Here is an 82,592-nt window from a genome sequence, read left to right on the forward strand (position 1 = left end):
GGTGAGGGATGGGGGCGCGAATCCCTCTCCGGAGGGGGAGGGTGGCCCCTGAGCGCAGCGAAGGGGTCGGGTGGGGCCCGAGGGTTGAAGGATAATCTCCACCCGGGCCCCACCCGGCCTTTCTCGCTCCGCTCGAAAGTCCACCCTCCCCTACGGGGAGGGAGCTTCGCTTGCACGAGCCCCCCGCGCCCCTCTTCAACCGCCCCGCGGCCGGTCCCAAATCATGCCTGCGAGGCGTGGATCGGCGAAGGCGGTCGTCGCGAATTCGAGCGCGTCGCGCGGGTGCTCGCACAGGGCCTGGGCGCCCGTCGGGCCGATGCGCAGACGCCACGTCCGGCGCTCGACCGGGCTCGGCTCCGCGAAGGCGCGACAGGACAGGACCGCGAGATTGGCGCCGCGGCGCGGATCGCGCACGGATGCGTACCGCACGATCTGCGCGTCGATCGCGCGCGCGGCGTCCGCGAGCGCCTGGCAGGGCTCGTAGGCGACCGGGTGCATCCAGACCGCTCGGTCGCGCGCGAGCGCCCCCGTCGTCAGATCGAGCGCGACAGGCGTCGCCAGCGCGGCCGAGAAGGCGGTCAATTCGGCCGCGTCGTCGGGGAACGGCGTCAGCGGGCTCTCAGCGAAGAACAGGAAGCGGTAGAACACCATCTCCGCGACCGCCGTCTCCGGCCGCTCGGCCCCGTACCAGACCCCCGGCGTCAGGCCGGCGCGTCGGAAGCGGGAGCCGTTCGGATAAGGTCGGTAGCGAAAGGGGGTGGCGAGGAGATAGTCGAGGTGCCGGCACGCCTCCGGCACGAGCGGCTTCGTGTCCTCGAGGATCGCTTCCAGCGCCTCCTGCTCGGGGAGGCTGTCGACGAGCTTGAGCGTCGAGACGCGATGCTGCGCCTCCACCAGCCGCCAGGCGAGACCGGCGAGCGGGCGCGCCTCAGAGCGGAGCGCGTCTGGCGTCCAGATAGGCGACGACATCGACGAGCCCCTGAACGCTGGCCATGCGTGCGAGCGGCGCTGCGCCGAGCGCCTCGTTCGGCGCAGCGACCCACGCCCGGCACACCACCTCGTCCCCGCCGGCGATCGCATCGAGCGAGCGGAAGGCGCGCACCAGGAGCGCGGCGAGCTCGAACGGCTTCGTGCCTTCCTCGAGCCCCGCTTCCCCGCGCCGCAGCCGCGAGATCGTCGCCTCCGAGACGCCGAGGATCCCGGCGAGCTGCCGCCCGCTCAGCCCGAGCCGCGCGGCCGCGCGCAGCGTCGCCTTCGCGAGGACGGCACCGCGATCGAGGGCAGGGGCCGTGGCGGGAGCAAGCGCCATGACGTATCCTTTCTGATGAAAGGATAGGGGTGGGAGCTTTCGATTGCAAGGTCGGGCGATAATCCCTCCCCGGAGGGGAGGGTGGACTTTCGAGGCGTGAGCCGAGAAAGGCCGGGTGGGGCCCGGGTGGAGAATATCCTCCAAACCTAGGGCCCCACCCGACCCCTGTCGCTCACGCTCCAGGGGCCACCCTCCCCTACGGGGAGGGATGCTCCCCCAGCCCCTCGCGCAGCAATCCGATCGCGTCGGCCACCGTCCGCAGCCGCACCATCGAGCGCCCGAGATCGCCGTAGCGGTAGGCGCGCGCGAGCGTCTCGCCGCCGCGCCGCGCGAGGGCGAAATGGACGAGGCCCACGGGCTTCTCGGCCGAGCCGCCGCCGGGGCCGGCGATGCCCGTCACCGAGACGGCGAGGTCGGCGTGGGAGGCCCGCAGGGCCCCCTCCGCCATCGCGCGCGCGACCTCCTCCGACACCGCGCCGTGCGCCGCGATCAGCCCTTCCGGCACGCCGAGGCACTCGCTCTTGGCCTCGTTCGAATAGGTGACGAAGCCGCGCTCCACGACGGAGGACGAGCCGGGAATGTCGGTCAACAGGCCGGCGACGAGCCCGCCCGTGCAGCTCTCGGCGGTGACGATCTTCAGGTCGACCGCCTTGCAGGCGTCGAGCAGCGCCGTCGCCTCCGCGCGCATCTCGTCGGGAAAGATCAAGGCGGGCCCTCCTCGTCGGGCAGGCGGATGGTCGCTGCGGCCTGGGCGGCGATGCCCTCGCGACGACCGGTGAAGCCGAGGCTCTCCGTCGTCGTGGCCTTGATCGAAACGCGCGAGACCGGAACCGCGACGATCTCGGAAATGCGCATCCGGATCGCCTCGCGATGCGGGCCGACCTTCGGGCGCTCGGCGAGAAGCGTGGCGTCGAGATGGTCGATGATCCCGCCCCGCGCGCGCACCAGCGCGGCCGCGTGGGCGAGGAAGCGATCGGAGCTCGCGCCCTTCCATTGCGGGTCGGAGGGCGGGAAATGAGTGCCGATGTCGCCGTCGGCGAGCGCGCCGAGGAGCGCGTCGGTCAGCGCGTGGAGCACGACGTCGCCGTCCGAATGGGCGATCACGCCGCGATCGTGCGGGATGCGCACGCCCCCGAGCCAGACGTGATCGCCCTCGCCGAAGGCGTGGACGTCGAAGCCGGTGCCGGTGCGCACGATCATGCGGGTCTCCTCGATCCGAGAGAAGTCTTCCGGCCGCGTCAGCTTGAGATTGCCCGGCTCGCCGGGGAAGACGAAGACGCCGTGGCCCGCGTGCTCCATGAGCGCGCCGTCGTCGGTGAAGTCGTCGCGGCCCTCCTCCTGCGCGCGCGCATGGGCGGCGAGGAGGGGCGCGAAGGCGAAGGCCTGGGGCGTCTGCACGGCGCGCAGCGCCGCGCGCGCCGGCGTCTCGATCACGCGGCCCGTCTCGTCCACCCGCTTGATCGTGTCGACGACGTCGATGCCGGGGATCGCGGCGCCGCTCGTGCGCCCGGCCTCCACCGCGCGCGCGATCAGCGCCTGCGAGACGAAGGGGCGGGCCGCGTCGTGGACGAGGACGATGTCCGGGCGCGCCGTCTGCGCGAGCCGGGCGAGCCCCGCGGCGACCGAGAGCTGGCGCGTCGCCCCGCCGGGGACCGGCTCGAGCAGCCGCGCGCGCACCGCTTGGGGAAGCCTTGCGCGGGTTTCCTCGTAGAGCGCCGCGTCGTCGGGATGGATCACGACGAGGATGCGGTCGATCGTCTCAGCCGCGCCGAACGCGGCGAGGGTGCGCGCGAGCACGCTGTCGCCCCGGAGGCGCCGATATTGCTTGGGCGCCCCCGCTCCGGCCCGCGATCCGCGCCCGGCGGCGACGATCAGCGCCGCGACTTCGATGTGCTGCCCCACGAGCGCGGTCCTTCGTCGTTCCGTCGCGATCCTGCGGTGATAGAGAATGGCGCGCGCGGTGGCAAACCAGCCGCCCTCCTGCGCACTTGCACTTTTCTGAGGCTTGGCTAATCCTTGTGCAAATGAACGCCCAGACTCGACGCTCCTCCATTCCCGCCGCGGACGGCCCGCCGCTCGAGATCGGCCCCGTGCGCCTCGTCGCCCGCGCCGCGCTCGCGCCGATGTCGGGCGTGACGGACATCCACATGCGCCGGATCGCGTCGCGATTCGCGGCGGGCCTCGTCGTGTCCGAGATGGTCGCCTCCGACGAATTCGTGAAGGGCGCGGAGGAGTACCGCATCCGCGCGGAGGGGGAGGGGGTCTCGCCCCACGTCGTCCAGCTCGCGGGCTGCGATCCGCATTGGATGGCGGAGGCGGCGCGGCTCGCGCAGGCGAGCGGCGCGGACGTCGTCGACATCAACATGGGCTGCCCGGCCAAGCGCGTCACCGGCGGCTGGGCGGGCTCGGCCCTGATGCGCGATCTCGACCACGCGACCGCTCTGATCCGCGCCACGGTGGCGGCGGTCTCGATCCCCGTCACGGTGAAGATGCGGCTCGGCTGGGACGCGGACAGCCGCAACGCGCCCGAGCTCGCGCGCCGCGCGGAAGGCGAGGGCGCCGCCGCCATCGCCGTCCACGGGCGCACGCGGATGCAGTTCTACAAGGGGCGCGCGGATTGGGACGCCGTGCGACCGGTGCGCGAGGCGACGCGGCTGCCGCTCGTCGTCAACGGCGACATCGCGACCCTCGCCGATGCCCGCGCGGCACTCGCGCGCTCGGGGGCGGACGCCGTGATGGTCGGGCGCGCGGCGCTCGGCCGGCCCTGGCTGGTCGGCGCGATCGGGGAGGGGCTCGCGGGTCGGGCGCATCGCGAGCCGCCGCCCGCCGCCAAGGTCGCCGCCATGCGCGAGCATTACGAGGGGCTCCTGTCCCTGATGGGCGTGGAGGCCGGTCTGCGCCATGCCCGCAAGCACCTCGCCGCCTTCGCCGACGCCGCGCGCGCCGACGGCTTCGCGCTGCCGGCGCCCGCCCGCGAGCGGCTCGTCGTCTCGCGCGAGCCAGCCGAGGTCCTCGCGCTGATCGGCGCCGTCTACGAGCATCGCTTCGAGGCCGCGGCATGAGGCGCTCTGGCGACCAGAGCGGAGGCCGGCCCGGCTCCGCGAGCGACGCGGTGATGAACGCGCTGCCGCTTCCGGTGATGACGGTCGGGGCGGACGGCGAGCTGCTCTTCGCGAATTCGGCGGCCGAGGCTTTCCTGGAGACGAGCCAGCGCGTGCTCCAGCGCCTGCGCCTCGAGGATTTCGTCCCCTTCGGCTCGCCCGTGCTCAGCCTCGTCGAGGAGGTGCGGCGTCGGCGCACGAGCGTCAGCGAGTACCGCGTCGATATCGGCGGCCCCCGGCTCGGCCTCGAGCGCATCGTCGACGTCTTCGCCTCGCCGCTGCCGGAGGACGCGGAGGTGGTGGTGCTGATGCTCCAGGAGCGCACCATCGCCGACAAGATGAACCGCCAGCTCACCCATCGCGCCGCCGCGCGCTCGGTGACGGCGCTCGGCGCGATGCTCGCCCACGAGATCAAGAACCCGCTCTCGGGCATCCGCGGCGCCGCCCAGCTCCTTGAGCAATCCGCCGGCGACGAGGACCGCCTGCTCACCCGCCTCATCTGCGACGAGGCCGACCGGATCGTGAAGCTCGTCGAGCGCGTCGAGCTGTTCGGCGATCAGCGCCCCGTCGAGCGCGGGCCGGTCAACGTCCATTCCGTGCTCGACCACGTGAAGCGGCTCGCGCAGACGGGGTTCGCCCGCCACATCCGCATCCTCGAGCAATACGATCCCTCGCTGCCGCCGGTCCTGGCCAATCGCGACCAGCTCATCCAGGTCGTGCTCAACCTCGTCAAGAACGCGGCGGAGGCGATCGGGGTGGACGCGCTCGAGGGGGAGATGGTGCTCTCCACCGCGTTCCGCACCGGCATTCGGCTGCAGATCCCGGGATCGAGCGAACGCGTCAGCCTGCCGATCGAGATCGCGGTGCGCGACAACGGCCCGGGCATTCCGCCCGAACTCGTATCCGAATTGTTCGACCCCTTCGTCACCACGAAAGCCAACGGCTCTGGCCTCGGTCTTGCATTGGTGGCGAAGATCGTGGGCGACCACGGCGGCATCGTGGAGTGCGATCCGGCACCGAGAAAGACGACCTTCCGTATCCTCCTGCCCATGTCGAGCGCCCGCGACGGCCGAGGCTCGTGACGAGCCTCGACGGGCGGGCGACGGGACGAGACCGAGACCCCGAGACGAGTACCATGCCGAGCGGACACATCCTCCTCGCCGACGACGACGCCGCCATCCGGACGGTTCTGAACCAGGCCCTCTCCCGCGCCGGCTACGAGGTGCGCTCCACCTCGAACGCGGCGACGCTCTGGCGCTGGGTCGCGCAGGGCGACGGGGACCTGATCATCACCGACGTGGTGATGCCCGACGAGAACGCCTTCGACCTCCTGCCGCGCATCAAGCGGTTGCGGCCGGAATTGCCGATCATCGTCATGAGCGCGCAGAACACGTTCATGACCGCGATCAAGGCCTCCGAGCGCGGCGCCTACGAGTACCTGCCCAAGCCCTTCGACCTGAAGGAGCTCGTCGCCGTCGTCGGCCGCGCGCTCTCGCGCCCGCGCGGCCCGGTCTCGTCGGCGGACGGGGAGGGGGAGGACATCCCGCTCGTCGGCCGCTCGCCCGCGATGCAGGAGATCTACCGCGCGCTCGCCCGCCTGATGCCGACCGATCTGACCGTGATGATCACCGGCGAGAGCGGCACCGGCAAGGAGCTCGTCGCGCGGGCGCTGCACGATTACGGCAAGCGCCGCTCGGGCCCCTTCGTCGCGGTCAACATGGCCGCGATCCCGCGCGATCTGATCGAATCCGAGCTCTTCGGCCACGAGAAGGGCGCCTTCACCGGCGCGACCGCGCGCTCGGCCGGCCGCTTCGAGCAGGCGGAGGGCGGCACGCTCTTCCTCGACGAGATCGGCGACATGCCGATGGAGGCGCAGACGCGCCTCCTGCGCGTCCTCCAGCAGGGCGAGTACACGACGGTCGGCGGGCGCACGCCGATCAAGACGAACGTGCGCATCGTCGCGGCCACCAACAAGGACTTGCGCATCTCGATCCAGCAGGGGCTCTTCCGCGAGGACCTGTTCTTCCGCCTCAACGTCGTGCCCTTGCGTCTTCCGCCCTTGCGCGAGCGCGCGGAGGACATCCCGGACCTCGCCCGCCATTTCTTCGCGCTCGTCGAGAAGGAGGGCCTGCCCCGCAAGCAGCTCGATTCGGAGGCGATGGACCGGCTCAAGCGCTATCGCTGGCCCGGCAACGTGCGCGAGCTCGAGAACTTGATCCGCCGCCTCGCCGCGCTCTATCCGCAGGACACGATCACCGCGCCGATCATCGAGGGCGAGCTCGACGTGCGCCCCTTCGAGCCGGTCGGCGTGGCGAACGGGGAGGCGATCGAGGGCGTGGACACGCTCTCGGGCGCGGTGGAGCGGCACCTCACCCGCTACTTCGGCAATTTCCGCGACACGCTGCCCCCGCCGGGGCTCTATCACCGCATCCTGCGCGAGATCGAGGGTCCGTTGATCGCGGCGGCGCTGACCGCGACCCGCGGCAACCAGATCCGCGCCGCCGAGCTGCTCGGCCTCAACCGCAACACCCTGCGCAAGAAGGTCCGCGACCTCGACCTCCCGGTGATCCGCACGAGCCGGTGAGGGGGTAAGAATTCGAATGTACATACCCCGTCATTCCGGGGCGCGAAGCGAGCCCGGAACCTAGACTCCCGACGCCGGTGCGAGCGCGCATGCGCGCTCGTTCGGCAACACCTTAAACTCGATGGGTCCATGGACGCAGCCTATAGGCTGCTCATCGGAGGTCGTGGCTCTGGGTTCCGGGCTCGCTTCGCGCCCCGGAATGACGGCGCCGGATGACGGCGTCGAAGTACCAGACGGTTTCGCGCACTCTCACCGGGTGTGGATTCCCGTCCAGGAGGGCGGGTCGCTCGCGGGGAAGCTCTCCTCGTCGGCCTCCTGGACGATGTCGGGCCCCGGCGCCGAGCCGTCGAGGGGGACGTGCTCGGTGTGGCCGAACCCTTTCCGGTAGTCGATGAGCGAGATCCCGAGGGGGCGCACGCGGAAGAGCGCGACGTTCCCGAGCGCGCCGAGGCCGCCCGGGGCGATCGCCGAGATCTGCGGGTATTTCTGCATCATCATCCCGCCGATCCGCCCGCGTGTGTCCTCGTCGGAGATCCGCTCGGCGAGGCCGCCGAGGCCGATGGCGCGGATCTCGTTCCAGTCCTCGTAGGGCAGGCCGAGGGTGCAGGACACGCGCGCATCGTGCGCGATGTTGCGCGCCTTCTGCGAATCGGCGGCGCAGCCGAAGACGAGGGCGAGCCCGTCGGCGACGAAGCCGACGACGCTCGCATGCGGGAAGCCGTCAGGGCGGATCGTCGCGACGGTGAGGTCGCGGGCGCGCTGGAAGATCTCGAGGATGTCGGCACGTTGCTCGTCGGTCATGGCGTTCCTCCTCCTTGTGGGTCGTTGGCGCGCGCGGCGAGGCGCCCGCGACCGCCAGCATGGCCCCCGGGCCCGCCGTCTTCCGTGACGTGAGTCAATGCGCGAGCGCATCGCGGGTTTGCGGGGGGCGCGCATCGGAACGCGCCGCCGCCCCGGCGGTTGGCCTTCCCGCACAGCACAGGGAGACGCGCCATGGCCGACGAGAAGCGGGATCGCCCCAATCTGAAGGACGAGGACGTGAGCGTCCTGCGCAACCGCCAGCGCAACGACGGCAATCCGACCGTCGACGAGGGCGAAGGCCCGGAGGGCAACGCCACCATGCGCCGCGCCTGGAGCGAGCCGGGCGGCGAGGCGCAGGCCTACCGGTCCGCGACGAAGGGCGCCGGCGGCGACGCCGAGGAGCACGGCGACCTCACCGACGAGGAGGCCCGCAAGAGCCGGTGAGCGATCGCGATCAGCTGCGCCCCTCGCCCGCCGCGCCGATCGCCTCGATCCGCGAGCCGCCGCGTCCCTCGCGGCCGAGCCGCTCGGCGAGCGCGGGGAGGAGGCGGCCGGCGGTCTCGGCGAGCGTGTAGGGCGGGTTGATCACGAAGAGCCCGCAGCCGACGAGGCGCGGCTCCGGTCCCGGACGATCGATCGTCAGCTCGAGCCGCAAAGCCGGCCGCGCGAGATCGGCGAAGCCGGCGGCCGCGCGGTCGATCTCCTTGGGGTACTTGATCGGATACCAGCCCACATAGACCCCCGTCGGCCATTTGCGGGCGGCGGCGAGCATGCGCTCGACGAGGCGATCGAGTTCGCCCGCCTTCTCGAAGGGCGGGTCGATCAGGACGAGGCCGCGCTTCTCCTTGGGCGGGATCAGGCTCGAGAGCGCCGTCCAGCCGTCGAGATGCAGGACCTTCAGGTTGGCGACGCTGTTGAAGCGCACGGCGAGCACGTCCGCGTCGGCCGGATGCAGCTCGACGAAGACGCCGCGATCCTGCCGGCGCAGCAGCTCGCGCGCGATCGCCGGCGAGCCGGGATAGGCGCGCGCGCCGTAGCGGGCCCGCACGGCGGCGAGCGCGGCGCGGTAGGGGGCGAGCGCCTCCTCGATCGCGGGCGAGAACGGCGTCTCGATCAGCCCGACGCCGCCATCCGCCTCGCCCGTCCGCTGCGCCTCGTCCGCGTCGAGATCGTAGAGCCCGATCCCGGCATGGGTGTCGATCAGGCGGAACGGGGTCTCCTTGCGGCCGAGATAAGCGATCAGCCAGGCGAGGAGGGCGTGCTTCATCACGTCGGCGAAATTGCCGGCGTGATAGATGTGGCGGTAATTCATCGCGGCGCCTTTCGGCCCGCGTCGCTCACGGACGCATCATGCGGCAATTGGGGGCGGCGTGGAGGTGGCGCTCGACGCCGGTGACGCACCAATCCACCTTCCAGGTCGAGCCGAAGAGATAGCCCGTCTCCTCGCGCACGATGTAGGCCACCTCGTGGCGGCGCATATGCGGCCCCTCCTGGACGAGCGCGGTCGCCGAGCAGAAATTGCGCGGGACGAAGGAGCGGCTCCAAGGCCGGTGCGCGACGAGGCGGGGATGCTCGAAGCCGACGATCCGCAGGGGCGAATCCCAGAAGCGCGATTCGCGGCGGTCGAACGCGCGGTTGATCTCGGCGAGGACCGCGGGGGCGTCGCAGGTGGGAATCACGCCGGAATAGGGGATCACGCGCTGTTCCGCCGGAGGGGTGCCGGAGCCGGTGACCGGGGCGCGCGTCGGCACCCGCGCGAGATCCGCCGCACTCGCCATGCCGCCTGCGAGCAACGCGACCGCAGCCCCGAGAGCCAAAGCCATACGCATCGTGAGCATCCCTTGTTCTGATTGCCCCAATGTGGCCACGATCGGGGAGGGCGCGCGCGAAATCAAGGCCCGCGCCGCGTGGCTTCGCCGTCTCCGAGCGATTTGCGGGAGCCTATGGCGCGCGGAACACGCGCAGGGACACGCGCGCGGGCTCGTCGAGCCAGATCGGCGGCCCGGCGACGAGGCCCGCCGCGTGCAGGAGCTCCTCGGCCGCGATCCCCGATTCGCAGGCGCGGAACAGGCCCCGCCCGCCGGGCAGTCGCGCGTCGTGCGCCCGCGCGAGGTGGAAGCTCGTAAAGCCGCCGGGACCGACATGATCGAACACGTCCTGCCCGCCCGGCACGCCGATATCCCCGCCCTCCGGCACCGCTTGCGCCAGCGCCTGCGCGAGCGGGACGCGCGCGGGGTTCCACCAGAATCCGTCCGCGCGGCGCTCGAGACCGTCGGCCGAGCGCGACATCACGATGCGCAGGCGGTTTCGGTGATTGGGGCTCGCCTCGTGCGAGCGGCGCCCGAGCAGCGTCGCGCGCGCGGCGTCGAGGCCCGCCTGGAAATAGGCCCAGTCGGCGTCGTTGCGCAGGCAATCGGGAAAGCGCCCCTGCGCATCGGCGATGCGGTCGTCGGCGCTGACGATGGCGTAGGCGTGAAGGCGGTGCATCGGGCTCCTCCGGCGGCGCCGATAGCAGAGGCGCGGACCTGCGTGAAGCGCGCGCGAACGCCGCGGGCGCTCCCGGCGTTGTTCCTCCGGCGACAGAACCCGCCAGGAGGGCGAGCCATGCAGGACGAGCGCGAGAAGAACCAGAATTCGCAGACGCAGCCCGGACGGACGAAGGAGGACGCGGACCGCGAGCGGCCGCACCCCGCAGGACCGCATGCGCGGCGCGATCTCACCAACGAGGACGCCACCCCCGGCAGCGGCTCGCTGCCCGACGACGGCGCGAGCGGCGGGGTCGATCCCGCAGGCGGGTGAGGCCCGCGCCGATGCGGACAGGGCCACCGCTTCTTCCGGTCAGCGTTCGAGAATCCTTGCCCGCTCGTCATTCCGGGCTTGGCTATCGCGCCCCGGAATGACGGCGATGAGAATCTCCGAAGGCGTTGCGATCCCTTTGGCGCGGAGAGGGGCGGCGCCTCGGAATCGGCGACGATGCGCAAATCGGATACCCCCCACGCGAGAGCGCCTCCCCCGTCGCCGGGAGAGGCGCTCGCATCGTCGTTGCGTTCGGGCTGCCGATTACTCGGCCGGGACCGCTGCCGGGGTGGCGCCGCCGGGGCGGTCGGACTGCTTGCGGCGCGCCTCCTCGGCCCAGAGCGAGTGGTGCTCGCGCGCCCAATTGTAGTCGACCTCGCCCGAGCCCATCGCGTCGAAGGCGCCCTGCATGCCGATCGAGCCGATATAGATGTGGCCGATCATGACGGCGATCAGGATGGCCGAGACGAGCCCGTGGACCATCTGGGCGATCTGCCAATTGGCATAGGTGCCGGCGAGATAGGGGAAGAGCAGCAGCACGCCGGTGACGGAGAGCGCCGCGCCGCCGATGATGACGGACCAGAAGATGCCCTTCTGACCGGCATTGAACTTCTTCGCCTGCGGATGCACGCCCTTCGAGAACAGACCGCCGCCGGCCTTCAGCCAGGCGATGTCCGTGCGGTCGGGGATGTTGTCCTTGATCCACACGACGAGCATGAACACGAGGCCCGCCATGAAGGGGAAGGCGAGGTAATTGTGCGCGTACTTGCCGAGCTGGGTCGCGGCCGCGAAGGTCTCGGGCCCGAACAGCGGCAGCAGAACGTAGCGGCCGAAGACGAGGTTGAGCCCCGTGAAGGCGAGGATCAGGAAGGTCGTCGCCGTGAGCCAGTGCACGAAGCGCTCGAACGAGTTGAAGCGCAGGATCTTGATGCCCGACAGCCCGGAATCGACCGTGATCCTGCCGCGCATCAGGTAGAACGCGAGAACGATGGCGATCATGCCGACGATGGCGAGCGCGGACGCCCACAGCATCGTCGATTGATGGAACTGGCGCCATTCGGGGCCGCCGGGCTTGATCAGGCCGGTCGCCTTCTGGTCGGGGATCGTGACGCGACCCTCGATGCCCTGGCCGCGCTGGAGCTGCTGCAGGAGCTGCTGCTCCGTGACGGATTCGGCGCGCGGATTGACGGATTGGGCCTGCGCGATGCCCGGCAGCATCGTCGCGACGAGCGCGACGATCGCGAGCACGGCGAGCGCCGTGGCGAAATGTCTGGCGAAGGCGGAGAAGCTCGCGCGGAGCATGGGATATTCCTTCCCTGAACTGTGGTTTTCGAGGCGCGGGCGCCGCCGCAGGGCCGGACCCCGCGGCGGCGCGCAAAGCGACCTCAGATGGCGACGGTTTCCTTGTAGGCCGTCTGCCAGCCCCAGGCGCCCGAGCCGTAGCCGCGGGTGACGACGCGCTCGCGATAGATCTCGGCGATGATCTCGCCGTCGCCGGCGAGCAGCGCCTTCGTCGAGCACATCTCCGCGCAGATCGGCAGCTTGCCTTCCGCGAGACGATTGGCGCCGTACTTCTCGTACTCCACCGTCGACATGTCCGCTTCCGGACCGCCCGAGCAATAGGTGCACTTGTCCATCTTGCCGCGCGAACCGAAATTGCCGACGCGCGGGTATTGCGGCGCGCCGAACGGGCAGGCGTAGAAGCAATAGCCGCAGCCGATGCACAGGTCCTTCGAGTGCAGGACCACCTGATCGGCGGTGGTGTAGAAGCAGTCCACCGGGCACACGGCCGCGCAGGGCGCGTCCGTGCAGTGCATGCAGGCCATCGAGATCGATCGCTCGCCGGGCAGGCCGTCGTTGATCGTCACGACGCGCCGACGATTGATGCCCCACGGCACCTCGTGCTCGTTCTTGCAGGCAGTGACGCAAGCGTTGCACTCGATGCAACGGTCCGCGTCGCAGAGGAACTTCATCCGAGCCATAGTTCAAATCCCCCTTACGCGGCCGCGATCTGGCACAGAGTGACCTTGGTTTCCTGCATGCCGGTCACCGGGTCGTAGCCGTAGCTGGTCACGGTGTTCACGCTCTCGCCGAGAACGATCGGATCCGTGCCCAGCGGGTACTTGCCGCGCTGATCGGCGCCCTGGAACCAGCCGGCGAAGTGGAACGGCATGAACGCCACGCCGGGACCCACGCGCTCCGTCACCAGCGCCTTGACGCGGGTGCGCGAGCGGTTCTCCGGACCGCTGACCCACACCCATTGCCCTTCCGAGATGCCGCGCTGGGCCGCGTCCGCCGGATTGATCTCGACGAACATGTCCTGCTGCAGCTCGGCGAGCCACTTGTTGGAGCGGGTCTCCTCGCCGCCGCCCTCGTACTCGACGAGACGGCCGGAGGTGAGGATGATCGGGAAGTCGCGCGCGATGTTCTTCTCGATCGCGGCCTTCTGCACCGTATGGCCGATATTCGGCATGCGCTGCTGGCGGAAATCGTCGCGGGTCGGGTACTGGGCGACGAGCTCCGTGCGCGGCGTGTAGATCGGCTCGCGATGGACCGGCACCGGATCGGGCAGGTTCCAGGCGACCGCGCGGGCCTTGGCGTTGCCGAAGGGCACGACGCCGTGCTCGAGGCAGACGCGCTGGATGCCGCCCGACAGGTCGGTCGACCAGGACACCGCGTCCACATTCTCACCGCCCTGACGCTCGATCTGGGCGAGTTCGGCGGGCGTGAGGTCCGCGTCCCAGCCGAGGCGCTTGAGGACGCCCATCGTGAACTCGGGATAGCCGTCCGTCAGCTCCGAGCCGAGCGAGTAGGAACCCTCGGCCAGGAGGTTGACGCCGTCGCGCTCGACGCCGAAGCGCGCGCGGAAGGCGCCGCCGCCGTCCTTCACGTGCAGGTTCGTGTTGTAGAGGACGTGCGTGCCCGGATGGCGGATCTCCGGCTTGCCCCAGCAGGGCCAGGGCAGGCCGTAATAATCGCCGCCGACATCCGCGACGTCCCTGGGCGCGCGCAGTGTGACGAGGTCGAACGCCCCCTGGTTCGCCATGTGCGCCTTGATGCGCTCCGGCGACTGGCCGCAATAGCCCGTCGACCAGCCGCCGGCATTGATCTCGCGAAGGATCGATTCCGGGGTCGGCTCGGGGCCGAACTTGCCGTCCACGAACTCGTAGTTCTTGAACATCTCGTCGGCGAAGCCGAGGCGCTTGGCGAGCTCGAACATCACCCAGTAATCGTTCGAGGATTCGAAGATCGGCTCGACCACCTTCTGGCCCCACTGGATGGAGCGGTTCGAGGCCGTGCGCGAGCCCTCGCACTCGAACTGGGTGCAGATCGGCAGGAGGTAGGTGTTGTCGCGCCGCTCGCCGAGCACCGCGAAGGTGGTCGGATGCGGGTCGGCGACGACGAGGAGGTCGAGGCGCTTGAGGCCCTCCGCGACTTCCGGCATGCGGGTGACGGTGTTGCCGCCGTGGCCGAACACCATCATCGCCTTGACGTTGTCGCGCTGGTCGACGTCGTCGGCGGGCATCAGGACGGCGTCGAACCAACGCGTCGTGGTGATGCCGGGGGTCTCCATGTTCTGCTTCTGCGTGCGCGCCTCGCGGCCGCCCTTGGCGGGGACCTCGTCGAAGCGGGACTGCAGGTAGTCGTAGGAGACGCCCCAGACGCGCGCCCAATGGCGCCAGCCGCCCTCGGCGAGGCCGTAATAGAGGGGCAGCGTCGTGACGTCGAGGCCGAGATCGGTCGCGCCCTGCACGTTGCAATGGCCGCGGAAGATGTTGGCGCCCGTGCCGTCCGCGCCGACGTTTCCGGTGGCCAGCAGCAGCGTGCAATAGGCGCGCACGTTCGCGGTGCCGACCGTCTTCTGCGTCGCGCCCATGCACCAGATGAGGGTCGAGGGCTTCTGCGTGGCGAAGAGCTCGGCGACCCGGCGCAGCTGCGCGCCCGGCACGCCGGTGACGCGCTCGACCTCCTCGGGCGTCCACTTCGCCACCTCGGCGCGGACCTCGTCCATGCCGTAGACGCGGCTCTCGATGAAGGCCTTGTCTTCCCAGCCGTTCTCGAAGATGTGCCAGAGCATGCCCCAGATCACCGGGATGTCGGTGCCCGGACGGATGCGGACGTACTCGTTGGCATGCGCCGCCGTGCGCGTGAAGCGCGGATCGATGACGATCATGTTGGCGCGGTTGATCTCCTTGCCCGTCAGCACGTGCTGGAGGGAGACCGGATGCGCCTCCGCGGGATTCCCGCCCATGATGATCATGGTCTTGGAATTGCGGATGTCGTTGTAGGAATTCGTCTGGGCGCCGTAGCCCCAGGTGTTGGCGACGCCGGCGACGGTCGTCGAGTGGCAGATGCGCGCCTGGTGGTCGACCGAGTTCGTGCCCCAGAAGGCGGCGAGCTTGCGGTAGAGATAGGCGCCCTCGTTGGAGAACTTGGCGGAGCCGAGCCAGAACACCGAATCGGCGCCCGACGTCTGACGGATCTCGCCGAGCTTCGCGGCGATCTCGTCGAGCGCCTCGGCCCAGATGGTGCGGACCCACTGCCCGTTGACCATCTTCATCGGATACTTGAGGCGGCGGTCGCCATGGACGAGCTCGCGCACCGCAGCGCCCTTGGCGCAATGGGTGCCGCGGTTGATCGGGCTCTCCCAGGCCGGCTCCTGGCCGACCCAGACGCCGTTCTGCACCTCGGCGATCACCGTGCAGCCCACCGAGCAATGGGTGCAGATGTTCTTCCTGCGCTCCACGGGAGCGCCCGGGATCATCGGGCCGGCCTCGGCCTTGCGGACCGCGCCGAGCGACAGGGTCGAGGCGGCGGCGATGCCGCCGACCGCGATCCCGGAGCGGCGCAGGAAGGTGCGGCGGTCCATCACCGCGCTGGCGGCGGCGGCGACGACGGCCGGGTGGCGGCCGCGGCGCGCCTCTGCGGTCTTGCGCTTGATCAGCATCTGGCTGCCTCCCCTCAGTACCGGTTGGTCCGGTAGAAATTCTCGACGTGCTCGGTCTTCTGGTAGCGGGCGCGACGCTTGTCGTCGGCGCCCTGCGCCTGAGCCGGGCTCGCGGCGATCGGCGCCACGACGGCGGCGGCCGCGACGGTGCCGACGCCGCCCACCGCCTTCAGGAAGCCGCGCCGATCGACCGCTTTCGGATCCGGCGTCTTGTCGTCGAACTTGCCCATGTCCGGGTCCTCCCAAGTCGCGGGCGCCGCGCGGCCCCCCGCTCGTACAAAGCCGTGGACGGTGCGGAACCGCCCGAATACGTCACCGGACGCGCCCGCTCACGCGTCCATCGCGAAGGCTTGCGCCTCGATCTCCACGAATTCCCGCCCGAGCGTGCCCACCGTGCGGTAGAACCGCGAGGAGGGCGCGATCTCGAGATCGGCGAAGAATCGCGCCGCCCAAGGCTTCAGGTGGCGCTCGAAGAAGCCCTTCTGGGCGGTCTCCTCGGCGTCGAAGCGACCGGCGGCGAGGCCGGCCATCACGTCGCAGAGGATGGCGATGTGGTCCTCGGGGTCCTTGAGCGTGTCGACCCGCTCGATGCCGAGCGAGGCGAGATCCGCGCGCACCGAGGCGAGCGGGCGCTCGTGCAGGAAGCCCGTCAGATAGAAGGAGGCGTAGGGCAGCAATTCGCCGCGCCCGAGCCCGATGAAGAGGTCGAAGAATTCGCGCTGCACCGCCTCGACGCTCGTCGCGCGCGCGGCGTCCGCGAGCGCGAGATGGGCCATGCCGATCGGCGTCGCGTCGCCCTTCAGCGCGGCGAGGGCGGCGAGCGTCTCCGCACCCGGCGCGCGGCCGAGGAGATGGGCGAGGAGGTCGTATTCGCGGGCGCGCAGGAGGTCGATCTCGTCGATCTCGGGGGCGGCGCTCTCGTTGTCGTCCAACGCGTTCTCTTCCGGATACAGGTCTGGGCGCAACCGCGTGCGCGGAACTCCGGTCGCGGTCTCGACGGCGAGGACGCGCTCGGCGGGGATCTTCTGCCAATTCGAGACGGAGGGCTGCGAGATGCCGAGCGACCGCGCGAGCGCACCGACGCCGCCGGCGGCGCGGATCGCCATGTCGAGCCCGTTCTCCCGCATTCGTTTCCCCGAACCGCAACCGGCCGCCTTCTTCGGGACGGCCTCTTTCGAACGGGTTCATAGTAGAGGGCTATGGCGCGCCGGCCAAGTGTTTCGAATGGTTTCAAACAGGCCGAGCGCGGCCGTGCCGGCGCGACTTTGGTCTAATTTCGCCCTCTTTTCGCGCGTTTTCCGCGTTTGCCGGCGAGCCCTCCGCCGCCTCGCGCAAATCCTTTGCGGGCAAGGCTTCCGGGGATTGCGACGCGGCAACCTCCCGCTGCGGGGTGTCGGCCGGGCCGTCCGCGGGTTCGGCGCGCTCGTGCGGATCTGCGTCTTTTGGTTCCGCGTCTTCAACCGCCTGCGACGCGATGTCGCGATCCCCCATTGGCTCGCGCTCTTCGACTTTCGGCGAAGTGCCGCGGAATATCTTCTCCGCCAAGGCCTTGGCGTCGAAGTCCGCCGGCAGCGGACCCGATCCGGGGACGCCGCCGGGCACGTTCCAGTCGTAGGCGTATTCGCGCGCGGGATCGAGATAGCCGGCGATCTTCGGATCGCTCGCCCAGGCGCGCCGCAAGGCCGCGTTGCGCAGAACGGCGGGAACGCCCTTCCTGAGGAAAGCGGTGATGTCGGTCGAGGCGTCGATCGATTCGACCGGGGGGAGGGCGGCGAGCTCCTCCTCGGAGAGGGTCTCCTCGACGGGGGTCGGCGCGGCGGCCTCGGGCTCGGGCGCGTGCTCCTCCGCGGCTTGGTCTTCCGGCGCCTCGGCCGGCGCGGCGCGCGTCTCCTCCTCCGCGATCGCCCGCTTGCGGCGCGACCAGCGCGAGAGGAAACCCTCGCCGTCGTCCCCGCCGCCGCTCATCGCCCGCCCTCCTCGTCGTCGTCGAGGCCGAGCACGCGCGGTGCGCGGCGCGCGAGCGCCTCCGGATCGGCCTTCTTGCGCTTGCGCTTGAAGAATTCGCGCTCCACGTGAAAGGCTTCGTAGAAGGCCCCGATCGCGCTCGCGATCTCGGGCGGCATCGGCACCGCCTCGAGGATCAGCCCGGCATCGCCCGCGAGCGCCTCGCCCTCGTAGGGATCGGCCGTGACGACGGCGATCGAGACGCCGTCGCCGGCCTCTCGCAGCGCCACCCAGAGCGAGGGCCGGCCCGATTGCAGATTGTCGCGATAATGCGCCGTCTCGCCGGGATGCAGCGTCAGCTCGGCCGGGCCGACATACCAGGTCTCCTGCGCGCCCTCCGGCGTCAGCCGCGTCATCGGCGCCGTCGGCGGCGCGAGCGGCAGCACGGCGCTCGGCGCCCACGAGACCGGCGGCGCCCACTTGTTCGTCGACACCCGCCGCGTCGCGACGACGCCCAGCGTGAAGCGTGAGTTCGTCATGGATTGCCTCGTGTTTCGAGCGCGAACTCCGGGGTGTCATCCCGGACGCCGAAGGCGATCCGGGACCCATACGCCCGACGGCTCAGTCGCAGCCTGTAGGCTGCGTTTCTCCGACGAAAGCTGCTCAAAGGGAGCGAAACGAGCGCGGCATGCGCGCTCGAACGATGGTCGAGCGTATGGGTCCCGGGTCCGCTTCGCGGCCCGGGATGACACTCTCCGAAGGATTCACGGACTTTCAGGGGATCGAGGCGGCGCGCCGTCGGCGACGGCGCGAGCGCGCTTTCCGCCCGCATTCCCTCACCCCTGCCCCTCTCCCTTCCGGGAGAGGGGTTCTCGCACCCCGTCACGACGCATTCTCCCGCAACGGCAGCCCCATCACCAGGTTCTGCGGCTTCACGCGCACCACCTTGTCCGCGCTCATCGCGAGGATGAGCCAGACGGGGTGGCCCTCGACGCGCGGGTCGACCGGGGCGTGGCGGGCGAAATCGAGGCGGAAGAGGGCGAGCACGCGCATGCGGTCGTCGAGCGACACGGTCTCGCCGCGCCAGAGCCGGTTGCCGATCGCGGTCGCCTCGGCGTCGAGCCCGACGAACCAGCGCCAGTCCTGGTCCTCGATCTCGACCATCGGCTCGACCCGCGCCTCGATCCCCATGAGGTGGCGCAGGAAGATCTCGATCGCGCGCGCGAGCCCGGCCCGCGCCTTCTGCGCCGCGCCGATCGCCATCGCCATGGTGTGGGCGTCCGAGCGGCTCCAATAGGTCCAGGCATTGCCGTCGTCCATCACGTCGAGCTCGTCGGCGAGGGACTTGTCGAGCATGGCGACGAGGGGCGAGACCGGGGCGCGGCCCTCGAATTCCTCGATGAGTTCGGCATCCGCGAGGATCGCCCCGCCGTCGCCGGTCGAGACGCGCTGGGGGCGGAAGAAGAGCTCGGCCGCGCGCAGGACGTAAGGGTCGTCGCAGCCGTCGAGCGCGTTGCGCAGGATCAGATGCAGGAGCTGGTTCAGGAAGAGCGGCGGCACGACGGCGCCCGTCCGCACGAGCGAGAGCCAGGCCGCCTCGATCGAGCCCGCGGCGACGAGCCGGTCGCGATAATCGACGAAGAAGGTCCAGTTCTCCCGCGCGTCCGGATCGGCGATCGCGGCGATCTCGTCCGGCGAGACCGTGCGGCGGGGGCTCTCGAGGAGGCTCGCATGGAGCGCGCGCTCGGCCGGGCAGGCCTCCTCCGGGGGCAGGATCTCGGGGCGCGCGAGATAGGCGGTGAGGAGCTCGTCCGTCACGGCGAGCGTGCCGTCCGGCAGCCGGCGGGTGAGGTGGTGTCCGCTCGAGACCCAGAACTCGCGGCTCATCGCTCGCTCCCGTCCTTCATGAGACCCAACAGGTCGACATGTTCCTCCACTTCGTCCTCGCTCTCGACGACTATGAAGGCCTTGGCGTGGCTGTACAGGCGGTCGGCGCCCGGCGCGCCGGGCTCGCGATGGCGCAGCGTGCGGAACTGCTCGACGATGCGTCCGTCCTTCACGGTGCGGTGCATGGCGATGAGCGTGCCCTCGGCATGCCCCTCGCACAGGGAGGCCGCATAGGCGATCTCCTCCGCGGCGGCCGTGCGCGCGTGTTCGAGCGTCGGCGGCGCGAAGCGCTCGGCGATGTGCGCGGCGAGCGCGGCGATCGCCGCCTCGCGCTCCTCCGGGGTCGCGGGCGTCGCGACGACGAGCGTCGAGAAGCCGAGGCTGCCGACGCCGACGAAGCCCGCGCGGAAGGCCGCACGTTCCTTGTTGGAGAACGCCTCGATGTCCTTGTCCCAGAAGAGGAACGTCCCCGTCACCGCCCATTCGCCGGGCTCGGCCGGGTGCGCGAAGACGAAGGTGTCGGAGGGGTCGAGCCGGATCGTGCGCGGCAGCATCGGGCTCACAGGCGCGGCCCCCGACGCGTCTCGTCGTACCAGGCGGGCGCGGCGAGCGCGGGCAGGAGCGCGCGTCGCTCGGCGCCGGTGACGCCGTGGCGGTGGACGAGGAGATCGCCGTTGCCGTCGATGCCCCGCCGCTCGCCCGCCTTCTCGCGCTTGAGGCGGGCGAGATAGACGTCCGCGACCTTTCGGAAGCCGCGATTCGCCCACGCATCGACATGCACCATCAGGTGGCGCGCGAAGCTCTCGATCAGAACGCGCGGCTCCCCGAAACCCTCCTCCTCGAGCGAGGTCGAGAGCGGCATCAGCCCGCTCTCCGTCAGCGCCATGCGGGCGGCGATGAGCTGGCACCCGAAGACGAGCCAATCGGGCACCGCGTCCTCGGGCGTCCCCTCGGGCCAGCCGAGCCGTCCGCCGCCGATCAGCGCGCCGTCGTAATGGATCGTGTCGGGCCACAGGAACTCGACCGATTTCTCCGGCGGGCAATGGGCCGCGATGGCGTCGGCGACCGCCGCCATGCCGGCGAAGAAGGCGCGGCGCGCCGACACGAGCGGCTCCTCGGGCTCCAGCACGACGGCGAATTCGACGAGATCGTAGCGCCCGACATGGACGAGCGTGCCGGCGCCCGCTTCGCCTGCGATGGCGCAGGCATGCGCGAAGGCGTCCCCGCGCTCGCGCAGGCGCACGGGCGTGAACAGAGGCGGCAGATCGAGCGCGTCGGGCCCGCGCGCGGGTTGCGTCTGCGGCACGTTGGCTTTCCTCCCGTCACCGGCTTTCGGCGGACCGTCTTTGGGTCTATTCTAACATAAACCGATTTGCGACAAGAGCGACGGACGTGCCGGTGGGGTCGCGGGCACGCCGCAGCCGAAAGTCGATCCGCCTCGATCCACCGGGAAGAAGCGTCCGTGTCCGACACAAAGCGTATCGTTTTCGCCTGCTCGTGCGAAAAGACCATGCCGCTCGACGAGGCCGCGCTCGCCGCCGGCTGCGGCGGGCGGCTCGAGACGGCGACCCAGCTCTGCGTCTCCGAGATCGAGCGGGTCACGGACGCGCTGATGCGCGGCGAGCGCGTCACGATCGGCTGCACCCAGGAGGCGCCGACCTTCGAGGACGCAGCCGAGGATGCCGGGCTCGAGGAGCCCGCTCTCGCCTTCGTCAACATTCGCGAGGCGGCGGGCTGGTCGCGCGAGGCGAAAGAGGCGGGGCCGAAGATGGCGGCGCTTCTCGCGGCCGCGTCCGTACCGGTCTCGCCCGTGCAGCTCGTCGCGATGGAATCGGAGGGCGTGATCCTCATCCTCGGCCGCGACGAGACCGCGATCGAGGCGGGCCGCCGCCTCGCCGATCATCTCGACGTCACCGTGATGCTGGAGCGCCCCGGCGAGATCGCGCCGCCGCGCCGGGCGGACTTCCCCGTGGTGAAGGGGCGCGTGCGCAAGGCCGCGGGGCATCTCGGCGCCTTTGCGCTCGAAATCGACGATTACGCGACCGCCGCCCCGTCCTCGCGCGCGGCGCTCCGCTTCGGCGAGGGGCGCGACGGCGCGCGCTCGGAATGCGACATCGTGCTCGATCTGCGCGGCGAGCGCCCGCTCTTTCCCGCCGACGATCTGCGTCCGGGCTATCTGCGCGCCGATCCGCGCGATCCGGCCGGCGTCGAGCGGGCGATCTACGAGGCGCGCGACCTCGTCGGAACCTTCGACAAGCCGAAATACGTCGCCTTCGATCCGGGGCTCTGCGCCCATTCCCGCTCGAAGATCGTGGGCTGCACGCGCTGCCTCGATCTGTGCCCGACGGGCGCGATCGCGCCCGCCGGCGATCACGTCGCGATCGATCCCCATGTCTGCGCCGGCTGCGGCCAATGCGCGGCCGCCTGCCCGACGGGGGCGGCGAGCTATGCGATGCCCAATGTCGAGACGCTCGGCGCGCGCCTGCGCACGATGCTGCGGGCCTATGCGCAAGCGGGCGGGCGCGACGCCGTCCTCCTCTTCCACGACGGCGAGCACGGCGAGCCGATGATCGACGCGCTCGCCCGCTTCGGCGACGGGCTGCCGGCGCGCGCGATCCCCGTCCAGGTGAACGAAGTCACGCAGATCGGCCCCGAGATCTTCGCCGCCGCCTTCGCCTATGGTGCGGCCGGCGCGCGGGTGCTCGTGCGCGAAAAACCGAAGCACGAGATCGTCGGGCTCGAGCGCACGCTCGCCACCGTCGAGACGATCCTCGTCGCGCTCGGCTTCGGCGAGGCGCCCGTCGGCATCGTCTCGACCGACGATCCGGACGCGCTCGGCGCCGCCATGCGCGAGGCCTGCGCGGCGCGCGCGGGGCGGGCGGCGGCGGTGCCGGCCTCCTTCCTCGCGGTGCCGAAGAAGCGCGCGATGCTCGAACTCGCGTTTCGCGAATTGCACCGCGTCGCGCCAGCGCCCGTGCCGGTCGTCGCGCTCGAGCGGGGCGCGCCCTTCGGCGGGATCGTGGTCGACGTCGCCGGCTGCACGCTGTGCCTCGCCTGCGTCTCCGCCTGCCCGGCCGACGCGCTCTCCGACAATCCGGACCGCCCGACCGTGCGCTTCACGGAATCGAACTGCGTTCAGTGCGGATTGTGCGCGGCGACCTGTCCGGAAAAGGTGATCAGCCTCGAGCCCCGCCTCGATTTCGCCGCCTGGGCCGAGCCCAAGCGGCTGATCAAGGAGGAGGAGCCCTATCCGTGCGTCTCCTGCGGCAAGCCCTTCGGCACGCGGGCGACGATCGAGCGCGTGATGGCGAAGCTGTCGGGCACCCATTGGATGTTCTCCGGCCCCGACGGCGAGCGCCGCTCCCGCGTCCTGCAGATGTGCGAGGATTGCCGCGTCGAGACGGTCGTCAACGACAGCTTCGACCCGCACGAGATCGAGCGCATGAAGCCGCGCACCACGGACGATTACCTGCGCGAGCGCAAGAGCGAGACGGAGCACTGAAGCCGGCGGCGGCATGACGCGCCGCCGCGCCCGAACGCCTCGCCCGCCGCGCCGTTGACCCTCCTCGACGACCCACCGAGGAGGCGATCTTGGGTGAGACCGGCATCAGGCTCGATCTGACGGGCCAGACGGCGATCGTGACGGGCGCGTCTTCCGGCATCGGCGCGGGGATCGCGCGGCTGTTCGGGCGCGCCGGCGCGAACGTCGTGATCAATTACCGATCGAGCGAGGACGGCGCGCGCGAGACGCTCCGCGCGATCGAGGATGCGGGCGGCACGGGCCGCATCGTGCAGGCGGACGTGTCGCAGGAGGGCGACGTGAAGCGCCTGTTCGAGGAGGCGTGCGACGCCTTCGGCACCGTCCACGTGCTCATCGCCAATGCCGGCCTCCAGCGCGACGCGCCCGCCCACGAGATGAGCCTCGCGGATTGGAAGACCGTTCTCGACGTCAACCTCACCGGCCAGTTCCTCTGCGCGCGCGAGGCGATCCGGCTGTTTCGCGCGCGAGGCCCGGTGCCGGAGGTATGCCCGGCGCTCGGCAAGATCGTGTGCATCTCCTCCGTCCACCAGTTCATCCCCTGGTCGGGGCGCGTGAACTATGCGGCGTCGAAGGGCGGACTCCTCCTGATGATGCAGTCGCTCGCGCAGGAATATGCGGGGGAGAAGATCCGCATCAACGCCATCGCGCCCGGCGCGATCAAGACCGCCATCAACCGCTCCTCCTGGGACGACCCGGCCGAGCGCGAAAAGCTCCTGGATCTCATCCCCTATGGCCGCATCGGCGAGAGCGAGGACGTCGCCCGCGCAGCCCTGTGGCTCGCGAGCGACGCCAGCGACTACGTCACCGGCGAGACGCTGGTGGTGGACGGCGGAATGGCGCTCTATCCGGGGTTCCGGGAGGGAGGGTGACGCCCCCCGCCAAGGCGAGGGACGTCCGTCGCGCTCCCTCGCTTTCGCTCGAGAAGCCTCTCCTTTCCCGGAGAGCTCGTACAATCTCCAAGGGTTGTCATCCCGGGCCGCGAAGCGGACCCGGGACCCATACGCTCCACGACCGCACGAGCGCGCATGCCGCGCTCGCTGCGCTACTTTGGAGCGTCGCTCGTCGGAGAAACGCAGCCTACAGGCTGCGACTGAGACGTGGTGGTTATGGGTCCCGGATCGCCTTCGGCGTCCGGGATGACACCCCAAACGATGCAGTTTTCTATGGGGCCGGACGTCCGTCGCGCTCCTCCTCGGACAGGAGGGCGATGCGCTCCGGGGCGTGGAGGGCCAGCGTGGTGCCGGGGCCGGGGCCGAAGCGGTGGACGTAGAAGGCGGCGCTCTCGGCGGGGCTCATCACGGGGGAGGGGGCGGAGAGGATCCGCGTCTCGCCCGACGCGCCGATCCAGTCGATATGACGGTGGCCGTGCATCACGACGATGCGGCGCCCGAGCGGCTGCAGGAGGCGCACGAACGAGCTCGCGTTGATGAGCGCGGTCCCGATCCGCGCCGCGAAGCGCACGGCCTTGGGGAATTCCACCACGTGGTGGTGCAGCGCGACGAGGAAGCGCGCCTTGGGGAACTCGCGCGTCGCGGTCACGAGGTCGCGGCTCTGCTCGGCCGAGATCAGCCCGAGCGCGTTCGTGAAGGAGAAATGCGTCTCGGCGTTCGAGTTGAGGAGGATCACGCCGAGCCCGTCCGGCCGCTCGGGCGGCAGCACCATGGGGAAGATCTGGTCCCAGAGGGCGCCGAGCCGCAGCGAAAGCGCGTAGCTCCCCGTCTCCGCGAAGTCGCGCATCGCCTCGCGATGGGGCTCGAGCGCGGTCTCCAGCGTCTGGTCGAAGCGGCCGGTGTCGCGGTCGATCACGAGAACGCGCTCGCCCTGGATCGCGGCGATGGCCGAGAGCATGCGCATCTGGCGCAGCGTCTTGCCGGTGCTCGTCGGCAATTCGAGGCGGGCCGGGTTGGCGCGGTCCACGACGTTGAGATCGTGGTTGCCGGGGATCACGAGGGTGCGCGCGAGGAGCTCGGGATAGGCGCCGAGCGCCTCGTGGAAGGCGGCCCATTCGGTCGAGCGGCCGCCATCGGTCATGTCCCCGCTCATCAGGACGAGGTCGACCGGCCGCGCCGCGTGCGCCTGCGCGAGACGGGCGAGCGCTCGGGCGACCCGCTCGTTGCCGCGCGGCCCCGAGCGCCCGGCCTCGAGACGGAACTCGTAGGGGCCGCCGACGGCGTGGAGATCGGTCAGATGCGCGACGCGCCAGGTCTTGGCCCCCTCCGGGGGATCGTCGTCGAAACGGTCGAGCGCGCGCGCGGGCGGCATCGTCGCGTCGGCAAGGCTCCAGAACAGGGAGGCGGCGGCGAGGAAGATCCCGATGATGACGACGCTGTTCGCCAAGGTCGGCACGATCAGGCGCTGGGGGAAGCGCAGGTCGAAGAAGTTGCCCGCCCAGCGCGATGACGGCCAGGCGAGGGAGACGATCCAGATCGCGAGCACGCACACGATCAGCCCGGCCGTCGCCGTGGCGAGCGAATGGAGATGGGCGCGCGTCCCCGGCGCGAGGCGCGAGGGCACGATCCGCTCGCCGAGATGGCGCAGGCTCTCGCGGAAGAGGACGTAGACCGGCTGGACGACGAGCGAGATCAACGACCAGAAGCTGCGCTCCGTCGTGCGGTAGAGCGGGCGGCCGCCGAACCAGGCGAGCGCGAGGGCGAGCGCGAGCGTCACCACGGGCGCGAGATCGGAGACGATCTCGGCCGAGCGCCGGGACAGGAGCCCGTACCAGCCCGTGATGAGGAGCGGCGCGAGCCCCAGCAGCACCGCCGGAAAGACGATCATGATGACGAGGGCGAGCGCGAGCTTCAGGAAGTTGAGCTCGACGATCATGCTCCCCGCGATCGCGAGGAGCGAACGGTGCCGCGGGCTCGACGCGTCGTCCTCGACGTCGCCGCGGCGCGGATCGATGATGAAGCGGTCTTGGCCGGCTCGCTCGGGCACGCGTCGAGATGATCCTCTGCGGGTCGCGAGAAGGTGCCCCGTGAGGCCCGGCGGAGCAAGCGCAATCGCGCGGGCTCAGGTGTCGAAGCGCACCCAACCCTGCGGCATCAGCCGCTCCTGGGGCAGGAAGCGCGCCTTGTAGGCCATCTTGCGCGAGCCCTCGACCCAATAGCCGAGATAGACGTAAGGCAGCCCCATCGCATGGGCGCGGGCGATGTGGTCGAGGATCACGAAGCTGCCGAGCGAGCGGTCGGACAGCTCGGGATCGTAGAACGAATAGACCATGGACAGGCCGTCCGCGAGGACGTCGGTCAGGCAGGTCGCGACGAGCGGCCCGGTGCCGCGCCCGTTGATCCCGCTGTCGGGCCCGCGGCGGCGATATTCGACGAGACGCGTGTCGATGTGGCTGTCCTCGATCATCATCGCGTAATCGAGAACGGTCATGTCGATCATGCCGCCGTCGGAATGGCGGCTGTCGAGATAGCGGCGGAAGAGGGTGTACTGCTCGGAGCTCGGCTGATTCGGCCCGAGCGCGCCGATCAGGTCCCGATTCGCCTTGAGCACCCGGCGGAAGCTCGCGGAGGGGGCGAACTCCGCCACCGGCACGCGCACCGAGACGCAGGCCCGGCAGGTCTCGCAGGCGGGGCGGTAGGCGATCGTCTGCGAGCGGCGAAACCCGCCATGGGTGAGGATGTCGTTGAGCTCGCCCGCGCGGCGCCCAACGAGATGGGTGAAGACCTTCCGCTCCTCCTTGCCGGGCAGGTAGGGGCAGGGGGAGGGCGCCGTCAGGAAGAATTGCGGCGTATCGCGGGAATGGCTGGTCACGCTCGTCTCACCTCGCGGCCGGGCGGCCGGGCTCGTCTGTCATGAGGATAGCACCGGCTGCGCCGACGACAATGATCGCGGCCGTTGAAATCGCTGCCCGCGAGGGCGGTTTTTTGGCGCGCTGCGGCGTGACGCAGGGGAAGAGGCGGCGGAGCGCGAGGCCTTGCCCCGCCTGAACGGGGGGCTGAAGCCACCCCGTGTCATCCCCGGCCGGAGCACGCACAGCGTGCGCAGGGGAAGGGGACCCACCACAGGAAGGCGCTTGCGGAGCAAGCTCTCGCGCCGCCGACCAGGCGGCTCGTCGCCGCAATTATCGTGTGCTCCGCACACATCTTTGCGCTGGGTCCCCTTCCCCTGCGCACGCTTTGCGTGCTTCGGCCGGGGATGACACCCTGGTGCTGGTTCTCGAATTCCCTTACGCCGCGTCGGCGCGCACGACGACGATGTCGACGAGAAGGTCGTGGCCGAGGCGCCGGTCGGAGCGGGCGAAGCCGATCACGACGTCGATCACCCAGAGGAGGAAGGTCGAGGCTGCGAGCCAGAACAGGAGCGCGTGCACGCCCGCGGTGAGCACGTCGACGCGCTTCGGCGAGGCCGCGCGCAGGACCCTGAGGCCCGTGAGCCGCATGCCGATCGTCGCCTGGTTGGCGCCCCCGACGGTCATCGCGCTGTAGAGGAGGCCGACGCCGGGCACCAGGATCGCGAACAAAGCCCAGGCGAGCCCGAAGGTGAGCACCCCGAGCACCAGGATCGCGAAGCCGAACATCATCACGAGGGCCGAGATGACGATGAAGTCGACGCAGAAGGCGACGAGCCGGCGACCCAGCACGCCGTCCGTCGCGCGGTCGTAATCGACCGGGGGGTAGATCTCGATCGCAGCATCGGAAATGCGGCGCGGCTCGTTCACGTGTCGTCTCCTCACAAGCCCGTCGTGGCCTGCGAGAGGCCGCGCGGATCGATGCGCATCGGCGCGTAGCCGTCCTCGGCCAGCGCCGCGAAGATCTGCCGCGTATGGGCGGCATCCCGCGTCTCGACCGTGACGTCCACCGTCACGCCCTTGGCGGGAACGTCTAGATAGAGACGACCATGCGAGACTTCCAGGATGTTGGCGCCGAGCGCGCCGAGCCGGCTCGCGACGCGGCCGAGGAGGCCCGGGCGGTCGTCGGACGTGATGCGGAAGGAGACGATGCGCTCGTCGCGCTCGAGCTCGCGCACCATCACCGAGGCGAGGAGGCGCGCGTCGATGTTGCCGCCGCAGAGCACCACGCCGACGCGCTGCCCTGCGAAGAGATCGGGCCGCGCCAGCATCGCCGCGAGGCCCGCCGCGCCCGCGCCCTCCGCCATGGTGCGCAGGAGCGTCGCCGAGAGGTTCACCGCCCGCTCGATCTCCGGCTCGTCCACGACGACGATGGTCTCGACGAGGTCGCGCACGATGGGGATCGCGAGCCGACCGGCATTCTTCACCGCGATGCCCTCCGCGAGGCTCGCGCCGCCGACGGCGAGGCTTTCGCCGGTGAGCGCGTTGTGCATGGAGGGGTAGAGCCGCGCCTCGACGCCGACGATTCGGATCTGCGGCCGCAGCGCCTTCGCGGCGACCGCGATCCCGGAGATCAGCCCGCCGCCGCCGATCGGCACGACGAGCATGTCGAGATCGGGCGCCTCCGCGAGCATCTCGAGCGCAATGGTGCCCTGGCCTGCCATCACGAGCGGGTCGTCGTAGGGGTGGACGAAGACGAGGCCCTGCTCGGCCTCGAGCCGATGCGCCTCGGTCTCCGATTCGGACAGGGTCTCGCCGACGAGGACCACGTTCGCGCCATAGCCGCGGGTGTTCTCGACCTTCACGAGGGGCGTCGAGGCGGGCATCACGATGGTGGCGGGCACGCCGAGGCGCTGGGCGTGGTAGGCGACGGCCTGGGCGTGGTTGCCCGCCGACATCGCGACGACGCCGCGGGCGCGCTCGTCGGCGTCGAGCGCCGCGAGCCGGTTCGCCGCCCCGCGCTCCTTGAACGAGCCCGTCGCCTGCAGCGTCTCGAGCTTGAGGGACAGGCGCGCGCCGAGCCGATCGGAGAGCCGCGGCGCGGCGACGAGGGGCGTGCGCGCGACATGGGCCGCGATCGTCGCCGCCGCCGCCTCGACGTCGGCGAGGGAGATGGCGTGGGAGAGGGGAGTTTCGTCGCTCACGTTGGCCCGCGCCGAGGCGCCTCTCAGACGAGGAAGGGATTGGTCGTCCGCTCGTGACCCATCGTGCTCATCGGGCCGTGGCCGCAGACGAAGGCGACGTCGTCCCCGAGCGGCAGGAGCTTCTCCTTGATCGAGGCGATCAGGAGATCGTGGTCGCCGCCGGGGAGATCGGTGCGACCGATCGAGCCGGCGAACAGGGCGTCGCCGACGATCGCGAGCCGGTCGGCCTCCGAGACGAAGGCGACGGAGCCCGGCGAATGGCCCGGCACGCGGCGCACGGAGAAGGGGATGCCGCCGACATCCACGACGTCGCCCTCGTCGAGCCAGCGATCGGGCGAGACCGGGCGCGCGGGCGGCAGGCCGAAATTTCTCGACATCTGCGTGAGGAGCTCGCCCATCATGAACGCGTCCTCGTGATGCGGCCCCTCGACCGGCACCGGCAGCGCGTCCAGGAGGTCCGCGACGCCGGCGACGTGATCGACATGGCCGTGGGTGAGGAGGATGCGCTCGACGGTGATTCCGACCTGGGCGATCGCCTCGAGAATCGCCGGCACGTCGCCGCCCGGGTCGATCACCACGCCGCGCATCGTCTCGCGCGCGAACAGGACCGTGCAGTTCTGCTCGAAAGGCGTCACCGGCACGATCACGGCGGACAGCCGCGGCTCTTTGTCGGACATGAAGCTCTCCTCGTCTCGCCGAGCCTTGTGCCACGGGGGAGGGGGCGTGTCATCCCCGGCGGGGATGTCCGTTCCCTCAGGGGACGGTGGCTGCCGCGGCTGTCATCAAGTCAGTCGCGCCGACAGGGTGAGCGCTCCACCGGTGTCATCCCCGGCCGGAGGTCGCTTGCGACCGGAGGGGAAGGGGACCCAGCGTGAAAATTGCTTGCGGAGCAAGCGCTTGCGGCGGCGTCTAGCCGCCTGGTCGGCGGCACGATCGTGTGCTCCGCACACGTTTTGGTGCTGGGTCCCCTTCCCCTGCGCACGCTATGCGTGCTCCGGCAGGAAATGACACCGCCCTGTCGAACCCCTCGCGTCGCAATCGCCCCCGCGCGCGGGGGCGGTTCGCGTCAGCTCTTGTTCGCGGCGGCGGGCTTCTTGGCGAACATGCTCTTGAGGTTCGACCACAGCTCGATCTTCACGCCGTGGCGGCGCATGATCCAGCCCTGCTGGATGACCGAGAGGAGGTTGTTCCAGGCCCAGTAGATCACGAGGCCGGCCGGGAAGGACGCGAGCAGGAACGTGAACAGCACCGGCATCCAGGTGAACACGGCCTTCTGGATCGGGTCCGGCGGCTCGGGGTTCATCTTCATCTGGACGAACATCGTGATGCCCATCAGGATCGGCCACACGCCCACCGTGAGGAAGAGCGGCACCGACCAGGGCAAGAGCCCGAACAGGTTGAAGATCGAGGTCGGATCGGGCGCGGCGAGGTCCTGGATCCAACCGAAGAAGGGCGCGTGCCGCATCTCGATCGTGACGAACAGCACCTTGTAGAGCGCGAAGAAGACCGGGATCTGGATCAGGACCGGCCAGCAGCCCGCCACGGGATTGATCTTCTCCCGCTTGTAGAGCTCCATCAGCTCCTGCTGCTGCTTCATGCGATCGTCCTTGTAGCGATCGCGGATGGCAACCATCTCCGGCTGCACGGCCTTCATCTTCGCCATCGAGGCGTAGGACTTGTTGGCCAGCGGGAAGAAGAGGAGCTTCAGGAGCACCGTGACGATCAGGATCGACACGCCGAAATTGCCCGTCACGCCGGCAAAGAAGCTCAGCGCGTAGAAGAGCGGCTTCGTGATGAAGTAGAACCAGCCCCAATCGATCAGGAGGTCGAACTTCAGGATGCCGTAGCGCGACGCGTAGCCGTCGACGACGTCGACCTCCTTGGCGCCGGCGAAGAGCCGCTTCGTGTTGGTGAGCGTCTCGCCGGGCGCGACCGCCGTGCCGGCGCCCATCACGTCGGCCTGGAAGATCGGGCGGGTCGGATCGGGCTGGACGGTGAAGCGGCCGGTGAAGGGCAGCGTCTGGTCCGGGATGATCGCCGCGGCCCAGTACTTGTCGGTGATGCCCGCCCAGCCGCCGACGACCTCGCGCCAGGCCTCGCCGAGCACGCCGGGCGCGAGCGTGCGCGCGCCCTCGACGTTCGAATAGGTCCATTCCTGCAGGCCCTGCTCGCCGAGAACGCCGATGAAGCCCTCGTGCAGGACGAAATAGCCGAGCACTTCCGGGCGACCGTGGCGGGAGACGAGGCCGTAGGGGAAGAGCGTCAGCGTCTCGCCCGACGCGTTCTCGACGCTGTCCTCGATCGTGAACATGGCGTCCGCGTCGACCGCGATCGTGCGCCGGAAGACGATGCCCGCCTCGTTCTCCCAGGAGAGCGTGACCGGGTTGCCGGGGCCCATGCGGTCGGCGCTCGCCGTCCACACGGTGTCGAGGCCCGGCAGGCCGCCAGGTACGGCGCCCGAGGCCACCCAACCGAACTCGGCGTAATAGGGCTCGGCCGTGCCGGTGGGCGCGAACAGCACGATGTTGGGCGAATCCGGATCGACCGTCTCGCGGTAGTCGCGCAGGACGAGGTCGTCGATGCGCCCGCCGCGCAGGTTGATCGAGCCGACCTTCGAGGGCGTGTCGACGATCACGCGCGGCGACTGGGCGAGCACCGCCTCGCGGGCGGCCGGCATGCCCGGCATCCCGGGGATCGTGGGGATGTCGGTCGCCGGCGCGCCGGGGCTCGTCGCGGCCTCGCCCGGCAGGGGCAGGTTCGGCCGGGCGGGATCGCCGAGCTGCTGCTGCTGCTGGAGGCGCTCCTCCATCGCGGCGCGCTGCTGCGCCTCGCGCTCCGCCTGCGGCGCGGCGTAGAAATACGTCCAGGCCACGAACACGATCACCGAGAGGACGATCGCGAGGAGCATGTTTCGGTTGTCTTCGGCGCGCATGGGTCCCACGGTCCGTGAGGTGTCGGGTCAGGTCTGCGATGTGGGCGGCTTGCGCCGACCGTCCGATGCGGCGCGCGGCGCACGGGTGTCCTCCCGCGCCGGGCGCCGGGCGGGACGAGACCCGCCGGGTTTCGTCACCACGTGGAGGGCGCGGACGAAATCGTCAATGAGACTCGCATACGCAGCCTCGAGCGCGGGGCGCCGCGCGATCACGACCACGTCCGCCTCCGGCAGCGGATCGGGCGGCGTCGCCAGGGCCACGGCCGATTCCGCCCCCGGCGAGTCGTTCCCGGGCGCGGCGTCGTGTCGCGCGAGCGCCTCGCGCGTCGCGTGCCGAAGACGCCGCTTGATGCGGTTGCGCTCGGTGGCGTGGCCGACCTTCTTCGTCACGGTCAGACCGATGCGAAGCCCCGCGCCCGGCGCTTCGGCCGGATCGCGCAGGCGACCCTGCACGGTCATCCGCTCGGAATGAAAGCGGCGGCCCGTGGCCGCCGCGACGAACTCGTGCCGTTTCGTCAGGCGACCGGCCCGCCCCGCAGGAGCGTCGGTGAGCATCGGCCCGGCCGCCCGCGCCGCCTCAGGCGGAGAGCTTCTTGCGGCCGCGGGCGCGGCGCGCCGCGATCACCTTGCGACCACCCACCGTCGCCATGCGCGCACGGAAACCGTGGCGGCGCTTGCGAACGAGCTTGCTGGGTTGATACGTCCTCTTCACGGCCTTCACTCCGGTCGGGTCTTCGAGGGCTGACGCGGGGCCCCTCGCGGGAGCCGCGCCGACGCCGTCACGTGTCGGATGTCGAAATACAAGGGGCCGCCGCCCGCGCGGAGCGTCGTCCTCGGTCGCGCGGCTTATGACGGATGGCGCCCCACAAGTCAACGCAAAGCGTCGGGCGCCGTCGCGCGGGTGTTCACGACGCCCGCATTGGGTTAGCAACGACGCGGCGGCCGCCTGGGACGCCGCGCGTGACGGGTGGAGACGCATGACGAAGACCCTCGAGCCGGATCTGTGCGTGGTGGGAGCCGGCGCGGCCGGCCTGTCGGCGGCCTCGATCGCGGCCTCGCTCGGCGCGTCGGTCGTGCTCGTCGAGCGCGGCACGATGGGCGGGGATTGCCTCAATCACGGCTGCGTGCCCTCGAAGGCCCTCATCGCCGCCGCCGAGCGCGCCCACGCGCAGGCGACGAGCGCACCCTTCGGCGTCAAGGCCCGCGAGCCGGAGGTCGACATGCTCGCGGTGCGCGAGCACGTGCGCGGCGTCATCGCGGGGATCGCCCCCGTCGATTCGGTCGAGCGCTATCGCGCGCTCGGCGTCGCGGTCCTGCAGGAGAGCGCGCGCTTCGCCGATGCGCGGACCCTTCTCGTCGGCGAGACGACGATCCGCCCGCGCCGCGTGGTCCTCGCCACCGGCTCGCGCCCGGCTCTGCCGGAGATCCCCGGGCTCGACCGCACGCCCCACCTCACCAACGAGACGATCTTCGATCTCGGCCGCCGGCCCAAGCACCTCCTCGTGATCGGGGCGGGGCCCGTCGGCATGGAGCTCGCCCAGGCCTTCCGCCGGCTCGGCTCGGCCGTGACCGTGATCGCGAACGGCGAGGCGCTGCCGCGGGAGGATCGCGAGGCGGCCGGGATCGTCGTGGCCGCCCTGCGGGCCGACGGCGTGACGATCCACGAGGGCGCCGCGATCGACCGCGCGGAGCCCGCCGAGGAGGGCGTGCGCGTCGCCTTGCGGCTCGCGAGCGGGCACGAGCGCCTCCTCGACGGCTCCCACCTCCTCGTCGCGGTCGGGCGACGCCCCGTGGTCGAGGATCTGGGGCTCGAGGCGGCGGGCATCGCGCACGGGCCGGACGGCATCCGGGTCGACGCGCGGCTGCGCACCTCGAACAAGCGCGTCTACGCGATCGGCGATTGCGCGACCGGCGGGACCGGGGGCCTGCGCCTCACCCACGCCGCCGGCCAGCACGCGAGCCTCGTGGTGCGCCAGGCCCTGTTCGGCGTTCCCGCCCGCTTCGACCCCGCCCTCGTGCCGCGCGCGACCTATACCGACCCGGAGATCGCGTCGGTGGGGCTTTCCGAGGAGGAGGCCTTCGCCAAGGACGCGCGCGCCCGCATCCTGCGCTGGCCGCTCGCCGAGAACGATCGCGCCCGCGCCGAGCGGACGACGTCCGGCCTCATCAAGGCCATCGTCGCGCGCAATGGTCGAATCATGGGCTGCACGATCGTCGCTCCGCATGCGGGCGAGCTGATCGCGCCGTGGACGCTCGCGCTCGCCAAGGGACTGACCGCGCGCGATCTCGCGGGGCTGGTGATGCCCTATCCGACGCTGTCCGAGATCACCAAGCGGGCGGCGGTGGAGGATTTGAAGGGGCTCGCGCTCAATCCGTGGCTCGGACGGTTGCGTAATCTCGTACGCTGGCTCGGCTGAAGGAGGACGCTGGAGGCGCGATGGACGACGGCGGCAGGCGAGGTCCGGCGACGCACGGAACGATCGCGGCGGAGGTGCTCCCGGCCGCGGCCGAGCGCGCGCCCTCCGCCCGCCGCGGCATCGGCCTCTCGGGGCGGCTCCTCGTCCTCACCATCGCCTTCGTCATGCTCGCCGAGGTGCTGATCTACGTCCCCTCGGTCGCGCGTTTCCAGAATTCCTGGCTCTCGGACCGCCTCGCCGCGGCCCAGATCGCCGCGCTGGTGCTCGATGCCGATGCGGAGGGGCCGGTGGGAGAGGCGGTCGAGCGCAAGCTGCTCGAGGGGGTCGGCGCGGAGCTCGTCGCGGTGCGCGGCGGCGGCACGCGGCGCCTCCTCGCGATGGACACGATGCCGCCTGCGATCGACCGCACCGTCGACCTGCGCGACCAGAGCCTCGTCGATTCCGTCCGCGCCGCCTTCGCGACGCTCACCCGCCCGAACGGCGGCGCCATGCGGGTGATCGGGCCGGGCACCGGAGCGCAGGCGCAGGAGATCGACTTCGTCGAGATCGTGATCGACCCCGCGCCCCTGCGCACGGCCCTGATCGGCTTCTCGATCAACATCCTGATCCTCTCGCTGATCATCTCGGCGATCACGGCAGGGCTCGTCTTCCTCGCGCTCGAGCTCGTGATCGTGCGGCCCGTGCGGCGACTGTCGACGAACATCGCCCGCTTCTCCGAGGAGCCGGAGGATGCCGCGCGCATCATCGTGCCGTCCGATCGCACCGACGAGATCGGCGTCGCCGAGCGGGCGCTCGAGCGCACCGAGCGCGCGCTCGCCCAGGAGCTGCGCGCGACGCGCCGCCTCGCCGAGCTCGGGCTCGGGGTCGCCAAGATCAACCACGATCTGCGCAACATGCTCGCCTCCGCCCAGCTCGTGGCAGACCGGATGGTGGAAGCCTCCGACCCGACGGTGCAGCGCTTCGCGCCCCGCCTCGTCGCGACGCTCCAGCGCGCGATCGACTTCTCCGAGGCGACCCTCGCCTATGGCCGCGCCGTCGAGCCCGAGCCCGACCGCCGGCCGGTGCGTCTCCTCGACGTGCTCGCCGATCTCGACGACGTGCCGGGGCTGTCGCGCGCGCGCGAGGACGGCGAGGGAACGGACGAGAGCGGCGAAGGCCCCGTGCGCCTCGTCCTCGCCGTGCCCGACGATCTCCTCGTCGACGCCGACCGCGCCCAGCTCGCGCGCGTCTTCGTCAATCTCGCCCGCAACGCCGTGCGCGCGCTCGCCAAGGCGCCCTCGGGCGCGCGGGCGCTCACGATCGAGGCCTGGCGGGAGGAGGGGGCCTGCCACGTGCGCGTCTCCGACAACGGCCCCGGGCTGCCGGCGCGGGCGGTGGCGCACCTCTTCGAGGCCTTCAAGGGCGCCTCCGGCGGCACCGGCCTCGGCCTCGCGATCTGCGCGGAGATCGTGCGCCTGCACGGCGGACGAATCGCCCACGAGCCGGACCGCCCCGGCGCCTGCTTCCTCGTCGTCGTGCCCGATCGGGAAAAAACCGTGGCTGCGTAACGATCGCGCCCTCTTCCCGCGAAAAAAACGCGCGATCCTCGAAAAACCCGCTTGCCAAGCGTCCCGCGATTTTCTATTCCACCGGCCTCGCCGGAAGGCAACGCCCTCCCGGTTCCGGCAAGCGCCCGTAGCTCAGCTGGATAGAGCACCAGACTACGAATCTGGGGGTCAGAGGTTCGAATCCTTTCGGGCGCGCCATTCTTCTCTGCGATTACACGAGAGTGCGATTCGTCACCGGTCGCGTCCGCCGACGTCGCGGCGCGTTATTCGGGGACGTGAGCGAGCCGTCGGGCGAGGCCCGCGTGCCGCCTCCGCATCGTCACGCCCGCGCGAAAACCTCGCCGCGCATGAGCATGCGCGCGGTGCGCACCGCGCCTCCCGAGACGACCTCGAGCGCGGTGCCCGAGCCGCGCGTGAGGAGGGCGACGTCGAACAGGCCCACGGGGTGCTCGACGAGGATCTCGCGGTCGTCGCCCGCGGGCCGGATCGCGAGCCCGTCGGCGACGGAGCCCTCGAGCATGGCGGCGGTCGCGATGCACAGGCCCCCGGTCACGGCCATCGCCGCATGGGTCTTGTGGGGGACGAAATAGCGGGCGCGGACATGGCCGCCGGCGCTCGGCGCCGACAGGATCGCCGCCTTCGGCACGACCTTGTCCGCCACCTCCCCGAGCCCCATCAGCCGCCCCGCTTCCCGCCGCAGCGCCTCGAGCCGGGCGAAGAAGGCGCGGTCCGCGTCGAGCGCGGCGGGGGTCTCGTCGCCGGACTTGCCGAGATCGGCGGCGCGCAGGATCATCATCGGCACCGCGACGTCGATCAGGGTCGCCTCGACCCCGTCGATCACGTCAATCGCGTTCCCTGTCGGCAGGAGGCGGCCCGTCTTGGAGCCGACGATGTCCATGAAGGACAGCCGCACCGGCGCTGCCGTCCCCGGGACGCCGTCGATGCGCGCCTCCCCGCCATAGGCCACGCGCCCGCCCGGCGTGCGCACCCGCGCCTCGATCAGGCTGTCGGTGTTGATGTTGTAGATGACGACCCGAGTTTCGCCGTCCCGCGCCGGCACGAGACCGGCCTCGATCGCGAAGGGCCCGACGCCCGCGAGGATGTTGCCGCAGGAGGGGCCGGTGTCGACGATCGGCTTGTCGACCGAGACCTGCGCGAAGAGATAGTCGACGTCGACGCCGGGGCGGCTCGAGCGCCCGACCATCGCCACCTTCGAGGTGAGCGTGTCGGCGCCCCCGATGCCGTCGATCTGCCGCACGTCCGGCGAGCCCATCACGGAGAGGAGGACGCGATCGCGCTCGGCCGGGTCCGCGGGCAGGTCCTCCATGCGGAAATAGGGCCCCTTCGAGGTGCCCCCGCGCATGAGGATGCAGGGAATGGCGATCTGGTCGGACATGGCGCGGTCTCTTTCTTTTTCCCTCCCCGTAGGGGAGGGTGGCCTCCGAGGCGAAGCCGAAGGAGGTCGGGTGGGGCCCGACGCTCGAAGGCTATTCTCCACCCGGGCCCCACCCGGCCACGCTCGCTTCGCTCCCGTGTCCACCCTCCCCTCCGGGGAGGGATTTTTCATCGCAATGGCCAGGGCAGGTCGTAGGCTCCCTGCAGCCAGCCTCCCGGAAAGACGAGGTTCAGCGCGTTGGCGAGGACGAGGATGAAGCCGATGCCGAGCACCGTGAGCAGCACCGTCGTCACCCACGACGCCCGCGCGTAGAGCCTCAGGAACACGAGGAAGAAGCCGAGGATCGCGAGGAAGAAGCCGACGAGCGCGGTCGCGACGACGAGGCCGGCGATCCAGGCGAAGATCCGCCAAGGCGATGTCGACCCCTCGTCTCCGGGCGTCGTCTCCCCGTCGAAATTGGCGCTCGACTCGCGCCGCCCCAAAGCGAGCGGGGCCAGCACCAGGAGCGTCGCGAGGAAGCCCACCACCGCGACCCCCGTCGGGAACACGCCTCCCAGGAAGGAGAGCCGCCAGACCTGGGTGAAGGCCCAGACGAAGAGCGCGAGCACCGCCGCCGTGAAGAGGAGCTGCGGCCACAAGACCCGCGCCCTCGCCGCCTCGGCCGAGCCCTCCGTCGCCACCGCCCCGCCGCCCCCGGGGCCCTTGCGGGCGCCGAGCCAGATCGAGACGAGGGTGAGGACCGCGATCGCGATCACGAGCGGGCGCGTGAGGAAGTCCCAGCCCGCGAACTGGACCGCCTGATAGAGATAGCGCTCGCCCTGGAGCGCGAGCACGAAGCCGATCAGGAAGGCCGGGCGCGGCCAGCCGAAGCGCTTCAAGAGGATGCCGAGCGCCCCCATCGCGACGAGCGCCACGAGATCGTAGAGCGAGCGCGTCGCCTGGAAGGCGGCGAACGAGATCACCATGATCATGAAGGGCGCGACCAGCGTGTAGCGCACGGTGGTCAGCCGCGCGATGCCCGGCGCGAGCGCGATGCACAGAGCGGTGCCGATGACGTTGGCGAGCGCGAGCGACCAGACGATCGTATAGGTCACGTCGAGATTGCGCCCCGCCATCGCCGGGCCCGGCTGGAGCCCGAGCAGAATCATGCCCGCGAGGAAGATCGCCATCGAGCCGGAGCCCGGAATGCCGAAGAGCAGCGTCGGCACCAGCCCGCCGCCCTCCTTGGCGTTGTTGGCGCTCTCGGGCGCGATCACACCGCGGATGTCGCCCTTGCCGAATTGCGAGCGGTCCTTCGAGGTCTGGACGACGTGGCCATAGGCGATCCAGTCGACGACCGAGCCGCCGAGCCCCGGGATCGCGCCGATCACGGCGCCGAGGCCCGAGCAGCGCAGCGCGAGCCATTTGTGGCGCCAGGTGTCGAGGATGCCCTTGTACCAGCCCGATCCGAGCCGGTTCGTGCGCGCGATGGTCGGCCCCCCGCGCAGGAGGTCGACGATCTCGGGCACGGCGAAGAGGCCGAGCGCCACGATCACGAGCGGCACGCCGTCCATGAGGTAGAGCGTGCCGAACTCCATCCGATATTCGCCGGTCGCCGGCGCCGCGCCGACCGCGCCGAGGACGAGGCCGAGCGCCGCGGCCGCCACGCCCTTGGCGAGGTTCGTGCCCGCGAGCACGCCCACCATCGAGAGGCCGAACAAGGTGAGCATGAACAATTCGGCCGCCCCGAAGGACAGGATCAGCGGGCGCGCGACCACCACGAAGCCGGTCAGGATCGCCGCGCCGAACAGGCCGCCGATCAGCGAGGCGAAGAACGCCGCCGAGAGCGCGCGCGCCGCCTCGCCCTGCTTGGCGAGTGGGAAGCCGTCGAGCACCGTCGCCTGCGAGGCCGAGGAGCCGGGTATCCCCATCAGGACCGAGGTGAACGTGTCGGACGTGGGGATGATCGCCACGAGGCCGATCAGCATCGCGAGCGCGGAGATCTGGTCCATGCCGTAGAGGAAGGGCAGGAGCAGCGACAGGCCGGCGATGCCGCCGAGCCCCGGCAGCACGCCGATGAGGAGGCCGAGCACGACGCCGAGCGTCATGAAGGCCATATGCTGCCAGGTCATCAGATTGGCGAGCGCGTCGAAGAGTGCCTCGATCATGAAGCGTCAGGCTCCGGTCCGGCGCGGCGGGCGCGGGTGCACAGACGCCGCCGCGGCTGCGTGCCGCGACGGCTTCGGCGAACGGCGTGCGCCGGTCAGAGCTCGACCTGGTGCGTCTCGCGCAGGAATGTGCGCACCCATTCGCGCGCGTCCGGGTCGATCGAGGTCGCGACGCGGTAGAGCGGCTCGACGTCGTCGAGCACGGCCTGCTCGTAATCGCCGAGGACGTCCTCCTTGGCCGCCTGCAGCTCGGGATCGGCCACCGCGTCGGCGAAGGCCTGGCGATAGGTCTGGACGATGTTCTCGGGCGTGCCCTCGGGCAGCATGGCGGGCTTCTGGGCGGCGAAGCCCGAGCCGAAGAAGGCCATGTACGCGTCGAACTCGACGCCCGAGGGACGCGAGCCGTGCATCATCTCGTAGGCCTCGACGAAATGCGGCAGGTCCGGGAAGGTCGGATCGCGCTGGACGTTGCCCTGCGCGTCGAGCACGCCCCAGGAGAACATCGGCACGGCCTCGCCCGCCTCGACGAGCGGCATCACCTGGGTGAGATAGGCCGACGAGGTCTGGTAGTCGACCGTCGCCTCGCCGCGCTCGAAGGCGAGACGGCCCTCTCCGCGCCCGCGCATGCCGAAGACGTAGCGCACGTCGAGCCCCATCACGAGGAAGGCGAGCATCGGGACGAGGTCGAGCGAGGTCGCGCCCTGGCTCGCATAGACGAGCTCGGTCCCCTGCAATTGCCCGAGCTGCGAGGCGTCCTCGACGCCGAAGCGCGCCGGCAGATAGACGACGCCGCCCGTCGGCGAGACGAGCACCGGCTGCAGCCGGGCGTAATCGTAGCGCACGCGCGGATCGCCGAGGAGGAAGGGGAATTGCGTCGAGCCGGAGGTCCCGAGCAGCGCGAGCCCGTCGGGCCGGGCGCGGGCGACGAACTCGTTCGTGCCGGTGATCGAGCCGCCGCCGGGCACGTTGCGCACGATCACGTTCGGATTGCCGGGCAGGTGCCTGGAGAGGAACGGCGCGAAGAAGCGCGCCCACACGTCCGAGCCGCCGCCTTCGGCGAAGGGGATCGTCCATTCCACGGTGCGGCCGGAGAAATCGACGCCCTGCGCGCGCGCGGCGGCCGGCAGGAGCGTCGTGGCGGCGCCCGCGGCGGCGGCTCCGACGATGAATTGGCGGCGGTCGATCGTGGTCATCGGCGTCTCCTCGCTTATGTTTACGACGCGTTCGGCGTCTGTGGCGCGATCTCTTGGCGTGACCGCGCTCGCCGAACAGACTACGTGCGCCGTCCCTTCATGTAAACTGCACTGTGTACAAAGGTATGCTGTCGACGCGAACGGCCGCCGGCCGCGGGCCCCCGGTCGCATCCGACATGACAGGGTGAGGGGGATGTGGCAGAGGGGAGGGGAGCCACGAGGCAGGAGAGACCGACCAGATGCCGCGCCGCTACGCCGTCCTCGACGTCTTCACCGACACCCCGCTCGCCGGCAACCCCCTCGCGGTGGTCTTCGATGCGGAGGGGCTCGACGGGTCCGCGATGCAGGCGATCGCGCGCGAGACGAACCTCTCCGAGACGGTGTTCGTGCTGCCGCCGCGGGATGCGCGCCATCGCGCGCGGCTGCGCATCTTCACGCCGGGCCGCGAGCTGCCCTTCGCCGGCCATCCGACCGTCGGGACGGCGATCGCGCTCGCGCTCGAGGACGGGGACGGCGGGGCGGACGCGCGCGCCTTCGGGCTCGAGGAGGAGGTCGGCATCGTGCCCTGCGTCGTCGAGGTGACCGGCGCGGGCCGCGGGCGGGCGCGATTCCGCCTGCCGAAGCTGCCGCTGTCCGTCGGCGAGCGCGACCCGGACGAGGCCGCCTGCGCGATGGCGCTCGGCCTCGAACCCGACGAGATCGGCTTCGCGCGCCATCGCCCGAGCCGCCATTCCGCCGGCGTGCCCTTCGATCTCGTCCCGGTGCGCTCGCGCGCGGCGCTCGATCGGGCGCGGGCGAGCGAGCATTTCGACGCGGTGTTCGGGGGAGGCGACCACCCGGCCGTCTATCTCTACACCGCCGAGACCGAGGACCCGCGCGCCTCCTTCCAGACGCGCATGCTCAGCCGGCTCCTCGGCGCGGGCGTGCTCGAGGATCCCGCTACCGGGTCGGCGGCCGCCGCCTTCGCCGGCGCGCTGATGCAGTTCGAGCCGATGGGGGAGGGGGTTCACGACGTCCTGATCGAGCAGGGTTTCGCCATGGGCCGCCCGAGCCGCATCGCCCTCCAGCTCCAGATCGAGGCCGGCGCGCTCGTCGGGGCCGAGATCGGCGGGGAGGCCGTCGTGATCGCGCGCGGCGAGCTCTACGCGTGAGGCGAGCGACCGATTTCGTCGCCGACGTCGAGCGCATCGAGGCGCGCTTCGACGCCACCTGGCGCTGGCCCTTCGCGGACGAGAACGCGGCGGCGATCGCCGCCAATTGGCAGGCGCGGCTCGCCGAGAAGCCGCGGCTCTTCAACGGGCGCGTGCTCCTCGCCCGCGACATCGTGCGCGACGGCGACGTCCTGCGCGCGACCTACTTCCCCGTGGACTACGCGACGCTGCTCTTCTTCAAGACGCGCGGCTTCGAGGATGCGGACGTCGCCAACGGCTTCGCGCTCGCGGCCCTGCGCAGCGCCGACGGCGCGTATCTCGTCGGCGAGATGGGCCCCCACACCGCCAATTCCGGACGCCTCTACTTCCCCGGCGGCACGCCGGACATGAACGACGTGCGCGACGGGAGCACGGTCGATCTCGCGGGCTCGGCTCTGCGCGAACTCGAGGAGGAGACGGGGCTCGGCCCGGGCGAGGTCGCCGTCGAGGGGTGGACGGTCGTGCGCGACGGCGGCTATCTCGCGCTCCTGCGCCGCGTCGCCTCCCGCGAGCCCGCCGAGCGGCTCGCCGCCCGCATCCGGGCGACGCTCGCCGCGCAAGCCGAGCCGGAACTCGCCGACATCCACGTCGTGCGCGCGGCGGGCACCCTCGACCCCGCCCGCACCCCGCCCTTCATGGAGACCTTCCTGCGGCGCGCTTTCGCGGTCTGATCGCGTCCCGCGCGCGAGCATCGCGAGCGCAAATGCTCAGCTTTTAGCTTATCAATTTTCTGCGCAGACGAGCGGCACGTAGAAATACGGACCTTTCGGTCCGTTGAGGGGAGCGTGCCGTGGCGTCCCGACAGTCGAGCTTCTCCGATCGTTCGCATGTCTCGCGCGAGGGGCGGCCATGCGCGCGCTCGAGCTGACCGTTCACGGCATCGAGCGGCTCAATACGCTCGTCGGTCGGATCGTGGCGCTGATGACGCTCGGGACGGTGCTCGTCTGCTTCGCGACCGTCTACACCCGCTATGCGCTCAACACGAACTTCATCTGGCTGCAGGAAGCCTATGTCTGGCAGCACGCGCTCGTGATCGTTCTCGGCGCGGCCTACACGATGATGAGCAACGGCTTCGTGCGGGTGGACATCTTCTACGGGCGGATGAGCCCGAAGGGGCGCGCCATCGTCGATCTCGCCGGCACGATCGTCTTCCTGATGCCGTTCCTCGCGGTCCTCGCGGTGACCTTCGCCCGCTTCTTCTGGAACTCGTGGCTCGCCGACGAGGGCTCGCCCAACGAGAGCGGCCTGCCGAACTGGTGGCTCCTGAAGGGCGCGCTCCTCGTGTTCGTCGGGCTCGTCTTCCTCCAGGGCATCGCGCTGATGGCGCGCTCGGTCCTGGTTCTGCGCGGGCGTGAAGACTACGCGGCAAAGCCTGCCCACGGTTGAGGAAACGCGACGGCATAGCCGAGGAGGCGTCATGTTCGATCCCCTGCTCGCCGGCCAGATCCTCGCCGGATTGTTCTTCCTCGCGATCCTCGTCGTGCTGCTCGGCGGCTACATCGTCGCCTGGACGCTCGGCGGATTGTCGATGATCTTCGCGCTGATCGGCTGGCAGCTCGGCGTGTTCGACCCCGCGCTCCTGCAGGCGCTCTCGACACGCTTCTTCGGGGTGATCACGAACCCGGTCCTGATCGCGGTGCCGCTGTTCGTGTTCATGGGCGTGGTGCTCGAGCGCTCGAAGATCGCCGAGGTGCTCCTGACCACGATGGGCGAGCTCTTCGGCTCGATGCGCGGCGGCCTCGGGCTCTCGGTCGTCGTCGTGGGCGCGCTGCTCGCGGCGTCGACGGGCGTCGTCGGCGCCACCGTCGTCGCGATGGGCCTCCTCGCGCTCCCCGCCATGCTGCGCGCGGGCTACGACCCCAAGCTCGCCACCGGCGTGATCTGCGCCGCCGGCACGCTCGGCCAGATCCTGCCGCCCTCGACCGTCCTGATCTTCACCGCCGACATCCTCCAGGGCGCGAACGCGGCCGCGCAGGCCGAGCTCGGCAATTTCGCCCCCGACACCGTATCCGTCGGCGATCTCTTCGCGGGCGCCTTCCTGCCGGGGCTGATCCTCGCCGTGCTCTACGGCGTGTGGGTGATGGTCCGCGCCGCGCTCGACCCTTCGGCGGCGCCCGCCATCGCGACCTCGCCCGAGCGGCGGCGCACGCTCGGCCGGCGCGTCGTCGTCGCGCTCATCCCGCCGCTCGCGCTCATCGTCGCCGTGCTCGGCTCGATCGTGGGCGGCATCGCGACGCCGACCGAGTCCGCCTCCGTCGGCTCGCTCGGGGCGATCCTCCTGTGCCTCATCAAGCTCCTCGCCGAGCGGCGGGTGCGCGGCGAGGACGGCGTCGACCACGAGGAGAAGCTGTTCTGGTTCTGGATCGGGTTCCTCTGCGTGCTCCTCGCCATCGGCGCCTTCGGCGGCGCCTTCTGGCTCCTCACCTTCCTCGTCGGGGCGATTCTCGCCGCGCTCGTGCCGGTGCTCGCCTCGGCCAAGCTGCGGGCGAGCTTCCTCGACACGATGAGCGAGACCTGCCGCTCGACGATGACGATCACCTCGATGATCTTCATCATCCTCCTCGGCGCGACCGCCTTCGCCCTCGTCTTCACCCGGATGGGCGGCTACGAGCTCGTGCGCGGCTTCCTCGACGCCATGCCCGGCGGCCAGGTCGGCGCGGTGATGGCGGTGATGGCGATCATGTTCGTGCTCGGCTTCTTCCTCGACACGTTCGAGATCGTCTTCATCGTCGTGCCGATCACGGCGCCGATCCTGATCATCCTCGGCGTCGACCCGATCCTGCTCGGCGTGCTCATCGGCCTCGTCCTGCAGACCTCCTTCCTCACCCCGCCCTTCGGCTTCGCCCTGTTCTACCTGCGCGGGGTGGCGCCGGCGTCCGTGAAGACGACGATGCTCTATGCGGGCGTCCTGCCTTTCGTGATCATGCAGATCGCGGTGCTCGGGCTCGTCTGGTTCTGGCAGGATCTCGCGACCTATCTGCCGAACTACCTCTTCCGCTCGCCCGCGGGCGTCTTCGAAGGCGCCCCCGCGCCGCTCCCCTTCGACGACGTGGAGGGCGACGAGTTCCTGTGAGGGTTCGGGGCGGAGCAGGAGGGGTGGTCTCCAGCGTCCGGAAGACATGCCGGGAGCCGCCCGCCCCGTGTCATCCCCGGCCGGAGCACGCGCAGCGTGCGAAGTGAAAGGGGACCCAGCGCCCGAATCGGCGCCGAAGGCGCTCCTGCTGCCGCCGACCAGGCGGCTAGTCGCCGCCACAAGTGCTTGCTTCGCAAGCGATTCTCGTGCTGGGTCCCCTTTCCCTGCGCGCCTTCGGCGCTCCGGCCGGGGATGACACGGTTGGAGAACTGACCCTGCGAAGATCACTCTCGTGCTTCGCGTGACCGACTTGACGACGGCTTTCGGATTTCGTCCCCCCCTTCGACGCAGCGGCCCAACCTCGGCGTCCAGCCCCACGCAAGGCTCCATCCGCATCGTCCTCCCCGAGAGGCAAGCGGAGGCGAGCATGCTGTCGACGGCCATGTCCCTGAGGCTCGTGACGAGCGACATCACGCGCACGCTCGATCGCGTGGCGAATTCGCCGCAGGCGGCGCGGGAGATCGCGCATTACCGCGAGAACATCGGCAAGGTGAAGTCCATCGAGGATTTCCTCAAGGACGACCGCCTCTTCACCTTCGCGATGCAGGCCCACGGCCTCGGCGACATGGCCTATGCCAAGGGCTTCATGCGCAAGGCGCTCGAGGGCGGCATCGACGATCGCAACAGCTTCGCCAACAAGCTCGTCGACAAGCGCTACCGCGACTTCGTCGAGACCTTCAACTTCGCACGTCACGGCGCGACGACGACAATCTTCTCCCGCGCCGTGCAGGGCACGATCGACCGCTTCGTGCGCCAGACGCTCGAGGAGCAGCAGGGCGCGCAGAACCAGGGCGTTCGCCTCGCGCTCTATTTCGAGCGCAAGGCGCCCGGATTGAAGACCGGCTACGACGTCCTCGCCGATCCCGCGCTCGCCGAGGTCGTGCGCACGGCGCTCGGCCTGCCCGACGCCTTCGGGCAGGCGGACATCGATCGCCAGGCGCGGCTGATCGAGAGCCGGATCGACTTCGCGGATTTCGCCGACCCGAAGAAGCTCGAGACCTTCCTGCAACGCTTCGCGACGCTCCACGACCTCAAGAACCCGCCGATGATGGCGCAGGCGCCCTCGATCCTGATCGGCCAGCCGATCAGCGCGCAGATCGGCGCCGACGTCCTCATGAGCCTCCAATCGATCCGCTTCGGCCGCTGACGCGAGTTCCCCATGCAGCCTTCGATCTACGTCGCCCTCTCCGGTCAGATCGCGCTCGAGCGGCGCATGGAGACGCTCGCGCGCAACGTCGCCAATCTCGGCACGGTCGGGTACCGCGCCGACGAGGTGACCTTCGAGCAGATCCTCTCCACGCGCGGGCGGGACCCCGTCGCATTCGCGACCGCGGGCGAGACCTTCATCTCCCGCAATGCCGGGGGCCTGAGCCAGACCGGAAACCTCCTCGATTTCGCGGTGGACGGAGACGGCTGGATGGCCTTTCAAGGGCCGAACGGGCCCGTCTATACCCGCGACGGGCGCGTGAGCATCGATGCGGACGGCGTGCTGCGCACGGTCGCCGGATATCCGCTCCTCGATGCGGGCGGCGCGCCGATCCAGCTCGACCCCGATGCCGGCCCGCCGATCGCCTCCCGCGACGGCATGCTGACGCAGGGCGACGTTCAGGTCGGCGCGATCGGGCTCTTCCAGATCCCGAACGCGGCGCGGCTCTCGCGCTTCGAGAATTCGGGCGTCGTGCCCGATCTCCCCGCCGAGCCCGTGCTCGACTTCACCCGCAACGGCATCGTCCAGGGCTATACGGAGGGTGCGAACGTCAATCCCGTCATGGAGATGACGAAGCTCGTGATGGTCACCCGCGCCTTCCAGGCGACCTCGACCGCCATCGAGGACGCCGAGCGTAGCCAGTCGAGCGCGGTGCGCACCCTGGGCGAGAGCTCGTGATGGTCGAGATCGTCGTTCCGGTCGCCGGCCCGCCCGTCGCGCTCGCGCCCGACGCGGACGCCCATGCGCGGCTCGATCGGCTCGTCGCCGCGCGCGAGGCGCTGCGTGCCGCCCGCCAGCCGCCGGTCGCCGCCGGCCCGCCGTCCGGGGAGCCCGGCCCGCTGCCGCCGTCCTTCGAGGAGGCGCTGATCGCGCGCGCCGCCTTCGCCGCCGCGAACCTGCCCCCGCCGCCCCCGCCGCCGCCCCCGCCCGAGACGATCGACCCGACGATCTCGCTCTGGGGCAGCGAGCGCGACGATCCTCGCGCCGGGGAGGGGCCGCCCGTCGGGCTCGCGATCCCGCTCGACGATCTCGCCGCGATCTCGCCGGAGGCGGAATGGCGCCCGCCGGATGCGCAGGCCGCGCGCGAGCCGCTGCGCGTCGACGCGCAACGCCTCGCCGCCGATCCGCGCTCGCTGTTCTCCGCCGAGATCATCGGCGCGCTCGAGGCGCGTCGTCTGGGCGCCCTGCCGCTGCGGCCCGAGCCCGTCGACCTCGCCTGGCCCACCGGCGACGGCGCCGATCCCGTCCGCGGCTCGGATCGCGCGCGATGATGCCCGCGCCCCGCCATCGGCTCGACGCGCTCGCGCGCGCGGTCGGCGATCTTGCCGCGCAGACGCCGCTCGTGCGCGAGGGCGGCGTCGTCACCCACGTCTCGCCCGGCCATTATCGCGTCGGCGGGCTCTCCGCCTTCGTGAAGCTCGGCGAGCGGGTCGCGATCCCCGCCGCGGACGGCGACCGCATCGGCGAGGTGGTGCGCATCGACGCCGCCGGCGCGACGGTGAAACCCTTCGAGGGCGCGATCGACGCCCGCCTCGGCGCCCGCGCCTGGCGGCTCGAGCCCTTCGCGCTCGATCCGGACCCGTCCTGGAAGGGGCGGGTGATCGACGCGCTCGGCCGCCCGATCGACGGCCGCGGCCCGCTCGCGGCCGGTCCCGAGCCAGCGCTTCCCTTCCGCGAGCCGCCGCCCGCCATGCGCCGCGCCCGCACGGGCAAGCATTTCCGCACCGGCGTGCGCGCGATCGACCTGTTCGCGCCCCTGTGCGCGGGGCAGCGCATCGGCATCTTCGCGGGCTCGGGCGTCGGCAAGTCGACGCTGCTCGCGATGCTGGCGAACGCCCGCGACGTCGACACCGTCGTCATCGCCCTCGTCGGCGAGCGCGGGCGCGAGGTGCGGGAATTCCTGGAGGAGACGCTCGGCGAGCGCCGGGCGAAGGCCGTCATGGTGGTCTCCACCGGCGACGAGAGCCCGATGATGCGCCGCCTCGCCCCCAACACCGCGATGGCGGTCGCCGAATATTTCCGCGATCGCGGCGAGCACGTGCTGCTGATCGTCGATTCGGTCACCCGCTACGCCCATGCCGCCCGCGACGTCGCGCTCGCCGCCGGCGAGCCCGCCGTGTCGCGCGGCTATCCGCCGAGCGTGTTCTCGGACCTGCCGCGGCTCCTCGAGCGCGCCGGCCCCGGCACGGAGGGGACCGGCACCATCACGGGGATCTTCTCCGTCCTCGTCGACGGCGACGACCACAACGACCCCGTCGCCGACAACATCCGCGGCACGCTCGACGGCCACATCGTGCTCGAGCGCACCATCGCCGATCGCGGCCGCTACCCGGCGATGAACCCGCTCGCCTCGGTCTCGCGCCTCGCGCGCGGGGTGTGGACCGCCGAGGAGCGCGAGCTCGTGCGCCGCTTCTGCGCGCTGATCGCCCGCTTCGAGGAAACCCGCGACCTGCGCCTCATGGGCGGCTACCAGCCCGGCGCCGACCCCGACCTCGACCAGGCGGTCGCGATCGTGCCGAAGCTCTACGACGCCCTGCGCCAGGACCCCTCGAGCCCCCGCAGCGAAGACCCGTTCCGCGAAGTCGCCGGCGCGCTGAAGGGATGAGTTTCGTCCCTCCCCGTAGGGGAGGGTGGACTTGCGAGCGTCAGCGAGAAAGGCCGGGTGGGGCCCGTGGCTTGAAGGATTATCTCCACCCGGGCCCCACCCGACCCCTGTCGCTTCGCTCCAGGGGCCACCCTCCCCTCCGGGGAGGGATGTCGCCGCCCCATCCCTCCCCGTAGGGGAGGGTGGACTTTCGAGCGTCAGCGAGAAAGGCCGGGTGGGGCCGGTGGCATGAAGGACTATCACCACCCGGGCCCCACCCGACCCCTGTCGCTGCGCTCCAGGGGCCACCCTCCCCTCCGGGGGGGGATCACTCGCCCCTCAAAGCACCCCCTGGGCCACGAGCGCGACGACGACGTAGCGCGCGCCCTTGGCGATCGTCACCAGCACCAGGAACAGAGCGAGCGGGGTGCGCATCAGCCCGGCGACGACGGTGAGAGGGTCGCCGACGACCGGCGTCCAGGCGAGGAGGAGCGACCACGAGCCCCAGCGGGCGAACATCGCCTGCGTGCGCGCGAGGCGCTCGGGCGAGACCGGGAAGCGCGGGTGGTCGCGGTAGCCCTCCAGGAAGCGGCCGATCAGCCAGTTCACGACGGAGCCCGCCACGTTCGCCGCCGTCGCGACCCCCACCGCGAGCCACAGCGCGACGTCGCCGAGCGCGAGCACGCCGACGAGCGCGACTTCGGACGTGCCCGGCAGCACCGTCGCGGAGGTGAAGGCGGAGAGCGCGAGGCCGGCGAGGGTGGCGAGGGTCGTGGTGTCCATCGGGTCAGGCGACGAGGAGCGCGATCGAGAGGGCGAGGGCGGCGAGGCCGAACAGGAGGCCGCAGGCGATGCGGTAGAGGGCGAGCGCCCGGCGGATGTCGCCCGCGCCCGCCTCCGCGCGCCCGTCTCCCATGTAAGCGTCGTCGACGCGGATGTTTCCGTAGACGCGCGGGCCGGCGAGCCGCAGTCCGAGCGCGCCCGCCATCGCCGCTTCCGGCCAGCCGGCATTGGGCGAGCGGTGGCGGCGCGCGTCGCGCCGCATCGCCCTCCACGCCGCGCGGGCGTCCGCCTTCGGATGCAGAGCCGCGGCGGCGACGATCAGGCAGCCCGTGAGCCGCGAGGCGGGGAGGTTGACGACGTCGTCGAGCCGCGCGGCCGCCCAGCCGAAGGCCTCGTGGCGCGGGGTGCGGTGGCCGATCATGCTGTCGGCCGTGTTGGTCGCCTTGTAGAGCGCGCCGCCGGGAAGCCCGCCGATTCCGATCCAGAAGGCCGGCGCGACGATGCCGTCGGAGAAGTTCTCCGAGAGGCTCTCGATCGCCGCGCGCGCCACGCCCGCCTCGTCGAGGGTCTCGGGATTGCGGCCGACGATCATCGCGACCGCCCGCCGCCCGCCCGCGAGCCCGTCCCTCTCGAGGCCGTCCGCCACCGCGGCGACATGCTCGTCGAGGCTGCGCTGTGCGAGGAGGCTCGAGGCGAGGAGCGCGAGGACGACCTTGCCGAGGAGGCCGAGCGGCGTCAGCACCGCGGCGAGCGCGAGCGCCACGGCGCCCGTCGCCACGAGGAGCGCCATCAGAGCCGCCACGCCGGCCGTTCGCCGCGCGGCGAACGAGGCGCTCTCGCGGTTGAGGCTGCGATCGAGCGCTGCGATCAGCGCGCCCATCCAGGTGACGGGATGGCCCACGAGGTTGTACAGACGCGTCGGATAGCCGACCGCCGCCTCGATCGCGAGGGCGAGGACGAGGACGGCGAGCGCGGTCTCGATCATGCGGGGCGGGAGGAACGATGGACGGGGAGGGGATCTGGCACGGGGGCTCACTCGGCGCGGCGCGACGGCTCTTTCCGCGCGCGCCCGAACCATGGATCGACCTCTCGACCGGAATCAACCCCGTTCCCTACCCGCTGCCGCCGCTCTCCCCGGATCTGTGGACGCGCCTGCCCGAGCCCGGCGCGCAGGCCGCGCTCGAGGCGGTGGCGCGCGGGGCCTTCGGGGCGGTGGAGGGGGTCGACGTGCTCGCCGCCCCGGGCACCCAGATCCTGATCGGCCTCCTGCCGAGCCTGCTGCCCCCCCGGCGCGTCGCGATCCTGGGCCCGACCTATGCCGAGCATGCCGCCGCCTGGCGGGCGGGCGGGCACCGCGTCACGGAGGTCGCCGATCTCGCCGCCGCGGAGGGGGCGGACGTGGTCGTTCTCGTCAACCCGAATAATCCCGACGGCCGCCTGGTCGCGCCCGCGACGCTTCATGCCTTCGCGCAGACGCATGCCGGCCTCCTCGTCGTCGACGAGGCCTTCGCGGATCTGGAGCCCGGCGCGAGCCTCTGCCCGCAGCTCCCCGACGATGGGATCGTGCTGCGCTCCTTCGGCAAGACCTACGGGCTCGCCGGCCTGCGGCTCGGCTTCGCGCTCGGCGGGGCGGGGGAGGGGGGCGCGCTCGTCGCACGCATGCGGGCGCTGATGGGGCCCTGGGCGGTCTCCGGGCCGGCTTGCGCGATCGGCGCCGTCGCGCTCGCCGATCGCGACTGGCGCGCGCGTGCCGCCGCCGCCCGCGCCGCCGACGCCGGCCGGCTCGACGCGCTCCTCGCCCCGCACGCGCGCGCGCCGATGCGCGGGACGCGGCTCTACCGGCTCCTCGCGAGCGAGGACGCGCCGGCCCTCTTCGCCCGACTGGGCCGCGCCGGCATCTATGTCCGCCGCTTCGGGCACGATCCGAGCCTCCTGCGATTCGGCCTGCCGGCGGGCGAGGAGGCGTGGGCACGGCTGGAGGCGGCGCTCGCCTTCCAAGGGCCCCCCCCACACCTGCGACATTCCGTTCGCGGGGAGAAGCCTCGCCATTGATCCCGATCAACGCGGGAGGACGGCCTTCGCGATTAGGGTCCGGTCAGGCGCGAACAGGCGAGTCCCCCAGCCATGGCCGACACGGCAGCACCGAAGCCCGGCAGCACGACCGACGAGATCCCCATCGAGGCGCCTCTCTACGAGAAGCGGCGCCAGCTCTTCGTGCAGAGCGTGAAGGGCCGCTACCGCTCGATCAAGTGGGCGGTGCTCGTGCTCACGCTCGGCGTGTACTATCTCCTGCCCTTCGTGCGCTGGGATCGGGGGCCGAACGCGCCCGACCAGGCGGTGCTGATCGATTTCCCGGCGCGGCGCTTCTATTTCTTCTTCATCGAGATCTGGCCGCAGGAGGTCTATTACCTCACCGGCCTCCTCGTGCTCGCCGCCTTCGTGCTCTTCCTCATGAACGCGCTCGCGGGCCGCGTCTGGTGCGGCTATCTGTGCCCGCAGACGGTCTGGACGGACCTCTTCCTCGCCGTCGAGCGCTTCTTCGAGGGCGATCGGCGCGAGCGCACGAAGCTCTACCAGGGCCGCTGGACCGGCAACCGCATCGCCCGTACCGGCGGCAAGCACTTCGTCTGGCTGATGATCGCCTGGTGGACCGGCGGCGCCTGGGTGCTCTATTTCGCCGACGCGCCGACCCTGGTGTGGCAGCTCGCGACCCTGCAGGCGCCCCTCATCGCCTACATCTGGATCGGCATCCTCACCTTCACGACCTACGCGCTCGCGGGCTTCCTGCGCGAGCAGGTCTGCACCTACATGTGCCCCTGGCCGCGCATCCAGGCGGCGCTGACGGACGAGCACGCGCTCAACGTCACCTACAAGGTCGATCGCGGCGAGCCGCGCGTCTCGCTCAAGAAGAGCGTCGCCTTGCGGGAGACGGGCGAGAAGGTCGGCGATTGCGTCGACTGCAACCAGTGCGTCGCGGTCTGCCCGACGGGCGTCGACATCCGCGACGGGCTGCAGCTCGGCTGCGTGCAGTGCGGCCTGTGCATCGACGCCTGCAACAACGTCATGGACAAGATCGGCCGGCCGCAGGGGCTCATCGGCTACGATTCGGAGTACAATCTCGAGCGTCGCCTCGCCGGCGAGCCCGAGGAGAAGCCGAAGATCGTGCGCGCGCGCACCATCCTCTACGTCGTGCTGATCCTCGGCATCTCCGCCTTCATGGCCTTCCACCTCGCCACCCGCTCGACGCTCGACGTCGCGGCTCTGCACGACCGCAACCCGCTCTTCGTGCAGCTCTCCGACGGCTCGATCCGCAACGCCTACACGGTACGCCTCGCCAACAAGGCGCTCGAGGAGCGCGTGTTCACGCTCTCGCTGGACGGACTGCCGGCGGGCTTCGTGGAGGCGGTCGGCGCGGAGAACGTCTCCGCGCAGTCTCTCTCCGTCGCGGTCGGCCCGGCGCGGACCCGCGAGCTGCGCGTCCTCGTCACGGTGCCGCGCGGCACCGACGGCCCCGCCTCGCGCGAGATCGTCTTCACGCTCGCCGCGCCGGAGGGCGAGAGCGCCTTCGTGCGCGACCACTTCATGATGCCGGCGAATTGACAGGAGCAACCGGACGATGTCCTCCCCCGCCTCGTCTTCCGATTACGTCCCCGGCGGCAAGCCGCTGACCGGCCGCAAGGTCCTGTTGATCTTCCTCGCCTTCTTCGGCGTGATCTTCGCGATGAACTTCTTCCTCGTGAAGATCGCCGCCACGACCTTCCGTGGCCTGGAGACGGCGAGCTCGTATCAGCGCAGCCAGACCTTCAACGCCGAGCTCGCGGCGGTGGCCGCGCAGCGGTCGCGCGGTTGGGCGGTCGAAGCCCATGTCGGCCGCGGCGCGGACGGCGCCGTGCACGCGACCTACACGGTCCGCGATGCGGCCGGCGCCCCGATCGCCGGCCTCGTCGGCACCGCCCGCCTCGCCGCGCCCGCGAACGCGCAGCTCGACGCGTCGGGCAGCGTCGTCGAGACCGCCTACGGCACCTACGAGGTCGTCTTCGCCGGCGATCCGGCGCCCGGCCGCTGGGATCTCGTCACCGTGCTCGAGCAGGACGGGATTCCCGTCTTCCGCTCCCGCAATCGCATCCTCGTCGACTGACAGCCAAGGACACCCCGTCTCGTGAGCGCTTCCCCCGCCGCTTCCGACCGCGTCGATTATTCCGCCTTCGTCACGCCCGGCCAGGACGGCCGCGGCCAGCTCGATCTCGCCATCGACGGCATCACCTGCGCCGCCTGCATCCGCGAGATCGAGGAGGGCGTCGCCGGCCTGCCCGGGCTCGCGACGGCACGCCTCAATTATTCGATGCGCCGCCTGCGCCTGACCCTCGACGGACAGGCCGTGGACCCGACGCCCGTCGTCGAGCGGCTCGAGCGGCTCGGCTACCGCGCCTATCCCTTCACGACCTCGCGCGAGGAGGAGATCGAGGCGGCCGAGACGAAGGACCTGCTGAAGCGCCTCGGCGTCGCGGCCTTCGCGACCATGAACATCATGCTGCTCTCGGTGTCGATCTGGTCGGGCAACGTGTCCGACATCGATTCGGAGACGCGCGACCTCTTCCACTGGATCTCGGCGCTCATCGCGATCCCGACGGTCGCCTATTCCGGCCAGCCCTTCTTCCGCTCGGCGATCCGCTCGATCAAGGCGCGCGCGCTCGGCATGGACGTGCCGATCTCGATCGGCGTGACCCTGGCGGTGGGCATCTCCGTCTACGAGACGCTGCATTCGGCGACCCACGCCTATTTCGATTCGGCCGTGATGCTGCTCGCGTTCCTGCTCGCCGGGCGCGTGCTCGATCAGGCGATGCGCAAGCGCACCCGCGCGGTCGCGGGCAATCTCATCGCGCTGCGCGGCGACACGGCGCGGCGCGTCGATGCCGATGGCGGCATCACCGAGGTCCCGGTCCTCGCGATCAAGGCGGGGGACCGCGTCGCGGTGCGCCCCGGCGATCGGATCGCGATCGACGGCATCGTGGAGGAGGGCGCCTCGGAGGTCGATGCGAGCCTCGTCACCGGCGAGACGGCGCGCGAGCCCGTGGCGCGCGGCGCCCAGGTCCATTCGGGCACGCTCAACGTGACGGGCGCGCTCGTGGTGCGCGCGACCGCCGCCGCCGAGAGCTCGCTCGTCGCCGAGGTCAACAAGCTCCTCGACGCCGCGCTCGTGCAGAAATCGGCCTATGTCCGCATCGCCGACCGCGCCGCCCAGCTCTATTCCCCCGTCGTCCACGCGACGGCGCTCCTGACCGCGATCGGCTGGGTGCTGTGGGGGGCGGACGTCCATTTCGCGGTGATCACGGCGGTGGCGGTGCTCATCATCACCTGCCCCTGCGCGCTCGGCCTCGCCGTGCCGGCGGTGCAGGTCGTCGTTTCGGGAGCGCTGTTCAAGGCGGGGGTTCTCGTCGGGGCGGGCGACGGCATCGAGCGGATCGCGGCCTGCGACACGGTCGTCCTCGACAAGACCGGCACGCTCACGACCCCCGAGGCGCGCATCGCCAACCGCGCGGGGCTCCCCGACGATCTCCTGCGCGACGCCGCCCGCCTCGCCCAGACCTCGAGCCACCCCCTCGCCAAGGCGCTCGGCCTGTCCCTGTCGCGCGAGGGGCTCGACACGAGCGCGCTCGCCGACGCGCGCGAGGAGCCGGGGCAGGGGGTCGAGGCGATGGTCGACGGCACCCGTCTGCGGCTCGGATCGCCCGCCTTCTGCGGGGCCGAGATCGAGGCCGCGATCGCGCTCGCGGAAGACCCGGACGCGACCGCGATCGCGATCCGTCGCGGCGACCGCGTCGCGGTCGTGACGTTGCGCCAGACGCTCAAGGTCGACGCGGCCGAGACCGTCGCCGCCCTGAAGGCGCAGGGCCTGCACGTGATGATCGTCTCGGGCGATCGCGCGGGCCCCGTCGCGCGCGCGGCCTCCGCCGTCGGGATCGCCGATTGGCACGCCGGCGCCAAGCCCGCCGACAAGACGGCGATCATCGAGGCCCTGAAGGCGCAGGGGCGGCACGTGCTGATGGTCGGCGACGGCCTCAACGACGCGCCCGCGCTCGCCGCCGCTCACGCCTCGCTCTCGCCGATCTCGGCCTCGCACATCGCGCAGACCTGCGCCGACGCGATCGTGCTCGGCGAGCGCCTCGCGCCGGTGTCGGAGGCGGTGCGCCTGTCCCGGCGGGCGCTTCGGATCATGCGCGAGAATCTCTGGATCTCGACGATCTACAATCTGATCGCCGTGCCGATCGCGGTCGCGGGCTTCGTCACGCCGTTGATCGCGGCGCTCGCGATGTCCGGCTCGTCGGTGATCGTGACGGTGAACGCGCTGCGCGCGCAGGGCGGCTCCGCCCCGGCGCCGACGCCCGCCCGCGCGGCACCGGCGCCCGCGCCACGTCTGAAGGAGGTGCGCCCGTGAACGTGCTCGTCTATCTCCTGCCGGTCGCGCTCGGCCTCGGCTTCCTCGGCCTCGCCGCCTTCCTCTGGTCGATGCGCACGGGCCAATACGAGGATCTCGAGGGCGCGGCTTTGCGCGTCCTCGACGACGACGATCTGCCGGAGGGCCGCGAGCCCGATCGGTGAGAATTCGGCGGCGCGCTCAGCCTGCGCTTGCCCCCTCCCAGAGCACCACCCCGTCGAAGGCGAAGACCGTCTCGCCGTGCTGGTTGACGCCCTCGTTGCGCTGAAACACGAGCCCCCAGCCCGGGCGCGAGCCGCTCGGGCGGGTCTGGGTGATGGTGGAGGCGTAGGTGATCACGTCGCCGGCATAGACGGGCCGCGTCCAGGCGAGATTGCGGAAGCCAGGCGAGGGGCCGAGCGCCGGAACGTGCAGGCCCGCTTCGCGCGCGGCCTCGGCGGCGCGGGTGCGATGATCGACCATCGCCCGCATCCAGCCGGCGCCCGTATGCCAGCCCGACGCGCAGAGCTTGCCGAAATGGCTCGCGGCCGCCGCATCGGGATCGACGTGAAAGGGTTGCGGATCGAATTGCCGCGCATAGGCGACGATCTCGTCCGCCTCGAAGCGGCGCGCGCCCAGAACGACGCGCTCGCCGGGAACGAGCGCCTCGAAGGGCAGGAGCGGCGCGGCGGGGGAGGGGGCGGGCACGCGATCGGCGGGGGCGTGCGGCACGCTCGGTGCCGGCGGCTCGGCGCCGCGGCGGGCGAAGAGGATCCAGTTCGTCTGCTCGAGGATGCGGGTGCCGGCATCGTCGTCGAGGTGGAAGCGGAAGCGCACGAGGCCGCGATCGGGCCGCGAGCGCGAGGCGCGGGTCTCGAGCACCTCGTGGCCGCCCGAGAGGACGGCGCCGGGCCGCAGCGGCGCCCGCCAGCGCACCTCCTCGATGCCCGGCGAGCCCATCGAGGCGGCGCGCAGGATGAAGCCGTCGGAGAGCATGCGCATCAGGAGCGCGCAGGTATGCCAGCCCGACGCGATCAGCCCGCCCGCCATGCTCGCCCGCCCCGCCTCCTCGTCGAGATGGAAGCCCTGCGGGTCGAACTCGCGCGCGAAGGCGACGATCTCCGCGCGGCTCACCGGGCGCGGCTCGTAGGAGAGCCGATCGCCGGGCCGGAAATCCTCGAAATGGAGATCGGATGTCTCGCTTCCCATCGCGCGCTCGCCTCGTCTGGTGTCCGGCGGCGACCTTAGGCGAAGAGGAGGGCGCCGGGGAGTGCGCGGAATCCCTCCCGGAGGGGAGGGTGGACACGCGAGGGGAGCGAGCGTGGCCGGATAGAGATTTTCCTTCATGCGCCGGGCCCCACCCGACCCCTGTCGCTTCGCTCCAGGGGCCACCCTCCCCTGCGGGGAGGGAGGGGCGCGCGCATCCCTCCCCGGAGGGGAGGGTGGACTTGCGAGGCGAAGCCGAGAAAGGCCGGGTGGGGCCCGGGTGGAGGATTATCCTCCAAGTGTCGGGCCCCACCCGACCCCTGTCGCTCCGCTCCAGGGGCCACCCTCCCCTACGGGGAGGGAGGGGCGCGAAATCCCTCCCCGTAGGGGAGGGTGGACTTGCGAGGCGATAGCCGAGAAAGGCCGGGTGGGGCCCGGGTGGAGAATTCGCGTCGAGCCACGGGCCCCACCCGACCCCTGTCGCTTTCGCTCCAGGGGCCACCCTCCCCTGCGGGGAGGGATGAACGGAAAACGCCGCGCCCGGGGGGGGGCGGCGGCTCGATGTTTGCAATTCCGGTTCGGATCAGGCGCGGCCGGCGCCGGCGAACTCGGGATAGGCCTCCACACCGACCTCGTGCTTGTCGAGGCCGACGCGCTCCTCTTCCTTGGAGACGCGCACGCCCATCGTGAGCTTCAGCGCGTACCAGACGATGGCGGACGCGACGACCGTGAAGGCGCCGTAGGCGAGAACGCCGATCGCCTGCACGCTGAAATACGTGTCGGCGTTCGAGATCGGAACCGCCATCGTGCCCCAGATGCCGGCGAAGAGGTGGACCGGGATCGCGCCGACCACGTCGTCGATCTTCAGCTTGTCGAGGAGCGGCACCGCGAAGACCACGATCGCGCCGCCGATCGCGCCGACGAAGATCGCGACCGGCACGGACGGCGCCAGCGGCTCGGCGGTGATCGCGACGAGGCCCGCGAGCGCGCCGTTGAGCGCGATGGTCAGGTCGACCTTCTTGTAGATCGCCTGGCAGAGCAGCATCGCGGTGACGACGCCCGCCGCCGCGGCGAGGTTGGTGTTGACGAAGATGCGGGCGACGGACGAGGCGTCCTCGATCGTGCCCATCGCGAGCTGCGAGCCGCCGTTGAAGCCGAACCAGCCGAGCCACAGGATGAAGGTGCCGAGCGTGGCGAGCGGCATCGAGGAACCCGGCAGCGGGTTGACGCGGCCTTCCGCCGAGTACTTGTCGGCACGCGCGCCGATGATGAGCGCGCCGGTGAGCGCCGCCCAGCCGCCGACCGAGTGCACCAGCGTCGAGCCGGCGAAATCGGAGAAGCCCATCTCGTAGAGCCAGCCCTCGCCCCACTGCCAGGAGCCGGTGATCGGGTAGAGCACGCCCGTCAGGATCGCGACGAAGATGAGGAACGGCCACAGCTTCGTGCGCTCGGCGATGGTGCCGGACACGATCGAGGCGGTGGTCGCGGCGAACACCATCTGGAAGAACCAGTCGGAAGCCGCGGCGTAATCGCCCGTGTCGAGCGCCGGATCGGGAATGTCCTTCGGGATCGGCGTGCCGAAGAAGCCGCCGCCGACGCCCTCGTACATGAGGTTGTAGCCGATCACCCAGAACATCAGGCCCGCGATCGAATAGAGGGCGATGTTCTTCAGGCACTGCATGGAGACGTTCTTCGAGCGCACCATGCCGGCCTCGAGCATGGCGAAGCCCGCGGCCATCCACATCACGAGGAAGCCGCCGATGAGGAAGAGGAGCGTGTTGAAGACGAACTGGCCGTCGGCCGGCACGGCGGTCGACGCGGCGACCTCGACGGCCTCCTCGACGACCTCGGCGCCCGGAACGACGTCCTGGGCGACGGCCGCCGTGGCGAGGATCGCGAGGGCGGCGGTCGCGCCGATCGCCCGAGTCAGGATGGAAGACGACATGCGAAAACTCCTGCGATGGTTCGGGGCGAGCGGGCGCGTCAGAGCGCGTCCGCGTCGGTCTCGCCGGTGCGGATCCGGACCGCCTTCTCCAGCGGCATGACGAAGATCTTGCCGTCGCCGATCTGGCCGGTGCGGGCGGCAGCCGCGATCGCCTCGACGGCGGGCGCGACGAGATCGGCGGAGACCGCGACCTCGATCTTGATCTTCGGCAGGAAGCTCACGGCGTATTCGGCGCCGCGATAGATCTCCGTGTGTCCCTTCTGCCGACCGTAACCTTTGACCTCGGTGACGGTCAGGCCGTGCACGCCGAGAGCGGTGAGCGCGTCGCGCACCTCCTCGAGCTTGAACGGCTTGATCACAGCCATCACGATCTTCATGGGCAAGCCCCCTTGCATGCCGACCTGCTCGACGCCTGTCGACCGGTTGCGCGAACCCGGGGCCGCGAGCGGACCCGTCGGGTGTCGGGCGGCTCCCAATCAAAGGGCGTGCCAAGACCGGGGGGTTGGGTGAATAAATTGTTGCGACGCGAAAGCGAGAGCCCCGCGCCCATGGCTGCGCCTCGGCTCGGCCATGCGTGTTTCTCCTGATGCGCGACCCGGCTGACCGCTGGTTCAGGCCGGTGGAACGGCGCGCGATCGAGCAGAATGCACAAAGCACAGGCAATAACGATGCGGAGCGCCTCGCCTGCCTGCAAAGCGAGCAGATTCCGTGGCCCTCGCCGATGCACCTCGTGCCCCGCTCGCCCGCGATCTTTCGCCAGGGCATCCGCACGAGCACGGATGCGCGCCCGTCGTGGTCCCGTCACGACGGGCCGCTAGGCCGGCTGTCGGGGAAGAAGGAGACGCGGGATGACGGACGAGACGAGCCGACGGGAGCCGGACGCGGCGCGCGCGGACGCGCTCCTGAGAAACCGCACCTTCGACGAACTCGCGATCGGCGAGGAGGCGCAGGTCACGCGCGTCCTGACGGGACGCGACATCGCGCTCTTCGCCATCGTGTCGGGCGACGTGAACCCGGCCCATCTCGACCCGGCATTCGCGGCGAGCGACCTCTTCCACGACATCGTCGCGCACGGCATGTGGGCGGGCGGGCTGATCTCGGCGGTGCTCGGCACGCGGCTCCCGGGGCCGGGCACGATCTATCTCGGCCAGGACCTGCGTTTCCGGCGCCCGGTGAAGGTCGGCGACGCGATCACGACGCGGGTGCGGCTCGTGGAGAAGCGCGCGGAGAAGGCCGTGTGCGTGTTCGCGTGCGTCTGCGTGAACCAGCACGGCGAGAACGTCGTGACCGGCACGGCCGAGGTGATCGCGCCGACGCAGAGCCTCGTCGTGCCCCGCCCGCACCTGCCCTCGGTGAGCCTCCACGAGGGCGGGCCCGATCCCTTCGATCTCGCCGGCAAGAAGGGGCTCGTCGTCGGCATCGCCAACGACCAATCGATCGCCCATGGCTGCGCGCGCGCCTTCCGGGCGGCCGGGGCCGACCTCGCGCTGACCTATCTGAACGAGAAGGCGCGGCCGCATGTCGAGCCCTGCGCGCAGGCCCTCGGCGCCGACCTCTTCCTGCCCTGCGACGTGCGCGAGGAGGGGCAGCTCGAAGCCGTCTTCGAGGCGATCCGCGCGCGCTGGGGGCGGCTCGATTTCGTGCTGCACGCGATCGCCTTCGCCCCGCGCGAGGACCTGCACGGCCGCGTGGTCGACGCCTCCGCGGCCGGGTTCGGGCTCGCGATGGACGTCTCCTGCCATTCCTTCATCCGCATGGCGCGTCTCGCCGAGCCCCTCATGCAAGCCGGCGGGACGCTGCTCACGGTGACCTTCTACGGCTCCGAACGCGTGGTCGACCGCTACAATCTCATGGGGCCGGTCAAGGCCGCGCTCGAGAGCTCGGTCCGCTATCTCGCCGCCGAGCTCGGCCCGAAGGGCATCCGCGCGCACGCCCTCTCGCCGGGGCCGATCCGCACGCGCGCGGCGAGCGGCATCGACCGGTTCGACGCCCTCCTCGCCGCCGCCGCCGAGAAGGCGCCGCAGCACCACCTCGCCGATATCGACGACGTCGGCGCGCTCGCCCGCTTCCTCGTCTCGGACGCCGCACGGCGGATCACGGGAACGGTGATCCCGGTCGACGGAGGCGCGCACGTGATGGGGTGAGGCGGGAGCGGGCCCGCGCTCTCCTTCCCTTGGGAGTTTGAAAATCTTTCGTTGCGGTGTCATCCCGGACGCCGAAGGCGATCCGGGACCCATACCCGCAACGCATCAGTCGCAGCCTGTAGGCTGCGTTTCTCCGACGATAGCTGCCCGACGGTAGCGGAACGAGCGCGGCATGCGCGCTCGGGGTTGTCGTCGAGGTTATGGGTCCCGGGTCCGCTTCGCGGCCCGCGATGACAACCTCCGAACGATTCACGAACGCCGAGGTGAAGCAGAGCGGCGCCGTCCTCCTCACTCCGCGAGCGGATAAGCCGCCTCGACGACGTACGGTCCGCCGCCGGTGCCGGGTTTGGCCGAGAACACCGCGATGCGGTCGACGGCGAAACGCAGCGGCGGCAGCGGTTCTCGGACGGCGATCCAGGCCGCGACGGCGCGTGCGTCGACGCCGCGCATGCGCGCGAGCGTCACGTGCGGCACGAATTTGCGCGTCTCGGGCGCGAGCCCGGCGCGGCGCGCGAGCCGCTCGACCTCGCTTTGCAGATCGGCGAGTTCGCGATCGGCGGGCAGAGTCGCGATGAGCGCATGCGGCTTGTCGCCCCCGAAGCTCGCGAGGGCGTCGATCGCGAGCGCGATCGGCTCGCGCGGGCGCCGCTCCGCGAGGGCGGCGTAGAGGTCGTCCGCCACGTCGCCGTCGACGTCGCCGACGAAGCGGAGCGTGACGTGCAGATCCTCCCGCGCCACGAAGCGGGCGCCCTCGAGGCCTCCGGCGAGGCCGGAGAGCGTCTCGGCGACAGGCTCGGGCAGCTCGAGCCCCACGAACAGCCGGGGCATGATGCGTCTCCTCTCGTCTGCACAACTCGTATGCGCGCGACGCCCGCATGATTCGCCGACGATTTCACGTTTCTTCAAGACATTCGATGCGATTTTTCCAGTGCATTTGTGAAAAGGCGTGCGATGCCGGCCCTGCTGAGCGTCATCGAAGAGATCGACGAGATCGTGTCCTGCGCGGACCAACGCCGCCGCACGGCGGTCCTGCGCAAGGTGACGAACCTCTTCTTGGAGAAATCCGCCTCGATCGACGAGAGCCATGCGGACGCCTTCGACGAGGTGATCCTCCGGCTGTCGCGCAATCTCGAATTCCGCGCCCGCCTTGATCTGTCGGAGGCGCTCGCCGAGGAGGCGATGGCGCCGCGCCGGGTGGTGCGCGCGCTCGCCTTCGACGACGACGCCCGCGTCGCCGCCCCCGTGCTCGAACGCTCCCCGCGGCTCGACGAGGACGACCTCGTCGCCATCGCCCGGGAGAAGGGGCGCGAGCACCTCCTCGCGCTCGCGCGCCGGGCCCGTCTGTCCGAACGCGTGACGGACGCGCTGATCGCGCGCGCCGACCCGCCCGTCGATCGCAGCGTCGCCGGCAACGACGGCGCCGTCTTCTCGGCGCGCGGCTTCGCCGAGCTCGTCGAGCGCGCCCGCGCCGACGAGACGCTGCAGGCCGTGCTCGAAGCGCGCCGCACGCTGTCGCCCGAGCAGGTCGGACGCCTCGTCGCCGTCGCCCGCGAGCGGGTCCGTGAGACGCTCAAGGACGAGCTCGGCTCGCGCATGGAGCGGGCGATCGACGCCGTCGTCGAGGATCTCGCCGCCGCGATGGTGCGCACGGATGGCGCCCGCGTCGCCCATCTCGACCTCTCCGCCTCCGCCGCCTTCGTGCGCGACCGCGCCCGCACCCGCCCGATCGAGGAGCGCGACGTGATCGAATGGGTGAAGGCCGGCCGCGTCGAGGACGCGCTCGCGGGCCTCGCCCAGGTCGGCAAGCTGCCGCTCGAGATGGTCGCGAGCGCCTATCACGCGCCCGATTACGAGGGCCTGCTCTTCGTGGTGCGCGCGGTGGGCTTCAACTGGGCGACGCTCAAGCTCTTCCTCGCCCAGAAGGCGGGCCGCACGCCGCCCGTCGAGCTCACGCGCGCGGCGTTCGAGAGCTTCGAGCGGCTCTCGATCGACAGCGCCAAGCGCGTCCTGCGCTTCGCCACCACGCGCGAGCGGTTCGGGCGCGGCGGGACGTCCCCTTCCCGCTGAGCTTCTCCCAGGCTGCGCCGATCGTACGCAATCGGCCGAGCTTATGCCCCTCTGCGACATCGGCCACGCTACAGCTCGCTTCGGGAAGTGCGACGCTGGGTAAGGCGGTGGGACGTATCAATGGCTGACCAAGTTTGCCAGATTCATCGTTTCGAAGAGCGGGACATCGATCTCTTGTTGGCGGAAGAGCTTCGCACGAATCCCGCTTTTGCTTCGTGGTTTGCCGAGCGCGCGGCTGGCCCGCCGAAGCTCAGGACACCCGCGTTGCGCACGCGCGTCTCCGTTGTGGAGGATGGAAGTGAGGCGGATCTGATCGCCTGTTTCGCAACCGAATCCGGCGGCACATTTAGAATGTTCGTGGAGGACAAGATTACGGCGGCGATGATGCCGGACCAACTCGGCCGATACGCTCGCCGTGCGCGTGCCGAGGTGGAGCGAGGGGAGATTGTCGGCTACGCGATCGTTCTCTTCGCACCCGCGAGCTACGTTGCTTCTCAACAGAAGGTTGAAGAAATCGTTTACATCACCTTTGAGGAGGCCGCTGCCGCTTTGAGAGACTTGTCGCCATCGCTCAGATCGGAATACCGCGCGTGCTTTCTGGAGGCGGCGCTGCCGATCCGGACCGCCCGAGGACGGGACGCCCGGACTCTTGAAGTCGAGCCATACGTGGCTGAGTGGTGGGAGGCCGTCTACCGCATGCTCGAGCGAGAGTTCCCAGGGTACTTCCTGCCTCCTCAGGTCCGATATCCGAAAAGCGTCTACATCGCACCCCGGACGAGCGGGATGCCGCCATACCTGAGGGTCGATTTCAAGGGGCATGTCGGTGAAGTGGACCTGGCGGTAAAGAACGTGCCGTTTGCGACTCTCGAGAGATCCCTCCGGGGGACGCACGTGCCAGGCCGGTTGATTAGTAACAAGCGCTCATCGGCTATACGCAGAGGCGATCTTCTCCCATTCACGATCGCCGACGGGCATTCGGTTATCGATGATCGAGTGAAAGCAGCGTACGCAGCGGCGAAGTCGTTACTTGATTACTGGTTTCAAAACAAGGAACTTTTCGATGCGGCGGTGTACGGTACAGATTGAAGTCCCCGCTTCCTACATTGCTTCCTCCCTCACCAGAACCGCGTCCCCGGCGGCCCCTTGAACGGACCGACCACCTTCGAGGTGATCCAGCCGCCGTAGAAGCCGCCCTCCTGCGGCACCACGCGCTCGCCGTCGACGAAGCAGGCATCCATCAGGCCGGGATAGACGGCGATGTAGCCCGCCATCGCGGCGAATTCCGGCGTCGGGCGCGGATAGGCCCAGGCGGCGCGCGGGGCACGCTTTCCACCCGCGAGGACGTCGAAATAAACCGCCTGCCCCTTCCATTCGCACAGAGAACCGCCCATCGTGGAGACGAAGGCGTCCGTGTCGCAATCGCCCGGCGGCAGGTAATAGGAGGGCGGATGGCTCGTCTCGAGAACGCGGTAGGCCGCGCGCGAGGACGCGATCGTGCGTCCGCCGAACACGATCTCGACATGCGCGCTCGTCGGCTCGCAGCGGGCTGGGCGCGGATAGTCCCAGACGCTCTCCTGTCCGGGGCCGGGGGGTATCGGCCTGGGCCTCGGCAACATCCTTCGTCCTCCTCCTCGGCGAAGCGCGGCCAGGTGCGCTCGCGTCGTTTTGGTTCCGAAGCATCTGCGCACGCTCCGGCGTGCGTCGATGCTCGTTGCGTCCGCCCATGCTCCCGCCTCTCATGGCACTCGGGGGCGAGGGAGGAAATGCGGCCATGGCTTTTGCACCATCGACGTCCTGCAGATCGGCCTACCCGGTGCCCGGCGCCTTGAGCGGGACACGCCAGCGCATCGGCGGCGCGCTCGACCGCCTCGCGCCGCGCATCCCCGATTTCGAGCGGGAGGCCGTGCTCGACCACGCCTGCGACAACCCGTCTCTCGCGCGCGCGACGCCCGAGACCGCCGCCTGGCTCTCGCTCACCGCCTACGTCCGCCACGTGCTGACGGATTACGACGCCCTCCTCGCCGAAGGCTACGATCGCGACAGCGCCCGCTTCTTCGTCGCCGACCGGATGACCGACATCCTCGTCGCCTGGGGCTGCCGCCGCGCGCTCGACGAAGGCGGGGAGGCCTGAGCGCGCGCTCCGTCGCGATCGGGCCTTTGCGCGGACGCCGCTTGACGGTGGCGCCCGCGCGTGGCCGCATCGGGGGCGCGCGAGGCCCCGCGCGATCCCCGAGAGGAGTCCCGATTTGTCGAGCGTCCGCGACCGTCTGGAGAGCGTGCTCTCCCGCCTCGAAGCCCGTGCCGGCGACGAGCGCGTCTACACGAAGCTCTACAGGCAAGCCGCGCGCGTCGCCGCCGACGCCGCAGACGAGCGGCGCCGGGTGGGCGTGAGCCTCGGCCCGCTCGACGGGCGCATCGTCTCGATCAAGGACCTGTTCGACGTCGCCGGAGAGCCGACCTCCGCCGGCTCGAAGATCCTGCGCGAGGCGGCTCCCGCGGCTGCGGACGCGCCGATCGTCGCGCGCCTGCGCCGGGCCGGCGCGGTGATCCTCGGCAAGACGAACATGTCGGAATTCGCCTTCTCCGGCATCGGCATCAACCCCCATTACGGCACCCCCGGCAACGCCGCCGACCCGACCCGCGTGCCGGGCGGCTCCTCGTCGGGTGCGGGCGTGAGCGTCGGGGAGGGCTCGGCCGAGATCGCGATCGGGACCGATACCGGCGGCTCGGTGCGCATCCCCGCCGCGCTCAACGGCGTCGTCGGCTTCAAGCCGTCCTGCGGGCGCGTGCCGACGACGGGCGCCTATGCTCTCTCGTACACGCTCGATTCGATCGGACCGCTCGCGCGCAGCGTCGCGGATTGCGCGGCGACGGACGCGATCCTGGCGGGGGAGGAGCCCCGCCCGCTCGCGCCGCGCCCGGTCGCCGGCCTGCGGCTCGGCGTGCCGCGCGGGCTCCTCACGAGCGGGCTCGAGGACGTCGTCGAGAGCGCCTTCGAGGCGACGCTCTCCCGGCTCGGCGCGGCAGGCGCGCGGATCGTCGAGATCGACATCGAGGATCTGGTCGGCGCGATGAACGAGGCGATGGCGGTCGCACCCCTCGTCGCCATCGAGGCGGCGGCCGTGCATGCCGACCAGCTCGAAGCGCGCGCCGCCGATTACGATCGCAACGTGCTCGCGCGCATCCGGCGCGGCGCGGGCTTCTCGGCCGCGCACTACATCCGGCTGCTGCGGCGCCGCGAGGGCCTGATCGCCGCGCTCGACGACCGGCTCGCCCCGCTCGACGGCCTCGTGTTGCCGACGACCGCGATCACGGCGCCGCAGATCGCGCCGCTCGAAGCCGACGACGAGGCCTTCATGAGGGCCAACCTCACGATGCTGCGCAACACGACCTTCGGCAATCTCTTCGCGCTGACCGGCCTGTCGCTGCCGATGCCGGACACGCCGCGCCCGGCGGGTTTCATGCTGATGGGCCGCGGCGGCACGGACGCGGCCGTGCTCGCGATCGGGGCGGGGATCGAGGGCGTGGTGACGGGGGCGTGAGCCGCGCTCACATCGTCATCGCGCTCGCCTCGTAGCCGCCCTTGTCGAGGGCGGCCGCGATCTCGAGCGTGTCCGCGCTCGTGAGGATGCGGGCGCGCTTGTGGGCGAGGTCGACCGCGACCTCCGCCCGCGGGTCGACGCCCTGGACGATCCGCGTCACCGCCTTGACGCACCCCTCGCAGGCCATGCCCTCGACCTGCATCAGAACCTCGTGCCGCTCGCTCATCGCGCATCGCTCCCGCAAAACCGAATGCAGCATGTGGACCCGCCCGCGCGAGCCCGCAAGTCGGGGCTCGCCCTGATCGGGCCGGAGGCGATTCCCTTGCGGCATCCGTACTTTCTCACAAGCTGTTGCGCTCGCGGCCTTGTGGGGGGACGGAACGTCGGCCAAAACTGGCGAAATCGTGTCGCGAGCGGAGTGTGACGGTTGGCCCGTCGGGAGACCAACGCGGAGGCAGGCAGGAAGGCGGCGCGCGTGCGCCCGGGGCTCGTCCACGCGGTGGTCGGGGCGGCGGCGCTCGGCTTCGTCGGCGCGCTCGTCGCGAGCCTCCTCGCCGGCGCCGGCCTCGCCATCGCCCTGATCGCCGGCGGCGCCATCGGCGCGCTCGTGCTCGGCGGCGGCGGGCTGATCGTCGCCGCGCGGGGTCGGGCCGCCGCTGAAAAGGCCGCCGACGATCTCGATTTCCTGGCTCGCCGGCTGCTGCGCGTCGAATCGCGCCTCGCCGAGGCCGAGCGCAAGCAACCCCGCGCAGCCGGTCCGTCCGAGACCGAGGAGGAGAACCGCCAGATCCTCGCCGAGGTCACCGGCGAGATCGCGCTGATCAGCGGGCTCCTGCGCGACCTCGCCGCCATGGTCGCGAGCCACGATCGCAGCCTCGCCACCATCGAGGAGGAGCGCGCCCGCGCGCCCGAACCGCGGTTCGAAGAGCCGCGCTTCGAAGAGCCCCGTTACGAGTCGCCTCGTGACGAGGCGCCCCGTTACGAGGCGCCGCGCTACGAGGAGCCGCGCTACGAGGAGCCGGTTTATCGGGACCCTCGCTACGAAGCGCCGCCTCCGCAGGCGCGTCCGCCCGAGCCCCCGCCGCGCGAGCGGACGGAGCCCGCGCCGGTGCCGTTCCGATTCATGCCGATCGTCGAGCAACCCGAGCCGGCGCCGCCGCCCGCGCCGCCGCCCGCGCCAGCGCCCATGCCCGCGCCGCGCGAGGACGTCGATCCGGCGCGCATGCGTGCGATCGTCGAGGCGTTGCGCGCGGACCGGATCGAGATCCACCTGCAGCCGATCGTGTCGCTGCCCCAGCGCAAGACGCGCTTCTACGAGGCGCTTGCGCGCCTTCGGCTCGACGGAGAGACGCTGATCGGCCATGGCGAGTTCATGCCCGCGATCGAGCGGGCGGGCGTCGCGGCGGAGCTCGACGGCAAGGTCGCCGCGCGTGCGGCCGCGATCGCGCGACACCTCCTCGCCCGCGGCTCGGACGCGTTCGTGACCGTGAATCTCGCGCAGGACTCGCTCGAGACGCCGGGCTTCTTGCGCACGCTCCTGCGCCTCGTCGAGGCCTATCCGGACGTGGCCGGCAAGCTCGCCTTCGAGGTCTCGCAGCGCTCCTGGCGCATGCTCGACGCGGAGACCGCCGGCGCGCTCGCGGCTCTGCGGGCGCGCGGGATCGTGTTCGTGATGGATCGGGCAAGCGATCTTCGGGTCGACCCGATGGGGCTCGCCGATCGCGGGGTGCGCTACGTCAAGCTGCCCGCCCGGCTCCTGATCGCCGAGGCGGAGAGCCGCGCGAGCGGGCTCGACATCGCCGTCGCCGACCTCTCCGCGACGCTCGGCCGGGCCGGCATCCGCCTCGTCGCCGACGGGGTCGAGCGCGAGGAGGACGTGCCGGACCTCATCGATCTCGACGTGCCCCTCGGCCAGGGCTCGGTGTTCGGCGCCCCGCGCGCGGTGCGGCCGGACGTCGTCGGCGGCCCGCCGCGCGATCCGCCGCCCAATCGCGGCGGCGGCGCCGAGCCGCCCTCGCCCTCGCGACGCACCGAGGCCGCGGGGGAGGGCGCGCCCGGATCGGGGGGGCGGCCCGGCAACGGCCCCACCGCGACGACCGGGACCGGCGCCGCCTCCCGCGCCGAGCCGCGCGTGCCCTATCGCTCGGTGCTGCGGCGGGCGATCTGAGCCGACCTCACCCCTTGTCCGAGCGCCGCACGCCCTGACCACGGCTCAAGCCGGGCTCGAATCCCTCCGCGTCGAGGGCGCCGGAGACCGGGCGCTCGGGCGGATCGTGGGGCTGCATGCCCTCGCCGGCCGTGCGGTGCTCGGGGATGTTGGGATGCGGATCGTTCTTCTTCTTCAGTTCGAGCGCCTTCTCGGCGTTCTTCTGCATCTCGCTCTTGTCGTTGCTCATTTTTACCGCTCCTGGTTCTTCAACCGATCCGGCAGGCCCTCGTTCGGATCGTCGCTGTTGGTGATCGTCCGCTCGAAATCGCCGACCTTGTCGGAATGGGAATGGCCCATGCGCGTATCGGCGTGGTGGTAGCCGCCCCGCGTCGGATCGTTCGGCTCGCCCGGACGCGTGCCCCGGCCGCCCTCGTCCGTGCGCGTCGGATTCGCTGCCTCCTCCTGGCGGATCGCCTCCGGAGGGCGGCCGGTATTGGCGCCGAAGGTGGCGTCGGTCACCGAGGGCTCGCGGGTCAGCGGGCTCTGCTTCGGCGCCATGCCCATCTCGGCGTTGCGCTTGAGATCGGCGCGGGCCTTCTCCTCCGTCGTGCGGGGATCGTGGCTGTCGCCCGGCATATCGTCTCTCCTCGTGTTTCGTGTCGGAGGGCAAACGCGCCGGAGCAAGGCCACGTTCCGGCAAGCCCCCTTGCCGATGCGGCCGCGATGGGCGATCGATGGGCGCAAGAGGAGGCCCGATCATGGATCTGACCGCGCAGGAGCGCGCTATCGCCGCGGGCGCGCAGGGGGAGGCCGCCGCGCTCGCCATGCGCCTCGTCTCGGAGACGGGGCGGCTCCTGGGCGCGCCCCGCCTGATCCCGGTCGCCTCCGCGCATATCGACGGCGCGCTCTACCACGGCGATTCGGGCGTCCTGTTCGCCGAGCGGCTCGTCGCGGAGGGCGGGCGCGTGGCGGTGCCGGCGAGCCTCAATGTCGGCGCGCTCGATCTGATGCGCCCGGGCAACGTGCGCCTGCCCGCCCATCAGCGCGACATGGCCAAGCGCCTGATGCGTGCCTACGAAGCGCTCGGCTGCCGGCCGACCTGGACCTGCGCGCCCTACCAGGCGGGGCACCGCCCGCGGGCCGGGACGGATGTCGCCTGGGGCGAATCGAACGCGGTCGCCTTCTGCAATTCGGTGCTCGGAGCGCGCACGAACCGCTACGGCGACTTCCTCGATATCGCCTGCGCCCTCGTCGGCCGCGCGCCGCTGACGGGCCTGCATCTCCCGGAGAACCGCCGGCCGAGCCTCGTCGTCGACCTCACCGCGCTCTCCGCCCGGCTGCGGCGCGAGAGCGCCTTCTTCCCCGTCCTCGGCGCCTGGCTCGGGCGGCGCGTCGGCTCCGACGTCGCGCTCCTCGTCGGTCTCGACGGCGCCTGCGGCGAGGACGACCTGAAGGCGCTCGGCGCGGCCGCGGCCTCGAGCGGCGCGGTCGGCCTCTTCCACGTCGCGGGGGTGACGCCGGAGGCGCGCGAATGGGACGCGCACGGCTTCCCCGATCTCCCCCGGATCGTCCTCGACGCCGCGGCCCTCCTCGAGGCGCGGGCGCGGCTGTCGAGCGCGGGCGCGGGGGTCGAGCGGATCGACGCGGTCGCGATCGGCAGCCCGCACGCCTCCGCCGACGAATGCGCGGCGCTCCTGCGCCGGCTCGCCGGGCGGCGCGTCGCGGTGCCCTTCTACGTCAATACCGGCCGTCACGTGATCGCGGCGCTCGACGAGACCGGCGCGCGCGCCGCGCTCGAGGAGGCGGGCATCACCTTCGTCGTCGATACCTGCATCGTGGTGACGCCGATCCTGTCGGGCGCGAGCGGGGTCCTGATGACGAATTCGGGCAAGTTCGCGCATTACGCGCCGGGCAATACCGGCTGGGAGACGCTCTACGGCTCGCTCGGCGATTGCGTGGAGAGCGCGGTATCGGGGCGCGTCGTGCGCGACGAGGAGCTGTGGCGATGAGCGTGCGCGTCCTCTTCCCCGGCGCGGCGGAGGGCCCCGTCCTCGCGCTCGCCGCCCCCTTGAGCTTCTGGGGCGGCATCGACCCCGCGAGCGGGCGGGTGATCGCGCGCGGACACCCGCAGGAGGGGGCGAGCGTCGCCGGCAGCATTCTCGTCGTGCCCGCGCCGATCGGCTCGTCGTCGTCCTCCTCCGTCCTGCTCGAACTGATCCGCGAAGGCCTCGCCCCCGCCGGCATCGTGCTCGGCGCCGCCGACGCGATCCTCGTCGTCGGCTGCCTCGTCGCCCGCGAGATGGGCTGGCCGGCGCCGCCGATCGTGGTGGCGGAGATCGCGAGCGTGCCGATGGGGGCCGCGCGGCTCGCGATCGAGGCGAGGGAGGAGGGGGAGGGGCGGATCGGCGGGGTGGGGTAGGGGGTGAGCGGAATGCCTGGAGATCCCAGGGTTTCCATTCTTTCTTCTTGCCCCGAAAATGCGGAAATCTCTCTCTGGGGTGTCATCCCGGACGCCGAAGGCGATCCGGGACCTATATCCACGACGTGTCAGTCGCAGCCTGTAGGCTGCGTTTCGCCCACGATCGATGCCGAAAGGGGGCGGAGCGAGCGCGGCATGCGCGCTCGGACGATCGTTGTGGGTATGGGTCCCGGGTCCGCTTCGCGGCCTGGGATGACAACCTTCGTATGGTCGTGAAACCCCGAGGTCCAGGAGAGGGAGCTCACCCGATCTGAATGCGCGTATCCATCTCGAGCACGCGGCCGAGCTGCTTGAGGCGGCCGGTGAGGCGCTCGCCGGCGAGGTCGGCCATGTCGTCGGGGAGAGACAGCACGATCTTGCCGCCCTTGACGATCAAGGCCGTCTTCGGCAGCACGCCCTCCATCGCCACCGAGATCGGATAGGCGACGCGGAAGAGCCCGCCGAGGATGCGCGCGAGCTCGATCAGGCGCGGCGTCGCAAGCCCCTTGAGCTGCGCGGACGCCTTCTCCACCGAGAGGCCCTCGTGGCGAAAATAGCTCGACAGCGCCAGGAAGGCGCGGCCGGGATGGTCGAGCGCGACGAAGGCGCCGTTCGCGATCAGGTTGAGGCTCTGCTCGCCGCGATAATCGGGATGGGCGCGCCAGCCGATGTCGGCGAGGAGGCAGGCGGCATGGCGCAGCCGGCACTCGTCCGGCGTCTCGGCGATGCGCGAGGTCTCGAAGAAGCGGTCCGACCAGGCGATCAGCTCGTCCCCGTGCCCCGGCGATCGGGCGCGCAGGAGGTTGAAATCGCCGGACGCGGTGATCAGCGGATCGAGGGGCTTCAACTCGTCGTCGAGCCGCTCGTAGAGGATGCCCTCGCGCACGCCGAGCGCGGAGATCGCGACGCTCTTCGGCCGCCCGAGGCGGATGATCTCCTCGAGCACGATCGCGCCGTAGACGAGGAGCGGTCGGCGGGCGTCGGAGACGGCGTCGATCTCCTTGAGCGCCGCAGCGGGCGTGCGCTCGACCATTTCGAGGAAGGCGATGCCGTCGGCGGGGTCGATGCGGTAATCGTGCATGACGCGCAAGGGATAGGCCTTCTCGGCCATGTGCAGGCGCGCGAGGTTCCGCCAGGTGCCGCCGACCGCGTAGAAGGTGCGACCCTTCAGCTTGGCGAGCTGGGGCGCGCGCGGCAGGGCCTCGCGGACGAGGCGCTGCGCCTTCTTGGGGCTGCCGTCCGAGAGGTCCTGCAGCGCGAGCCCGCCGAGCGGAAGGGTCACGCCCTGGCCGATCGTCGTGCCCTCGACTTCCACGAGCTCGAGCGAGCCGCCGCCGAGATCGCCGACGATCCCGTCCGGCCGGTGGAAGCCCGAGAGGACGCCGAGCGCGGAGAGCTGCGCCTCGCGCGCGCCGGAGAGGAGCTCGATCGGCCGCCCGACGATCTCCTCCGCGCGGGCGAGGAAATCCGGCCCGTTCTGCGCGTCGCGCGCGGCGGCGGTGGCGAGGACGAGCGTCTCGCCGACGCGGATCGTCTCGCACAGGATCTTGAAGCGCGCGAGCGCCTTCAGCGCGCGGGCGACCGCCTCCTCGTCGAGCCGCCCCGTCGAGACGACGTTCCGGCCGAGGCCGCACAGGACCTTCTCGTTGTAGATCGGCATCGGCGCGCGGGTGAGGCCCTCGTAGACCACGAGGCGCACCGAGTTCGAGCCGATGTCGACGATCGCGATCGGACGTCCGACCTCGAGGCGGCCGGGGGCAGCGACGCGGCCGGGCGACTTTCTGGTGGCGAGATCCAAGGAACGCTCCCGGGCTCGAGCTCAGCCGCGTCGGCCGCGCCGTGGCAGCGGCCGCGGGCTCGACGTCTTCAAGGACTTGCCCCGGCCCGACAGGCTGGGATTGGTCATGAAATATTTGTGCGCGTTGAAGGGTTCCTCCCCCTCGCCCGGCACGATGCGCTCGCTCGCGCCGTTGCCCAGCACGCGCCAGCTCTGCTGGTTGTCGAGGAGATTGGCGAGCATGATCTGATCGAGGACCTGCTGGTGCACCGTCGGGTTGAGGATCGGCAGGAGCGCTTCGACCCGTCGGTCGAGATTGCGCTGCATCAGATCCGCCGAGGAGATGTAGACGTGGGCCTGCGGCGAGGGCAAGCCGTGGCCGTTGCCGAAGGCGTAGACGCGCGAGTGCTCGAGGAAGCGCCCGACGATCGACTTCACGCGGATGTTCTCGGACAGACCCGCGATCCCCGGCCGCAGGCAGCAGATGCCGCGCACCACGAGGTCGATCTGCACGCCGGCCGCGGAGGCGTCGTAGAAGGCGTCGATGATCTCCTGGTCGACGAGGGCGTTGCACTTGCCCCAGATCGCCGCCGGCCGCCCCGCCTGCGCGTGCGCGATCTCCTCGGCGATGTGGCCGAGGAGGCGCTTCTTGGCGGTGGAGGGCGAGACCGCCATGCGCTCGAGCTCGGCCGGCTCCGCATAGCCGGTGACGAAGTTGAACACCCGCGCGACGTCGCGCGCGATCACGGGATCGGCGGTGAAGAAGGACAGGTCGGTGTAGATGCGCGCCGTGATCGGGTGGTAATTGCCCGTGCCGATATGGCAATAGGTGACGAGGTGCGAGCCCTCGCGGCGGACCACCATCGAGAGCTTTGCGTGCGTCTTGAGCTCGATGAAGCCGAACACGACCTGCGCGCCCGCGCGCTCCAGATCGCGCGCCCAGCGGATGTTCGCCTCCTCGTCGAAGCGCGCCTTCAGCTCGACGAGGGCGGTGACCGACTTGCCGGCTTCGGCCGCTTCGGCGAGGGCGGCCACGATCGGCGATTGCGAGGAGGTGCGGTAGAGCGTCTGCTTGATCGCCACCACGTTCGGGTCCCGCGCGGCCTGGCTGAGGAAGCCGACGACGGAATCGAAGCTCTCGTAGGGGTGGTGGACGATGATGTCCTTCTCGCGGATTGCGGCGAAAGCGTCGCCGCCGCATTCGCGGATGCGCTCGGGAAAGCGGGGGGTGTAGGGCTTGAACTTGAGGTCGGGCCGCTCGAGCGAGACGATCTGCGAGAGGTCGACGAGGGCGAGCATGCCGTCGACCTGGAAGATCTCGTCGGCCGCGACGTCGAGTTCGTCGGCGACGAATTGCGCGAGGTCGTCGTCCATCGCCGCCTCGACCTCGAGCCGGATCACGCTGCCGCGGCGGCGCTGCTTGAGCGCCGTCTCGAAGACGCGCACGAGATCCTCCGCCTCCTCCTCGATTTCGAGATCGCTGTCGCGGATGACGCGGAAGGAGCCCTGGCCGACGATCGCATAGCCGGGGAAGAGCCGGCCCGTATGCATCACGATCGCCTGTTCGAGCGCGATGAAGCGTTGCGTGCCCGCGCCGTTGTCCGGCAGCTTGATGAAGCGGTCGATCTTCACCGGCAGGCGGATGAGCGCGTTGAGCAGCCGCCCGTCGCTCTGGCGCCGCAATTTGAGCGCGAGCGATAGCCCGAGATTGGGGATGAAGGGGAACGGATGGGCGGGGTCGATCGCGAGCGGGGTGAGGATCGGGAAGACGTAGGCGAGGAAATGGTCCTCGAGCCAACCGCGCTCGGCCTCGTCGAGATCGCCGGCGCCGACGGTCTCGATGCCCTCGGCGACGAGCTCGGGCAGGAGCGCCCGCCAGCGGGCCTGCTGGTCGCTCGCCAGCACCGACACCTCCTGCGCGATCCGCGCGAGCTGCTCGGAGGGCGTGAGCCCGTCCTGGCTGACCGCCGAGACGTTCGAGCGCACCTGACCCTTCAGGCCCGCGACGCGGACCATGAAGAACTCGTCGAGATTGTTCGCGGAGATCGACAGGAAGCGCAGCCGCTCGAGCAGCGGATGGCCGGCATTCTCGGCCTCCTCGAGCACCCGCCGGTTGAACTGCAGCCAGGACAGCTCCCGGTTGACGAACCGGTGCGGCGTGCCCCGCAGATCCGCGCCCTCGGGCGGTTCGCCCTTCTGGACGGCGGGCGGGCTCTCGACCGTCGCGATCGCCTCGGCTTCCTCGCGACTGATATTCGCCCGCAAGGCCTCCTCCTTCGGCTTCCGGACGGAGCGTGGTCTGGTTCGGCTCGTCATGCGCTCCTCGTGCTGCGAAGGATAGAGGGTCTCGGTGACGGGAGGAAGTCGGTAGGCCTACGCGACGAAGGGGCTGCGTTTCTCCGATGTTCGAAATCCCTCCCCGTAGGGGAGGGTGGACGGTCGAGCGGAGCGAGAGCGGCCGGGTGGGGCCCGGGAGGAGAATATCCTTCGAACCTCGGGCCCCACCCGACCCCTTCGCTGCGCTCAGGGGCCACCCTCCCCTACGGGGAGGGACGCACCCCGAACCACCGCGCGATCACCCCCTCGTAGATCGCCGACAGCCGCTCGAGATCCGCGACCGGGACGCGCTCGTCGATCTGGTGCATCGTCCGGCCGACGAGGCCGAATTCGACGACGGGGCAGACGCGGGTGATGAAGCGGGCGTCCGAGGTGCCGCCGGTGGTCGAGAGCACCGGCCGGATGCCGGTCTCGGCCTCGATCGCGTCCTGCATCGCCGCGACGAAGGCGTTCGGCGGCGTGAGGAAGGCGATCGCGTTCGTCTCCTCGAAGGCGAGGGTGAAGCGCACGGCGTTGCCCGCGGCCTCGGCGCAGCGCCGCTCGATCTCGGCGGCGAGCGTCTGCGGCGTCCACAGATCGTTGAAGCGGATGTTGAAGACGGCCCGCGCCTCGGCCGGGATCACGTTCGAGGCCGGGTTGCCGACGTCGAGGCTCGTGAATTCGAGGTTCGAGGCGTCGAAATGCGCGGTGCCCGCATCGAGCGGCGTCCCCTTCACGGCGGCGACGAGGCGCACCATCCCGTCGATCGGGTTCTCGGCGAGATGGGGATAGGCGACGTGGCCCTGGCGTCCGTGGACGACGAGAGATCCCGTCAAAGAGCCGCGCCGGCCGATCTTGATCATCTCTCCGAGCCGCTCGGGATTGGTCGGCTCGCCGAGGATGCAGGCGTCGAAGCGCTCGCCGCGCGCGAGCGCCCAATCGAGGAGCTTGACCGTGCCGTTGATCGCCGGCCCCTCCTCGTCGCCGGTGATCAGGAAGGCGATCGAGCCGGAAAAATCCGGGTTCGCGTCGAGGAAGCGCAGCGCGCCTGCGACCATCGCGCCGATGCCGCCCTTCATGTCGACGGCGCCGCGGCCGTAGAGCACCCCGTCGACGATCTCGCCCGAGAAGGGCGGATGCGTCCAGCGCGCCTCGTCGCCCGGCGGCACCACGTCGGTGTGGCCGGCGAGCACGAGGACGGGTGCGCCCGTGCCGATGCGCGCGTAGAGATTCTCGACGTCGGGCGTGCCGGGCGCTGAGAAGACCGGGCGCTCGACGGAAAAACCCGCCGCCTCCAGAACGCCTGCGAGAAGCGCGAGCGCGCCGCCCTCCGCCGGCGTGACGGAGGGGCAGCGCAGGAGCGCCTGGGTGAGCTGCGTCGCCGAGCGCGAATCCATCGCCGTCAATCGCGCAGGAGTTCGTTGACCGCGGTCTTGGCGCGGGTCTGCGCGTCGACGCGCTTGACGATGACCGCGCAGGCGAGCGAGGGGCCGGGCGAGCCGTCGGGCAGGTTCTTGCCGGGCAGCGTGCCGGGCACGACGACCGAATAAGGCGGCACGTAGCCGCGGAAGATCTCGCCCGTCTCGCGATCGACGATCTTCGTCGAGGCGGAGATGAACACGCCCATCGAGAGCACCGAGCCCTGGCCGACGATCACGCCCTCGACCACTTCCGAGCGCGCGCCGATGAAGCAATCGTCCTCGATGATCGTGGGGCTCGCCTGGAGCGGCTCGAGCACGCCGCCGATGCCGACGCCGCCCGAGAGGTGCACGTTCTTGCCGATCTGCGCGCAGGAGCCGACGGTCGCCCAGGTATCGACCATCGTGCCCTCGTCGACATAGGCGCCGAGATTGACGAAGGAGGGCATCAGGACGACGTTCTTGGCGACGTAGGCGCCGCGGCGCACGACGCAATTGGGCACGGCGCGAAAGCCCGCCGCCTTGAACTCGGCCGGGCCCCAGCCCTGGAATTTTGAGGCGACCTTGTCCCACCAGACGGCGCCGCCGGGCCCGCCCTCGATCACCGCCATGTCGTTGAGGCGAAACGAGAGGAGCACCGCCTTCTTGAGCCATTGATGGACGGTCCAAGATCCGTCGATCTTCTCGGCGACGCGGGCGCGGCCGGAATCGAGGGCGGCGAGCGCTTCCTCGACCGCCTCGCGTACGGCGCCTTTGGTCTGCGGGCCGATCGAGGCGCGGTCCTCGAAGGCGGCGTCGATGGTCGCGGCGAGATCGGCGATGTTCGTGGTCATGGGGCGGCGCTCGCATCCGGCGTTGGAGGGATCCTTCCGGCTCGTTTAGCGCCGCCCGCGCCCCCGGTGAAGGGGGAAGATGCGCTCAGCGCACCGTGCGCTCCACCTGCTGCGCGACCGGCGGACCGGCCACCACGCCGACGCCGGCGCCGACCGGACCGGCGACCGCGGCTCCGACGGCCGCGCCGCCGACCCTCTGCTGCGTCGTCGTGCACGCCCCGAGCGCGAGAGCCCCCGCCGCCACCGCGATGCAGGCGGCCTTGCCGAATACGCGTTTCGTCCGTTGCATGGTCATCGTCGAGCCTCCTCGAGACTGCCCCCGTGTGGCGCGAACGGACATGCCGCGGATTGGTTCGACGAACGCCGCTCCTCGCGCGTTGTCGTGGCGCATGCGAGGAGGCCCTCATGGAAGGCGGGTTGATCTGGCTCGGTAGCGTCGCTGCGATCCTGCTCGTCGCGGCGATCGTCGTCGCGGTCGTCTGGCGCTCGCGCAGCACCCGGCGCGGCCCGCGCCGCGACCTGCGGGACTAGCCTCAGCGCGGCGCGGGGGAGGGCGGGAAGGCGAGCGAGGCGCGCAGAGCGGGCGGTCGCTCCAGGCGGGCCCGCGCGCCGGCCACCGCGATCCGGCCCTGGAACAGGAGCGCGGCTTCGACGCGGTTGCGCACGCGCAGCTTGGCGATGATCCGCCGCACGTGCATCTTGGCGGTGTTCTCGGAGATCGAGAGAGCGCGTGCGATGATCTTGTTGGGGCTGCCGCGGCAGATCTCGCCGAGCACCTCCATCTCGCGCGTCGTGAGCACCGAGAGGTCCTGATCGCTCGACGCGGACGCGGGATCGGGGGCGGTCGCGGGCGCGGCGGACCGCGCCTGGAGATTGGCCGAGCGGCAGGGCCGGTACACGCCCCCCGCCATCACGATCTGCAGCGCGAGGGAGACGATGTCGAGCGGCGTCGCGGTGGAGAGGACGCCGCGATAGCCGCTGCCGAGCACCTCGTCGACGAAGGCCTCGTCCTCGCGCTCGGACAGGAGGACGAAGGCCGCGCGGGGCGCGTCGCCGACGAGGCTCTCCCGCGTGGCCGCGGCGGCGGCGGCGCTCGCCCCGTCGAGGCTGACGAGGACGAGGCAAGGCGGGCCCTGCTCGGGGTCGCGTTCCTGCAGGCGCTGCGCGTCGAGGACGGCTACGCCGCCGAGCTTGTGCTCCAACGCATCCTGCAGGAGGGTCCGCAACAAGGGCCTGCGGTCGAAGACCGCGATCGTGCGCGTGTCTGCCGCGAGCGCCGCGCTCTGCGAAGACGACATTCGTTCCTCCTCGACGGTGGTGTCGGAGTGACGATGCTCCGCACTCCCGTTGCTATTTGTGAATACATCGCTTCAAGTAGCGGCCCCCATACGCGTATTCGATTTTAATGGATATTATTCAGAGAGGCTGTACGCTCGGAATGAAAGCATGGTGCCAATATCGGCGCCGCAGGTCAAGGATCGCGGTCTGCGAGGGCGTTCCGGGAACACGAGGGAAGGTGTTCCGGTGGTCACGAAAATTCAAGCGAACTCGGGCGCCTTCAGCATTCTTCGAGCCGCAGCGGAATGGTCGCGACCGGGCGCCCGTTCCCGTCCGCGATTTCGAGCTGCCAGCCGTCGAGGTCGCCCACGCCCTCGTGCCGGGCGAGCTGTTCGGCGACGACCTCCCGTGCGACGGCGTGCGCGGCTGCGTCGTCGGGAAGGTCGACGCCGATCGCGTCGTCGATCCGCTCGGCGCCCCGCTTCAGGTGGAAATGGTATCTCGGCATCACGGGTCCCGCGCCCCTCCGCCGCCCTATCCGACATCGCGCGATTAAGACGGCCCGAGCGCCGCCGCGGACAGGCGTTCTCGCGAGGTGCTCCGAGGGGATGGCGCCGTATCCGGGCTGATGGCGAGCGCCCGTCGGAAGGGGGGCCGGCCGTGCTACCCGGCGACATCCCTCCGGGCGTCGGAGCCCTCCGGACGGGTGGCGCGGGCGTCGTCGTCGATCGGCCCCGGCCGAGGGCGCCGCATCGAAGCGGCGTCTCTCCGCCGCTCCGATCGGATGGCGCGCGCGCCGGGGATGACGCTCCACGGGGCGGCTGTCGCGGCAGGCACGCAGCTGAGACAGTCGATACGCGGCGTCGCATCCGCAGGCTGCGCGTCGCCCCGACCCCCACAGAGCCTAAGGGAGCTCCAGCCATGAACACGAACTGGTCGTCCATCTTCCAGGGCAATTTCAACGTCAGCGACAACGACGCCGTGTCCGGCGCTCAGGCGAACAGCGGCGGCAACCTCGTCGCGGGCGGTCTCCTCGCGCTCAACGCCGCCAACCCGGCGACGGCGACCTCGGCGGCGGTGAACCTCTCGCCGATCACCCAGTCGAACCTCGCGCTCAACCTCGCGACCCTGTTCGACAACGACGGGATCGACATCGGCTGAACCCGCCACCCGGCACCGTCAACAGAGCCGGAGCCCGTCGCGGCTCGGGCGTTCGAAGGGAAACCGGAGATGAATCAGCTGCAAAACCTGCTTCCGCAGGCGAATCTCGTCTTCAGCGACAACGACGCCGGAGCGGTCGCCGGCGCGAATTCGGGCGGCAACATCGCCATGGGCCTCCTGGCGTTGAACGCGGGCAACCCCGCACTCGCGGTGGCCAACGCGGTGAACGTCGCGCCCATCACGCAGGTCAATCTCGGCTTCAATTTCGGTGCCCTGTTCGACAACGACCTGGGCATCGACGTCGGGTGACCGGCGATCGCTGACGGCGGGGCGCCTCCCGACCCTCGAAGAGAAGGACGTGCACCATGAACACCAATTGGTCGTCCATCAACCAAGGCAACTTCAACATCAGCAACCACGACGCGATCTCGCTCGCGGCGGCCGATTCCGGGCAGAACGCGGTCGTCGGCGGCCTGCTCGCCGTGAACGCGCTCAACCCGGCGACGGCGACGTCGCTCGCCGCGAACGTCTCTCCGATCACGCAGTCGAACGTCGCCGCGAGCGTCGCGTCGCTTCTCGACAACGACCTGATCGACTTGCTCTGAACGAGCGATCGCGCCCGCCGAGGGCGCACGGGACCGGCGTGCCGCGCGCAGCCGGTCCCGACGTGCCCTCGGCGCCCTCCCACCGAGCCGAAGGCACAGGACGCGCCATGTCGACAGCCCTGCCGCTCGCGATGCGGCCGAACGATCTCGAGCAAGCGCTCAAGGCGTGCCGCTCCTCGCTCGCCCTCGTCTTCGTCTATAGCAGCGGGTACAATCTCCTCCTGCTCGCGCCGTCGATCTATCTGTTGCAGATCTACGATCGCGTCCTGTCGAGCCGCAGCCTCGACACGCTCCTGATGCTGTCGCTGATCGTCGCCGCGGCGGTGATCGTCGACGGGCTGCTCGACGCGTTCCGCCGCTCGGCGCTCGCGCGCGTGGGTTTCTGGCTCGAGGACCGGCTGCGGCCGAGCGTCTTCGCCTCCGCCTTCGAATATGCGCGCCACAAGGATCCGGCTCTGGCGGGGGAGGCGGTCAACGATCTCTCCTCGATCCGCCAATTCGTCTCCTCGCCCGCGGCCGTGGTCTTGTTCGACCTGCCCTGGGCGCTGATCTTCTTCGGGGTACTCTTCGTCGTGCACCCGCTCCTCGGCGCGATCGGCGTCGTGGGCGCGCTCGTGATGCTCGCCTGCGCGATCGTCAACGAGTTCGTCACGCACACGCCCGCTCTGCGCGCGCAGCTCGCGGAATCGGCTACGAACCAGCGCCTCGGCGCCGCTTTGCGCAACGTTCAGGCGATCCGCTCGATGGGCATGCTGGAAGGCGCCGCGCGGCTCGTCTATCGCGACGTCGCCCTCGTCTCGGAGGCGCAGCACTCCGTCGCGCGCCGCAGCGAGCTCCTCCAGGGCATCTCGAAGGGCACGCGCTCCCTCGTCCAGGTCCTGATCATGGGCGTCGCCGCCTGGCTCGTCCTGCGCGATGACCTGAGCGCGGGCATCATCTTCGCCTCCTCGCTCCTGCTCGGCCGCGGGCTTGCGCCGATCGAGGGCCTGATCGGCAGCTGGAAGGCCTTCGGCGCGGCGCGGCTCGCCTATCGGCGGCTCGGCGAGGTGCTCTCCGGCGCCGAGGAGGCGGACGGAGAGCGCGTGCCCGCGCTGCCGGCGCCCGTCGGCTCGCTGGCGATCGAGAACGTCACCTACGTGCCGCCCGGCACGAATTCCATCGTCCTCCAGGGCGTGAGCCTGCGCATCGCGCCAGGCGAGTGCCTCGGCGTGATCGGGCCGTCGGGGGCGGGCAAGTCGACCCTCGCGCGCATGATGATGGGGGTCGGCACGCCGACCATGGGCCGCGTGCGCGTCGACGGCGCCGATATCGGCCTGTGGATGCGCGCGGGCGGCGCCCGGCATCTCGGCTACCTGCCCCAGGAGGTCGAGCTGTTCGAGGGCACGGTCAAGGAGAACATCGCCCGGCTCGGCGAGGCCGACACGCAGAGCGTCGTCGAGGCGGCGCAGCTCGTCGGCCTCCATGAGACGATCATGGGCCTGCCGCTCGGCTACGACACGCCGATCGGCGGGCGCGGCGTGCGGCTCTCGGGCGGCCAACGGCAATGCGTGGGGCTCGCGCGCGCCTTCTTCGGCGGCCCGCGCCTCGTGGTGCTCGACGAGCCCAACGCCAATCTCGACGACACCGGCGAGCAGGCGCTCCACCGCGCGGTGGAGGCGATGAAGGCGCGCGGGACGACGATCGTCGTGATCACCCACCGCTTCGGCATCCTCAACGTCACCGACAAGATCGCGGTGATGCGCGCAGGCACGATCAGCGCCTACGGCACGAGCGCTGAGATCTACGAGCGCTTCTTCCGCAACCTCGTTCCGGCGGCGCGCGGGGAGGCCCCGGCGGCCGCGGGCGGCGGCGAGGCGCCGTCCCCGATCCCGCCGCCGCTGCGCCGCGAGCGCTCG

At 70.9% G+C, this 82,592-nt stretch carries 81 protein-coding genes, 1 tRNA gene and 1 pseudogene; 37 read left to right on the forward strand and 46 right to left on the reverse strand.

Annotated features, from left to right (window positions below):
• Positions 1-195: 195 nt before the first annotated feature.
• The 4 genes from ACK4UM_RS10200 to ACK4UM_RS10215 all read right to left on the reverse strand — a co-directional run bounded on the left by ACK4UM_RS10200 (position 196) and on the right by ACK4UM_RS10215 (position 3,211).
• On the reverse strand, positions 196-969 hold the full coding sequence (locus ACK4UM_RS10200; RefSeq protein ID WP_409798408.1) for an RES family NAD+ phosphorylase: 774 nt from the start codon (positions 967-969) through the stop codon (positions 196-198).
• Positions 929-1,309, reverse strand: coding sequence for an antitoxin Xre/MbcA/ParS toxin-binding domain-containing protein (locus tag ACK4UM_RS10205; RefSeq protein ID WP_409798409.1), 381 nt, complete (start codon positions 1,307-1,309; stop codon positions 929-931). Before ACK4UM_RS10205 ends, ACK4UM_RS10200 begins: the two co-directional genes overlap by 41 nt.
• A 196-nt stretch (positions 1,310-1,505) precedes the next feature.
• Positions 1,506-1,997, reverse strand: coding sequence for a CinA family protein (locus ACK4UM_RS10210; RefSeq protein ID WP_409798561.1), 492 nt, complete (start codon positions 1,995-1,997; stop codon positions 1,506-1,508).
• 14 nt (positions 1,998-2,011) lie between these two features.
• On the reverse strand, positions 2,012-3,211 hold the full coding sequence (locus ACK4UM_RS10215) for a bifunctional 2-C-methyl-D-erythritol 4-phosphate cytidylyltransferase/2-C-methyl-D-erythritol 2,4-cyclodiphosphate synthase (protein WP_409798411.1): 1,200 nt from the start codon (positions 3,209-3,211) through the stop codon (positions 2,012-2,014).
• A gap of 122 nt (positions 3,212-3,333) precedes the next feature.
• On the opposite strand from ACK4UM_RS10215, the gene dusB reads away from it, so the two are divergent.
• Genes dusB through ntrC form a run of 3 tightly spaced genes read left to right on the forward strand, consistent with a single transcriptional unit; the run spans position 3,334 to position 6,994 of the window.
• Positions 3,334-4,371, forward strand: a complete 1,038-nt coding sequence (gene dusB, locus ACK4UM_RS10220; protein WP_409798413.1) for a tRNA dihydrouridine synthase DusB — start codon at positions 3,334-3,336, stop codon at positions 4,369-4,371.
• The gene (locus tag ACK4UM_RS10225; RefSeq protein WP_409798415.1) at positions 4,368-5,492 is read left to right on the forward strand and encodes a two-component system sensor histidine kinase NtrB; all 1,125 of its coding nucleotides are present in this window, start codon (positions 4,368-4,370) and stop codon (positions 5,490-5,492) included. Before dusB ends, ACK4UM_RS10225 begins: the two co-directional genes overlap by 4 nt.
• A gap of 53 nt (positions 5,493-5,545) precedes the next feature.
• Positions 5,546-6,994: a nitrogen regulation protein NR(I) gene (gene ntrC / locus ACK4UM_RS10230; RefSeq protein ID WP_409798417.1), complete on the forward strand. Its 1,449-nt coding sequence runs from the start codon at positions 5,546-5,548 to the stop codon at positions 6,992-6,994.
• 249 nt (positions 6,995-7,243) lie between these two features.
• On the opposite strand, the gene ACK4UM_RS10235 is transcribed toward ntrC, so the two are convergent.
• A complete protein-coding gene (locus ACK4UM_RS10235; protein ID WP_409798419.1) occupies positions 7,244-7,795 on the reverse strand; it encodes a pyridoxamine 5'-phosphate oxidase family protein in 552 nt (183 codons plus the stop codon).
• A gap of 192 nt (positions 7,796-7,987) precedes the next feature.
• On the opposite strand from ACK4UM_RS10235, the gene ACK4UM_RS10240 reads away from it, so the two are divergent.
• On the forward strand, positions 7,988-8,239 hold the full coding sequence (locus ACK4UM_RS10240) for a hypothetical protein (RefSeq protein WP_409798420.1): 252 nt from the start codon (positions 7,988-7,990) through the stop codon (positions 8,237-8,239).
• Between the two features lie 10 nt (positions 8,240-8,249).
• Here the strand turns inward: ACK4UM_RS10240 and ACK4UM_RS10245 are convergent, their stop codons facing one another.
• The 3 genes from ACK4UM_RS10245 to ACK4UM_RS10255 form a co-directional block, all read right to left on the reverse strand.
• A complete protein-coding gene (locus ACK4UM_RS10245; RefSeq protein ID WP_409798422.1) occupies positions 8,250-9,107 on the reverse strand; it encodes a 23S rRNA (adenine(2030)-N(6))-methyltransferase RlmJ in 858 nt (285 codons plus the stop codon).
• 25 nt (positions 9,108-9,132) lie between these two features.
• Positions 9,133-9,624 carry a hypothetical protein gene (locus ACK4UM_RS10250; RefSeq protein WP_409798424.1) on the reverse strand — a complete coding sequence of 164 codons (492 nt, stop codon included), beginning with the start codon at positions 9,622-9,624 and terminating at the stop codon, positions 9,133-9,135.
• Positions 9,625-9,736: 112 nt separating this feature from the next.
• Positions 9,737-10,282, reverse strand: coding sequence for a hypothetical protein (locus tag ACK4UM_RS10255; RefSeq protein WP_409798426.1), 546 nt, complete (start codon positions 10,280-10,282; stop codon positions 9,737-9,739).
• A 117-nt stretch (positions 10,283-10,399) separates the two neighbouring features.
• Between ACK4UM_RS10255 and ACK4UM_RS10260 the strand changes: the two genes are divergently transcribed.
• Complete coding sequence (locus ACK4UM_RS10260) at positions 10,400-10,594, forward strand: hypothetical protein (protein ID WP_409798428.1); 195 nt, start codon at positions 10,400-10,402, stop codon at positions 10,592-10,594.
• 261 nt (positions 10,595-10,855) lie between these two features.
• Here the strand turns inward: ACK4UM_RS10260 and ACK4UM_RS10265 are convergent, their stop codons facing one another.
• From ACK4UM_RS10265 to ACK4UM_RS10310, 10 genes are all read right to left on the reverse strand, one after another.
• Positions 10,856-11,893, reverse strand: a complete 1,038-nt coding sequence (locus tag ACK4UM_RS10265) for a formate dehydrogenase subunit gamma (protein ID WP_409798430.1) — start codon at positions 11,891-11,893, stop codon at positions 10,856-10,858.
• Positions 11,894-11,976: 83 nt separating this feature from the next.
• Entirely contained in the window at positions 11,977-12,573 is a 597-nt protein-coding gene (gene fdh3B / locus ACK4UM_RS10270; protein ID WP_409798432.1) for a formate dehydrogenase FDH3 subunit beta, read from the reverse strand.
• A gap of 14 nt (positions 12,574-12,587) precedes the next feature.
• The gene (locus ACK4UM_RS10275) at positions 12,588-15,539 is read right to left on the reverse strand and encodes a formate dehydrogenase subunit alpha (RefSeq protein WP_409798434.1); all 2,952 of its coding nucleotides are present in this window, start codon (positions 15,537-15,539) and stop codon (positions 12,588-12,590) included.
• A 14-nt stretch (positions 15,540-15,553) separates the two neighbouring features.
• Positions 15,554-15,769: a twin-arginine translocation signal domain-containing protein gene (locus ACK4UM_RS10280; RefSeq protein ID WP_409798436.1), complete on the reverse strand. Its 216-nt coding sequence runs from the start codon at positions 15,767-15,769 to the stop codon at positions 15,554-15,556.
• Positions 15,770-15,868: 99 nt separating this feature from the next.
• Positions 15,869-16,666, reverse strand: a complete 798-nt coding sequence (locus tag ACK4UM_RS10285; RefSeq protein ID WP_409798438.1) for a Cro/CI family transcriptional regulator — start codon at positions 16,664-16,666, stop codon at positions 15,869-15,871.
• A 103-nt stretch (positions 16,667-16,769) separates the two neighbouring features.
• On the reverse strand, positions 16,770-17,504 hold the full coding sequence (locus ACK4UM_RS10290) for a DUF3306 domain-containing protein (RefSeq protein WP_409798440.1): 735 nt from the start codon (positions 17,502-17,504) through the stop codon (positions 16,770-16,772).
• Positions 17,501-18,022, reverse strand: coding sequence for a DUF3305 domain-containing protein (locus ACK4UM_RS10295; RefSeq protein ID WP_409798443.1), 522 nt, complete (start codon positions 18,020-18,022; stop codon positions 17,501-17,503). The genes ACK4UM_RS10290 and ACK4UM_RS10295 overlap by 4 nt, the downstream gene beginning before the upstream one ends.
• A 343-nt stretch (positions 18,023-18,365) precedes the next feature.
• Positions 18,366-19,370, reverse strand: coding sequence for a DUF6352 family protein (locus ACK4UM_RS10300; RefSeq protein ID WP_409798445.1), 1,005 nt, complete (start codon positions 19,368-19,370; stop codon positions 18,366-18,368).
• On the reverse strand, positions 19,367-19,924 hold the full coding sequence (locus ACK4UM_RS10305; protein ID WP_409798563.1) for a DUF6505 family protein: 558 nt from the start codon (positions 19,922-19,924) through the stop codon (positions 19,367-19,369). Before ACK4UM_RS10305 ends, ACK4UM_RS10300 begins: the two co-directional genes overlap by 4 nt.
• Before the next feature lie 5 nt (positions 19,925-19,929).
• Positions 19,930-20,676 carry a biotin/lipoate--protein ligase family protein gene (locus ACK4UM_RS10310; protein WP_409798447.1) on the reverse strand — a complete coding sequence of 249 codons (747 nt, stop codon included), beginning with the start codon at positions 20,674-20,676 and terminating at the stop codon, positions 19,930-19,932.
• Positions 20,677-20,880: 204 nt separating this feature from the next.
• On the opposite strand from ACK4UM_RS10310, the gene ACK4UM_RS10315 reads away from it, so the two are divergent.
• Entirely contained in the window at positions 20,881-22,872 is a 1,992-nt protein-coding gene (locus ACK4UM_RS10315; RefSeq protein ID WP_409798449.1) for a 4Fe-4S binding protein, read from the forward strand.
• A gap of 89 nt (positions 22,873-22,961) precedes the next feature.
• Positions 22,962-23,780 carry an SDR family oxidoreductase gene (locus ACK4UM_RS10320; RefSeq protein ID WP_409798451.1) on the forward strand — a complete coding sequence of 273 codons (819 nt, stop codon included), beginning with the start codon at positions 22,962-22,964 and terminating at the stop codon, positions 23,778-23,780.
• Positions 23,781-24,072: 292 nt separating this feature from the next.
• On the opposite strand, the gene ACK4UM_RS10325 is transcribed toward ACK4UM_RS10320, so the two are convergent.
• From ACK4UM_RS10325 to rpmH, 8 genes are all read right to left on the reverse strand, one after another.
• Positions 24,073-25,848: a metallophosphoesterase family protein gene (locus tag ACK4UM_RS10325; RefSeq protein WP_409798453.1), complete on the reverse strand. Its 1,776-nt coding sequence runs from the start codon at positions 25,846-25,848 to the stop codon at positions 24,073-24,075.
• Positions 25,849-25,923: 75 nt separating this feature from the next.
• Complete coding sequence (locus ACK4UM_RS10330) at positions 25,924-26,673, reverse strand: arginyltransferase (RefSeq protein ID WP_409798455.1); 750 nt, start codon at positions 26,671-26,673, stop codon at positions 25,924-25,926.
• 415 nt (positions 26,674-27,088) lie between these two features.
• Positions 27,089-27,580, reverse strand: a complete 492-nt coding sequence (locus ACK4UM_RS10335) for an RDD family protein (protein ID WP_409798457.1) — start codon at positions 27,578-27,580, stop codon at positions 27,089-27,091.
• A gap of 11 nt (positions 27,581-27,591) precedes the next feature.
• The gene (locus ACK4UM_RS10340; RefSeq protein ID WP_409798459.1) at positions 27,592-28,854 is read right to left on the reverse strand and encodes a threonine ammonia-lyase; all 1,263 of its coding nucleotides are present in this window, start codon (positions 28,852-28,854) and stop codon (positions 27,592-27,594) included.
• A gap of 23 nt (positions 28,855-28,877) precedes the next feature.
• Positions 28,878-29,531 carry an MBL fold metallo-hydrolase gene (locus ACK4UM_RS10345; RefSeq protein WP_409798461.1) on the reverse strand — a complete coding sequence of 218 codons (654 nt, stop codon included), beginning with the start codon at positions 29,529-29,531 and terminating at the stop codon, positions 28,878-28,880.
• A 389-nt stretch (positions 29,532-29,920) separates the two neighbouring features.
• Positions 29,921-31,786 carry a membrane protein insertase YidC gene (gene yidC / locus ACK4UM_RS10350; protein WP_409798463.1) on the reverse strand — a complete coding sequence of 622 codons (1,866 nt, stop codon included), beginning with the start codon at positions 31,784-31,786 and terminating at the stop codon, positions 29,921-29,923.
• A 27-nt stretch (positions 31,787-31,813) separates the two neighbouring features.
• Entirely contained in the window at positions 31,814-32,341 is a 528-nt protein-coding gene (rnpA, locus tag ACK4UM_RS10355) for a ribonuclease P protein component (RefSeq protein ID WP_409798465.1), read from the reverse strand.
• A gap of 22 nt (positions 32,342-32,363) precedes the next feature.
• Positions 32,364-32,498: a 50S ribosomal protein L34 gene (rpmH, locus tag ACK4UM_RS10360; RefSeq protein ID WP_409798467.1), complete on the reverse strand. Its 135-nt coding sequence runs from the start codon at positions 32,496-32,498 to the stop codon at positions 32,364-32,366.
• A 265-nt stretch (positions 32,499-32,763) separates the two neighbouring features.
• Between rpmH and ACK4UM_RS10365 the strand changes: the two genes are divergently transcribed.
• The 3 genes from ACK4UM_RS10365 (at position 32,764) to ACK4UM_RS10375 (ending at position 35,948) form a co-directional block, all read left to right on the forward strand.
• Entirely contained in the window at positions 32,764-34,203 is a 1,440-nt protein-coding gene (locus tag ACK4UM_RS10365; protein WP_409798468.1) for a dihydrolipoyl dehydrogenase family protein, read from the forward strand.
• A 20-nt stretch (positions 34,204-34,223) separates the two neighbouring features.
• A complete protein-coding gene (locus ACK4UM_RS10370) occupies positions 34,224-35,750 on the forward strand; it encodes a sensor histidine kinase (protein WP_409798470.1) in 1,527 nt (508 codons plus the stop codon).
• A 121-nt stretch (positions 35,751-35,871) separates the two neighbouring features.
• A tRNA-Arg gene (locus ACK4UM_RS10375) sits at positions 35,872-35,948 on the forward strand.
• 121 nt (positions 35,949-36,069) lie between these two features.
• Here ACK4UM_RS10375 and ACK4UM_RS10380 read toward each other — a convergent pair.
• From ACK4UM_RS10380 to ACK4UM_RS10390, 3 genes are all read right to left on the reverse strand, one after another.
• The gene (locus ACK4UM_RS10380; protein WP_409798472.1) at positions 36,070-37,146 is read right to left on the reverse strand and encodes a 4-oxalomesaconate tautomerase; all 1,077 of its coding nucleotides are present in this window, start codon (positions 37,144-37,146) and stop codon (positions 36,070-36,072) included.
• A 167-nt stretch (positions 37,147-37,313) separates the two neighbouring features.
• Positions 37,314-39,293 carry a tripartite tricarboxylate transporter permease gene (locus ACK4UM_RS10385; protein ID WP_409798474.1) on the reverse strand — a complete coding sequence of 660 codons (1,980 nt, stop codon included), beginning with the start codon at positions 39,291-39,293 and terminating at the stop codon, positions 37,314-37,316.
• Between the two features lie 95 nt (positions 39,294-39,388).
• Complete coding sequence (locus ACK4UM_RS10390; protein ID WP_409798476.1) at positions 39,389-40,486, reverse strand: Bug family tripartite tricarboxylate transporter substrate binding protein; 1,098 nt, start codon at positions 40,484-40,486, stop codon at positions 39,389-39,391.
• A 239-nt stretch (positions 40,487-40,725) separates the two neighbouring features.
• Here ACK4UM_RS10390 and ACK4UM_RS10395 point away from each other — a divergent pair, with 239 nt between their 5' ends.
• From ACK4UM_RS10395 to fliI, 8 genes are all read left to right on the forward strand, one after another.
• The gene (locus ACK4UM_RS10395) at positions 40,726-41,637 is read left to right on the forward strand and encodes a PhzF family phenazine biosynthesis protein (protein WP_409798478.1); all 912 of its coding nucleotides are present in this window, start codon (positions 40,726-40,728) and stop codon (positions 41,635-41,637) included.
• Positions 41,634-42,347: an NUDIX hydrolase gene (locus ACK4UM_RS10400; RefSeq protein ID WP_409798480.1), complete on the forward strand. Its 714-nt coding sequence runs from the start codon at positions 41,634-41,636 to the stop codon at positions 42,345-42,347. The genes ACK4UM_RS10395 and ACK4UM_RS10400 overlap by 4 nt, the downstream gene beginning before the upstream one ends.
• Before the next feature lie 178 nt (positions 42,348-42,525).
• The gene (locus ACK4UM_RS10405; RefSeq protein WP_409798482.1) at positions 42,526-43,062 is read left to right on the forward strand and encodes a TRAP transporter small permease subunit; all 537 of its coding nucleotides are present in this window, start codon (positions 42,526-42,528) and stop codon (positions 43,060-43,062) included.
• Positions 43,063-43,093: 31 nt separating this feature from the next.
• Positions 43,094-44,749 carry a TRAP transporter large permease subunit gene (locus ACK4UM_RS10410; RefSeq protein ID WP_409798484.1) on the forward strand — a complete coding sequence of 552 codons (1,656 nt, stop codon included), beginning with the start codon at positions 43,094-43,096 and terminating at the stop codon, positions 44,747-44,749.
• 427 nt (positions 44,750-45,176) lie between these two features.
• The gene (locus ACK4UM_RS10415; RefSeq protein ID WP_409798486.1) at positions 45,177-45,956 is read left to right on the forward strand and encodes a DUF1217 domain-containing protein; all 780 of its coding nucleotides are present in this window, start codon (positions 45,177-45,179) and stop codon (positions 45,954-45,956) included.
• A 12-nt stretch (positions 45,957-45,968) separates the two neighbouring features.
• A complete protein-coding gene (gene flgF, locus ACK4UM_RS10420) occupies positions 45,969-46,694 on the forward strand; it encodes a flagellar basal-body rod protein FlgF (protein WP_409798488.1) in 726 nt (241 codons plus the stop codon).
• Complete coding sequence (locus ACK4UM_RS10425; RefSeq protein ID WP_409798490.1) at positions 46,694-47,287, forward strand: hypothetical protein; 594 nt, start codon at positions 46,694-46,696, stop codon at positions 47,285-47,287. Before flgF ends, ACK4UM_RS10425 begins: the two co-directional genes overlap by 1 nt.
• Positions 47,284-48,621, forward strand: a complete 1,338-nt coding sequence (fliI, locus tag ACK4UM_RS10430) for a flagellar protein export ATPase FliI (RefSeq protein WP_409798492.1) — start codon at positions 47,284-47,286, stop codon at positions 48,619-48,621. Before ACK4UM_RS10425 ends, fliI begins: the two co-directional genes overlap by 4 nt.
• Before the next feature lie 318 nt (positions 48,622-48,939).
• On the opposite strand, the gene ACK4UM_RS10435 is transcribed toward fliI, so the two are convergent.
• Both ACK4UM_RS10435 and cbiB read right to left on the reverse strand, forming a co-directional pair.
• The gene (locus ACK4UM_RS10435) at positions 48,940-49,383 is read right to left on the reverse strand and encodes a YqaA family protein (protein ID WP_409798494.1); all 444 of its coding nucleotides are present in this window, start codon (positions 49,381-49,383) and stop codon (positions 48,940-48,942) included.
• Positions 49,384-49,387: 4 nt separating this feature from the next.
• Positions 49,388-50,368 carry an adenosylcobinamide-phosphate synthase CbiB gene (gene cbiB, locus ACK4UM_RS10440; RefSeq protein ID WP_409798496.1) on the reverse strand — a complete coding sequence of 327 codons (981 nt, stop codon included), beginning with the start codon at positions 50,366-50,368 and terminating at the stop codon, positions 49,388-49,390.
• Positions 50,369-50,385: 17 nt separating this feature from the next.
• Here cbiB and cobD point away from each other — a divergent pair, with 17 nt between their 5' ends.
• The 5 genes from cobD (at position 50,386) to ccoS (ending at position 55,983) form a co-directional block, all read left to right on the forward strand.
• The gene (gene cobD / locus ACK4UM_RS10445) at positions 50,386-51,435 is read left to right on the forward strand and encodes a threonine-phosphate decarboxylase CobD (protein WP_409798498.1); all 1,050 of its coding nucleotides are present in this window, start codon (positions 50,386-50,388) and stop codon (positions 51,433-51,435) included.
• Between the two features lie 72 nt (positions 51,436-51,507).
• Positions 51,508-52,983, forward strand: coding sequence for a cytochrome c oxidase accessory protein CcoG (gene ccoG, locus ACK4UM_RS10450; RefSeq protein ID WP_409798500.1), 1,476 nt, complete (start codon positions 51,508-51,510; stop codon positions 52,981-52,983).
• A 16-nt stretch (positions 52,984-52,999) separates the two neighbouring features.
• Positions 53,000-53,521, forward strand: a complete 522-nt coding sequence (locus tag ACK4UM_RS10455; RefSeq protein WP_409798502.1) for a FixH family protein — start codon at positions 53,000-53,002, stop codon at positions 53,519-53,521.
• A 21-nt stretch (positions 53,522-53,542) separates the two neighbouring features.
• On the forward strand, positions 53,543-55,819 hold the full coding sequence (locus tag ACK4UM_RS10460; protein ID WP_409798504.1) for a heavy metal translocating P-type ATPase: 2,277 nt from the start codon (positions 53,543-53,545) through the stop codon (positions 55,817-55,819).
• The gene (gene ccoS, locus ACK4UM_RS10465; RefSeq protein ID WP_409798506.1) at positions 55,816-55,983 is read left to right on the forward strand and encodes a cbb3-type cytochrome oxidase assembly protein CcoS; all 168 of its coding nucleotides are present in this window, start codon (positions 55,816-55,818) and stop codon (positions 55,981-55,983) included. Before ACK4UM_RS10460 ends, ccoS begins: the two co-directional genes overlap by 4 nt.
• 16 nt (positions 55,984-55,999) lie before the next feature.
• Here ccoS and ACK4UM_RS10470 read toward each other — a convergent pair whose 3' ends face one another.
• From ACK4UM_RS10470 to ACK4UM_RS10480, 3 genes are all read right to left on the reverse strand, one after another.
• Positions 56,000-57,007, reverse strand: coding sequence for a MaoC family dehydratase (locus ACK4UM_RS10470; protein ID WP_409798508.1), 1,008 nt, complete (start codon positions 57,005-57,007; stop codon positions 56,000-56,002).
• Between the two features lie 580 nt (positions 57,008-57,587).
• Positions 57,588-58,949 carry an ammonium transporter gene (locus tag ACK4UM_RS10475; protein ID WP_409798510.1) on the reverse strand — a complete coding sequence of 454 codons (1,362 nt, stop codon included), beginning with the start codon at positions 58,947-58,949 and terminating at the stop codon, positions 57,588-57,590.
• A gap of 38 nt (positions 58,950-58,987) precedes the next feature.
• A complete protein-coding gene (locus ACK4UM_RS10480; RefSeq protein WP_409798513.1) occupies positions 58,988-59,326 on the reverse strand; it encodes a P-II family nitrogen regulator in 339 nt (112 codons plus the stop codon).
• 471 nt (positions 59,327-59,797) lie between these two features.
• Here ACK4UM_RS10480 and ACK4UM_RS10485 point away from each other — a divergent pair.
• Both ACK4UM_RS10485 and fabI read left to right on the forward strand, forming a co-directional pair.
• Positions 59,798-60,226: pseudogene (locus tag ACK4UM_RS10485) on the forward strand (MaoC/PaaZ C-terminal domain-containing protein); the annotation flags it as partial.
• Between the two features lie 75 nt (positions 60,227-60,301).
• Entirely contained in the window at positions 60,302-61,093 is a 792-nt protein-coding gene (fabI, locus tag ACK4UM_RS10490) for an enoyl-ACP reductase FabI (protein ID WP_409798565.1), read from the forward strand.
• A 288-nt stretch (positions 61,094-61,381) separates the two neighbouring features.
• Here fabI and thpR read toward each other — a convergent pair whose 3' ends face one another.
• Positions 61,382-61,921, reverse strand: a complete 540-nt coding sequence (gene thpR / locus ACK4UM_RS10495) for an RNA 2',3'-cyclic phosphodiesterase (RefSeq protein WP_409798515.1) — start codon at positions 61,919-61,921, stop codon at positions 61,382-61,384.
• Positions 61,922-62,044: 123 nt separating this feature from the next.
• Here thpR and ACK4UM_RS10500 point away from each other — a divergent pair, with 123 nt between their 5' ends.
• A complete protein-coding gene (locus ACK4UM_RS10500) occupies positions 62,045-63,160 on the forward strand; it encodes a DUF2336 domain-containing protein (protein ID WP_409798517.1) in 1,116 nt (371 codons plus the stop codon).
• Between the two features lie 120 nt (positions 63,161-63,280).
• Entirely contained in the window at positions 63,281-64,246 is a 966-nt protein-coding gene (locus ACK4UM_RS10505) for a hypothetical protein (RefSeq protein ID WP_409798519.1), read from the forward strand.
• Between the two features lie 29 nt (positions 64,247-64,275).
• Here ACK4UM_RS10505 and ACK4UM_RS10510 read toward each other — a convergent pair whose 3' ends face one another.
• On the reverse strand, positions 64,276-64,776 hold the full coding sequence (locus ACK4UM_RS10510) for a DUF427 domain-containing protein (protein WP_409798521.1): 501 nt from the start codon (positions 64,774-64,776) through the stop codon (positions 64,276-64,278).
• A gap of 155 nt (positions 64,777-64,931) precedes the next feature.
• Between ACK4UM_RS10510 and ACK4UM_RS10515 the strand changes: the two genes are divergently transcribed.
• Both ACK4UM_RS10515 and ACK4UM_RS10520 read left to right on the forward strand, forming a co-directional pair.
• A complete protein-coding gene (locus tag ACK4UM_RS10515) occupies positions 64,932-65,291 on the forward strand; it encodes a DUF2293 domain-containing protein (protein WP_409798523.1) in 360 nt (119 codons plus the stop codon).
• A 115-nt stretch (positions 65,292-65,406) separates the two neighbouring features.
• Entirely contained in the window at positions 65,407-66,702 is a 1,296-nt protein-coding gene (locus ACK4UM_RS10520) for an amidase (RefSeq protein ID WP_409798525.1), read from the forward strand.
• Positions 66,703-66,709: 7 nt separating this feature from the next.
• Here ACK4UM_RS10520 and ACK4UM_RS10525 read toward each other — a convergent pair whose 3' ends face one another.
• Positions 66,710-66,928, reverse strand: a complete 219-nt coding sequence (locus ACK4UM_RS10525; RefSeq protein ID WP_409798527.1) for a heavy-metal-associated domain-containing protein — start codon at positions 66,926-66,928, stop codon at positions 66,710-66,712.
• A gap of 201 nt (positions 66,929-67,129) precedes the next feature.
• On the opposite strand from ACK4UM_RS10525, the gene ACK4UM_RS10530 reads away from it, so the two are divergent.
• A complete protein-coding gene (locus ACK4UM_RS10530; RefSeq protein ID WP_409798529.1) occupies positions 67,130-68,869 on the forward strand; it encodes an EAL domain-containing protein in 1,740 nt (579 codons plus the stop codon).
• A 7-nt stretch (positions 68,870-68,876) separates the two neighbouring features.
• On the opposite strand, the gene ACK4UM_RS10535 is transcribed toward ACK4UM_RS10530, so the two are convergent.
• Together ACK4UM_RS10535 and ACK4UM_RS10540 are read right to left on the reverse strand one after the other, a co-directional pair.
• Positions 68,877-69,098, reverse strand: coding sequence for a hypothetical protein (locus tag ACK4UM_RS10535; protein WP_409798531.1), 222 nt, complete (start codon positions 69,096-69,098; stop codon positions 68,877-68,879).
• Positions 69,099-69,100: 2 nt separating this feature from the next.
• Positions 69,101-69,487 carry a hypothetical protein gene (locus ACK4UM_RS10540; RefSeq protein ID WP_409798533.1) on the reverse strand — a complete coding sequence of 129 codons (387 nt, stop codon included), beginning with the start codon at positions 69,485-69,487 and terminating at the stop codon, positions 69,101-69,103.
• A gap of 122 nt (positions 69,488-69,609) precedes the next feature.
• Here ACK4UM_RS10540 and ACK4UM_RS10545 point away from each other — a divergent pair, with 122 nt between their 5' ends.
• Positions 69,610-70,860: an aconitase X gene (locus tag ACK4UM_RS10545; protein ID WP_409798535.1), complete on the forward strand. Its 1,251-nt coding sequence runs from the start codon at positions 69,610-69,612 to the stop codon at positions 70,858-70,860.
• Positions 70,857-71,270, forward strand: a complete 414-nt coding sequence (locus ACK4UM_RS10550) for an aconitase X swivel domain-containing protein (protein WP_409798537.1) — start codon at positions 70,857-70,859, stop codon at positions 71,268-71,270. The genes ACK4UM_RS10545 and ACK4UM_RS10550 overlap by 4 nt, the downstream gene beginning before the upstream one ends.
• A gap of 301 nt (positions 71,271-71,571) precedes the next feature.
• Here the strand turns inward: ACK4UM_RS10550 and ppx are convergent, their stop codons facing one another.
• From ppx to ACK4UM_RS10575, 5 genes are all read right to left on the reverse strand, one after another.
• Positions 71,572-73,107 (reverse strand): exopolyphosphatase, encoded by a 1,536-nt coding sequence (ppx, locus tag ACK4UM_RS10555; RefSeq protein ID WP_409798539.1) that lies wholly within the window; start codon positions 73,105-73,107, stop codon positions 71,572-71,574.
• Positions 73,108-73,128: 21 nt separating this feature from the next.
• Positions 73,129-75,402: an RNA degradosome polyphosphate kinase gene (locus ACK4UM_RS10560; RefSeq protein ID WP_409798541.1), complete on the reverse strand. Its 2,274-nt coding sequence runs from the start codon at positions 75,400-75,402 to the stop codon at positions 73,129-73,131.
• Positions 75,403-75,626: 224 nt separating this feature from the next.
• Positions 75,627-76,799: a succinyl-diaminopimelate desuccinylase gene (dapE, locus tag ACK4UM_RS10565; RefSeq protein WP_409798543.1), complete on the reverse strand. Its 1,173-nt coding sequence runs from the start codon at positions 76,797-76,799 to the stop codon at positions 75,627-75,629.
• Between the two features lie 5 nt (positions 76,800-76,804).
• Positions 76,805-77,653 (reverse strand): 2,3,4,5-tetrahydropyridine-2,6-dicarboxylate N-succinyltransferase, encoded by an 849-nt coding sequence (gene dapD / locus ACK4UM_RS10570; protein WP_409798545.1) that lies wholly within the window; start codon positions 77,651-77,653, stop codon positions 76,805-76,807.
• 85 nt (positions 77,654-77,738) lie between these two features.
• Positions 77,739-77,948 (reverse strand): hypothetical protein, encoded by a 210-nt coding sequence (locus ACK4UM_RS10575; RefSeq protein WP_409798547.1) that lies wholly within the window; start codon positions 77,946-77,948, stop codon positions 77,739-77,741.
• Positions 77,949-78,058: 110 nt separating this feature from the next.
• Between ACK4UM_RS10575 and ACK4UM_RS10580 the strand changes: the two genes are divergently transcribed.
• On the forward strand, positions 78,059-78,184 hold the full coding sequence (locus ACK4UM_RS10580; protein ID WP_409798549.1) for a hypothetical protein: 126 nt from the start codon (positions 78,059-78,061) through the stop codon (positions 78,182-78,184).
• 2 nt (positions 78,185-78,186) lie between these two features.
• On the opposite strand, the gene ACK4UM_RS10585 is transcribed toward ACK4UM_RS10580, so the two are convergent.
• Positions 78,187-78,951, reverse strand: a complete 765-nt coding sequence (locus tag ACK4UM_RS10585) for a response regulator transcription factor (RefSeq protein WP_409798551.1) — start codon at positions 78,949-78,951, stop codon at positions 78,187-78,189.
• Positions 78,952-79,211: 260 nt separating this feature from the next.
• Entirely contained in the window at positions 79,212-79,439 is a 228-nt protein-coding gene (locus tag ACK4UM_RS10590) for a DUF6894 family protein (RefSeq protein WP_409798567.1), read from the reverse strand.
• 413 nt (positions 79,440-79,852) lie between these two features.
• Between ACK4UM_RS10590 and ACK4UM_RS10595 the strand changes: the two genes are divergently transcribed.
• The 4 genes from ACK4UM_RS10595 to ACK4UM_RS10610 all read left to right on the forward strand — a co-directional run.
• Positions 79,853-80,092 (forward strand): hypothetical protein, encoded by a 240-nt coding sequence (locus tag ACK4UM_RS10595; RefSeq protein ID WP_409798553.1) that lies wholly within the window; start codon positions 79,853-79,855, stop codon positions 80,090-80,092.
• 69 nt (positions 80,093-80,161) lie between these two features.
• Positions 80,162-80,401 (forward strand): hypothetical protein, encoded by a 240-nt coding sequence (locus ACK4UM_RS10600; RefSeq protein ID WP_409798555.1) that lies wholly within the window; start codon positions 80,162-80,164, stop codon positions 80,399-80,401.
• 56 nt (positions 80,402-80,457) lie between these two features.
• Positions 80,458-80,697, forward strand: a complete 240-nt coding sequence (locus tag ACK4UM_RS10605) for a hypothetical protein (protein WP_409798557.1) — start codon at positions 80,458-80,460, stop codon at positions 80,695-80,697.
• Between the two features lie 107 nt (positions 80,698-80,804).
• A partial coding sequence (locus tag ACK4UM_RS10610; protein WP_409798559.1) for a type I secretion system permease/ATPase occupies positions 80,805-82,592 on the forward strand: 1,788 nt, incomplete at its 3' end.

Source organism: Salinarimonas sp., assembly GCF_046292825.1.
Classification (GTDB): Bacteria; Pseudomonadota; Alphaproteobacteria; order Rhizobiales; family Beijerinckiaceae; genus Salinarimonas.

Excerpts from the sequence above, each read along its gene's own strand:
- ACK4UM_RS10535 (WP_409798531.1), bottom strand. The coding sequence starts at position 69,098 with ATGAGCAACGACAAGAGCGAGATGCAGAAGAACGCCGAGAAGGCGCTC.
- rnpA (WP_409798465.1), bottom strand. The coding sequence starts at position 32,341 with ATGCTCACCGACGCTCCTGCGGGGCGGGCCGGTCGCCTGACGAAACGG.
- ACK4UM_RS10275 (WP_409798434.1), bottom strand. The coding sequence starts at position 15,539 with ATGCTGATCAAGCGCAAGACCGCAGAGGCGCGCCGCGGCCGCCACCCG.
- ACK4UM_RS10345 (WP_409798461.1), bottom strand. The coding sequence starts at position 29,531 with ATGTCCGACAAAGAGCCGCGGCTGTCCGCCGTGATCGTGCCGGTGACG.
- ACK4UM_RS10210 (WP_409798561.1), bottom strand. The coding sequence starts at position 1,997 with ATGCGCGCGGAGGCGACGGCGCTGCTCGACGCCTGCAAGGCGGTCGAC.
- ACK4UM_RS10225 (WP_409798415.1), top strand. The coding sequence starts at position 4,368 with ATGAGGCGCTCTGGCGACCAGAGCGGAGGCCGGCCCGGCTCCGCGAGC.
- ACK4UM_RS10205 (WP_409798409.1), bottom strand. The coding sequence starts at position 1,309 with ATGGCGCTTGCTCCCGCCACGGCCCCTGCCCTCGATCGCGGTGCCGTC.
- ACK4UM_RS10575 (WP_409798547.1), bottom strand. The coding sequence starts at position 77,948 with ATGACCATGCAACGGACGAAACGCGTATTCGGCAAGGCCGCCTGCATC.
- ACK4UM_RS10380 (WP_409798472.1), bottom strand. The coding sequence starts at position 37,146 with ATGTCCGACCAGATCGCCATTCCCTGCATCCTCATGCGCGGGGGCACC.
- ACK4UM_RS10370 (WP_409798470.1), top strand. The coding sequence starts at position 34,224 with ATGGACGACGGCGGCAGGCGAGGTCCGGCGACGCACGGAACGATCGCG.
- ccoG (WP_409798500.1), top strand. The coding sequence starts at position 51,508 with ATGGCCGACACGGCAGCACCGAAGCCCGGCAGCACGACCGACGAGATC.
- cbiB (WP_409798496.1), bottom strand. The coding sequence starts at position 50,368 with ATGATCGAGACCGCGCTCGCCGTCCTCGTCCTCGCCCTCGCGATCGAG.
- ACK4UM_RS10290 (WP_409798440.1), bottom strand. The coding sequence starts at position 17,504 with ATGAGCGGCGGCGGGGACGACGGCGAGGGTTTCCTCTCGCGCTGGTCG.
- ACK4UM_RS10550 (WP_409798537.1), top strand. The coding sequence starts at position 70,857 with ATGAGCGTGCGCGTCCTCTTCCCCGGCGCGGCGGAGGGCCCCGTCCTC.
- ACK4UM_RS10590 (WP_409798567.1), bottom strand. The coding sequence starts at position 79,439 with ATGCCGAGATACCATTTCCACCTGAAGCGGGGCGCCGAGCGGATCGAC.
- ACK4UM_RS10540 (WP_409798533.1), bottom strand. The coding sequence starts at position 69,487 with ATGCCGGGCGACAGCCACGATCCCCGCACGACGGAGGAGAAGGCCCGC.
- dapD (WP_409798545.1), bottom strand. The coding sequence starts at position 77,653 with ATGACCACGAACATCGCCGATCTCGCCGCGACCATCGACGCCGCCTTC.
- ACK4UM_RS10265 (WP_409798430.1), bottom strand. The coding sequence starts at position 11,893 with ATGCTCCGCGCGAGCTTCTCCGCCTTCGCCAGACATTTCGCCACGGCG.
- ACK4UM_RS10250 (WP_409798424.1), bottom strand. The coding sequence starts at position 9,624 with ATGCGTATGGCTTTGGCTCTCGGGGCTGCGGTCGCGTTGCTCGCAGGC.
- ACK4UM_RS10405 (WP_409798482.1), top strand. The coding sequence starts at position 42,526 with ATGCGCGCGCTCGAGCTGACCGTTCACGGCATCGAGCGGCTCAATACG.
- ACK4UM_RS10315 (WP_409798449.1), top strand. The coding sequence starts at position 20,881 with ATGCCGCTCGACGAGGCCGCGCTCGCCGCCGGCTGCGGCGGGCGGCTC.
- ACK4UM_RS10390 (WP_409798476.1), bottom strand. The coding sequence starts at position 40,486 with ATGACCACGATCGACCGCCGCCAATTCATCGTCGGAGCCGCCGCCGCG.
- fliI (WP_409798492.1), top strand. The coding sequence starts at position 47,284 with ATGATGCCCGCGCCCCGCCATCGGCTCGACGCGCTCGCGCGCGCGGTC.
- ACK4UM_RS10425 (WP_409798490.1), top strand. The coding sequence starts at position 46,694 with ATGGTCGAGATCGTCGTTCCGGTCGCCGGCCCGCCCGTCGCGCTCGCG.
- ACK4UM_RS10240 (WP_409798420.1), top strand. The coding sequence starts at position 7,988 with ATGGCCGACGAGAAGCGGGATCGCCCCAATCTGAAGGACGAGGACGTG.
- ACK4UM_RS10480 (WP_409798513.1), bottom strand. The coding sequence starts at position 59,326 with ATGAAGATCGTGATGGCTGTGATCAAGCCGTTCAAGCTCGAGGAGGTG.
- ACK4UM_RS10510 (WP_409798521.1), bottom strand. The coding sequence starts at position 64,776 with ATGTTGCCGAGGCCCAGGCCGATACCCCCCGGCCCCGGACAGGAGAGC.
- yidC (WP_409798463.1), bottom strand. The coding sequence starts at position 31,786 with ATGCGCGCCGAAGACAACCGAAACATGCTCCTCGCGATCGTCCTCTCG.
- ACK4UM_RS10500 (WP_409798517.1), top strand. The coding sequence starts at position 62,045 with ATGCCGGCCCTGCTGAGCGTCATCGAAGAGATCGACGAGATCGTGTCC.
- ACK4UM_RS10235 (WP_409798419.1), bottom strand. The coding sequence starts at position 7,795 with ATGACCGACGAGCAACGTGCCGACATCCTCGAGATCTTCCAGCGCGCC.
- ACK4UM_RS10280 (WP_409798436.1), bottom strand. The coding sequence starts at position 15,769 with ATGGGCAAGTTCGACGACAAGACGCCGGATCCGAAAGCGGTCGATCGG.
- ACK4UM_RS10395 (WP_409798478.1), top strand. The coding sequence starts at position 40,726 with ATGCCGCGCCGCTACGCCGTCCTCGACGTCTTCACCGACACCCCGCTC.
- ACK4UM_RS10455 (WP_409798502.1), top strand. The coding sequence starts at position 53,000 with ATGTCCTCCCCCGCCTCGTCTTCCGATTACGTCCCCGGCGGCAAGCCG.
- ACK4UM_RS10545 (WP_409798535.1), top strand. The coding sequence starts at position 69,610 with ATGGATCTGACCGCGCAGGAGCGCGCTATCGCCGCGGGCGCGCAGGGG.
- ACK4UM_RS10580 (WP_409798549.1), top strand. The coding sequence starts at position 78,059 with ATGGAAGGCGGGTTGATCTGGCTCGGTAGCGTCGCTGCGATCCTGCTC.
- ACK4UM_RS10505 (WP_409798519.1), top strand. The coding sequence starts at position 63,281 with ATGGCTGACCAAGTTTGCCAGATTCATCGTTTCGAAGAGCGGGACATC.
- ACK4UM_RS10600 (WP_409798555.1), top strand. The coding sequence starts at position 80,162 with ATGAATCAGCTGCAAAACCTGCTTCCGCAGGCGAATCTCGTCTTCAGC.
- ACK4UM_RS10300 (WP_409798445.1), bottom strand. The coding sequence starts at position 19,370 with ATGAGCCGCGAGTTCTGGGTCTCGAGCGGACACCACCTCACCCGCCGG.
- ACK4UM_RS10605 (WP_409798557.1), top strand. The coding sequence starts at position 80,458 with ATGAACACCAATTGGTCGTCCATCAACCAAGGCAACTTCAACATCAGC.
- ACK4UM_RS10295 (WP_409798443.1), bottom strand. The coding sequence starts at position 18,022 with ATGACGAACTCACGCTTCACGCTGGGCGTCGTCGCGACGCGGCGGGTG.
- ACK4UM_RS10585 (WP_409798551.1), bottom strand. The coding sequence starts at position 78,951 with ATGTCGTCTTCGCAGAGCGCGGCGCTCGCGGCAGACACGCGCACGATC.
- ACK4UM_RS10525 (WP_409798527.1), bottom strand. The coding sequence starts at position 66,928 with ATGAGCGAGCGGCACGAGGTTCTGATGCAGGTCGAGGGCATGGCCTGC.
- cobD (WP_409798498.1), top strand. The coding sequence starts at position 50,386 with ATGGACGGGGAGGGGATCTGGCACGGGGGCTCACTCGGCGCGGCGCGA.
- ACK4UM_RS10410 (WP_409798484.1), top strand. The coding sequence starts at position 43,094 with ATGTTCGATCCCCTGCTCGCCGGCCAGATCCTCGCCGGATTGTTCTTC.
- flgF (WP_409798488.1), top strand. The coding sequence starts at position 45,969 with ATGCAGCCTTCGATCTACGTCGCCCTCTCCGGTCAGATCGCGCTCGAG.
- ACK4UM_RS10595 (WP_409798553.1), top strand. The coding sequence starts at position 79,853 with ATGAACACGAACTGGTCGTCCATCTTCCAGGGCAATTTCAACGTCAGC.
- ACK4UM_RS10475 (WP_409798510.1), bottom strand. The coding sequence starts at position 58,949 with ATGTCGTCTTCCATCCTGACTCGGGCGATCGGCGCGACCGCCGCCCTC.
- fdh3B (WP_409798432.1), bottom strand. The coding sequence starts at position 12,573 with ATGGCTCGGATGAAGTTCCTCTGCGACGCGGACCGTTGCATCGAGTGC.
- dusB (WP_409798413.1), top strand. The coding sequence starts at position 3,334 with ATGAACGCCCAGACTCGACGCTCCTCCATTCCCGCCGCGGACGGCCCG.
- ACK4UM_RS10305 (WP_409798563.1), bottom strand. The coding sequence starts at position 19,924 with ATGCTGCCGCGCACGATCCGGCTCGACCCCTCCGACACCTTCGTCTTC.
- ACK4UM_RS10260 (WP_409798428.1), top strand. The coding sequence starts at position 10,400 with ATGCAGGACGAGCGCGAGAAGAACCAGAATTCGCAGACGCAGCCCGGA.
- thpR (WP_409798515.1), bottom strand. The coding sequence starts at position 61,921 with ATGCCCCGGCTGTTCGTGGGGCTCGAGCTGCCCGAGCCTGTCGCCGAG.
- ACK4UM_RS10365 (WP_409798468.1), top strand. The coding sequence starts at position 32,764 with ATGACGAAGACCCTCGAGCCGGATCTGTGCGTGGTGGGAGCCGGCGCG.
- ACK4UM_RS10385 (WP_409798474.1), bottom strand. The coding sequence starts at position 39,293 with ATGATCGAGGCACTCTTCGACGCGCTCGCCAATCTGATGACCTGGCAG.
- ACK4UM_RS10435 (WP_409798494.1), bottom strand. The coding sequence starts at position 49,383 with ATGGACACCACGACCCTCGCCACCCTCGCCGGCCTCGCGCTCTCCGCC.
- ACK4UM_RS10515 (WP_409798523.1), top strand. The coding sequence starts at position 64,932 with ATGGCTTTTGCACCATCGACGTCCTGCAGATCGGCCTACCCGGTGCCC.
- ACK4UM_RS10560 (WP_409798541.1), bottom strand. The coding sequence starts at position 75,402 with ATGACGAGCCGAACCAGACCACGCTCCGTCCGGAAGCCGAAGGAGGAG.
- ACK4UM_RS10255 (WP_409798426.1), bottom strand. The coding sequence starts at position 10,282 with ATGCACCGCCTTCACGCCTACGCCATCGTCAGCGCCGACGACCGCATC.
- ACK4UM_RS10470 (WP_409798508.1), bottom strand. The coding sequence starts at position 57,007 with ATGGGAAGCGAGACATCCGATCTCCATTTCGAGGATTTCCGGCCCGGC.
- ACK4UM_RS10415 (WP_409798486.1), top strand. The coding sequence starts at position 45,177 with ATGCTGTCGACGGCCATGTCCCTGAGGCTCGTGACGAGCGACATCACG.
- ACK4UM_RS10245 (WP_409798422.1), bottom strand. The coding sequence starts at position 9,107 with ATGAATTACCGCCACATCTATCACGCCGGCAATTTCGCCGACGTGATG.
- dapE (WP_409798543.1), bottom strand. The coding sequence starts at position 76,799 with ATGGATTCGCGCTCGGCGACGCAGCTCACCCAGGCGCTCCTGCGCTGC.
- ACK4UM_RS10285 (WP_409798438.1), bottom strand. The coding sequence starts at position 16,666 with ATGCGGGAGAACGGGCTCGACATGGCGATCCGCGCCGCCGGCGGCGTC.
- ntrC (WP_409798417.1), top strand. The coding sequence starts at position 5,546 with ATGCCGAGCGGACACATCCTCCTCGCCGACGACGACGCCGCCATCCGG.
- ACK4UM_RS10200 (WP_409798408.1), bottom strand. The coding sequence starts at position 969 with ATGTCGTCGCCTATCTGGACGCCAGACGCGCTCCGCTCTGAGGCGCGC.